The sequence below is a fragment of the Gorillibacterium sp. sgz306347 genome (assembly GCF_059735245.1).
Genome location: NZ_JCAPET010000003.1, coordinates 1 through 111,520, shown reverse-complemented (window position 1 = coordinate 111,520; position 111,520 = coordinate 1). Strand labels below are relative to the sequence as shown.

The 111,520-nt window shown below is 56.8% G+C and carries 121 protein-coding genes and 2 pseudogenes (1 of these 123 cut by a window edge); 15 read left to right on the top strand and 108 right to left on the bottom strand.

Translation table 11 applies throughout. The annotated features are described in order from the left end of the window. The 14 genes from AC6I6H_RS03285 to AC6I6H_RS03220 all read right to left on the bottom strand — a co-directional run. Positions 1–437, bottom strand: the 5' end (the start) of a protein-coding gene (locus AC6I6H_RS03285) for an O-antigen ligase family protein (RefSeq protein WP_497951226.1). It extends 1,060 nt beyond the left edge of the window; 437 of the gene's 1,497 nt are visible here — the first part of the coding sequence; it begins with the start codon at positions 435–437; its stop codon lies off the left edge, out of view. 37 nt (positions 438–474) lie between these two features. Next, positions 475–1,170, bottom strand: a complete 696-nt coding sequence (locus AC6I6H_RS03280; RefSeq protein WP_497951220.1) for a sugar transferase — start codon at positions 1,168–1,170, stop codon at positions 475–477. A gap of 14 nt (positions 1,171–1,184) precedes the next feature. Further along, a complete protein-coding gene (gene galU / locus AC6I6H_RS03275; RefSeq protein WP_497951217.1) occupies positions 1,185–2,075 on the bottom strand; it encodes a UTP--glucose-1-phosphate uridylyltransferase GalU in 891 nt (296 codons plus the stop codon). 27 nt (positions 2,076–2,102) lie between these two features. Continuing rightward, entirely contained in the window at positions 2,103–2,744 is a 642-nt protein-coding gene (locus AC6I6H_RS03270) for a CpsD/CapB family tyrosine-protein kinase (RefSeq protein ID WP_497951215.1), read from the bottom strand. Further along, the gene (locus AC6I6H_RS03265; RefSeq protein ID WP_497951213.1) at positions 2,728–3,471 is read right to left on the bottom strand and encodes a YveK family protein; all 744 of its coding nucleotides are present in this window, start codon (positions 3,469–3,471) and stop codon (positions 2,728–2,730) included. Before AC6I6H_RS03265 ends, AC6I6H_RS03270 begins: the two co-directional genes overlap by 17 nt. A gap of 28 nt (positions 3,472–3,499) precedes the next feature. Next, a complete protein-coding gene (locus AC6I6H_RS03260) occupies positions 3,500–3,622 on the bottom strand; it encodes a hypothetical protein (RefSeq protein WP_497951211.1) in 123 nt (40 codons plus the stop codon). Between the two features lie 275 nt (positions 3,623–3,897). Further along, positions 3,898–4,542: a response regulator gene (locus AC6I6H_RS03255; protein WP_497951207.1), complete on the bottom strand. Its 645-nt coding sequence runs from the start codon at positions 4,540–4,542 to the stop codon at positions 3,898–3,900. A 23-nt stretch (positions 4,543–4,565) separates the two neighbouring features. Beyond that, positions 4,566–6,224: a sensor histidine kinase gene (locus AC6I6H_RS03250; protein ID WP_497951203.1), complete on the bottom strand. Its 1,659-nt coding sequence runs from the start codon at positions 6,222–6,224 to the stop codon at positions 4,566–4,568. Between the two features lie 396 nt (positions 6,225–6,620). Further along, on the bottom strand, positions 6,621–7,538 hold the full coding sequence (locus AC6I6H_RS03245; protein WP_497951201.1) for an aldo/keto reductase: 918 nt from the start codon (positions 7,536–7,538) through the stop codon (positions 6,621–6,623). A 172-nt stretch (positions 7,539–7,710) separates the two neighbouring features. Beyond that, a complete protein-coding gene (locus tag AC6I6H_RS03240) occupies positions 7,711–8,457 on the bottom strand; it encodes a YwaF family protein (RefSeq protein ID WP_497951198.1) in 747 nt (248 codons plus the stop codon). Positions 8,458–8,536: 79 nt separating this feature from the next. After that, positions 8,537–9,310: an alpha/beta hydrolase gene (locus AC6I6H_RS03235; RefSeq protein ID WP_497951196.1), complete on the bottom strand. Its 774-nt coding sequence runs from the start codon at positions 9,308–9,310 to the stop codon at positions 8,537–8,539. 29 nt (positions 9,311–9,339) lie between these two features. Continuing rightward, positions 9,340–10,332 carry an aldose 1-epimerase gene (locus tag AC6I6H_RS03230; protein ID WP_497951192.1) on the bottom strand — a complete coding sequence of 331 codons (993 nt, stop codon included), beginning with the start codon at positions 10,330–10,332 and terminating at the stop codon, positions 9,340–9,342. Between the two features lie 135 nt (positions 10,333–10,467). Then, complete coding sequence (locus tag AC6I6H_RS03225; RefSeq protein ID WP_497951187.1) at positions 10,468–12,477, bottom strand: hypothetical protein; 2,010 nt, start codon at positions 12,475–12,477, stop codon at positions 10,468–10,470. Beyond that, the gene (locus AC6I6H_RS03220) at positions 12,464–13,591 is read right to left on the bottom strand and encodes a glycoside hydrolase family 88/105 protein (protein ID WP_497951185.1); all 1,128 of its coding nucleotides are present in this window, start codon (positions 13,589–13,591) and stop codon (positions 12,464–12,466) included. The genes AC6I6H_RS03225 and AC6I6H_RS03220 overlap by 14 nt, the downstream gene beginning before the upstream one ends. A gap of 123 nt (positions 13,592–13,714) precedes the next feature. On the opposite strand from AC6I6H_RS03220, the gene AC6I6H_RS03215 reads away from it, so the two are divergent. Next, positions 13,715–14,668: an AraC family transcriptional regulator gene (locus AC6I6H_RS03215; protein ID WP_497951183.1), complete on the top strand. Its 954-nt coding sequence runs from the start codon at positions 13,715–13,717 to the stop codon at positions 14,666–14,668. A gap of 176 nt (positions 14,669–14,844) precedes the next feature. On the opposite strand, the gene AC6I6H_RS03210 is transcribed toward AC6I6H_RS03215, so the two are convergent. The 7 genes from AC6I6H_RS03210 to AC6I6H_RS03180 all read right to left on the bottom strand — a co-directional run bounded on the left by AC6I6H_RS03210 (position 14,845) and on the right by AC6I6H_RS03180 (position 26,449). Next, a complete protein-coding gene (locus AC6I6H_RS03210; RefSeq protein WP_497951181.1) occupies positions 14,845–15,720 on the bottom strand; it encodes an SMP-30/gluconolactonase/LRE family protein in 876 nt (291 codons plus the stop codon). 33 nt (positions 15,721–15,753) lie between these two features. Further along, positions 15,754–16,476, bottom strand: a complete 723-nt coding sequence (locus AC6I6H_RS03205) for a phosphonate ABC transporter ATP-binding protein (protein WP_497951176.1) — start codon at positions 16,474–16,476, stop codon at positions 15,754–15,756. A 21-nt stretch (positions 16,477–16,497) separates the two neighbouring features. After that, complete coding sequence (locus AC6I6H_RS03200) at positions 16,498–17,478, bottom strand: YpdA family putative bacillithiol disulfide reductase (RefSeq protein WP_497951172.1); 981 nt, start codon at positions 17,476–17,478, stop codon at positions 16,498–16,500. An 85-nt stretch (positions 17,479–17,563) separates the two neighbouring features. Continuing rightward, on the bottom strand, positions 17,564–24,115 hold the full coding sequence (locus AC6I6H_RS03195; RefSeq protein WP_497951167.1) for a HAMP domain-containing protein: 6,552 nt from the start codon (positions 24,113–24,115) through the stop codon (positions 17,564–17,566). 163 nt (positions 24,116–24,278) lie between these two features. Further along, positions 24,279–25,001, bottom strand: a complete 723-nt coding sequence (locus tag AC6I6H_RS03190) for an amino acid ABC transporter ATP-binding protein (protein WP_497951161.1) — start codon at positions 24,999–25,001, stop codon at positions 24,279–24,281. Further along, positions 24,988–25,647 (bottom strand): amino acid ABC transporter permease, encoded by a 660-nt coding sequence (locus AC6I6H_RS03185; protein WP_497951159.1) that lies wholly within the window; start codon positions 25,645–25,647, stop codon positions 24,988–24,990. Before AC6I6H_RS03185 ends, AC6I6H_RS03190 begins: the two co-directional genes overlap by 14 nt. A 10-nt stretch (positions 25,648–25,657) precedes the next feature. Then, complete coding sequence (locus tag AC6I6H_RS03180; RefSeq protein ID WP_497951157.1) at positions 25,658–26,449, bottom strand: transporter substrate-binding domain-containing protein; 792 nt, start codon at positions 26,447–26,449, stop codon at positions 25,658–25,660. Positions 26,450–26,648: 199 nt separating this feature from the next. Here AC6I6H_RS03180 and AC6I6H_RS03175 point away from each other — a divergent pair, with 199 nt between their 5' ends. Next, complete coding sequence (locus tag AC6I6H_RS03175) at positions 26,649–27,818, top strand: M20 family metallopeptidase (RefSeq protein WP_497951154.1); 1,170 nt, start codon at positions 26,649–26,651, stop codon at positions 27,816–27,818. A 57-nt stretch (positions 27,819–27,875) separates the two neighbouring features. Here AC6I6H_RS03175 and AC6I6H_RS03170 read toward each other — a convergent pair whose 3' ends face one another. From AC6I6H_RS03170 to AC6I6H_RS03080, 19 genes are all read right to left on the bottom strand, one after another. Then, entirely contained in the window at positions 27,876–28,253 is a 378-nt protein-coding gene (locus tag AC6I6H_RS03170) for an ArsR/SmtB family transcription factor (RefSeq protein WP_497951150.1), read from the bottom strand. Then, the gene (locus AC6I6H_RS03165; RefSeq protein WP_497951146.1) at positions 28,240–28,671 is read right to left on the bottom strand and encodes an SRPBCC family protein; all 432 of its coding nucleotides are present in this window, start codon (positions 28,669–28,671) and stop codon (positions 28,240–28,242) included. The genes AC6I6H_RS03170 and AC6I6H_RS03165 overlap by 14 nt, the downstream gene beginning before the upstream one ends. Before the next feature lie 12 nt (positions 28,672–28,683). Further along, positions 28,684–29,085: a hypothetical protein gene (locus AC6I6H_RS03160; protein ID WP_497951144.1), complete on the bottom strand. Its 402-nt coding sequence runs from the start codon at positions 29,083–29,085 to the stop codon at positions 28,684–28,686. Between the two features lie 165 nt (positions 29,086–29,250). Beyond that, positions 29,251–31,485 carry a methyl-accepting chemotaxis protein gene (locus AC6I6H_RS03155; protein ID WP_497951141.1) on the bottom strand — a complete coding sequence of 745 codons (2,235 nt, stop codon included), beginning with the start codon at positions 31,483–31,485 and terminating at the stop codon, positions 29,251–29,253. Between the two features lie 185 nt (positions 31,486–31,670). Continuing rightward, on the bottom strand, positions 31,671–32,897 hold the full coding sequence (locus AC6I6H_RS03150; protein ID WP_497951139.1) for a peptidase U32 family protein: 1,227 nt from the start codon (positions 32,895–32,897) through the stop codon (positions 31,671–31,673). Positions 32,898–32,975: 78 nt separating this feature from the next. After that, on the bottom strand, positions 32,976–33,902 hold the full coding sequence (locus AC6I6H_RS03145) for a peptidase U32 family protein (protein WP_497951137.1): 927 nt from the start codon (positions 33,900–33,902) through the stop codon (positions 32,976–32,978). Between the two features lie 24 nt (positions 33,903–33,926). Further along, on the bottom strand, positions 33,927–34,994 hold the full coding sequence (mltG, locus tag AC6I6H_RS03140) for an endolytic transglycosylase MltG (RefSeq protein ID WP_497951135.1): 1,068 nt from the start codon (positions 34,992–34,994) through the stop codon (positions 33,927–33,929). Between the two features lie 159 nt (positions 34,995–35,153). Then, on the bottom strand, positions 35,154–35,462 hold the full coding sequence (locus AC6I6H_RS03135) for a DUF1292 domain-containing protein (RefSeq protein WP_497951131.1): 309 nt from the start codon (positions 35,460–35,462) through the stop codon (positions 35,154–35,156). Then, positions 35,462–35,788 (bottom strand): DUF1292 domain-containing protein, encoded by a 327-nt coding sequence (locus tag AC6I6H_RS03130; RefSeq protein ID WP_497951127.1) that lies wholly within the window; start codon positions 35,786–35,788, stop codon positions 35,462–35,464. The genes AC6I6H_RS03135 and AC6I6H_RS03130 overlap by 1 nt, the downstream gene beginning before the upstream one ends. An 8-nt stretch (positions 35,789–35,796) precedes the next feature. After that, positions 35,797–36,213, bottom strand: a complete 417-nt coding sequence (ruvX, locus tag AC6I6H_RS03125; RefSeq protein ID WP_497951125.1) for a Holliday junction resolvase RuvX — start codon at positions 36,211–36,213, stop codon at positions 35,797–35,799. A 6-nt stretch (positions 36,214–36,219) separates the two neighbouring features. Then, positions 36,220–36,480, bottom strand: a complete 261-nt coding sequence (locus tag AC6I6H_RS03120; RefSeq protein ID WP_497951121.1) for an IreB family regulatory phosphoprotein — start codon at positions 36,478–36,480, stop codon at positions 36,220–36,222. A gap of 121 nt (positions 36,481–36,601) precedes the next feature. After that, on the bottom strand, positions 36,602–39,229 hold the full coding sequence (gene alaS, locus AC6I6H_RS03115; protein ID WP_497951119.1) for an alanine--tRNA ligase: 2,628 nt from the start codon (positions 39,227–39,229) through the stop codon (positions 36,602–36,604). A 435-nt stretch (positions 39,230–39,664) separates the two neighbouring features. Beyond that, positions 39,665–40,411, bottom strand: a complete 747-nt coding sequence (locus tag AC6I6H_RS03110) for an SGNH/GDSL hydrolase family protein (RefSeq protein ID WP_497951115.1) — start codon at positions 40,409–40,411, stop codon at positions 39,665–39,667. Between the two features lie 94 nt (positions 40,412–40,505). Further along, positions 40,506–41,576 (bottom strand): AI-2E family transporter, encoded by a 1,071-nt coding sequence (locus tag AC6I6H_RS03105; RefSeq protein WP_497951113.1) that lies wholly within the window; start codon positions 41,574–41,576, stop codon positions 40,506–40,508. A 140-nt stretch (positions 41,577–41,716) separates the two neighbouring features. Next, positions 41,717–41,926 carry a YrzR-like zinc ribbon domain gene (locus AC6I6H_RS03100; protein WP_497951111.1) on the bottom strand — a complete coding sequence of 70 codons (210 nt, stop codon included), beginning with the start codon at positions 41,924–41,926 and terminating at the stop codon, positions 41,717–41,719. A gap of 7 nt (positions 41,927–41,933) precedes the next feature. Then, complete coding sequence (locus AC6I6H_RS03095; RefSeq protein ID WP_497951109.1) at positions 41,934–42,452, bottom strand: PRC-barrel domain-containing protein; 519 nt, start codon at positions 42,450–42,452, stop codon at positions 41,934–41,936. A gap of 117 nt (positions 42,453–42,569) precedes the next feature. Then, entirely contained in the window at positions 42,570–43,715 is a 1,146-nt protein-coding gene (locus tag AC6I6H_RS03090) for a cysteine desulfurase family protein (RefSeq protein ID WP_497951107.1), read from the bottom strand. Between the two features lie 337 nt (positions 43,716–44,052). After that, entirely contained in the window at positions 44,053–44,196 is a 144-nt protein-coding gene (locus AC6I6H_RS03085) for a hypothetical protein (protein WP_497951105.1), read from the bottom strand. Further along, positions 44,196–44,414 carry a YolD-like family protein gene (locus AC6I6H_RS03080; protein WP_497951468.1) on the bottom strand — a complete coding sequence of 73 codons (219 nt, stop codon included), beginning with the start codon at positions 44,412–44,414 and terminating at the stop codon, positions 44,196–44,198. The genes AC6I6H_RS03085 and AC6I6H_RS03080 overlap by 1 nt, the downstream gene beginning before the upstream one ends. 142 nt (positions 44,415–44,556) lie before the next feature. Here AC6I6H_RS03080 and AC6I6H_RS03075 point away from each other — a divergent pair, with 142 nt between their 5' ends. After that, on the top strand, positions 44,557–45,351 hold the full coding sequence (locus tag AC6I6H_RS03075) for a DUF3800 domain-containing protein (protein WP_497951102.1): 795 nt from the start codon (positions 44,557–44,559) through the stop codon (positions 45,349–45,351). Between the two features lie 345 nt (positions 45,352–45,696). After that, positions 45,697–46,158, top strand: a complete 462-nt coding sequence (locus tag AC6I6H_RS03070) for a hypothetical protein (protein ID WP_497951097.1) — start codon at positions 45,697–45,699, stop codon at positions 46,156–46,158. Between the two features lie 282 nt (positions 46,159–46,440). Here the strand turns inward: AC6I6H_RS03070 and AC6I6H_RS03065 are convergent, their stop codons facing one another. The 23 genes from AC6I6H_RS03065 to AC6I6H_RS02955 form a co-directional block, all read right to left on the bottom strand. After that, complete coding sequence (locus AC6I6H_RS03065) at positions 46,441–47,076, bottom strand: DUF4760 domain-containing protein (RefSeq protein WP_497951093.1); 636 nt, start codon at positions 47,074–47,076, stop codon at positions 46,441–46,443. Positions 47,077–47,262: 186 nt separating this feature from the next. Then, positions 47,263–47,655, bottom strand: coding sequence for a phage holin, LLH family (locus AC6I6H_RS03060; RefSeq protein WP_497951091.1), 393 nt, complete (start codon positions 47,653–47,655; stop codon positions 47,263–47,265). Between the two features lie 2 nt (positions 47,656–47,657). Then, on the bottom strand, positions 47,658–48,428 hold the full coding sequence (locus AC6I6H_RS03055) for a glucosaminidase domain-containing protein (RefSeq protein WP_497951088.1): 771 nt from the start codon (positions 48,426–48,428) through the stop codon (positions 47,658–47,660). Beyond that, the gene (locus AC6I6H_RS03050) at positions 48,428–48,874 is read right to left on the bottom strand and encodes a phage holin family protein (protein ID WP_497951086.1); all 447 of its coding nucleotides are present in this window, start codon (positions 48,872–48,874) and stop codon (positions 48,428–48,430) included. The genes AC6I6H_RS03055 and AC6I6H_RS03050 overlap by 1 nt, the downstream gene beginning before the upstream one ends. 127 nt (positions 48,875–49,001) lie before the next feature. Continuing rightward, positions 49,002–49,589 carry a hypothetical protein gene (locus tag AC6I6H_RS03045; protein ID WP_497951084.1) on the bottom strand — a complete coding sequence of 196 codons (588 nt, stop codon included), beginning with the start codon at positions 49,587–49,589 and terminating at the stop codon, positions 49,002–49,004. Beyond that, positions 49,586–50,704: a hypothetical protein gene (locus tag AC6I6H_RS03040; RefSeq protein ID WP_497951082.1), complete on the bottom strand. Its 1,119-nt coding sequence runs from the start codon at positions 50,702–50,704 to the stop codon at positions 49,586–49,588. Before AC6I6H_RS03040 ends, AC6I6H_RS03045 begins: the two co-directional genes overlap by 4 nt. Continuing rightward, positions 50,704–53,013 (bottom strand): fibronectin type III domain-containing protein, encoded by a 2,310-nt coding sequence (locus AC6I6H_RS03035; RefSeq protein ID WP_497951080.1) that lies wholly within the window; start codon positions 53,011–53,013, stop codon positions 50,704–50,706. The genes AC6I6H_RS03040 and AC6I6H_RS03035 overlap by 1 nt, the downstream gene beginning before the upstream one ends. A gap of 4 nt (positions 53,014–53,017) precedes the next feature. After that, positions 53,018–55,018 carry a hypothetical protein gene (locus AC6I6H_RS03030; protein ID WP_497951077.1) on the bottom strand — a complete coding sequence of 667 codons (2,001 nt, stop codon included), beginning with the start codon at positions 55,016–55,018 and terminating at the stop codon, positions 53,018–53,020. Positions 55,019–55,187: 169 nt separating this feature from the next. Beyond that, positions 55,188–55,610 (bottom strand): hypothetical protein, encoded by a 423-nt coding sequence (locus tag AC6I6H_RS03025; protein WP_497951074.1) that lies wholly within the window; start codon positions 55,608–55,610, stop codon positions 55,188–55,190. Between the two features lie 36 nt (positions 55,611–55,646). After that, entirely contained in the window at positions 55,647–56,237 is a 591-nt protein-coding gene (locus AC6I6H_RS03020; RefSeq protein WP_497951069.1) for a major tail protein, read from the bottom strand. Further along, complete coding sequence (locus tag AC6I6H_RS03015) at positions 56,237–56,596, bottom strand: hypothetical protein (RefSeq protein ID WP_497951066.1); 360 nt, start codon at positions 56,594–56,596, stop codon at positions 56,237–56,239. The genes AC6I6H_RS03020 and AC6I6H_RS03015 overlap by 1 nt, the downstream gene beginning before the upstream one ends. Then, positions 56,593–57,030 carry an HK97-gp10 family putative phage morphogenesis protein gene (locus AC6I6H_RS03010; protein ID WP_497951064.1) on the bottom strand — a complete coding sequence of 146 codons (438 nt, stop codon included), beginning with the start codon at positions 57,028–57,030 and terminating at the stop codon, positions 56,593–56,595. Before AC6I6H_RS03010 ends, AC6I6H_RS03015 begins: the two co-directional genes overlap by 4 nt. A gap of 4 nt (positions 57,031–57,034) precedes the next feature. Further along, positions 57,035–57,358, bottom strand: coding sequence for a hypothetical protein (locus AC6I6H_RS03005; protein ID WP_497951062.1), 324 nt, complete (start codon positions 57,356–57,358; stop codon positions 57,035–57,037). Then, entirely contained in the window at positions 57,348–57,653 is a 306-nt protein-coding gene (locus AC6I6H_RS03000) for a phage head-tail connector protein (RefSeq protein ID WP_497951057.1), read from the bottom strand. Before AC6I6H_RS03000 ends, AC6I6H_RS03005 begins: the two co-directional genes overlap by 11 nt. Then, positions 57,637–57,909, bottom strand: a complete 273-nt coding sequence (locus AC6I6H_RS02995) for a hypothetical protein (protein WP_497951055.1) — start codon at positions 57,907–57,909, stop codon at positions 57,637–57,639. The genes AC6I6H_RS03000 and AC6I6H_RS02995 overlap by 17 nt, the downstream gene beginning before the upstream one ends. Positions 57,910–57,922: 13 nt before the next feature. Continuing rightward, positions 57,923–59,191, bottom strand: coding sequence for a phage major capsid protein (locus AC6I6H_RS02990; RefSeq protein ID WP_497951051.1), 1,269 nt, complete (start codon positions 59,189–59,191; stop codon positions 57,923–57,925). 23 nt (positions 59,192–59,214) lie between these two features. Then, complete coding sequence (locus AC6I6H_RS02985; RefSeq protein WP_497951049.1) at positions 59,215–59,838, bottom strand: HK97 family phage prohead protease; 624 nt, start codon at positions 59,836–59,838, stop codon at positions 59,215–59,217. After that, positions 59,810–61,036 (bottom strand): phage portal protein, encoded by a 1,227-nt coding sequence (locus tag AC6I6H_RS02980; protein ID WP_497951043.1) that lies wholly within the window; start codon positions 61,034–61,036, stop codon positions 59,810–59,812. Before AC6I6H_RS02980 ends, AC6I6H_RS02985 begins: the two co-directional genes overlap by 29 nt. A 12-nt stretch (positions 61,037–61,048) precedes the next feature. Beyond that, positions 61,049–62,743 (bottom strand): terminase large subunit, encoded by a 1,695-nt coding sequence (locus AC6I6H_RS02975; protein ID WP_497951038.1) that lies wholly within the window; start codon positions 62,741–62,743, stop codon positions 61,049–61,051. Continuing rightward, complete coding sequence (locus AC6I6H_RS02970; RefSeq protein ID WP_497951036.1) at positions 62,740–63,147, bottom strand: hypothetical protein; 408 nt, start codon at positions 63,145–63,147, stop codon at positions 62,740–62,742. Before AC6I6H_RS02970 ends, AC6I6H_RS02975 begins: the two co-directional genes overlap by 4 nt. A gap of 142 nt (positions 63,148–63,289) precedes the next feature. Next, positions 63,290–63,595 (bottom strand): HNH endonuclease, encoded by a 306-nt coding sequence (locus AC6I6H_RS02965; RefSeq protein ID WP_497951032.1) that lies wholly within the window; start codon positions 63,593–63,595, stop codon positions 63,290–63,292. Positions 63,596–63,804: 209 nt separating this feature from the next. Next, positions 63,805–64,608, bottom strand: coding sequence for a DUF8758 domain-containing protein (locus AC6I6H_RS02960; protein WP_497951030.1), 804 nt, complete (start codon positions 64,606–64,608; stop codon positions 63,805–63,807). Continuing rightward, complete coding sequence (locus AC6I6H_RS02955; RefSeq protein ID WP_497951027.1) at positions 64,608–65,042, bottom strand: DUF488 domain-containing protein; 435 nt, start codon at positions 65,040–65,042, stop codon at positions 64,608–64,610. Before AC6I6H_RS02955 ends, AC6I6H_RS02960 begins: the two co-directional genes overlap by 1 nt. A 166-nt stretch (positions 65,043–65,208) precedes the next feature. Between AC6I6H_RS02955 and AC6I6H_RS02950 the strand changes: the two genes are divergently transcribed. After that, positions 65,209–65,409, top strand: coding sequence for a hypothetical protein (locus AC6I6H_RS02950; protein WP_497951025.1), 201 nt, complete (start codon positions 65,209–65,211; stop codon positions 65,407–65,409). A 49-nt stretch (positions 65,410–65,458) separates the two neighbouring features. On the opposite strand, the gene AC6I6H_RS02945 is transcribed toward AC6I6H_RS02950, so the two are convergent. The 5 genes from AC6I6H_RS02945 to AC6I6H_RS02925 form a co-directional block, all read right to left on the bottom strand. After that, positions 65,459–65,992: a sigma factor-like helix-turn-helix DNA-binding protein gene (locus AC6I6H_RS02945; RefSeq protein ID WP_497951023.1), complete on the bottom strand. Its 534-nt coding sequence runs from the start codon at positions 65,990–65,992 to the stop codon at positions 65,459–65,461. Between the two features lie 298 nt (positions 65,993–66,290). Continuing rightward, on the bottom strand, positions 66,291–66,512 hold the full coding sequence (locus tag AC6I6H_RS02940; RefSeq protein ID WP_497951021.1) for a hypothetical protein: 222 nt from the start codon (positions 66,510–66,512) through the stop codon (positions 66,291–66,293). A gap of 1 nt (position 66,513) precedes the next feature. After that, positions 66,514–66,888, bottom strand: a complete 375-nt coding sequence (locus AC6I6H_RS02935) for a YoqU family phage-derived protein (protein ID WP_497951466.1) — start codon at positions 66,886–66,888, stop codon at positions 66,514–66,516. Between the two features lie 221 nt (positions 66,889–67,109). After that, positions 67,110–67,478 (bottom strand): ASCH domain-containing protein, encoded by a 369-nt coding sequence (locus AC6I6H_RS02930; RefSeq protein ID WP_497951016.1) that lies wholly within the window; start codon positions 67,476–67,478, stop codon positions 67,110–67,112. Further along, a complete protein-coding gene (locus AC6I6H_RS02925) occupies positions 67,475–67,996 on the bottom strand; it encodes a hypothetical protein (RefSeq protein ID WP_497951011.1) in 522 nt (173 codons plus the stop codon). The genes AC6I6H_RS02930 and AC6I6H_RS02925 overlap by 4 nt, the downstream gene beginning before the upstream one ends. Before the next feature lie 262 nt (positions 67,997–68,258). Between AC6I6H_RS02925 and AC6I6H_RS02920 the strand changes: the two genes are divergently transcribed. Then, a complete protein-coding gene (locus tag AC6I6H_RS02920; protein ID WP_497951007.1) occupies positions 68,259–68,564 on the top strand; it encodes a hypothetical protein in 306 nt (101 codons plus the stop codon). Here the strand turns inward: AC6I6H_RS02920 and AC6I6H_RS02915 are convergent. From AC6I6H_RS02915 to AC6I6H_RS02855, 13 genes are all read right to left on the bottom strand, one after another. Then, positions 68,545–69,153 carry an XF1762 family protein gene (locus AC6I6H_RS02915; protein WP_497951003.1) on the bottom strand — a complete coding sequence of 203 codons (609 nt, stop codon included), beginning with the start codon at positions 69,151–69,153 and terminating at the stop codon, positions 68,545–68,547. The genes AC6I6H_RS02920 and AC6I6H_RS02915 overlap by 20 nt on opposite strands. 29 nt (positions 69,154–69,182) lie before the next feature. Then, entirely contained in the window at positions 69,183–69,371 is a 189-nt protein-coding gene (locus AC6I6H_RS02910; protein WP_497951001.1) for a hypothetical protein, read from the bottom strand. Further along, entirely contained in the window at positions 69,368–69,610 is a 243-nt protein-coding gene (locus tag AC6I6H_RS02905; protein WP_497950999.1) for a helix-turn-helix domain containing protein, read from the bottom strand. Before AC6I6H_RS02905 ends, AC6I6H_RS02910 begins: the two co-directional genes overlap by 4 nt. Beyond that, a complete protein-coding gene (locus AC6I6H_RS02900) occupies positions 69,600–69,920 on the bottom strand; it encodes a hypothetical protein (RefSeq protein WP_497950996.1) in 321 nt (106 codons plus the stop codon). The genes AC6I6H_RS02905 and AC6I6H_RS02900 overlap by 11 nt, the downstream gene beginning before the upstream one ends. Further along, positions 69,917–70,807, bottom strand: coding sequence for a DUF4373 domain-containing protein (locus AC6I6H_RS02895; RefSeq protein ID WP_497950992.1), 891 nt, complete (start codon positions 70,805–70,807; stop codon positions 69,917–69,919). The genes AC6I6H_RS02900 and AC6I6H_RS02895 overlap by 4 nt, the downstream gene beginning before the upstream one ends. Next, the gene (locus AC6I6H_RS02890) at positions 70,804–71,136 is read right to left on the bottom strand and encodes a hypothetical protein (protein WP_497950987.1); all 333 of its coding nucleotides are present in this window, start codon (positions 71,134–71,136) and stop codon (positions 70,804–70,806) included. Before AC6I6H_RS02890 ends, AC6I6H_RS02895 begins: the two co-directional genes overlap by 4 nt. Before the next feature lie 39 nt (positions 71,137–71,175). Then, complete coding sequence (locus tag AC6I6H_RS02885; protein WP_497950985.1) at positions 71,176–71,592, bottom strand: hypothetical protein; 417 nt, start codon at positions 71,590–71,592, stop codon at positions 71,176–71,178. A 9-nt stretch (positions 71,593–71,601) separates the two neighbouring features. Continuing rightward, positions 71,602–71,838 (bottom strand): hypothetical protein, encoded by a 237-nt coding sequence (locus AC6I6H_RS02880; RefSeq protein ID WP_497950983.1) that lies wholly within the window; start codon positions 71,836–71,838, stop codon positions 71,602–71,604. A gap of 14 nt (positions 71,839–71,852) precedes the next feature. Beyond that, positions 71,853–72,014: a hypothetical protein gene (locus tag AC6I6H_RS02875; RefSeq protein ID WP_497950979.1), complete on the bottom strand. Its 162-nt coding sequence runs from the start codon at positions 72,012–72,014 to the stop codon at positions 71,853–71,855. Continuing rightward, positions 71,989–72,582, bottom strand: coding sequence for a Rha family transcriptional regulator (locus AC6I6H_RS02870; RefSeq protein WP_497950977.1), 594 nt, complete (start codon positions 72,580–72,582; stop codon positions 71,989–71,991). Before AC6I6H_RS02870 ends, AC6I6H_RS02875 begins: the two co-directional genes overlap by 26 nt. Continuing rightward, entirely contained in the window at positions 72,579–72,782 is a 204-nt protein-coding gene (locus AC6I6H_RS02865) for a hypothetical protein (RefSeq protein WP_497950975.1), read from the bottom strand. Before AC6I6H_RS02865 ends, AC6I6H_RS02870 begins: the two co-directional genes overlap by 4 nt. After that, on the bottom strand, positions 72,779–72,985 hold the full coding sequence (locus AC6I6H_RS02860) for a helix-turn-helix domain-containing protein (protein WP_497950973.1): 207 nt from the start codon (positions 72,983–72,985) through the stop codon (positions 72,779–72,781). The genes AC6I6H_RS02865 and AC6I6H_RS02860 overlap by 4 nt, the downstream gene beginning before the upstream one ends. 90 nt (positions 72,986–73,075) lie before the next feature. Further along, a complete protein-coding gene (locus AC6I6H_RS02855) occupies positions 73,076–73,300 on the bottom strand; it encodes a helix-turn-helix transcriptional regulator (RefSeq protein ID WP_497950971.1) in 225 nt (74 codons plus the stop codon). A gap of 101 nt (positions 73,301–73,401) precedes the next feature. Here AC6I6H_RS02855 and AC6I6H_RS02850 point away from each other — a divergent pair, with 101 nt between their 5' ends. The 3 genes from AC6I6H_RS02850 to AC6I6H_RS02840 are packed head-to-tail and all read left to right on the top strand — an operon-like array spanning position 73,402 to position 75,489. Continuing rightward, positions 73,402–73,734, top strand: coding sequence for a helix-turn-helix domain-containing protein (locus AC6I6H_RS02850; protein WP_497950968.1), 333 nt, complete (start codon positions 73,402–73,404; stop codon positions 73,732–73,734). An 8-nt stretch (positions 73,735–73,742) separates the two neighbouring features. Continuing rightward, entirely contained in the window at positions 73,743–74,282 is a 540-nt protein-coding gene (locus AC6I6H_RS02845; RefSeq protein ID WP_497950964.1) for an ImmA/IrrE family metallo-endopeptidase, read from the top strand. After that, a complete protein-coding gene (locus AC6I6H_RS02840) occupies positions 74,275–75,489 on the top strand; it encodes a tyrosine-type recombinase/integrase (protein WP_497950960.1) in 1,215 nt (404 codons plus the stop codon). Before AC6I6H_RS02845 ends, AC6I6H_RS02840 begins: the two co-directional genes overlap by 8 nt. 77 nt (positions 75,490–75,566) lie before the next feature. On the opposite strand, the gene cymR is transcribed toward AC6I6H_RS02840, so the two are convergent. Beyond that, on the bottom strand, positions 75,567–75,986 hold the full coding sequence (gene cymR, locus AC6I6H_RS02835; protein WP_497950956.1) for a cysteine metabolism transcriptional regulator CymR: 420 nt from the start codon (positions 75,984–75,986) through the stop codon (positions 75,567–75,569). 185 nt (positions 75,987–76,171) lie between these two features. Between cymR and mnmA the strand changes: the two genes are divergently transcribed. Both mnmA and AC6I6H_RS02825 read left to right on the top strand, forming a co-directional pair. Next, positions 76,172–77,299, top strand: coding sequence for a tRNA 2-thiouridine(34) synthase MnmA (gene mnmA / locus AC6I6H_RS02830; RefSeq protein WP_497950953.1), 1,128 nt, complete (start codon positions 76,172–76,174; stop codon positions 77,297–77,299). Between the two features lie 133 nt (positions 77,300–77,432). Beyond that, on the top strand, positions 77,433–77,654 hold the full coding sequence (locus tag AC6I6H_RS02825; protein ID WP_497950950.1) for a DUF2905 domain-containing protein: 222 nt from the start codon (positions 77,433–77,435) through the stop codon (positions 77,652–77,654). Positions 77,655–77,985: 331 nt separating this feature from the next. On the opposite strand, the gene AC6I6H_RS02820 is transcribed toward AC6I6H_RS02825, so the two are convergent. The 9 genes from AC6I6H_RS02820 to AC6I6H_RS02780 form a co-directional block, all read right to left on the bottom strand. Next, complete coding sequence (locus AC6I6H_RS02820; protein WP_497950947.1) at positions 77,986–79,293, bottom strand: replication-associated recombination protein A; 1,308 nt, start codon at positions 79,291–79,293, stop codon at positions 77,986–77,988. A 201-nt stretch (positions 79,294–79,494) separates the two neighbouring features. Further along, positions 79,495–80,277 (bottom strand): tRNA threonylcarbamoyladenosine dehydratase, encoded by a 783-nt coding sequence (locus AC6I6H_RS02815; RefSeq protein ID WP_497950942.1) that lies wholly within the window; start codon positions 80,275–80,277, stop codon positions 79,495–79,497. A 24-nt stretch (positions 80,278–80,301) separates the two neighbouring features. Further along, on the bottom strand, positions 80,302–82,086 hold the full coding sequence (gene aspS, locus AC6I6H_RS02810) for an aspartate--tRNA ligase (protein ID WP_497950937.1): 1,785 nt from the start codon (positions 82,084–82,086) through the stop codon (positions 80,302–80,304). Between the two features lie 76 nt (positions 82,087–82,162). After that, the gene (gene hisS / locus AC6I6H_RS02805) at positions 82,163–83,419 is read right to left on the bottom strand and encodes a histidine--tRNA ligase (protein ID WP_497950931.1); all 1,257 of its coding nucleotides are present in this window, start codon (positions 83,417–83,419) and stop codon (positions 82,163–82,165) included. A gap of 626 nt (positions 83,420–84,045) precedes the next feature. Next, positions 84,046–85,656 (bottom strand): coproporphyrinogen III oxidase, encoded by a 1,611-nt coding sequence (locus AC6I6H_RS02800; RefSeq protein ID WP_497950926.1) that lies wholly within the window; start codon positions 85,654–85,656, stop codon positions 84,046–84,048. Between the two features lie 129 nt (positions 85,657–85,785). Continuing rightward, positions 85,786–86,388 carry an SGNH/GDSL hydrolase family protein gene (locus AC6I6H_RS02795; protein ID WP_497950921.1) on the bottom strand — a complete coding sequence of 201 codons (603 nt, stop codon included), beginning with the start codon at positions 86,386–86,388 and terminating at the stop codon, positions 85,786–85,788. Between the two features lie 30 nt (positions 86,389–86,418). After that, positions 86,419–86,601, bottom strand: coding sequence for a hypothetical protein (locus tag AC6I6H_RS02790; protein WP_497950918.1), 183 nt, complete (start codon positions 86,599–86,601; stop codon positions 86,419–86,421). Positions 86,602–86,727: 126 nt separating this feature from the next. Then, complete coding sequence (gene dtd, locus AC6I6H_RS02785; protein WP_497950914.1) at positions 86,728–87,171, bottom strand: D-aminoacyl-tRNA deacylase; 444 nt, start codon at positions 87,169–87,171, stop codon at positions 86,728–86,730. Between the two features lie 224 nt (positions 87,172–87,395). Next, positions 87,396–89,591: a RelA/SpoT family protein gene (locus AC6I6H_RS02780; RefSeq protein ID WP_497950909.1), complete on the bottom strand. Its 2,196-nt coding sequence runs from the start codon at positions 89,589–89,591 to the stop codon at positions 87,396–87,398. Positions 89,592–89,781: 190 nt separating this feature from the next. Here AC6I6H_RS02780 and uraA point away from each other — a divergent pair, with 190 nt between their 5' ends. Further along, complete coding sequence (gene uraA, locus AC6I6H_RS02775) at positions 89,782–91,107, top strand: uracil permease (RefSeq protein WP_497950907.1); 1,326 nt, start codon at positions 89,782–89,784, stop codon at positions 91,105–91,107. Positions 91,108–91,367: 260 nt separating this feature from the next. Next, a pseudogene (locus AC6I6H_RS02770) lies at positions 91,368–92,024 on the top strand (IS256 family transposase); the annotation flags it as partial. Between the two features lie 287 nt (positions 92,025–92,311). Here the strand turns inward: AC6I6H_RS02770 and AC6I6H_RS02765 are convergent. The 7 genes from AC6I6H_RS02765 to AC6I6H_RS02735 all read right to left on the bottom strand — a co-directional run bounded on the left by AC6I6H_RS02765 (position 92,312) and on the right by AC6I6H_RS02735 (position 99,585). Further along, positions 92,312–92,974, bottom strand: a complete 663-nt coding sequence (locus AC6I6H_RS02765) for a SurA N-terminal domain-containing protein (protein WP_497950904.1) — start codon at positions 92,972–92,974, stop codon at positions 92,312–92,314. A gap of 14 nt (positions 92,975–92,988) precedes the next feature. Then, positions 92,989–93,480 carry a hypothetical protein gene (locus AC6I6H_RS02760; RefSeq protein WP_497950902.1) on the bottom strand — a complete coding sequence of 164 codons (492 nt, stop codon included), beginning with the start codon at positions 93,478–93,480 and terminating at the stop codon, positions 92,989–92,991. Between the two features lie 256 nt (positions 93,481–93,736). Further along, entirely contained in the window at positions 93,737–94,249 is a 513-nt protein-coding gene (locus AC6I6H_RS02755; RefSeq protein ID WP_497950900.1) for an adenine phosphoribosyltransferase, read from the bottom strand. After that, on the bottom strand, positions 94,246–96,681 hold the full coding sequence (gene recJ / locus AC6I6H_RS02750; RefSeq protein ID WP_497950898.1) for a single-stranded-DNA-specific exonuclease RecJ: 2,436 nt from the start codon (positions 96,679–96,681) through the stop codon (positions 94,246–94,248). The genes AC6I6H_RS02755 and recJ overlap by 4 nt, the downstream gene beginning before the upstream one ends. Before the next feature lie 148 nt (positions 96,682–96,829). Beyond that, positions 96,830–97,741 carry a protein translocase subunit SecF gene (secF, locus tag AC6I6H_RS02745; protein ID WP_497950896.1) on the bottom strand — a complete coding sequence of 304 codons (912 nt, stop codon included), beginning with the start codon at positions 97,739–97,741 and terminating at the stop codon, positions 96,830–96,832. Beyond that, positions 97,731–98,960 carry a protein translocase subunit SecD gene (gene secD / locus AC6I6H_RS02740; RefSeq protein ID WP_497950894.1) on the bottom strand — a complete coding sequence of 410 codons (1,230 nt, stop codon included), beginning with the start codon at positions 98,958–98,960 and terminating at the stop codon, positions 97,731–97,733. The genes secF and secD overlap by 11 nt, the downstream gene beginning before the upstream one ends. Positions 98,961–99,360: 400 nt before the next feature. Then, positions 99,361–99,585 carry a post-transcriptional regulator gene (locus AC6I6H_RS02735; RefSeq protein WP_497951464.1) on the bottom strand — a complete coding sequence of 75 codons (225 nt, stop codon included), beginning with the start codon at positions 99,583–99,585 and terminating at the stop codon, positions 99,361–99,363. Between the two features lie 311 nt (positions 99,586–99,896). Here AC6I6H_RS02735 and spoVB point away from each other — a divergent pair, with 311 nt between their 5' ends. Further along, positions 99,897–101,438, top strand: a complete 1,542-nt coding sequence (gene spoVB, locus AC6I6H_RS02730; protein WP_497951462.1) for a stage V sporulation protein B — start codon at positions 99,897–99,899, stop codon at positions 101,436–101,438. Between the two features lie 136 nt (positions 101,439–101,574). Continuing rightward, a complete protein-coding gene (locus AC6I6H_RS02725) occupies positions 101,575–101,961 on the top strand; it encodes a TIGR04086 family membrane protein (protein ID WP_497950892.1) in 387 nt (128 codons plus the stop codon). A 74-nt stretch (positions 101,962–102,035) separates the two neighbouring features. On the opposite strand, the gene yajC is transcribed toward AC6I6H_RS02725, so the two are convergent. The 10 genes and pseudogenes from yajC to AC6I6H_RS02675 form a co-directional block, all read right to left on the bottom strand. Beyond that, on the bottom strand, positions 102,036–102,338 hold the full coding sequence (gene yajC, locus AC6I6H_RS02720) for a preprotein translocase subunit YajC (RefSeq protein ID WP_497950890.1): 303 nt from the start codon (positions 102,336–102,338) through the stop codon (positions 102,036–102,038). 35 nt (positions 102,339–102,373) lie between these two features. Continuing rightward, a complete protein-coding gene (tgt, locus tag AC6I6H_RS02715; RefSeq protein ID WP_497950888.1) occupies positions 102,374–103,510 on the bottom strand; it encodes a tRNA guanosine(34) transglycosylase Tgt in 1,137 nt (378 codons plus the stop codon). 16 nt (positions 103,511–103,526) lie between these two features. After that, positions 103,527–104,642: a tRNA preQ1(34) S-adenosylmethionine ribosyltransferase-isomerase QueA gene (gene queA, locus AC6I6H_RS02710; protein ID WP_497950886.1), complete on the bottom strand. Its 1,116-nt coding sequence runs from the start codon at positions 104,640–104,642 to the stop codon at positions 103,527–103,529. A gap of 12 nt (positions 104,643–104,654) precedes the next feature. Continuing rightward, positions 104,655–106,724 carry a SpoIID/LytB domain-containing protein gene (locus AC6I6H_RS02705; protein WP_497950881.1) on the bottom strand — a complete coding sequence of 690 codons (2,070 nt, stop codon included), beginning with the start codon at positions 106,722–106,724 and terminating at the stop codon, positions 104,655–104,657. A gap of 691 nt (positions 106,725–107,415) precedes the next feature. Next, positions 107,416–107,829 carry a thiol-disulfide oxidoreductase DCC family protein gene (locus tag AC6I6H_RS02700; protein ID WP_497950876.1) on the bottom strand — a complete coding sequence of 138 codons (414 nt, stop codon included), beginning with the start codon at positions 107,827–107,829 and terminating at the stop codon, positions 107,416–107,418. Between the two features lie 3 nt (positions 107,830–107,832). Beyond that, complete coding sequence (gene ruvB / locus AC6I6H_RS02695) at positions 107,833–108,870, bottom strand: Holliday junction branch migration DNA helicase RuvB (RefSeq protein ID WP_497950870.1); 1,038 nt, start codon at positions 108,868–108,870, stop codon at positions 107,833–107,835. 20 nt (positions 108,871–108,890) lie between these two features. Continuing rightward, positions 108,891–109,514, bottom strand: coding sequence for a Holliday junction branch migration protein RuvA (ruvA, locus tag AC6I6H_RS02690; RefSeq protein ID WP_497950864.1), 624 nt, complete (start codon positions 109,512–109,514; stop codon positions 108,891–108,893). Continuing rightward, positions 109,511–110,014, bottom strand: coding sequence for a crossover junction endodeoxyribonuclease RuvC (gene ruvC, locus AC6I6H_RS02685; protein WP_497950859.1), 504 nt, complete (start codon positions 110,012–110,014; stop codon positions 109,511–109,513). Before ruvC ends, ruvA begins: the two co-directional genes overlap by 4 nt. A gap of 135 nt (positions 110,015–110,149) precedes the next feature. Further along, positions 110,150–110,854, bottom strand: a complete 705-nt coding sequence (locus AC6I6H_RS02680) for a BofC C-terminal domain-containing protein (protein WP_497950853.1) — start codon at positions 110,852–110,854, stop codon at positions 110,150–110,152. 83 nt (positions 110,855–110,937) lie between these two features. Then, a pseudogene (locus AC6I6H_RS02675) lies at positions 110,938–111,520 on the bottom strand (hypothetical protein); the annotation flags it as partial.

Sequence of the window (111,520 nt, the reverse complement as noted above, 5' to 3'; positions counted from 1 at the left end):
AAGCTTCCATAAGCCAGGGCGACGGCGAACAGAACAATGACCCGGACCATCGGCCGCTTCAGCTTGTGCATGTTGACCAGGACCGGAATCGCCGTCATGGCGCATGCGAGCAGCGGGGCCAGGCTGATCAGCGAAACGGAGTGATACGTGCCGTCCATCCAATCCGCCAGCCGGCGGACCTCCGGAGCGACCGCCCATACCAGCAGGCTGTAAGGCACCAGCAGGCGGCTTTGCAGCACCGCCAGCAAAAAGGCGGGAAACACCATCGCCGCCACCAGCGCCGCCTGGACGCTGGTATCGGGGCCAAGCTTTGCGCTTGCGTACCCGATCACCACCGGGGCCAGCAGGCCCGCCGCGGCCAGAACGGCCGCCAGTGCTGCGTGGCGCAATGCGTTTTTGCGGTTTGCTGCGGCCTGCACTCTCAGTTCCGCGCTCATGCCAAGCTCCTCCTGTCCGACTGTTTATCCGAAACGATCAATACGCGTCTTTGCGTGCAATGACAATCCAAATGGTTTTCAGCATGATCTTGTAATCAAACAGGATCGAGCGTTTTTGGATGTACGCGATGTCCATCTTGACCATGTCTTCAAACCCGATGTTGCTGCGGCCGCTTACCTGCCAGTACCCGGTAATGCCGGGAATTACGGCCAGCCGGCGTTTTTGAAAGGCGGTGTACTTGCTCACTTCGTCGGGGAGCGGCGGCCGGGGGCCGACCATGCTCATGTCGCCGATGAGGACGTTCCACAGCTGGGGAATTTCATCGATGCTCGTTTTCCGGATGAATCGGCCAATCCGGGTAATGCGCGGGTCGTCCTTCATCTTGAACATGGCGCCGCTGACTTCGTTTTTGGCAAGCAGATGCTTTTTGAGTTCTTCGGCGTTGTGCACCATGGACCGGAATTTGTAAATGTAAAACGGTTTTTCATTTTTGCCGATGCGGATCTGCTTGAAGATCACTTTGCCCTTGGGATCTTCAAGCTTGATGAGAATGGCCACAATCAGCATGATGGGCATTGCCAGAATTAGTCCGAGAATGGCGCAGACGATGTCGGTAGCGCGTTTGGTTACGGCGTACATCGAAAGGCGCTTGGCGGTCGAGTCGACTTTGGAATAGTAAGCGTTTCGCGGGACCACATAGTCAAGCTCATCCAGCGACTCTCTCGTTTTCATGCGTTACACTCCCTTCAGCCCGTCATGGATTTCGTTTCGGCGGCGCTTAAGTATTCCGCCATCGCATCCAGAACCGGGTAGCGAAGCTCATCGGAAGCAAGCGCGAATTCCAGCGTGGTGAGAATATAGCCGAGCTTCTCGCCGACGTCGTAACGCTTGCCTTCAAAGTGATAAGCAAAGACGCGTTCGCTTTGGTTCAGCTTCTGGATGGCGTCGGTCAGCTGGATTTCACCGCCCGCTCCTTTTTCCTGAAGCTCGAGGTATTTGAAAATTTTCGGTGTGAAAACGTAGCGTCCCATGATGGCCAGATTCGACGGCGCGGTGCCCGGCTTCGGTTTTTCCACGAAGTTGTTGACCCGGTACAGGCGGTCGATCTGCTGGTCCGGCTCGATGATGCCGTAGCGGTTCGTCACTTCGTCCGGCACGGTTTGCACGCCGATGACGGAGTTTTGCGTTTGCTCGTACTGGTCGATCAGCTGGCGCAGGCACGGCACGCGGCTCGATACGATGTCGTCGCCGAGCAGAACCGCAAACGGATCGTCGCCGATAAAGCGGCGGGCGCACCAGACGGCATGGCCGAGGCCTTTGGGCTCTTTTTGACGGATGTAGTGAATCTCGACTTTGGAGGAGCGCTGCACTTCGCGCAGAATCTCCAGCTTGCCGTCCTCCAGGAGCCGGTTCTCCAGCTCGAACGCATTGTCGAAGTGGTCTTCAATGGCGCGTTTGCCTTTGCCGGTTACGATGATGATGTCTTCAATGCCCGATTCGACGGCTTCTTCCACGATGTATTGAATGGTCGGCTTGTTGATGATCGGAAGCATTTCCTTCGGCATTGCCTTCGTGGCCGGAAGAAAGCGCGTGCCCAGTCCAGCTGCGGGGATAATGGCCTTTTTTACAGTTTTCATCGCATTTTCCTCCTTGGGGTCGTAAGATTATTTGGCTTGATTCATGGCGATGCCGAGAACGGTGGCGCCTGCCTGCTGCAACAGCTCGTTGGCCTTGCGGACCTTCGTCCGTCTGGATTTGCCGTGCCGGGCGATCAGAACCACTCCGTCGCTTACGCCGGCGATAACCCGCCCGTCGGAATAATCCATCAGCTGCGGAGAATCAAGAAGAATCACATCAAACTCCCGGCGAAGCTGCTCCAGGAGCTCCGCCATCCGGGGGCTGCCGAGCAGCTCGACCGGATTGTAGGGAATGCTGCCTGTCGGGATAATCGAAAGATTTTCGACCGCCGTTTCATGAACGACCTCGTTCGCGTCGACGTTATCCCGAAGATAAGCGGTCAGCCCGGTATGGTTCTCGATTTGAAACACTTCATGAAGAGCGGGCTTGCGCAGGTTGGCGTCCAGCACGACGGTTTTTTTGCCGTCCTGCGCAAAGGAAACGCCTAGGTTGGCGACGATCGTCGTTTTGCCTTCCCCGCTTCCGGCGGAAGAGCAAAGGAGCACATACCCGTTTTCGCGGTTTCGGATGCCTTGCTGGCGGATAAAGGTTCTTAGGGACCGGAACGATTCGGCCGGCAGCGATTTGACGTTACGCTCGACAATCAAGCTGTTACTCAACGGCAACATGAGGCGCTTCACCCAGCTTTCTCTTCACATTTTTGGGGTCGTTCCCGAAGTCTTTTTTGCGAATGACCGGAATGGCGGCGATAACCGGCAGCCCGATGTCGTGGATCGCTTCCTGCTCGCTGCGGAGCGTGCCGTTGGTGTTCTCCAGGAGAAGAACCGCGCCCGCGGCGACCATCAGCGAAACGATGAAGCTGACCGCCAGGTTCATTGCAACCCCGCCGTTATCCGGCTCCGGTGTTTTGGCGGGATCGGCGGAGCTCAGAATCCGGACGTTGTCGAGGTTCATCAGCTCAGGCACCGCGCGAATGAAGGAAAGCGATACGGCGTTGATGATGCCGGCCGCGGTCTGATAATTTTCGTCCGAGACGCTCAGCCGCAGAATCTGGCTTTTGTCGTTCCCGGAGATGGAAACCTTGTCGGCCAGTTCCTCTGCAGTGTAGCCGAACTCCGGATGGTTGGCCGCCACGTCGTTCATGATCTTCGGAGAGCCCATGATTTGTTTGTAGCTCTCCATCAGGTTCAGGCTGACGTTGACGTCGTTCAGGCTGTTGCCCTCCAGCGGATCTTCGATCTGGTTGACGAGCAATTGGCCGGAAGCGGTGTATACCGGGGTGATCAGGGTATTGCTCACATAAAAGGTGGTGACACAAGCGATTGCTACGAACAGGAGAATCGGCCAAATTCGCTTTTTGATCAGGTTCAGTTGGTCCAGAATCGTCTTCTCCATAACTTTCCTCCCACTTCCCATTTGATGGTCAAGCAAACTGCCGCCCATTCTCGTCGATTGCTTCGGGGAAGCCCATCCCGTAATAGGCGGCGGCCGCCATGATCGTAGCAAACAAGAGCAACACGACGAGCAACAGTATACGGCGTTTCAAACGACAAGCTCCCTCTTTTCGATGGTCGTGATTTTCTCTCCCAATCTTTTACTCTCTCTTTGGCTGAGTCTTATTCTAGTTGTTTTCATAATTGTTTTCATGGACCCGGAAGGTACTTTTGCGTTCACGATGGTACCGTTCGAGGGTATACTTTGGTGCTATTTGTGATTTAAGTTACAACCACACCTATTTCCTATCCAAGCTTAAAAAGGCATAAGAAAACCCCCTCTAATTTCTCAGAGGGGGAAATGAGTGCTATCTATTGGTTCGGAAGGTCAAAAGGATTCGTGTGTGACCGCCTGGTACTTGGTCAAGCCTACCGCGTTTGCATACAGCGCCGCCTGCGTCCGGTCGGCCAGCTGCAGCTTGGCGAGAATTTGGCTGACGTGCTTTTTGACCGTCGTTTCGCTGATATACAGCTGCACGGCGATGTCTTTGTTGTTGCAGCCCTGTCCGAGCGCCACCAGCACTTCCGTCTCCTTGGGCGTGAGGTCGTCCACGGGGCTGCTGCCCGTCGCCCTCATCTTGCTTTCCAGAAGGCCCGGGTCGTAGTATTTGCGTCCCCGGTGAACCAGCCGAACCGCGTAAATCAGTTCCTCCGGCAGCGCTTCTTTGAGCACATACCCGTCGACCAGCGCTTCCTCCGCCATGAGAAAATCTTCCCGGCTCGCCGATGACGTAAGGAGAATAAATTTGCTGGTGCTGCCGAATTCCTTCGCGGTTTTGATAATGTCCAGGCCCGATTCGTCCGCCAGCTTGAGATCGATCAGCACCACGTCCGGATTGATCTGCTTGAATACCCGAAGCGCCTCTTCCATGTTGATGGCTTCGCCTGCAAGCTCCATATCGTCCTGCATCGAAATGACGGCTGCCAGTCCTTTCCTCACTAACGGATGATCATCCACAATGACGACTTTCATAGCACTGCCTCCATTCCTTTCCGTTATGTAGAAGATATTGATTCGGCCAGCGGCGCCGCGAGCGGTATGGTCACTTCCACCCGCGTTCCTACTCCGACCGTGCTTTCTAAAGCGAACGTTCCTCCCAGCGATTCCGCAAGGGACGCCATATTGTCCATGCCCAGTCCTCTTCTTGCCTTTCCGCCCGAAGCTTCGCCGCTGTCAAACCCGCAGCCGTTGTCTTCGACGCGCAGTTCAATGATGTACGGCTTGACCTTGAGGGTTACCTTCACCAGAAGGCATGCGCCGTGTCGGATCGAATTGCCCGTCGCCTCGGAGATGATCCGAAACAGCGCCTTTTGATGCGCGGGCGTCAGCCGTCGGCAGTCGCCGTCGGCTTGCCAGTCGATCTGCACGTTGTTGAGCCGGGCCAGCGTGTTCAAGTGGGAGCGAACCGATTCCTTCCACGCTTCGTCTTCCGTTTTTTTGCTGCTGAGGCTGTAAATCGTTTTACGCAGCTCCTGTGCGGCCGTATTGGCCGATTCCCGGATCAGCGCGAGCTGTTCGTCCACCTGCTCCTGCGGCAGCTTACGCCAGATCTGCTGCAGGGTATGGGAAGCGTAGACGATGCTGAACAGGTTTTGCGAGACGCTGTCGTGCATCTCGTCGGCAATCCGGTTTTGTTCTTCGATGATCATGAGCCGCGTCTCCACGCGTTCCATCTCCTGCCTTTTGAGAATGACCGAGCTCAGCTCGGACAAAAAGATCAGGTGTTTCGCATGCCATTGTCTCCCGTCCTGGCTGGCGGAGGGCTCCAGCTTGACGCCCAGCAAGCCGGCCAGTTTGCCCGAAATGTGGATGGGCATCCCCAGCATCTTGCCAAGCCCCGGAACGTCGAATAACCGGGGTTCCTCCTGGCCGGTCCAACGGTCCGCCTGCCGGTCCAGCTCGGTGAACAGCCACTCTTCCTCTTCGGCGGTCCAGCCCGTCTGGGCATGCAGCTGGGTGTAAATGTCGCGGTCCGCGGCAAACCAGAAAAAAGCCCGTTCCAGCTTCGTCAGCTTGACGGCAAAGTCGGAAATGATCTGACCGATGTCGTGGGCATGCTGCTTGGCCGCCCCCTCCACGATTTGATAAAGCGATTTGATCTGCTCCATCGACTCGTTTGTGCGGGCGTTGGCCCTCTCCAGCTGCCGCTTGATGCTCCCCAGGATCTGGACGGCCATGGTCGTCAAGGTGAGCAGCAAATAGTGATTGCTGTTGGCAAGCAGCATCGCGGGGAGAGAGTCTCCTTCCGGGTTGAAGGCCGTGTAGGTAATCAGCGTCGTCGCCCCAAAAAAGGCAAGCAGCAGCATCCAGCTGAAGTACGGAGCCAGGTAACTGGCCGCCACAAGCACCGGCGTAAAAGCATACCAGGCGAACGGACTGTTCCAGCCCCCGGTCGGAATGAGCAGCAGAATGATGCCGACCATTTCGATTCCGATTGTCAGCCGGAGCAGGTTCGATTCAGCCGTGCAGCGGCGGTACAGGTCCGACAAAACCTTCACCGAGGCAAAAAGAGACGCAACCACCAGGAATTTGTAAACAAAGGCAAGAGAAATTCCCGCATCGCCCACCAAATAGACCAAAGAGGTCACCGAAAGCGAAACGTACCGATAAAACAATATCAACCGATTTTCCATAATCGAATCAATGCGCATCATCGCCGCCCTTTCTCCCAGGAACGCGGAAGAGGGGATTTTTTTTGATTTTGGTATTCAAATCATAAACACATCTGCCGATAAAAACAACAGTATGAAATTGGATTGAACCGCTTACACGAAAATGACGTACGTTTTCATAGAATGATAGCGTTTTATTTTAACATTTATTTACATAATTACCCGTAAAAAGAACAACCCGCACATCGGCGGGTTGTTCTTTTGTGATTATTTTTCGTTATCACATTAATTGAAATGTTTAATCATAAAAACCGGGATTGATGGTGATTTACGGGATTTTTTCCTGATTGGTTCTTCCTTTTCCAGTTCTTGATGGTACCGCTCCGGTGCTCTTCCGGCAGCGTTCCCGTTGCCGAGGTTCCGCCCCTGCCTCCGATCTCAGCGCGCCAGCGGTTTATACCCCTTCGCTTCCAGCCGCTGTACGGCTTCGCGGTAGATATCCTCCGGCAAAACGCTCTTTTCGGCATACCGCACATTTTCCGCCAGGTGTCCGGGATGAAGGGTCCCGACAATGGTGGTGGCGACGGCGGGATGGCTCAACGTAAAGCGAAGCAGGAAGCCGGTCCGGCTTTCCCCTTCCTCCAGCAGCTCGTCCAGACGGGCGTCCTCCCACGCCTGCCAGCGGTCGGCGCTGCCCCGTCCGACTCCGGGTTCTCCCTGTCCGACTCCGCCGCGCGCAATAATGCCTGCGCCTTTGTCCGCAGCCTTCGCAATAAGCAGCTCATGGTCGCGCTCCAAAGCCGAATACGGGATCTGGAACGTTTCAAAATCCTCGTATTCGTCAATATACGTCGAAACATGCGGCAAATAGGACGAAATGCCGATATGTCGAACTTTGCCGGAAGCCCGGATTTCCTTCAGCGCCTCGACCAGTCCGCCCTCCTCCGTTTGCTGAACCGACGGCCCGTGAAGCTGCAGCAGGTCCACGTAGTCGGTCTTCATGCGCGCCAGGCTGGTCTCAATGTTGTGCAGCAGGTTTTCTTTTGTCCAGACGTGGGGCGTTTCGTCGTGGTCTCCGCAATCCACAAGCGTGCAGCCGCATTTGGTGGCAAGGTAAAATTCCTGCCGGCGTCCGCTGAGATACCGGCCAATCAGCTCCTCACTGCGGCCGTAATCATAGGAGGTGTCGATAAAGTTGATGCCGGCATCCAGAACCGCGTTCAGGATACGGCCCGAATCTTCGTCGGACACGGGACGCCCGCTCCAGACCCGCGGGCCGCGGATTTCCATCGCGCCGTACCCGAGTCTGGTGACCTCCAAGCCGGTTTTTCCGAGTGTCGCTTTTGGCAGTGTCATGTGAATGCTCCCTTCTTTCCCGATTGTTTAGGCGAATGAATCCGGCGCGCCGGTCCAGGGCGCCTGTCTGGTAAAAAAGTCCCAGGCTCCGGGAGAGTCCCGAAAGGCCCGTTCCTCTTCAGTGTCTGGCCGTTTCGACAAACAGCACTAGCTCTTCCACCGTCAGCCTCCTTTACCGCGCATTCGGCGCGTGTGCGGAGCGTCTCTTGCCTTTGCCGCTCCATCGGGCGAAAGGCAGATACAGGAGCAAAAAGAGGGCGGCCGCCACGGCTTCCAGCGAAAGCAGGTACCAGGGATACGGCCCAAGCAGGTCCAGCAGGGACGCCGTATCCGGCTTTCGCGACACAAACATGTAATTGCCGCCGGTCGCCCGGTTGATCAGCCAGATAAACGGCAGCAGCACATTCAGAAAAATCATGGTCCTGCCGACGGATCGAAGCGTAGGGCGAAAGCCTTCGACCCACACCATGTACAAAGCCGCCAAAATGATAAACGCATGGGCGATAAAAAACTCCAGAAACCGGTAATGCGGAAACCCGTAGCCCAGCACCGGCGTCAAGATCGCCTGGAGCGCCCCCCCGATTCCGGCAAAGTACACGATCGGAAAGAGGAACCGGCTCCGGAAAAGCAGCATGGCGATGCTTACGTACAGCGTGATGCTGCAAAGCTCGAGCGGCAGGGTATCCTGTGCGGCAAAAACGCCGGACCGCACATACCAGATGTTCAGCGTGACCTCGCAGACCGCCAGCACGGCCGCAAGCGTGAAGCGCGCGATTTTTCGGCTGGGGTCCGGCGCCAGCCGGCCGCGAAACAAATACAAGCCTGCAATCAACAAAACGGTAACGGCGATGGCCCCGGCGTGCTGAGCCGAATAAGCCGTAAACGGTGCAGCCGGGTAAGCGTCAAAAAAACGGTCCAACGGGCACCTCCCCATCCGGCAAAGCGGTCCGCTTCATTAGGGTGCGGAACGGCTTTCGCATCGTGTAACCAAACGCCTTTTATAAAGGAAGCCATTCAAGCACGCGCTGAATTTTCCGGTCCCAATAACCCCATTCGTGCGTGCCCGGCTCCTCCTCGTACACAATGTCCAGGTTGAGCCGCTTCGCCTGCTCCAGGAACCGCAGGTTGTCTTCATAAAGGAAGTCTTCCGTTCCGCAGCATTGGAACAGCTTTGGCTGCGCTTCGGCTTTCGCGGCCGTTCTTTCCGCGAGCGCAAACAGGTCGTTGTCGCTGCCCGCGATTTTATCCAGCGGGCCGAAGGTGTTCTCCAGCTCGCCAGGCTGATGGACGCTCCGCCCGACGATCGACCGGATGTCGAGGGCACCCGAGAGGCTGGCTGCCGCGGCGAACCGGTCCGGGCAGGAGAGCGCCAGCTTGAACGCCCCGTAACCGCCCATCGACAGGCCAGCGGCAAAATTGTCCTTGCGTTCCGCCGACAGCGGAAAGAACGAACGCGCGATCGCCGGAAGCTCTTCGCTGATGAACGTCCAGTACCGGCCGCCCCGGTGCATGTCCGTATAAAAGCTCCGGTGCACGGCGGGCATCACCACGGCCAGTCCGAGCGGCGCGACGTAACGCTCGATCGAGGTGCGGCGGAGCCAAATGCTGTGGTCGTCGGAAAGGCCGTGAAGCAGATAAAGCGTCGGATAAACCGTTTTGCCCCCCGCGGATTCCATCCCGATCATGCTGTTGGTCTTCTGCGGCAGGATTACGTTCATGCTGGAGCAAAGCCCAAGCGTTTCCGAATAAAAATCACATTGAATCAAAGCCATGTCTACCCATCCTCCGTAAGTTGAAGATATTAAAGCGCCACTACCTTGATCACGCTGGCAAGCGTTTTCTCTTCTCCCGGCTGAAGCACGGCAAAGCCGGTCAGCGCCGAGTCCAGGTCGAGATTCGGCGCGTTGTTGATCCAGGTGTACGGCTCGGGGCAAAAGAATCCCTGCTTCGCGTCCTGGTTGTAAATCACCCAATGCTTGAACGATGCATCCGCTTCGTAAATCACCTTTAATCCCGCTTTCGAATCGGTCAGCACCGCCTCATTCTTTTCTCCGCCCGCCTGAATGGAGGACAAATAGGCATTGTTGAACAGCCGGCCGGCAACGGCAACTCCTTCGCCGTTCAGCTCCGCGGCATCCGGGATTTCCAGCAGACGGCCGGTCGGCAGCGCGCGCTCCGAAAGCTCCCACTCCTTGTCGGCCGTCAGCGAAAAGCGGCAGTCCTCCAAGGACCCGTTCTCGGCAAACGGCAGCCGGAACGTCGTGTGGTAGCCGAAGCCGCACGGAAACGCTTCCGTTCCGGTGTTGGTGATAACCGCCGTCATCAGCAGACGGGAATCGTCCAGCTCATAGACCAGACGGATGGTAAACGGATGCGGAAACTGCCGCAGCACGTCCGGCTCCCGTTCGGAATCGAACTGCACTTCGACCACTACCCGCCCTCCTTCATACTTGGCGGAGCAGAGCTCCCACTTGCGGTCGATGGCGAACCCGTGCAGGTGATTGTTGTGGCCGGGGTCGTTGATATCGAAATGATAGGTACGCCCGTTCCAGGTGAACGTGCCGTCCGCAATCCGGTTCGGCGGAAAAAGCACGGGGATGCCGTAAAGCGCGGGAATGACCTGATACGCTTCCTTCGATTCCGGGCTCCGCAAAAGCTCCAGCCCTTTGCGGCGGTGCTTGAGCGAAACCGCCGTTCCGCCCCAGGCGGGCACCACGGTCAGCTCCAGCTCCGCATTGCGGGCGCAAACCGCCGCTTCTCCCATAAACGTCACATTTTCCAAAAAATGCTCCACTCGGTCAGCGCTCCTTTCGTATGTAACGCTTTCTGCTTCTTGCCCTATTGTAACCCGTGCATCGCCTCTTTTCCAGCAATCGACAGAAAGCGGCAGACCGCCCGCCGGATTCCCCGGCGCGTTCTGCCGCTTTGCTCAATTCTCTCCCCGGGCTCCCGGAGCCCGCTTTGTTTCAGTCCATTCGTTATAATCCAGCAGCCATTCCTCTTCCTCGCAGCCGAAGCGGAGCCGGCCGCTGCCGATGGCCGAGAAAACGGAAGGACTTCCGATCAAAGGCCACTCCGCGTAGGGCACCGGCACGCCGCTCACCGACCGATCTCCGTCAAAGACCAGGCGCAGCTCGTTTCCGTTCAGCGCCCGGAAAGAAGCGGACGGGCAATCCGCATCCAGGTCAAAGGAAAGGCGCGTGTTCTGCTCGACTGCTTGCCGGAAGCGGGCCAATTCGGCATACAGCCGCTCCTCCGGCGGGAGCGTCTCCTCCGCCTCGCGGCGGAAGGCGTCCGGAGAAGCCGTCTGCACCGCGACGCCGTTTCGGAGGCCGTCCGAGCGGAGCCTCGCCGGCAGCCCTTCCGGCGCATGCCAGCGCCACGGCGCAAAGGGCCGGAACGCAACCAGCACGCTTCCGCCGTGGCCGAACAGCCAGCCGCTCCCGCCGCCGGTCCGGTCCAGGGTTCCATGGCGTTCCTCCGGCCGTCCGGCGCTTTCCGTTTCAAGCGCCAGCAGCGCTTCGGATATAAAGCCTTCGATGTAAGGGTCCTGGTCCGAAGGAAACGCCTGCCGGGGCTTGTACCGGTAGGTTTCCCCCGGCGGAATGGCGTAGAGCGCGAGCAGCGCCCCTTCGTCCTGAAGCACCTGCTCGTAAGGCGACGAGCCAAGCCATCGTTCCGCGTAGCGCTCGCCCGGCCCTCCAAAGTCGGGAAACGGATGCGTGAAGAACAACACGCTTTTCGGCCTGTCCGAGTCCCAGTCGAGCGACCACCGCCGCAGCTGGCCCGACCAGATGACGTCACCGCGCCTGCCGTCGGTCATACTGCCGAGCGCATAGCCTTCGGTCATATACGTGTATTTGCGGACGCCCGCTTTGCTGATGTAGCCGTAGCCCTTGCAGCAAACCGGTTCCTCCGCCGGGCTGTTCGGGCTGTCCGCTTCCGCAGATTTGGTCAATCCGACCAACCCGTCCGGTCCGCCGGATTTGCCCGGGCTGCCCGGTCCGGCTGGCCCGCCCGGAGACGCGGCAATCGCCACGGCGTTTGTTTCGTGTCCGTCGTTGGCCGCTTCTTCCGCCGCGATAAGGTCGTGCGTCTCCAGGTGAACGAAGGGCACGCTCCGGTCGCGGGCGAGGCGGAGTATCGCTTCGCGCGGCCGGTACGAGGACAACGCGAGAATGACGCTGTAATGCGGCTCGCCGGCCTGCCGCAGATTGGGCGTCCGGCCGCCGAAGTACAGCCAGGCGGCGACAATGCCCGCCGGGGCTTCGTTGAAGGTATCCGCCGGGTGATAATCCCGGGAATGGGCTCCGGCAAACAGGCCGTTCAGCCATTCGCCCGCCGTATTGACGAGATACCAATCGAGCATCATCCCGGCCTTCCGTTTCATCAGCCGGTCCTTCGCGAAATCAAACAGGGTCGCCAGCGTAATCAAATAGAACACGCTGTACGTCGGCGAATCGAACTCCCCTTGGCCGTAGCGGGCCACACGGGAGAAGTAGCCGTCCAGGTAGTCCCGGCAGCTGGCGCCGACCGTCGCGGCCTCTTCCCAGTCCGGCCAGCTTTGCGCAGCCAGATAACCGGCCGTGGCGTTCATCAGCTTGTGGTTTTCCGTTCCGCTGCCAATCTCGTACTGCGCCGCATGGCACATCCGCTCGCGGACGGCGGTGCGGAGAACCTCCGGGTAGCGGTCTCCGAAACGAAGCCAGGCATCGATGTTGGCGTGGCGGAAAAACATCGGGTCATGCCCCGGCACCGTATTGCTTGCTGCCAGATCCGCCAAGGCCCGTTCGGTTTCAAAATCCCGTCCGAGCCGGGCAATAGCATAATACATGCGCCGTCTAGGCGCGTCGTGCTCCGGAATCGGATTCTCCATGATCTCTTCCAGCAGCTTCTTGCAGCGCCGCCGGAAGGCGGCTTCGGTTTCATTCGGCGTCATGCTCGCTCCGCCTCCCCGCGATCGGTTGTGTGGGCTCCGCCCGGAGCGATGAGGCATCCCGCTCCAACAGAGGAATCAATTCGGAAAGCAGCATCAGAACAAGGCCTTGGCCGTACAGCGTTGGAAAACAAGGGACCGCGTTATAGGCTTCTATGCTCGCCAACACCGGCGTTCCGCCGGATACTCCCGAAACCGTGCCGTCGGGACGGATCGTCTCCAGAATGCCTTCCGCCGCAAGGTACGCGGCCGGAAGAACAGCTTCGTCCAGCAGCCCCTGGCGGACGGCAAGGAGCAGCCCGCAGGCGATGCCGGCGCTGCCGGAGGTTTCGGGGACATAATCGGGGCGGTCCAGCACGGTCGGCCACAAGCCGTCGGGACGCTGGAAGGAAAGCAGCCCGCGCATTAGGTCCCGGTAACGCCGCTCCGCTTCATCGGAAAGGGAAACGAAACCCGCAAGCTCCTTCGCAATCAACGGAAAGCCGACGGCTACCCAGGCATTCGCCCGGGTCCATCTGGCGGCGGACATGTGATTGCCGGCCAGGCAGTTCCAGCCGTGAAACAGAACGCCCGTCACCGGGTCCTGCAGCAGCTTCAAGTGAAGCTCCAGCTGCCTCGCCGCTTCTTCGCCGTACTCCGCCTTTCCGGTTACCCCCGCTAACCGCGCCAGAAACAGCACCGCCATAAAAACCGTATCGGCCCATACCTGCTCCGGGAAGCTGGCGTCCTCCGTCACGGTGTGCTCAAACGCCCCCTCCCGGGTACGGGGAGCTTCCTTCAGCATCCAGTCCCCGATTCGGATGGCGGTTTCCAGAAAAACCGGCTCCTGCGTCTTCCGGTACAGCGCCGGAAAAATCGCGAAGGGCGCCATGGCGTTGATGACGCTTGCGCGTTCCGCCAAAGGAAGGCCGCTCTTGGCCCACTGCTCCAATTCGGTAAAAAGCGCCTCGTTCCCCGTCCGTTCGCAATAGTGTAAAATGGAAATGACGCCCACGCCGGGCACCCAATCCCACTCGCGGATGTTCATTCCCCAGCCGCCGGCATGATCGGCCAGCATCTGCCGGCAGACGGCCTCCGCCGAGCGGCGGACCCGGTTTGCGGTTAACACGCGTTCCATATCCGTTTCCCTCCATAGCTTGATGTTTCCAGTATAAACCGGAGGGCCGCCGAAGACTTGGCGGATTCTGCTTTTTGTATGGGGAATTGTCTACTCATCCGCACGCCTAGAAGGAGGTACCCGATGGCATCCAAACCGCCCGTTGCCGCCCCTTGGAGCACCCCCGCCGGCGGTTTTCCCGGGAAGACCGAGCCGCCGCCCGACGCCGGCGCTTCCGTCGATGAATGGACCAACGGAACGTTGTCCGCTTTTCCCGTTCACTGCAGCCTTCGGACGGAGCGGCTGCGCCAGCCCGGCTTTCATTCGCATGCCGGCTACGAGCTGTACGCCTGCGCCAGCGGGTCGGGAAGCTATATTGCCGGCGACCGCATCCATCCCCTTGGACCGGGTACGCTGACCGTCGTCAAACCGCTCGCGCCTCATTTGTCCAAGCCCGATGAAAGCGAGCCTTTTCACCGCTATGTTCTCGCCGTCGACAAAGCTTACCTGGAGAACCTTTTAGTAAACGACACGGCTGCCGAGGAAGCGATCCGGCTCTGGCTGCCGGACGACCAGGAGGACTCCCGGCATTTCCGGCTTTCCCCGCTCCCGTTCATGGCGCTTACCGAAAGGCTGAACCGTCTGGAACGGGAGCTGACGGACCGGAGGCCGGGCTTTCCGCTCGCCGTCAAAAGCTTGCTGCTCGCCTTCTTTGCTGGTCTGGTCCGCAGCGGTGCGGCTCCCGAGAGCATCCCGGCCGACCAGCCGGAAACGAGCCGGCTGATCGAGCGCGTGCTGGGCTTTCTGTCGGAGCGTTACGCCGAGCCGCTCCGCACCGAGGACGTCTGCGCCGCTTTTCATGTTTCCCGCTCTTATTTGCTCCGCCTCTTCAAACGGCACACCGGGACCACGATAAACGAATTTCTTACCGCCTGCCGGATCGGCTGCGCCAAACGGCTGCTGCGCGACACCGGCCTGCCGGTAACCGAAATCGCCGCCGCGGCGGGCTTTCGAGATTTGTCCCACTTCTTTCACACGTTCAAAAAAGCGGAAGGCTGCAGTCCGGGCGCGTACCGCGCCTCGCAAGAGGTGCCTTAAGCGCGTTGCCTGCGCGCCAAAAAGCCCGCACAGCCGGAGCGGTCCGGCCGTGCGGGCTTTGGTTTTACGTTACTAGCAGCGGGGCCTCCAGGGACACCGTCCGAAGACTCGTCCAGGGCAGGGGCTCCCTCCATCGCGGCGCAAGCTAATGGCTTACCCCCGCATCCGGTGACCGTTTATCCCCGGAACCGGTGGGGAGGCAGCCCTTTGACGCCCGGCTTGATGCGGAACAGCCCGCCGGCATGCGGCTGCTCCTTGCGCGCTTCCTCCGGCATGCCGCCGCCTGCGGTTGTCAGGTACAGCTCGTCCAGGTTTTCGCCGCCAAACGTGCAGCAGGTCACGTTCTCGACCGGCAAGCGGATTTCCTCGACCTCCCGGCCTGTCGCCGGATCAAAGCGGCCCACCTTCCAGCCGCCCCAATGCGCGATCCACAGCATCCCTTCGGCGTCAATGGTCATGCCGTCCGGGTAGCCGGTCCCTTCGGGGATCTCGACAACCGTCCGCCGGTTGGTCAATTCGCCGGTGTCCGGCGTAAAGTCGTAGGCGTCGACCTTCATCGTCGGCGTGTCGATGTAATAGAGCGTCGCGCCGTCTGCGCTCCAGGCCAGCCCGTTGGAGCAGCTGATGCCGCTCAATACCTCCCGGCAGCCGCCATCCGGGTTTATCCGGTACAGCGCCCCCTTTCCCGGATCGCCGTTCAAAGCCATCGTTCCCGCCCAGAAACGGCCGGCGGGGTCGCACTTGCCGTCATTGAACCGGTTCCCGTCCAGATGCTCCTCCGGGTCCGCCAGCTTCTCCGTCTCTCCCGTCAACGGGTCGAGCCGATAAATGCCGTCCTTCGCCGCCATCACGAGCCCGCCCGCTTCGCGCGGAGCGACCGCTCCGACGTGACGGCCGACCGGGATGACCCGGTCGGTTCCGTCCGCGGGGTTGTAGGCATGGACCGCAAATCCTTCGATGTCCACCCAGTAAAGCACGTTCCGGGCGGGGTCCCAAACCGGTCCTTCCCCCAAAGCGGCCTTCGCATCCAGCACCAATTCCAGCTCCGCCATGTCCAGCCTCCTCTCAAATCCCTTGAAGCTTGCTTACAGAAAAAGATCCTTTTCCTTCAGCGTCAGCTTGCGCGCGGAAATGTCGAGCACGACCTTCCCGGCATTCAGCCCGATGATTCGCGTGGCGTACCGTTCGGCCAGCTCCAGCTGCTGCATCGCGCAGAAAAGCACCACGTTTTCCTTGACTGCGACGTTGCGGAAATCCTCCATTACGCCGGCCACCGAGATGGGGTCGAGCCCCTTGACCGGATCGTCGGCGGCAATCATCTTGGCTTCCTGAATGAGCGCCTTGGCCAGCGCGACGCGCTGCTTCTCCCCGCCGCTCAGCTTCTCCACCTTTTCCAGCCCTTTGTCGAGCAGACCGACCTTCTCCAGAAATTCCGAGGCGTGCACATGCTCGTCCATCGAGGATTTCCGGATCACCTTCCGCCAGAGCGGCATATGCCGCCAGCGCGCTTCCAGCACGTTCCGCACTGCGGTCTTGTTGAGATTCAGGTCGGAATATTCCTGCAAAAAGGCCCAGCTGCGGCGAACCTTCAGCCGTTCAAGCGGATTTCCCTCCAGGACGTTTTTGCCGTCCATGACGTATTCGCCGCGGTCCCACTTTTCCCGCAGCGCAAGGCAGCGCAAAAGCGTTGTTTTGCCGCTCCCGCTGCCGCCTACGATGGCGATAAATTCCCCCGGCGACGCTTGAAAGCTGACGCCGTCCAGCACCGTTGTTTTCAGGTACGATTTGCTTAAATTACGGACGATCATGAGTAAGGCTGCTCCTTTGCGTCATAATCCGTTAGCGGCGGCCGCCAGATCCCGGGCGATCAGTTTGCCGTGATGGCGCCCCGTTTCGATAAAAATTTCATTGGCCCGGCTGCCCGAAGCGACCACGCCGGCAATGTAAACCCCCGGCACGCCGGTTCTCATGGTCTCCGGGTCGTGCTGCGGCGCGCCGGTCGCCTCGTCGACGGTCACGCCCGCCGACAACAGCAGCTCGCGGTCCGGCCGGAAGCCTGTCAGGGCCAGCACAAAATCATTTTCCAGCCAAAGCCGCTCCGCACCCGCGGCCACCAGAACCTCGTCCTCCCGGATTTCCAGAAGCGCCGAAGAGAACATCATGCGGATGCGCCCTTTGGCCACCATGCTTTCGAATACGGGACGGATCCACGATTTGACGTAAGGAGACAGCTGGGCGCCCCGGTAAACCACCGTCACCTCCGCTCCGGCCCGAATCAGCTCCAGAGCGGCGTCCGTGGCGGAATTGTTTCCGCCGACGATCACCACCTTCATGCCGGCGTAGGGATGAGCTTCCGTATAATAATGGCTGACCTTTGCCAGCTCCTCGCCCGGAATGCCAAGCTCGTTCGGATGGTCGAAATACCCGGTGGCGATGACGACCGTTTTCGTTGTGTACTGCTTTTCCCGTCCCGCCCGGTCCCGGACGGACAGGGAGAAGCCTTCGTCCAGCCGGCGGATGCCGGTCACCGTTTCGTAGGTGCGGATGCGGAGTTCTTTGCGCTCCGCCACCGTGCGGTAGTAGTTCAGCCCCTCCAGGCGCGTCGGCCGCTCGTTGGCCGTGACGAAGGGAATGCCGCCGATTTCGAGAAGCTCCGGCGTACTGTGAAAGGTCAGGTTGGTCGGATACCGGAAAATCGAGTGAACGACGGGCCCCTTGTCGAGGACGAGCGGGTCGAAGCCCGCCGCCTTCAGCTCGGCCGCCGCGGAAAGCCCGCACGGTCCGGCTCCGATGATGACTGCTTGCTCCATTGGATTCTCCTTCTGACGCCCGGCGCGTAAGCCGGTTTTCCTACGATTATACTGCACCGCCCGGCGGAATACACGCGCCGCGGCCTCAGCCGTAGAGCCACACGCGCAAAAGCGAAAGGAGCTGGGAGCTGTTCACCGGCTTGGTGATGTAATCGGAGGCGCCGGCTTCAATGCATTTTTCCCGGTCCCCTTTCATCGCCTTCGCCGTCAGCGCAATGATCGGGAGCTCGCGGAATTTCGGAATTTCCCGGATCGCGCCGATGGTTTCGTAACCGTCCATGCCGGGCATCATGATGTCCATCAGCACGACGTTGATGTCCGGGTTGTTCTCCAGTATTTCGATGGAGTCCCGTCCGTTCTCGGCCGGAATCACCTTCATCTTGTGCCGCTCCAGAATGGTCGTGAGCGCGAAAATATTGCGGATGTCGTCATCGACGACCAGCACCTTTTTGTAGGCGATGGCATCGTCGGTGGAATGCAGCCTGGAGAGCGTCTCCTTCTGCAGGTCCGACAGCCCTTCCGTCCTCCGGTGCAGGAACAGCGCGGTTTCGTCCAGCACGCGGACCGGGGCTTTCGCCTCTTTGATGACATTGGTCCGGAACAGCTCCTCCAGCTCGGCTTCCTCTTTGGCCGACAGCTTTCCGCCCAGCGTCAAAATAACGGGGATCTCCCGTTTGCGCGACAGGCGCAGGGCTTCCCGGAGAAGGGAAAGGCCGTTCTTGTCGGAGGAATCGAGATCAAAAACGATCGCGTCGAACTCTTTAGCCTTCAGCTGATTGACGGCTTTCCGCGCCGTGTCGGTCTCGACGATCCTCACGTCGTTTCCGCCGATCAGGGCGAGGATTTCCTGCCGCCGCTCCGTGCCGGCGTGGAAGACAAGCAGGTCCTTCGTTTCCTTCAGACCGAAGGAAATCAGGCGGTCCAGTTCATGCTCCAGGTCTTCGCCGGTTACCGGCTTGCACAGGTACGAGTAAACGCCGCGCTGCAGAAGCGGAATCCGGTCGTCCTCCACCGTGATGACGCCGATCGGGATATGCCGGACATCCATGTCGCTTTTGAGCTGGTCGATCACCGACCAGCCGTCCGTGTCGTTCAGCCGGATGTCGAGCGTAATGGCGGCGGGGCGGAAATGACGGGCCAGCTCCAGCACGCTGCTCCCCTTCGCCGTGGCGATGACCTTGACGCCTTTTTTGCGCCAGACGTCCAGCAGAATTTCGGCGAATTTCGGATCGTCCTCCACCATCAGGACCACCTTGTCGCCCGGCTTGATATCGGCCCGGTCATCGCTCAGGCCGGTATCCGCTTCCCCCGTGAACACGGTCGGCAGGTCCTTCGCCGGACCAGCGGGCTTGGCGGGCTTGGCGGGCTGGACGTCGATCACTTCCGGAGCGATCGCCTCCGGCGCCGAACGCGGACTGCCGGAAGGCCGTCCGGCAGCCGCCGGCGTCTGCGGCTCCGGAGCAAGCGCGGCAGCCGCTTCCGATGCGGACGATTCGCCGCCGGAGGGCTTGTCCGCTTCGCTTCGACCGGCAGGCCCGGCGTCCTCCGCGCTGCGAACGGGCGGGCGGCTCATCGCCTCTCCACCAGGCTGCGCCGCCGGCGCGGTGCCGGTGACGGAGCCGGCCGTTTCCTGACCGCCTTCAACCGGCAGGTAAACGGTAAAGACGCTGCCTCTGCCCGGCACGCTGAACAGCTTGATCTCGCCGCCCAGCATTTGCACAATTTCGCGGCTGATCGCAAGGCCCAGGCCCGTTCCGCCGAATTCCCGGCTCGTGCTGCCGTCCGCCTGCTGGAAAGCCTCGAAGATGATGTCCTGCTTGTCCTTCGGAATGCCGATGCCCGTGTCGCTGACCGCGAAAGCGACCACACCGGCGGCGTTCGACAGCCGCTTGTGATCGGGGCTCCAGCCCTCGCGCGCCAGGCGGATGCCCAGATGGACCTGTCCTTTGCGCGTAAATTTGAAGGCGTTGGACAGCAGGTTCACCAGCACCTGCTGCAGCCGTTTGGAATCCGTCCGGATGTAAGGCGGAATATCCACGTCCGGCTGGATGCGGAATTCAATGCCCTTGTCCGCCGCCATGTGGCTGAAGGTCCGGTCGAACACGTCGATCAGATCGGTCACCTTCACATCGTCGAACTCCGGCGTAACCGTGCCGGATTCGATTTTGGACAGATCCAGGATGTCGTTGATCAGATGCAGCAGGTCAAGACCCGACTCGTGAATCGTGGAAGCGTATTTCACCTGGTCGTCGGAAAGGTTATGGTCCGGATTGTCGCGAAGCTGCTCCGAGAGCAGCAGCAGGCTGTTGAGCGGCGTCCGCAGCTCATGCGACATGTTCGCCAAAAACTCGGATTTGTATTTGGACGTCAGGGCGAGCTGCTCCGCTTTTTCCTCCAGGAACTTCTTCGCCATTTCGACCTCGCGGTTTTTGCTTTCGACCTCCGCCTTCTGCTGCACGAGCAGACGGGCCTTGTCCTCCAGCTCCTCGTTCGTGTGCTGCAATTCTTCCTGCTGCTGCTGGAGCTCTTCGGCCAGCGACTGGGACTGCATGAGCAGCTCTTCCGTCCGCATGTTGGCCTGCATCGTGTTCAGCACGATGCCGATCGTATCGGCAAGCTGGTCAAGCAAAGCAAGATCGATGTCCGAGAACGGGCGGAAGGAGGCCAGCTCCAGCACCGCGAGCACCTGATCCTCGAACACGATCGGCAGCAGCACGATATTCAGCGGCGTCGCTTCGCCGAGACCCGAGTTCACCGTTACGTAATCCCCCGGCACGTTGGTCAGCAGAATGCGCTGTTTTTCGATCAGGCACTGGCCGACCAGCCCTTCGCCGGCACGGAACGAGCTCGCCAGGTTTTTGCGCTTCTGGAACCCGTAGGAGGCGAACAGCTTCAGCAGCTGCTCCCCGTTCTCGTTCTCGCTTACAAAGAATACGCCGTGCTGTACGCTGACAAGCGGCGCCAGCTCGGAAAGGATCATCCGGCAGGCCGCATAGGGATCGCGCTGCCCTTGCAGCATGCGGCTGAATTTGGCCAGATTGGTTTTCAGCCAGTCCTGCTCCGTATTGATCCGCGTCGTTTCCCGCAGGTTGTTGATCATTTCGTTGACGTTGTCCTTCAGGGTCGCCACTTCGCCGGCCGCAGCCACGTCGATGGTGCGCGACAGGTCGCCCTTCGTTACCGCCGTGGCGACATTCGTGATTGCGCGCACCTGGGTCGTCAGCGTGCTCGCCATGTAGTTGACGTTGTCGGTCAAATCCCGCCAGGTGCCGGATGCGCCGGGCACGCTCGCCTGGCCGCCCAGCTTGCCTTCCGCCCCTACCTCGCGGGAAACGGTCGTGACCTGCTCGGCAAAGGTGGCCAGCGTGTCGATCATGCCGTTGATCGTGTCGCTCAGCTCCGCGATTTCGCCTTTGGCGTCCAGCATCAGCTTCCGCTTCAGGTCGCCTCCGGCGACGGAGGTCACCACCTTGGCGATGCCGCGCACCTGATCGGTCAGGTTGGAGGCCATGATGTTGACGTTGTCGGTCAAATCCTTCCAGACGCCGCCGACGCCGCGCACCTGCGCCTGGCCGCCCAGCTTGCCCTCCGTGCCGACCTCCCGGGCCACGCGCGTGACCTCGGACGCAAAGGAATTGAGCTGGTCCACCATCGTGTTGATCGTGTTTTTCAGCTCCAGCAGCTCGCCGCGCACGTCGACGGTAATCTTTTTCGACAGGTCGCCGGTTGCGACCGCCGTCGTGACTTCCGCGATGTTGCGCACCTGGCTGGTCAGATTAGAAGCCATGTAATTGACGTTTCCGGTCAAATCCTTCCAGGTGCCTTCCACCCCGGACACCTGCGCCTGGCCGCCGAGCCGTCCCTCGGTGCCGACCTCGCGGGCCACGCGGATGACTTCCGACGCAAACGTGCTGAGCTGGTCGACCATCGTGTTGATCGTGCTTTTCAGCTGCAGGATTTCGCCCTTGGCGTCGATGGTGATCTTTTTGCCCAGGTCGCCCTTGGCGACCGCCGTCGTCACTTCGGCGATGTTGCGCACCTGATCGGTCAAATTGGAGGCCATGATGTTGACGTTGTCGGTGAGTCCCTTCCAGGTCCCCCCGACGCCGCGCACCTCCGCCTGGCCGCCCAGCTTGCCTTCCGTTCCGACCTCGCGCGCCACGCGCGTGACCTCGGAAGCAAACGTGCTGAGCTGATCCACCATCGTATTGATCGTGTTCTTCAGCTGCAGCAGCTCGCCTTTGACATCGACGGTGATTTTTCGGGTCAGGTCCCCGCTGGCGACCGCCGTCGTCACTTCGGCGATGTTCCGCACCTGGTCGGTCAGGTTCGACGCCATCAGGTTTACGCTGTCCGTCAAAAGCTTCCAGGTGCCGGAGACGTCCTTCACCTGCGCCTGAACGCCCAGCTTGCCTTCGATGCCGACCTGGCTGGCCACCTTGGTGACCTCGGACGCAAACGTGCTGAGCTGGTCCACCATTGTGTTGATCGTGTTTTTCAGCTGCAGCAGCTCGCCTTTTACATCGACGGTAATTTTCCGTGTCAAGTCCCCCGTAGCGACCGCTGTCGTGACGTCGGCGATGTTCCGCACCTGGTTGGTCAAATTGGACGCCATGTAATTGACGCTTTCGGTCAAATCCCGCCAGGTGCCGTCCACGCCCTTTACCTCGGCCTGGCCGCCCAGAATGCCTTCGGTGCCGACCTCGCGCGCCACACGCGTCACTTCCGATGCAAACGTGCTGAGCTGGTCCACCATCGTGTTGATCGTGTTCTTCAGCTCGAGAATTTCGCCCTGGGCGTCCGCCGTGATTTTCCGCGACAGGTCGCCGCGCGCGACGGCCGTCGTAACCAGCGCGATGTTGCGCACCTGATCGGTCAAATTCGACGCCATGTAATTGACGCTTTCGGTCAAATCCCGCCAGGTGCCTTCTACGCCGACAACCTGGGCTTGCCCGCCCAGCTTGCCTTCGGTGCCGACCTCGCGCGCCACACGCGTCACCTCGGACGCGAAGGTGCCGAGCTGGTCCACCATCGTGTTGATCGTGTTTTTCAGCTGGAGAATTTCGCCTTTGGCGTCGATGGCGATCTTCTTGCCCAGATCGCCCTTGGCGACCGCCGTCGTCACCTCGGCAATGCTGCGCACCTGATCCGTAAGATTGGACGCCATGTTGTTCACGCTTTCAGTCAAATCCCGCCAGGTGCCGCCAACGTCATCGACCTCGGCCTGGCCGCCCAGCTTGCCCTCGGTGCCGACTTCAAGCGCCACGCGCGTAACCTCCGACGCGAACGTGCTGAGTTGGCCCACCATCGTGTTGATCGTATTCTTCAGCTGCAGCATCTCGCCTTTGACGTCGACGGTAATCTTCTTCGTCAGGTCCCCGGTGGCGACCGCCGTCGTCACCTCGGCGATGTTCCGCACCTGGTTGGTCAAATTGGACGCCATGTAATTTACGCTGTCGGTCAAGTCCTTCCAGGTGCCGCCGACGTCTTTTACATCCGCCTGCCCGCCCAGAATGCCTTCGGTGCCGACCTCGCGCGCCACGCGCGTCACTTCCGATGCAAACGTGCTGAGCTGGTCCACCATCGTGTTGATGGTGATTTTCAGCTGCGACATCTCGCCTTTGACGTCCGCGGTGATTTTCTTCGTCAGATCGCCGTTGGCGACGGCGGTGGTTACCACTGCGATGTTGCGCACCTGATCGGTCAGGTTGGACGCCATGTTGTTTACGCTGTCCGTCAAATCCGCCCAGGTGCCGGCAACGCCCTTCACTTCGGCCTGGCCGCCAAGCTTCCCTTCCGTGCCGACCTCGCGCGCCACGCGCGTAACCTCGGACGCGAACGTGCTGAGCTGGTCCACCATCGTGTTGATCGTGTTTTTCAGCTGCGACATTTCGCCGCGCACGTCGATGGTAATTTTTTTGGTCAGGTCGCCGGTAGCGACGGCCGTCGTCACTTCGGCGATGTTCCGAACCTGAACGGTCAAATTGCGCGACATCGTGTTGACGGACTCGGTGAGCAGCTTCCACGTGCCGGAGACGTTGCGGGAATCGGCCACGACGCCGAGCTTCCCTTCGGTCCCGACTTCATGCGCCACGCGCGTAACCTCCGACGCGAAGACGCCCAGCTGGTCGACCATCCGGTTGATGCCGGCGGCCGTCCGGTGAAACTCGCCCGTCAGCGCGCGCCCGTCGATCTCCATGTCGATCTTCTGGGAGAGATCGCCCTGGGCCACGGCGCTGATCACCCGGACGATTTCGTTTAAGGGCCGGATCAGGTCGTCGATCATTTCGTTGATCGGCTCGCAAAGGAAGTTCCAGGACCCGCCGTTCGTCTTGAAGGTAAAGCGGCGGCTCATCTTCCCTTCCTTCCCCACCACTCGGGCCACTTCCTGGGCTTCCTGGGCCAAGTTTTGCTGCATGTCCATAATATCGTTAAATGTATCGGCTATCTTGGCGGCAAGGCCGGTTTTGTCTTCGGCCAGGCGCACGCTGAAATCGCCTTTTTTGAAGGCGCGCAAAGCATTTAAAAGCTCAATCGGGTCCACTAGCGTTTCCGCCGGCTCAGCCGGCTTCTTTCGGGCGGCTGGTTTTTCTCCCGTCAGACCGTTATTTTCCTTTTCATTTTGCGCATCCGTCATCGTCCGATTCCTTCCTTGTTAAGTAGTGATTAAGAATGAAATCTATCATTCCTATATTGTAGCGATTTTTGCGTGCAGAAGAAAGCGGCGGCCGGCCTGCGCAAAAAAACGGAGCCTCTCCGCCGCCGGGCGAAGAAGCTCCGTATGCAAAATCCGCTGCTTTTTACAGCACTTTGGCCAAAAAATCCTGGGTGCGCGGATGCGACGGGCGGCCAAACACATCCTCCGGCACACCCTGCTCGACGATCACGCCGCCGTCCATAAAGATGATCCGGTCCCCCACCTCGCGGGCGAAGCCCATTTCGTGGGTGACCACGACCATGGTCATTCCGCCTTGCGCAAGCTTCTTCATCACGTCCAGCACCTCGCCGACCATTTCGGGGTCGAGCGCCGAAGTAGGCTCGTCGAAGAGCATCACGTCCGGGTCCATGGCCAGCGCCCGGGCGATGGCGATCCGCTGCTTTTGTCCGCCCGAAAGCTGGTTGGGAAACACGTTCGCCTTGTCCTCCAGCCCGACGGTCCGAAGCAGCCGCCGGGCGTTCTGCTCCGCCTCTTCCTTGCTCCGCTTCAGCACGTGAAGGGGGGCGATGGTGAGGTTGGCCATAACGGACAGATGCGGAAACAGGTTAAACTGCTGAAACACCATGCCCATCTTCTGGCGCAGCCGGTCGATGTTCTGCTTCGGGTCCGTGATCCGGTTTCCTTCAAACACGACATCCCCGGCCGTCGGAACCTCCAGCAGGTTCAGGCAGCGCAAAAACGTGCTTTTGCCCGATCCGCTCGGGCCGATCACGACCACGACCTCGCCTTTTTGCACCTCGAGGTCGATTCCGTTCAGCACGTCCAGCTTGCCGAACGATTTTCTGAGTCCTTTAACGCTGATCACCGACCTTCAGCCTCCTTTCGAATTTCCGCAACAGCCGGGACAGACTGAAGGTAAGAATAAAGTATACGAAGGCCGCGCTGATATACGGCTCAAAAGCGAGAAAGGTCCGCGCTTTGACAATGCTGGCGTTGTACATCAAATCGCTGATGCCGATGATGCTGACGATGGAGGATTCCTTGATGACGACGACAAACTCGTTCCCGAGCGCGGGCAAAATGTTCTTGACCGCCTGCGGGAGCACGATCAGGCGCATCGTTTGCCGTTTGGTCATGCCCAGCGAACGGGCCGCCTCCGTCTGCCCCCGGTCGATGTTCTCAATGCCGGCGCGAAAAATTTCCGCGATGTAAGCGGCGCTGTTGATCGAAAGGGCGATGATCCCCGCGACCATCGGCGAAAAATCCCAGGGCGTCAACTGCGGCACGCCGTAAAAAATGACAAAGACCTGTACGAGCAGCGGCGTGCCGCGGATAAACTCGACATAAGCGGTCGCCAGCCAGCGGAGCGGCCGGACCGAGGACGTCTTCATGAGCGCGATGACGATCCCGAATAGCGTACCGAACAAAACGGTAAAAAACGACAGGTAGATCGTGATGCCGGCGCCCCGGACAAAATACATGCCAAAACGGCTAAGAAAGGAAAAGTCCAAGCCCGTCACCTTACTCTTCCATCAGCTTGGAAGCTTCGACGAAAAATTCGTCGATCTTCTTCTCGGCAATCAGCTTGTCCACCACTTTGTCAATTTCGGCAACCAGGCTCGGGTTATTCTTCTGCACCGCGATTGCCGATCCGCCTACGTCGTCCTGCGGTTTGGCATCCGTGATAACCAGATCCGGGTGGTTGGCAACATAAACTTCCGCTACCGGAAGCTCAAAAATCAGCGCATCCACCTTCTTCGATTGCAGCTGAAGCACCAGATCGCTCGGGGAGGCGATGCTGGTGATTTGGGCGTCCTTGACCTGGTTCTGTGCGATTTCTTCCTGGATGCTGCCCATTTGTACGCCGATCTTTTGGCCGTTCAGCGATTCAAGCGTTGCGAACTTGTCCTTGTCTTCGGCGCGGGAAACCACGCCCTGCTTGGCCGTGTAATAAATTTTGCTGAAGTCGACGGCTTCTTCCCGATCGGGCGTCGGCGTCATGCCGGCGATGATCATGTCGATTTTGCCGGAAGTCAGCGCCGGAAGCAGGCCGTCAAACGCCATGTCCTGAATTTCCAGCTCCACGCCGAGCTGCTTGGCCACTTCCTGGGCGATCAGGACGTCGAGGCCGACAATGGTGTCTTTGCCGTCCACATCGGCATGGAATTCATACGGCGGATATTCAGCGTTTGTTCCCATGACGATTTTGCCTTTTTCCTGGATTTCTCCCAGCTTTTTGTCCTTCTCGCCGCAGCCGGCAAGCATCGTTCCAAATGCCAGCATACAGGCCAGCACAAGCGTTATCTTTTTCATCTTCTTCGTATATCCCCCTTTAATCTTTTGGACACAATGTTGCCATTATATCGGCTCCCGGGCGGGAAAGCAATGGGTTCTAACCATTGTTCACTGAATTTTTATACATTCCCATGCAGAGAAATCCAATTCGGTTTCAGTCGCTTCCCCGCAGCCTACAGTTTATAATGAAACAAATGAAGATTGGAGACGAATTCCGATGAAAACAACCATTTGGCAAACCATCGACCGGCAGGCGGAGCGCTTGCGGGAGCTCGCTTTATACATCGGCGCGCGCCCGGAGCTGGGGCACGAGGAAGTGCTCGCCGCCGCCCGCTTGACAGATGAACTGGAACGGGAAGGGTTCCGGGTGGAGCGGGGCGTGCTGGGACTGCCGACTGCTTTTCTCGCCACCCTCGAATCTTCGAAGCCCGGTCCGGTTGTCGCTTTTCTGTGCGAATACGACGCGCTTCCCGAGCTGGGTCATGCGTGCGGCCATCACCTGATCGCCGCCATGGGCGTCGGAGCCGCCATCGGGCTGAAGGCGGTTCTGGAGCAGACCGGCGGCACGATCCGCGTGTACGGAACGCCGGCGGAGGAAACCAAAGGCGCCAAAGTGGACATGGCGGCCGCCGGCCTGTTCCGCGATGTGGACGCGGCGCTCATGGCTCATCCCTATCATTCCCATGTAAAGTCGGGAACCTCGCTGGCGATGGATGCCGTCCGGTATGAATTTTTTGGCAAGGCCGCCCACGCGGCAGCCAGTCCGCACGAAGGGGTCAACGCGCTCGACGCCGTGATTCAGCTGTTCAACGCCGTCGCCGCCCTGCGTCAGCAGCTTCCCGCCCACGTCCGGATGCACGGCATTATTACGGATGGCGGCAAAGCGCCGAACATTATTCCGGACTATGCCGCAGCGGAATTTTACCTTCGCTCGGCTAACCGTCCGGTCACGGACGAGGTGGCGGCGAAAGTGCTGCGCTGCGCGGAAGGCGCGGCCCTGCAAACCGGCTGCCGCCTGCAGGCTACTAATTATGAGTATTCCTACGACGAGTTGGTGACCAATGAGGCGCTTTCGGAAGCCTTTACCGCCCAGCTTCAGGAGCTCGGCGTTTCCGGGGAAGCGATCGGGGACGGCAAGGAGAACGGCTCTCTCGACCTCGGCAACGTCTCCCGGCAATGTCCGGCCATCCATCCTTACGTCAAAGTAATTGAAGAACCCTATCTCCTGCACACGCCGGAATTCCGGGACGCGGCGATGCAGCCCCGGGCTATGGAGGGGCTGCTGGTCGGCGCGAAGGCGCTGGCCGCAACAGCCTTTGAGGTCTTGACCGATCCGAAGCTGCTGGAGTCCGTCAAAGCCGGCTTCCGCCGTTCCCTGCAGGACTGACCGTTCTCCGGCAAAAGAAAGCCCCGCCTTTCGGTGAATCCGTAGGCGGGGCTTCTCTCAGGAAACGGGTTCGGCGGACGCGGCGGATACCTCCTGCCGGGCGCGTTCCTCCAGGTACCGGTCTAGCGCCAGCAGCTTGTTGTCCCAGTACCGGTCATAAAACGCCAGCCAGCGCTTCAGCTCAAGCAGCGGAGCCGGATCGAGCCGGTAGCGGGTTTCTCTTCCCGCCCGGCGCGGCACCACAAGTCCCGCATCCTCCAGGATGCGCAAATGCTTGGACACGGCCGTCCGGCTCATCGGAAAATGCCGGCTGAGCGCGGCCACGGGCTGTTCCCCTTCGTCCAGCAGCAAAAGCAGCTTGCGCCGGTTCGGGTCGGCGACGGCGTGGAACACATCCCGTTCCCGGGCGGAAACGCCGGGGTCAGCCTTCGGCATGCTCTGCCAGCTTTTCGACAAGCCCGGTCCAGCCCCGGTCCATGTTCTCCCGAACCGCTTCATGCGGCTGTCCGAATTCCGTGGTTCCTTCCTCCGCCCAGCCGGAATGAATCAGCGTCAGCTCCGTTGTGCCATCCGCCCGTTCCGCCAGCTCGAAGGTCAGCGTCCAGTCTTTGCCCCAGCGAAACGAAAGGCGGCGGTTCGGCTCCGCTTCCGTCACCCGGCAGGGCGATTCTCCAAACGGTCCCGCCTGGAGGGTAAATTCATGCCCGGCCTCGGACACGAGATCGTTCGGCATAAACCAGGCGGCCAATCCTTCCCGGGTCGCGACGGCATTCCATACCTCGCCGACCGGCGCCCGGAGCACTCTGGTTTTGCGGATATCGGGCAGCGGCTTTTTGCCGTTCTCCTGCGTCATCCGTTAAGCCCCCTATTCTTTTTTGGCCTTAACTTTCGATTCCGGCCGGAACCGAAGCGCCGACCACTTGTCGTCGACCGCCACGTTGCTGACGGCCCGGTAATCCGACCGCCCGGAAACAAACGCCCAGAGGATATCCCGATTCAAATCGGTCGGCAGCTTGGCCGTTTTCTTCGGATAAGCGATCCAGAAAACCGCATCCTCCGCAAGAAGCGAGAATGCGGCTGGCAGACGTTCGCCAAGCTCGTCCCGGGTTTGGGCAAACAAAAGCACAAACGCGCAGTGTCCCTCAAGCTCGCTTCCCGCCGCGCCCTGTTCTCCCGACGTCAGGCCGAAGTCATAGCCTTGGGGAGGATAGAGGACCACGGCCGGGTCCTTCTTGTAATGCAGCTTTTTTCGGAGTGTCTCGTCCATGAAGGTCCCTTTCTTTATCGGTTTGTCGCGGCTTCAGCCCCCGAGGCGCCGGTGCCGCCCATTCATTATAGGAAACCAAATGGTTTTACGTCAAGACAAGCGCTCCGGAATAAAAAAACCCTTGCGGGCCTGCCGCAAGGGTTTTTTTATTCCGGTCGGGAGGGGTCAGATTTCGAATTTGGCCAGGGATTCCTGCAGCGATTGCGACAGGGTTTCCAGGCTTTCCGCCAGCTTCATCAAACCTTCGCTGACGTTCAACTGCTCGTTGGAGAGCGAAGCGACTTCCTGCGAGGTCGCCGACGATTCCTCGGATACCGCGCTCACGTTGGTCATCGCCACGTTCAGCTCGGTTTGGGTGGAATCCAGCGCGTGGATAGACTCGGACACCTCGGACAGCTGGTTGGCCAGCCCCGCCATGTGATCGTTTACCTTCTGGAAGATCGCATCCGCTTCCTTCACGGACTGGATCTGCTCCTGGAAGATCGGCTTCGCCTGCATCAGCACGTCGACCGTTTCCCCGATCTCGCTTTGGATTTTGTCGGTGATTTCTCCGACAACCCCGATGTTGTGCTTCGTCTGCTCGGCCAGCTTGCGGATTTCGTCGGCGACGACCATAAAGCCTCTGCCGGCCGTTCCCGCCCGCGCCGCTTCGATCGTGGCGTTCAGCGACAGGATGTTGGTCTGCTTCGCCATATTGCCCAGCACATCGAGAATTTTGCGGATCGAGTAGGTGCTGTCCTTCAGCTTGTCGACCTTCTCGACCATCGAGCGGGTCATTTCCTCCGTGGAGGCTGTTTTTGCAGTCAGCTCGACCATGTACCGGGTGCCCTGCTCGCTTGACTGCTGCACTTCGTTGGCCGCGGAAACCATCTGGTTGTTGGCCCGGACGGTTTCCTGGAGCTTTTCTCCGATCAGATGGGTAAGCGAGTTGCCCTTCTCCGCTTCGGTGGCAAGACTCGACGCTCCGTTAGCGATCTCCTCGGTCGCGATGGCGATTTCCCGCGCGGAGGTTGTGGTCGTCTTGGACGCATTCAGAAGCTCGATCGCCGTCTGCTGCACTTCGGCGGCCGATTTGTTCGTCTGATGCATCAGCCGGGTGATTTGCTCCATCATCTGGTTGTAGCTGCTGCCGAGCTGGCCGATTTCGTCCCGTCCGTTAAAGGTCGCGCGTCCGGTCAAATCGCCCGATTCCGCCCGCTTCATGATGTTGCGCAGGCCCCGGAGCGGCTTGCCGATCATGTTGGCGACGAAGAAACCGACGCCGACGGCAACGAGCGCCGAAAGCACAACCGAAATCCAGAGCACAGTCGTAATCGCTTTGGTTCCGCCGAGAAGCTCGGCGTACGGAACCGTTGCGACGACGGTCCAATCCGTTTCCGCCAGCTTTTTGTAAACAACCAGGTTGTCTTTTCCGTCGATATCCTTGTTCACGCCAAGCGCCGTGTCCGTTGCGGCTTTCTTCTCGTCCTCGCTCAGAGCGAGGATGGTCGGCTGCTCCAGACGGCTTTGGTCTTTGGAATAAAGGACGTTGTTCTGCGCGTCCAGAATGGCAATCTGCCCCGTCTCGCCCATCTTCAGGTCGCCGATGTAGCCGTCCAGCGCATCAAGCGCGATTTCAAACAGCAGCACCTGCTCCCGGTCGCCCGTCTGGGGAACGGTCATCAGCCGCGCCAGCCCGAAGACCGGCTCGTTCATATCCCCCGAATAGCCTTTCAGCTTGGTGGAAAGCCAGACCGCCTTGCCGTTCGCATCGACGGTTTGTTTGAACCAGTCCGTCTGCTGGTATGTTTTTTCGGTGTCGTTGCCGAAGGTTCCCGCCGTGCTTATGGGCCCTTGGACGCCGGTCGGCAGAATGTGAACCCGGACGATGCCGGATTTGCCCATGGTGATGGCCGCCAGCTTCTCGTTGACTTTACGGAATTCGATGAATTTGTCATAGTCGTCGTCAAGTCTTGCTTTCCAGCTGGTATAAGTAGACATCAGATCGCTGTCCGTAATGACTTTGGTCGATTCGTCGTTGTAATTGGTCAAGGCCAGTTCAAGCTTGTCGGCCAGCTGCGTAACCGTTTGCTCATTGGAATTCCGCACTTGATCCGTTATGATGCTCTTGGCCTGCTGATAAGAAAAAAGTCCGACGGCCAGCACCAAAACTACGATGCAGAAAAAGAATGCGATAAACAATTTGGCCCCGACGGAGCGGTTCATCTGGGCCTTTTGCGCCAGGCTTTTCCAATCCAGCGGCTTTTTGCCGCCTGCTGCCGGTTTTCCGGTCTTTACGGCCTTGTCCGGTTTTTCTTTCTTGGGTCCCTTGGGTTTTCCGGGTTTGGTTTTCTGGGTTGTTTGACTTAATTCGTCCCCCTCTTTCCCATTCGGTTTTTTCTTCATTGGGCTCCACGCCATGTCTGCCACCGTCCTAGTGAAGGATACCTGCTTCCTTGGTTTGCCGCTCACTTATTATTTCGGCACTTTGTTGCTAATTTGTTAATCCCGAAGTCTCTGTTTTGTAATTCGACAATATATGCCACATCCCTGCCATGAAATGTTCTCTACAAAAAAAAACTCCCCGAAGGGAGCGATAAGTTGTTTCAATTTGATACTTTTTGTTTAAGGGGCAGCTTTTTGCGCATCAGATCAAAGGGATGAACCGGCTGATCGACCCGGAACCGGACGTGCTGCAGCGGGTGCCGGGCCGCATCGAGCGGGTTTCCTTCGGCATCCTCCAGCGTGCCTACCGTCTGGCGGAAGAAGAGGCCGTTCGGACCGGTAAACTCGACCTCCTGCCCTGGCTTGAAGTGATTTCTCTGTTCGACCAGCGCCATGCCGGTCGACTCGTCGTACTCCAGCACCAGGCCGGCAAAATCGTAGGGGACCGCTTTATCCTCGGCGCCGTAAATATGATCCTCGCGGCCCGGGGCGCTGAAATAAAAGCCGGTATTGAGCGGACGGTTGGCCGCTTTGTGGATTTCCTCCACCCAGCGCGGGTCCAGCTTGTAGCCGGCCGGGTCGGCCAGGTAAGCGTCGATCGCCTGCCGGTAGGCGTTGACCACCGTGGCGACGTAGTGAATGCTGCGCATCCGGCCTTCGATTTTGAAGCTGTCGATGCCCGCTTCAATCAGCTCCGGAATATGCGCGATCATGCAAAGATCCTTCGCGCCCATCGCAAACGGATCGTCTTCCGCCTCGAATAGCGCCTCTTCGCCGGCGTACAGATCGTATTTCCAGCGGCAGGACTGGCAGCAGCCGCCCCGGTTTGAATCCCGGTCGGTAAAATGGTTGGAGAGGACGCAGCGGCCCGAAAACGAGCTGCACATCGCCCCGTGAATGAAGGTTTCGATTTCGATGCCGACATGCTCCCGGATGCTCTTGATGTCGGCAAAGCTGGCCTCCCGCGCCAGCACCACCCGGTCGGCCCCTTCCTCTTTCCAGTACTGCACCGCCCGCCAGTTCAAGGTAGACTGCTGCGTGCTCAGGTGAACCTCGATGCCCGGGGCTTCGCGGCGGCAGGTTTCAATAATCATCGGATCGGCGACGATAATGGCAGCCACTCCGGCATCCTGCAGCCCGCGCAGGTAAGCGCCCACTCCTTCGATATCCTCGTTATGGGCGATAATGTTGGTGGTTACGAACACTTTGGCTCCGTACCGCTTCGCAAATTCGACCCCTTCCCGCATTTCCTCCAGCGTAAAATTGTCCGCTCCGGAACGAAGGCCGTACTGCTGCCCTCCGATATAGACGGCGTCGGCGCCGTACCGCACGGCAAATTTCAGCTTTTCCAGACTGCCCGCAGGGGCGAGCAATTCAGGCCGTTTCATGGTGTCACCTCCGTGGTTTTCTGGACGCGAGGCGAAAACAACGGCCCGAATGACTTCCGGCCGTTGTCTCCCCGCGGATCAATAAACTTGTTCCTTGTAGTAAAAACCGAAGGACAACGGTCGTCCTTTCGGCTGAATCGCTTCGATCTCCGCAAGCCAGGACGGGTCCAGCCAATCGTCCCGTCCCTCGGCGCAGGCGTCGATCGCCTGCCGGTAAATCGAAGTGACGGTTTCGTTGTAATCCGGCGTTTTGAGCAGACCGTCGATGCGAAAGCTGTCAAACCCGCCTTCCATGAGCTCCTTCAGATTTTCCAGCATGCACAGGTCTTCCGAGCTCATAATGTGCGTTCCGTTCGCGTCCTCGAAGACGGGAAACCGCTCATCGGGCCGCTCCGCTTCAATGAGCGTCAGCGCGCGCCCCGCGCCGGTTTCTTCGCCGGGACTCCAATTTCCCTGATGCTCACGGTACAAGCTTACGAGCGGACGCTTGGAATGATATATGTTCGTCATGCCGTGAACCTGCACCTGCACTTCCAGCCGGCAGCGTTGTTTGAACTCGACCGCTTCCTCCATGTTCAGCTCGCGGGACAGGAAAACCCGCGTCGCTCCCCGCCGTCCCCAATAATTGGCCGCCTCGTAATTGGTGGCGAGCATTTCGCCGTTCCAATGCAGCGGGAGGGTAACCCCCGCTTCGCGCATGGCGGGGATGACGCCGGGGTCGCCGAACAACAGCGCGTCCGCGCCGGCCGTGGCGATTTCCCGCAGATAATCGGGCAGTTCGTCGGCCAGTTCGTTGGTCAGAACGGCCGTGGCGGCGACATACAGCCGGGCTCCCGCTTCATGCGTCATCCGCACGGCTTCCCGGATCGCGGCCGGATCAAAGCTGCCGGGCAGACGCAGGCCGAAGCGTTCCCCGCCGACCGCCACCGCGTTCGCGCCAGCACGCAGCACGCGATCCAATTCCTCGAGCGAGGCGGCCGTGACCTGAAGCTCCGGTTTATTCATGAGCAGCACCCGCTTTCCATTTTGTCAATTCTGCTTGCTGATCTCGATGTTCCTCAGATGCTCCTCGTATGTCTTCGCAAACAGATGCTCGCGCGACCCGTCTTTTTTGGTGACGTAAAACAAGTATTCGGACGGCTCGGGAGCAAGCGCCGCTTGAATCGCATCCAGCCCGGGGCTGCCGATCGGTCCCGGCGGAAGACCGTCAATGCGGTACGTGTTATAGGGGCTTTCGATCCGGGTATCCTTCTCGTAAAGGCGCTCCTTGGTTTCGCCGAGCGCGTATTGAACCGTCGCGTCGATCTCCAGCCGCATGCCCGAATCCAGCCGGTTGTAAATCACGCCGGCGATGAGAGGACGTTCGGCCGGCACGGCCGCCTCACGCTCCACCAAAGAAGCGATGGTCAGCAGCTGATGAAGCGTCAGCTTGCGCTCGGCAAGCTTGTCCTGCCAGCCGTCCAGCGTGTCCAGCTTCCGGACGGTTTCATCCGCCATGCGTTTGAGGATGTCTTCTCCGGTGCTGTCAAGCGGCAGTTCATATGTCTCGGGGAACAAGTAACCCTCCAACGGATACGTCAGATCGGGGTTGTCCGGCAAGCTCCCTTGCGGAAGCGATAAATCAAGCGCGGCCGGGTTCTTCGCCAGGCGAAGAAATTCCGCCTCGTCCAGAACGCCCTGCTCGTCCAGCCGGGCCGCCATCTGGGCGACCGTGAAGCCTTCCGGGATGGTGAATTTGAGCGTTTCGGCTCTCACCGTTTCCCCGCCGTTCAGCTTACCGATAACTTCGTCCAGCGTCAAGCCCGGCGCCATTTCGTAGCTGCCCGCCTGGAAACGGCTGCCTTCGTCGCGATAACGAAGGTAGCCCAGGAACACATATTTGTTGCGGATGATGCCGTTCTTTTCCAGTATATCGGCTACACCGGCGGTCCCGGTGCCTTCGGGAATGTCGAACGAAGCCGCGTTCCCGGTCTCGGGCGGCTGCAGCTGGTTCCAGACGTAAGCCGCTCCCGCCGCTCCAAGCAGAAGCAAAATCATAACAAGTCCTGTCAAAAAACGGACGAATTTTCGTCCCCGCGATTTCGGTTTCTTTGCCATGGTTCCTCCAAATTGAGCTTTCCCGGTTTCACTTCCTGCAAGGGCAAGGAACGGCTTTTCAGGATCATGCCTCCGGCCGCCCGCCGTTCGCAGGAAAAAAGAGCGGCGAACGCCGCTCTTTCTCAAAGTTCACCATTCGCGAGCCCCGGGAAAACAAGGCTAGTCTTCAAAAGCGGCGGACATCTCGTCGTACAGCTCCGCGATGTCCTCCCATTCCTCGTCGTCCTCCACGCTCTCCAGCTCCAGCGTTCCGTCTTCCTGCCTCAGAATGCGCAGCACGTCGACGGAATCGGTTTTCTTGAGCTCGGCATCCTGCACGACGGCGTAATACGAACCGCCGACGGTAAACTCCGCCAGCAGGGTATACGTAACGGAAGCGCCATCATCCGCTTCCAGTTCAATCTGATCGCCGCCAAACGCGTCCCGGATCAGGGAAACCGCGACGGCATCCTCTACGCGGTAAGCCATCAGCGTTCCTCTTCTTCCATCTCGGCGACCAGTGTGTTGAACGTTTCTTCGACGATGTTCCATTCTTCCTCGTCGTCGATCGTGTACAGCTTCAAGTCGTCTCCGTCTTCCTCAAAGCGGAAGGCGTAGACTTCCTCCGATTCCTCGTCCTCGGAATCGACCGGAACGACCATCATGTATTGACGATCGGAGCCGTCGACCTCGAACTTCATGATGACTTCGAACTCTTCTTCGTTGCCTTCCTCGTCCGGAATGTAAATGATCTCCGGTTCATCGGTGCCTTGCGCGGCTTCCAGGTCGGCATTCTGCAATTCGTCTTGTGCCATCGTGAACCTCACCTCTTTGTCTTAGAATCGAGAAAGCCTTGAAGAATGAACACGGCGGCCAGCTTGTCGACGACATCCTTGCGCTTCTTGCGGCTGACGTCCGCATCTATTAATGTACGATGCGCGGAAACCGTAGTCAATCGTTCATCCCATAAATGGACCGGCAGCTTTAGGTTATCCCGCAGCCAGTCCGCAAATTCCATGCTGAGCTCGCCGCGCGGTCCAATGCTTCCATTCATGTTCTTCGGCAGACCGACCACGATCTCCTGCACCTCAAACCGTTCTTTCAGCTCGCGCAGCCGGTCCAAATCCGCCTCTTTGCTTTTGCGGCGGATGGTTTCGATCCCCTGCGCGGTCCATCCCATCTCGTCGCTGACCGCTACCCCGATCGTCCGGTCGCCGTAATCAAGCCCCATGATCCGCATGGACGCTTATTTCTCCTTGCTCAGGTAGGAACGGACCAGTTCCTCAATCAGTTCGTCCCGCTCGCGTTTGCGAATCAGGCTGCGCGCGTTGTTGTGACGCGGAATGTAGGCCGGATCGCCGGACAGCAAGTAGCCGACGATTTGGTTGATCGGGTTGTAGCCTTTCTCTTGAAGCGCATCGTAAACCGAAAGCAGCACCTCCCGGGGCGACGTTTCGATCGCGTCCGCTTTGACATCGAACTTCATCGTTTTATCCATGGAACCCATCACCGGCACCTCCCGGAAATAGACTGTAGTCTATATTAAAACATATATTCTCGGCTTAACCGGAAAATCCTCTCCAAATTGGGAAATTGTCCGCCAATTTAGGGGATTTCCGGTTCGGGCCTCAAGCTTGGGCTGCTACGGTTTCTTCCGCCTTGCGCAGAGCGTCCGCCAGCTTGGAGGCATCCTTCCCTCCGGCTTGCGCCATGTCCGGCCGGCCGCCGCCCCCGCCGCCGCATACCGCGGCCGCTTCTTTAATTATCTTGCCGGCGTGGAAGCCTTTGGCGACCAAATCGGGTGTCACAGCGGCCACCAGGTTCACCTTGTCGCCGCTGCCGGCGCCAAGCACGATGATACCCGAAGGCAATTTCGTTTTCAACTGGTCAACCGCCGAGCGGAGGGCATCCATATCCGGCGCGTCGACCTGCTCGGCCAGCACCGGAATTCCGGCGATCGTCTTCACGCGGTCGACCAGGCCGCCGGCTTCGGCGTTCATCAGCTTGCTCTTCAGCGAGTCGTTTTCGCGGCCAAGCTCGCGCAGCTGGGCTTGCAGGCCTTCGACGCGCTTCGGCACGTCCGGCACGTTCGTTTTCAGCAGGCCGGCGGCCTGCTCCAGAAGGCCGAGCTGCTCCTCTACGTAAGCATAGGCGTGGCGGCCGGTCACCGCTTCGATCCGGCGGACGCCGGAGCCGATGCCGCTTTCGCTGACGATCTTGAACAGCCCGATCTCGGACGTGGCGCCGACGTGGCAGCCGCCGCAGAGCTCGATGCTGTAATCGCCTACGCGCACGACGCGCACCACGTCGCCGTATTTTTCGCCGAACAGCGCCATCGCGCCCATCGCCTTGGCCTCTTCAATCGGCTTCTGCACGATGACCAGCTCGGTGTTCAGCCACACCTGCCGGTTGACGCGCGCTTCGATATCCTTCAGTTCCTCGGCGCTGACGCCGCCGAAGTGGGAGAAGTCGAAGCGCAGCCGTTCCGGCGTTACCAGCGAGCCCGCCTGGTTGACGTGCCCGCCGAGCACTTCCTTCAGCGCTTTGTGCAGCAAATGCGTCGCCGTGTGGTTTTTGACCGTATCCGTGCGAAGCGCGCGGTCCAGCTCTGCGACTACCTTGTCGCCGCGGCGAAGCGTGCCGCTTTCCACCGCCACGGTCATGACGTTCTGGCCGTTCGGAGCCTTCGTCACGTCTTTGACGAACGCCTTGACCGTTTCGTTTTCAATCCGGCCGCGGTCGCTGACCTGCCCGCCGCTTTCCGCATAGAACGGGGTCTGGTCGAGAATGACGGCGCACTCCTCGCCCGCTCCCACCATATCCACCATTTGATTCTGATGCACGACCGCCAGTACCTTGGCCTGCGTGATCCATTCCGTATACCCGACAAACTCCGATTTTTCCGTGAAGTCCGCCAGCGGGCCGCCTTGAACCTTCATGCTTTCCGTCTGCTGGCGGGCCGACTGGGCGCGCTTGCGCTGCTCGTCCATCGCCTGGTCAAATCCTTCGCGGTCCACGGAAAGGCCGTGCTCGGAAGCGAAGTCTTCGGTCAGGTCGAACGGGAAGCCGTAGGTATCGTACAGCTTGAAGGCGTCCGCTCCGGACAGTGTCTTCCCGCCGTTCGCCAGTGCAGCTTCGGCAAGACCGGCGAGAATCGCCAGACCGTCGCTCAGCGTCTCGTGGAACCGCTCCTCTTCGTTGCGGATCACCTTGGCGATGAATTCCTTCTTGTCAACCACCTCGGGGTAGTAGACGCCCATGATGTCGCCGACGGTGCCGACCAGCTGATACAGGAACGGCTTGTCCATGCCGAGCAGCTTGCCGTAGCGCACCGCGCGGCGGAGCAGACGGCGGATGACGTAGCCCCGGCCTTCATTGGAGGGCAGCACGCCGTCGCCGACCGCGAAGGAAACGGAACGGATGTGGTCCGCAATAACCTTGAGCGCCACATCGGTCTCCTCGTTCGCCTTGTAGGTCACGCCGGCGATCTGGCAGGTTTCGGCGATGATCGGAGCGAACAGGTCCGTGTCGAAGTTCGAATCGACGTCCTGGAGAATGGACGCAAACCGCTCCAGCCCGGCCCCGGTATCGATGTTTTTGTTCGGGAGCGGCGTATAGCTGCCGTCCTTGTTGTGGTTGAACTGTGAGAAAACGAGGTTCCACACTTCCAGAAAACGCTCGTTTTCGCCGCCCGGCCAGCATTCGGGATCGTTCAGATCGCCGTACTTGTCGCCGCGGTCGTAGAAAATTTCCGTACAGGGGCCGCACGGGCCTTCTCCGATGTCCCAGAAATTATCCTTGTCCAGCTTGTAAATGCGCTCCTCCGGAATGCCGATCTTCTTGTTCCAGATTTCGAACGCTTCGTCGTCTTCCTTGTAGACCGTAACGGAGAGCCGCTCCGGCGCAAAGCCGATCCATTCCTTGCCGGTCAGAAATTCCCACGCCCAGGTGATCGTCTCTTCCTTGAAGTAATCCCCGATCGAAAAGTTGCCCAGCATCTCGAAGAACGTATGGTGGCGGCGGGTTTTGCCGACGTTTTCGATGTCGTTCGTGCGGATGCATTTCTGCGCGTTGGCGATGCGCGGGTTTTCCGGCTTCGTCCGGCCGTCGAAATACGGCTTCAGCGGCGCCATCCCGGCGTTAATCCACAAAAGCGACGGATCGTTGTGCGGCACGAGCGGAGCGCTCGGCTCGATGCGGTGTCCTTTGCTGGCGAAGAAATCCAGCCACTTCTGACGAATTTCACTAGCTTTCATAACGTAAGACCCTCCCAAAATGTTTCATGCTTTGCCAAACAAAAAAGCCCCTGCGCATGCAGGGACGATCGTGTCGCGGTACCACCCTGGCTACTGCGGGCCCTCTCCCCGCTATAGCGGGAAAACGAAGCGTGCAGTCACCTTAAACGGACGGTAACGGGTCCAGCCGGCGGTTGTCAACCGCACTCCGAAAGCGGCACGATCGCGCTTGGTCCGAGAAGCCCTTGCAGCCGGTGATCAAAGCGCATTCCGCCGGACACTCGCCCAAAGGACGGGTTTCCGATACGGGGACTGCGCGTTTCCGCTGATCGCCGGGGCTTCCTCTCTGCCGGTCAGACTGCGAACGCATGGTTTTCGTCAACGTTTTAACCAATTATAAACAGCGCTTCGGGCCTTTGTCAACGCTCGCCCGGTCATCCGGGCGGATGCCGCCGGTCAGTTCGGAAGCGGCTCGTGTCCGTCCTTGAGCAGGAAAGAATAGCTGGACTGGACGTATTCCAGAACCTTGTCCGCGATGATCCGGTGTCCTTCCCGGTTCGGGTGGATGCCGTCCACGCAAAGGTACTGGGTGAAGTCCGGGTTTTGCAAAAAGGCGCCGCGGATGTCGATCCATTTGGTCCGCGTCTCCTGGGCCACTTTGATCACCATGGAGTTGTACCGCTCCTGCCACCAGTAAATCTTGGTGGCGTTTCCGAGCCATTTGAGGATGTTGGTTTCGGCGAGCGGGTTGTTCCGGCATACCCATTTCAAATAGTTCTCCGCGTTCAGCGGCGGCAGCGTCATCAGGACGGGAATGATCCGCCGGCTCTTGAGGAAATGGATCGTGTCCTTCAGCTTCGCTTCGAATTCGTGAAAGTCCGTCTTCGGGCTGTGCTCGTCGTCCGGGTTGTCCGCGATCTCGTTCCAGTTGAAGTCGCAGTCGTTCCCTCCGTATTCGATCACCACAATGTCCGGCGTATCGGCCTGCACATCGTTCTTCAGCCGGCTGATTCCTTTGGTCAGGGTATTGCCGAAGCGGGCCGTGTTGCGGATGATGCCTTTCAGCTTGTTCTGCAGGATAGAGACGTAATTCTCCTCCAGCACCACGTATTTTCCCTTCTCCTCGTCGAAAATGACACCCTTGGAAATGGAATCCCCGGTAACGAGCAGCTTGTAATTTCTTCGGATATCGTCTATAGTCATAGGTTTACACCCCGGGCCTTTAGTTTCTCTATTCAGTATAGGCAGAGCCGCCCGCAAAGTCAATTTTTCCGCATGCCGAAAGAGACCTTTCCCGTCAGGCCGACTTGCGCCTGATGTAATACTGGAGGATGTACTGAACCAGCACCTTCAATACCGCGTAAAACGGCACCGCCATGATCATCCCGAGCACGCCCCCGATCTCTCCCCCGGCCAGAACAACCAGAATAATGGTAAGCGGATGCATGTGCAGCGTCCGGCCGACGACCTGCGGCGAAATGACGTTTCCCTCCAGAAGCTGCACGATCCAGTTGACCAGGATGACGTAGAGCACCATTTTCCAGGAGATGGTGAGGGCGAACAGCAGCGCCGGCGCCGCTCCGAAATAAGGACCGAGGTACGGGATAATGTTCGTGAGCGACACGACGGAGGCAAAAAGGAGCGGATACGGCAGGCCGATCAGCCAGTACCCCGCCCAGGACATAATCCCGACGATGAGACAGACCAGAAACTGTCCCCGCACGTAATTCCCGAGCGCATCGTCAACCTCCGTCAGCAGCCGGACCGCGTGGCGGCGGTGCCGTTTCGGAATAAACGACAGCAGCCCGCGCTGGATGCCCTGAAAATCACGCAAAATGTAATAGGCGAGGAACGGGATGATAAAGCCGAGAAACACCGTGTTGAGCGTAGTGCCGATACGGTCGATGTAGCGGGAGATGGCGCTGGAGATGCCTGCCTCCAGCTTGTCCAGAGAGCGGGTGATGCCCAGGCGGACGCTTTCCGGAACGTAGCGGCTGTCGTTAAAGTTCGCCAGGAAGGCTTGCGCGCGAGCGGTGAACTGCGGCAAATGCTCGTTCAGCTCGGTGAGCTGCCGGATGAACATCGGGATCAGGTTGACCAGAATCACGGCGAGGGAGGCGAGGAATACCGCGTAAATCAGCAGAATCGCCACTCCCCGCGGCACCTTCCGCTCGCCGAGCAGGTTGACGATGGGGTTCAGCACGTAGGAGATGATCATGGCGATAAAAAAAGGCGCGAGCACCGCGCTCGCCAGCCCGTAAGCATTCAGCAGCAAGGGCTTGACCAGCAGCAGCATGCGCACGACCAAAAGCGCAAGGAGCGACAGCGTCAGTCCCTTGAACCAGCGGTTATTAAAAAAGGATTCCACACCATACACCTCCGGAAGGACTTGCCTTCTTCAGTATATGTGGAATCCCGGAGCTCTAATCCCCTTCGCGCCTTCCAAACGGGAAAAAGCCGGAAATGCGCGTTCCCGGCCGGCCGCGTGGAGCGTTGTTCCCGAAAAAGTCAGTTCGCCTGCATCTGCGACAAATGCGGAATCATGGGGACATCCTCGAAAAACAGGTCGTCAAGCGAACTAAGCGTCCCATCTTCCTCCACTTGAAAAACGGACATTTTCTCTCCGTTTACGGTCAGCTCAATAAAGCAGCCCCAGCAGTAGAATTGATGGGAGCCGATTTTTCCGATATCTTTGGAGTTGCAGTTTGGACAACGCATCCATTTATCACCCTATCTCCTCGTTAGTAAGCGGTCTTACCTCCAGGCGGCTATGTATCGGCACGATGACAGCGTCTTCACCGAGGGTAGCCTCTTCCGGAAATGGAAGCCACTTGCGCCCTTCCGTTAAATCGGAAAGGAAGCCTTCCGACATTTCGAAACCTACTATTCTTTTATCCACTTTTTCCTCCATGTAAACATCTTCGAGCACCCCGATTTCTTGTCCATTTCTTGTCAGCACCGGCAGGCCGACGATTTTGGGGTCCCGCAGCAGATAAAAGGCGTCCGAAATCTCGGGGCATTCCGCGATGACGTCCTCCCGGTCCACGGTGACGGCGTCCTCCCCGGCGGAAACGACCTTGTCCCATACGACCGCCCGGGGGGCGGTAAACCAGGTTCTCGTTTCCAGCAGCAGGCAGTTCACCCGCCACCCGGAATCGAACATGATGTCCTTGACCTGGCCGATCCGGCGTCCGGTGGAAAGCTCGATCACCGGCAAGCCGACGATATCGCGCGCTTTGCGCATCCCTGATCCCGCCTCGTTTCGTTTTGCGCCGCCCGGGTTTGCTTTGCGCCGCGCGGCGGCGCTTCTAGTATTTACAAAACGGCGGGCCGGCTATGCGGAGCGCCCGGCAGGTTCCCCTTACTTACGGATTCGGGCGGCGGCGGTTGCAACGATCTCGGCGGCGCGGAGCATCTCCTCCCGGGTGTTTCCGGCGCCGAGGCTGAACCGGACCGAGGAGCGGATGCAGCCCGCGTCCAGGCCCATGGCCTCCAGTACGTGGGAGGGCTGAAGCGAACCGGAGGTGCAGGCGGAGCCGCTGGCGGCGGCGACGCCCGCCAGGTCCAGGTTCATCAGCAGCGTCTCCGCCGGAACGTCGGGAAAGGCAAGATTGAGGATATGCGGGAGCCGTTGCGCTTCATCGCCGTTTACGACAGGCTTCGCCGCGGCCGGCAGCCCGTCGCGGAGCGCGTCAAGCAGCACGCCGCGCAGCGTTTCCAGCTCGCTTCGTCGTTCCTCCATCGAAGCGGCGGCCAGCCGGACCGCTTCCGCAAAACCGACGGCGCCCGGCACGTTTTCCGTCCCGGCCCGGCGGTTTCGCTCCTGGGTCCCGCCGAAAAGCTGGGCTTTCAGGCGGACGCGGTCGGCGGCGTAAAGGGCGCCCATGCCTTTCGGGCCGCGTATTTTATGCGACGACAGGCTTAACAGATCGATGGGCAGCCGCTTTAAGTCGATGGGCAGCGAACCAAAGGCTTGTACGGCGTCCGAGTGAAAAAGGACCCCCGCTTCCCGGGCGACCGCCCCGATCTCGGCCACGGGCTGCAGCGTGCCGGTCTCGTTGTTGGCGAACATGACGGAAATGAGGAACGTATCCGGGCGCAGGGCGGCCTTTACGTCATCGGGCGAAACGCGCCCTTTGGCATCCACCGGCAGATAGGTTACTTCCACGCCCATCTCCTCCAGCCGTTCGCAGGCGTGGAGCACGGCGTGATGCTCGATCCGGCTCGTGATGAGATGCCCCTTGTAGCCTCCCGCCGCGGCAAGGCCAAAAAGCGCCAGATTATCGCTTTCGGTGCCGCCCGAAGTAAAGATGATCTGCCGGCCCGATACGTTCAAGGCCCGGCCGATCCCGTCCCTGGCGCGCGTGACCGCGGCCAGCGCCTCGCGCCCGAAGGAATGGATGCTCGAGGGGTTGCCGTACGCCTCCGACAGATAGGGAAGCATGGCTTTCAAGACATCGGGGTGCATCGGCGTCGCCGCCGCATGGTCCAAATAAATCCGGTTCATGTCGAACCTCCTCCAAAAAATCGGACAAAAAAACGGGCCGCACTCTCGCTGCGGGGAAGCTGCTTCGTCCCCGCCCCGACGGCTGTCCGTTTTTCGGCCAAGCATGGTGAATGGCGTTCCGGGTTAGTTCCGGGCTAAATGTAGAACATATAATTGCCTATATCTACAGGATTGTAGCAGAGTCAAGATTAACCCGCAATACTACTGGTTTTTTTTGATTTCATACCTACAAGTATCTACATTAATAAACAACGAAATACAATAAAAAATGTGGGGAAGGCGTGGGTATCAAAAAAGAGCAGGAAGGACCGAACGCCTTTCTGCTCTTTTTACTTTATCAACGGCTGCTCCTGTAAGCCGTTAAGCCCCGACGATCCCGATCGGTCGTCGTGGACAGCTCCGCATAGGTCGGCATCCGCCGGTATTTCGTGAAATAGTTGTACACGATCCGAAGCAATTTTCGTTCAAAATCCGTGAGCATTAAAACCGTGCCCCCGTGACTTCCCCGAAATCCACCCATTCAAAACCCTCGTCAAATTCGATTTTTACCCGCCGTAAGTGCGGATCTATATACGCCACGATCCCGGTAAGCTGCCGGATCTCATACTCGGTCCAGATGCCCAGTGTAATCGGCACCACGTCCGCGCGGGCCACCCGGATCATGCCGTCGATCTCGTCGATCTCCTCTGGCGCGAGTATCGTTGACTTTATTATATGCGAACAAAAGTTCGTTTATCAAGAAAAATACTCAAAAGTATCACAACACGGAATGCACGTTCCCTTATAATCCAGACCGATAGAGAGTATAATATTCCTAATATTCCCTACTACGGAGAAGATTATGGAGCAATCTGATATCTTTAATGTTTATATCGATGAAGCCGGCGATGAAGGTTTTGCAGTTAAAGAAGAAAAGTGGGTAAGTTCCGAATGGTTTATAATCGGAGCGCTTATTGTGCGCAAATCAAATGATTTGCAGCTTTCAAGATGTGTAGACACAATTAAAGCGCATTTCAAATTTGAAAAATGTCGTCAAAAACCCCTCCATTTTGTTGATATGCCACACGACAGAAAGAAATATGTCATCAGCTGTTTGGTGTCAACTGGGTTGTTTCGATGCTGTTATGTTGCAGTAAATAAAAAAAGAATGCAGAAACCAGAAACTTTCAAAGCGCATAAAGGATTTCTTTACAATTATTACACTAGGTATCTTTTGGAGCGCGTTTCTTGGCTCGTTGATAGTAAAGGGCATAGCAAGGCGAACTTAATCTTCGAAAACAGGAGTAGCACCTCTTTTGAAGAGTTAGAGCGTTACATTAAACAAATTGAAAAGGACAGAACTGTTCAAATTCGCAAGAACACAATTCTCAATACCCAAGCTCTAAATAAAAGCCAAAGCAAAAATCTGCAACTAGCCGACGCCATAACAAGTTCACTCTTTAAGGCACTCGAGAAGAATAGTTTTGGATTGTACGAAGAGAGTTACATTCTGCAGTTAAAATCGCATGTATATAACGTTGCTAACAACTATCATTCATATGGAATGAAGTTTTACCCGATGAATTCTAACGATGATGAAATTATTTTAGAGTACCCTTGGCTAGAGCTGTTTACAAAGCCCAAGGTCATGGTATAATATGGATAGAGCAGGCGTGCGCGAGGCAAAAACAAGGTCGTTTGATAACGGCAGCGTCAATTGGACGTGGGATCCTTGTTCTCGGAGTCTGTTTCTTTCTTTATTAATAAAGCCCCCAATTTTGCCTTGTTGGCAAGTGGGGGCTTTCATTATTAAGCCGTCAAAATCGGTTCAGACTTTTTAATGGCATTGTACTCCAACCGGATTTCGAGTGCGGTAGAACAGCGTCAGCACCGCGATAGTCGCGGATATTCGCCGCAAGCTAACCCGTCCGGGCGAGCTTTTGCATAAACTCTTCACCCACTCCCAACATCATGGTAATATTAGCCATAGGGAGGTGACGATTTGATAATCCTGATGATTGTGTGTTTTGTGCTGTTAGTAGTCTTTTTATGGCTGATGATAAGAACTGCCATCAAGAAAAAACCATACGCTATTCACTTCGCCGGATTGATGCTCAGTTTTGTGGGGGTCATAATTGGGTTGGTCATGACAATTTCGGAAGATACGCCGTCTGGCACGGACTACCTGAGATATTTAGAAAATAAAAATGCCCCCATTACTGAAACTTCATCCGTAACTGTATCGGCAGAGGAATTTCGGCTGATTAAAAATGGAATGTCATATAACCAAGTAAAAAAAATAATTGGTGGGGCGGGAGAACTTATTTCGGAAGCTGGCGACCCCGACACCGATTCCCACTCGGTGATTTACTCTTATCAAGGAGTCGGAGATCCTGGGGCAAACGCTACCTTCTTATTCCAGGGTGGAGCATTGGATAGTAAATCTCAATTTGGGCTTGAATGACCCGGATGGAATTGAACTATACCGAACGGCCCGCGAAAAGCAAAAAAACGCCTCGACCGCCGAATAGGCAGCGAGGCGTTTTGCTTGGCGAATAAGGCCCCACACGCCTATTTGGTGTGTGGGGTTGTCTGGCATCGTCTGATGTAGAAGTTTTATTTGCAGGGGGACATTTTAAGAGCAGAAAGATCTTTTTCGGCACGCACAATACTTTGCCACAAAATTTTAATGAGCTCTTCTTTGGGTTTTTTCATAAGTTCATCTTTCACAAGAAATCATCCTCTCTTAAAGGCCTAGAGATCTTACATTATCTGCTTTGTCCCCTAGTTGTAAAATCATTGCTTCGGCACTTTTCTTTTGTTTCTCAAGTTCATTTTTCTTTAACCTTGCAGACCACTTTTCATACATTTCAATTAGGTTGACAAAAAATTCACCAGATGAACGGTAAAAGGCAATCACTACGAGCTCTCTTTCAAATATCCCGCAAAAACTTTTACCCACTGGCGTAAACATCGTATCATCATCTGTTACGCCTTTTAGGACTGCTACGCTTAGATATTCCATCTTATTCAAAACATAAAGAACTTGTGATTCCACTTTTATTATCATCTCGGCAAGCTGTTCTTTTGATAGCTCGTCGCTGGTGACTGTATAATTTCGAAAATATAGTTTACTATCTGTCACGGGTTCTTTGATCTCTCTTGCTAAAGCCTCTCGATATTGATTGTAAGCTGGTAAAATTTCTGAGGCGTAGATATCGAGGAATTTCAATGAGTTCTCTACAGCTGCACGCTCAGACTTTTCCTTCATGTCCTTCTTTAAAAGGCGGACCTGTGAAATAGTTACCCACAAACCAATGCCCAATGCAACACCAGCTACATCATTCAGAAAAGAAAATGTTTCTTTTAGCCAGTCGAACATATTACAAGAAATCTCCCCCTCCGTATATAGATAATTCGCCAAGAGGAGGGTAATTCCTTTTTATCCCATTAACTTTTTTTGCACTTCTTAATTTTATGTAATCATAAGTTAATTCTTACCTATTTACAAATAAATAAACGCCCCACTATCCTATTCGATTGGCGGGGCGCTTTGCATTGTACGGAGTTAAGACTCTGCCGCCGTTTCCGGTGAAAGGATCGGAGCTGGCTTTTTGACGGCGTTATGATCGAGGACCGCTTTTTCCACGGCCGCCTGAATCTCAGCCGCCGAAAACTTGATCCCCAGTTTGCCAAGCCCTGCGGAGACATACCCCAGAGCTGCTTGCAGTTTGTCCGGCCCTCGTCCGTCCTGATAGGTTGCCTCCGCCAGTGCCATGCCCTCGGCTGCTAACCGGTGCAGGATAACCCGCAGTTCGGCAGTCGTTCGCCGTTCAAGCCAGGTCATAACCTTTGCCCGGAGCTGGGCAACAATCGTCAGGATAACGGCCGTCAGTGCCCCCAGGAGCGCCGTCACGATAGCCGATAAATACGGCTGCGCTGCGTCGATAATGGTTTGCATAGTTATTTCCCCTCCCTCTCTTTTTCAAGCTTATCCAGCACGGTCAAAATACGCGCCAGATCCCGCGATACATTTTTATCCGTCAGGTACGTACCGTACCGCTCCATAGCCGGTGCCGCCCATTCAGGTGCGGGCTTTTCACGCAGCTGCTCCTTCAGAGCCTCGATTTGTTCGCTCTGTTCGGATACCATCCCCGCCAAAGCAACCGCCGTCTTTTGCAGCTCCGTGGCCGTCCGCTCCAGCTCCTCCATGCGCCGTTTTTCTTCCGCAGTCATCGGCTCCTCCTCCTTGTCCGGCAGCTCCTCCGCTGCGTCGTATCGGTATAGGTTGTGCGCGTCCATAATAGCGATCAACTTGTTAGCGTAGCCTGGATCAGTCGCATAACCGGCCTTGGCGATCTCCCGCGCCGCCGTCCGGCCGTCCGCCCCGAGGACTTTATGATAGAGCTTCCGGTCCCAGCTCACGCCGCCGGTGATCAGCGCGGAGTGGTCTGCGACCGACTCGCCCCAATCGCCATAGGCCCGGAACGGCGCATCCACCGTAACCCACTTGCCGCCGACATGCTCACGCGTCTGCATGGTCACGCTGCCAGCCGGTCCTTTGCCTTTGATGCCAAACAGATTGTTTGCCTTGACGGTCAGCCCGCTATTACCGTTGGCCGACTCCAGGCAACCCTGGGCGATGGTCAAGCTTGCCGGGATGCGCGTGCGCCGCATGTCAGCGACCGCATATGGGGCCAGCTTGGCGATAAACTGCTCGCGTGTGTATGGCATCAGACTCCACCCTCCCGCTTGATGCTCTGCTCATCCGATTTTGCGGGGTTATTCCCCCGCTTGTCCTCGGCCAATTGGGCCAGAAAGTCCCGCAGCCCTGGAGGCAGATAGACGCCGAGGACGCCGAGATTTTCGACGATTGACAACCCTTCGCGCCCGGCATAAAAGTAAATCGCGGCAGTTCGAAAAATCGGATCTCCCGGTTGAATCCAGTTGTCAACGAGTGCAGAGAGCCCGATAATCACCAGCACGGTGATTTTCCGGATGCCCCCCCAAAACATGACGTCCGAGTTAACGGTCTTGGACTTGATAGCCCCAAGAAATCCCGTCAGGTAGTCAAATGTCATAGCTACAACGAGAAACTTCAGCGGGCCGTCCCAGCCGCCCAAATGGCCTGTTACTGTCGCAAACACCCCGGCGAGAGATATAGAACCGCCAACCCCCATTTCTCGCCACCCGGAACCCACTGCCGCTGTGTGGATGACCGTAAGAAATTGTTTAATATGCGCAAACGTAGTCGCCACCCCCCCGTTAAATAAAATAGCCCTCGACTGTAGCGCCAAGGGCCTTGGATCAGTTGCTCGGGGTGATTAAGCCCAAGCTACCCAAAGCTTGGATAAGTGCATTAAGCTTCGTCTGGACATCGCTCGCGCCTGCGTAATACACCGTCTGCTTGGTGCGTGGAGCCGTACCATAAAACCCGATGCTGCCGCCACCAACTCCGATTCGTGTATTGACCCCTTGGAGGTTGGTTTCACCCGTCACCTGGAGGCTGGCCGCCTTAACCAGACCGGTTGATGTAAGCGTGTTGACGTTTGAAGCTCCGTCGACCTTCAGACCGCCCAACGTCCCAAGGCCACTGACGGTGATCGCGGCGAAAATGGAGCCGTCCCCCTCACCACTTGGAGCGACGTTGTGATTGACTTTGCCAAGGATGATGTACGTGCCGGAGACAGCGGCCAATAGCACGCGATCGCCAATCTGAGGCTGATAGCTGGCGATGTAGGAATATTGCTTAGCCGACGCCTCCGACTCTCCATCAAAAGTAATCTTCGCCGTCCCGTTGGTATGCAGAGCGGCCACAACAGCCAGCCGGAACTCCGATCCTTCCGGAGCAGTCGCCAGCGATTGAAGCAACTCGTCTGGAGTAGGGATACTCATATATGAATCACCCTCCTGCAAGTGTGTGTCATGCGGCCTCCCGGCGTGAGCTCCATCGACCAACTGGTTTCTAAGTACTTATCCCCAACGGCTAGTTCCTGGTGCTCGACAAAGAGCATATCCAAGTGGCTATGGTGCGGCATGATCGCCGTGCTGAAGACTAGCTTGCCGTAAATTTGACTGCCCTCGTAGGCAATGCGCTTGGTATAAGCGTCAAGCGTCGCCTGATTCAGCACGTCGTCAACTTGACGAAAATCGACTATCGTCCGGTTGCGGTTGACGGTGCTTGTGACGGATGTAATCAGGTCGTTGGTGTACCGGCTGACGATCGGGCTTTTTTCCGGATTACTGGCGACGATCACCCATTTATTCGGGACAGCGAAAAGGTCAAGCTCCTCCTGCGCTCCCGAATGCATCACGGATAATTCGTCGTCCCGGTAACTGTATTCCGCTTCCCGATCCGTCGGAAGGATGTAAGGCGCGGCCACAAAGTAACCCGCCTCGTCCACCCATAGAGACGTGTAATTGATCTCCGTCAGGAGTTGATTGGCCGCCTCCAGCTTAGTCGTCCCGATCTCGAAGTCTCGATCCGTTCCGAGTGCGCCGCCGTGGCTTACCAGATTGGCCTTGCTGATCCCAGCCGAGTAAAGGATACCTTTAACGGCGTCCGTATATGTCGTGCCCGCCGGGATACGGTAACGGTCAGCGAATCTGTCCTCCCGAAGGATCAGGCTTGCGTCATATGCCTCGATGTTACGAGTTATCCCCGTCCCGGTACTCTGCCGAACGGGAGAAGATAGCAAAAATACGCCGAGCGGCCACTCGGCGTATCCATCGTCCGGCATGCGCAGCAAAAAAACCGGACGTATCCGGTCATTAAGCCAGTCGATATTGTTGGCGTCGGCATCCTCTACAACAAATTGAGCGGTCCGTTTGATCTCATCCTGAGACGCCATAGAGACTTGCCCGGACGTCCCGCCAGACAGTTCGCCGATCTTGACGTCATATCGACTCAGAAGGTCGTACCGGACCTTTATTTCCCGCGTCCCATCTCTCGCGTGAAGCCGGTCAATTATCGCTTCCTGGTCGTAACCGGAGACTGCAAGGTTGAGCATTACAATGCCACCTCCTCGTTATAATCCACTTGCGTCAGAACAAAGGATACGCTGTAACCGAGTAGCTTCCCGATACGCTCCTCCTTGTATGCCAGCCCGCTCATCATGGCCCAAAAACGGACGCCGCGAGGGTTGCGATACAATAACGGCCGCCGCCGATCGTGCATGGTGATCAACCGTTCGATTTTGTCGTCCGACATAAAGCAAGCGAGCTGAACGCTGTGTTCCATGTGCTCGGACATCTCGATAACTGGGTATGAGCGGCCGACAAAGTTGATAGATTTCCCGGACGACGTGCGGTTAAATTCTTTCGGCGGTCTGGTGCTCAGGCTTCGTCTCAGTTCAATAGTTTCATTGCCTTGGGTTAGTGCACCATTCGTGAGCGTTGTCGTTGCGGTCACTATATCGCTGTCAACGTAGGTATCAGCTGAAGACACCACGCGGACATAATATTCGGAGGATTGACCACTTCTGAGCGTGGAATCAACGAACAACCCGGTACCATTTTTTGCGATCGGCAAAAAAGCTCCGCCTGACGATCTATAAAGAACAAAATCTCGTATCGTGTATGGCTGGATTTGGTATTGCAAGCGATAAGGTGTCCATCTAAAACCCATTGTATTTGTGGGGACCGTCCAAACGCCTGTGTAAGTTATTACCGGGCCGACCGATGTAGAGAGACCATCGAGGGCGCCATCGCCTATCCAGCGCCGCATCCAACCTTTTGTGCCTGTCCCATTGTAAGGAATAATCTGAGATGCCCATAGGTCGGCATTCACCATAACCCACCCATAAAAATACGCTTTGATCTCGTCAAAGGTTGGCGTGTAGCTCGGCCCCCATCCACTATCCGCATTGGGAATCCCAATATATAGATTGGCATTATAAGCAGGTTGATCTGCGTCAAAGATTTCATCAGGACCTGTTGCGCCGGCTGTTGTTTTATGCGATAGAGGTACACCATTGTATTTTGTTGCCCCTTTAGTGCCTGGCATAACGTTAGGCATTAACCCCAAGACTCGCACAACGCAATGGGTCGATAACCGTTGGTGAACCTCCCACGCTAATTCTCCGGTCAATAACAAACTAACCATTTCCGCTTGAGGGGGCGCTGTCCCGGTTGCTAGTATTGATGGTCCGTAGTCACCATCGCTCAGTAGTATGTTTGGCTTCCCTGGTTTTTTGGTTGAAACAATAAACGTTGTGCTCCCCCATGAAGACCATAGATCATACTGGTTTTTGATCCTGACGCGAGCCTCGTAACCGCCCTCTCCCAGGAAAGCTGCGACCTTGTGCAGTCTCGCGGAAACCCCCGGCTGGATTCCAGAGTCATAGACCACATTCCCCGCGTTATCAGCGACTTGTAGCTGATAAACCTGTTGATCGGTTGCAGACCATCCAATCACAGGACGAGCCGTGTAAGGGGATGCGGAGTTTACCAATGGCGTCGCCGGAGCTCCGATTGCATAAAAGGTGGATATGCTGCTGTACGGGCTGGTCTCATTGTATTCGTTGATCGTCTGGACACGCCAATAGATCGTCCCCGACGGAAAAAAGTTAGCAGGCGCATCATGAAAGGTGTTGGCCGATGTGACGTTGATCGTCGACCAAGAAACCCCGTTTGTAGACCATTGCAGATTGAACCCCTTTTGCATCCCACCAACCGAACTGTTGTAGACCCAAGAGAGACGGATGACACCGGAGTTGTTTTTGTACGCCCCGATAGGATCGAGCGGCGTCGGGGCGTCTGGGGGCACGTCAGAGTACGTAACCGTGAGGATCGGAGGGTTGCTTCCGTGCTCCCTAGACTTGATTCGGATCTCCTTCGCGTGACCTGGACTCTGTGGCGTGTCTTTCGGGCTTATCGAGATCCAATGAGCCCCTGCTGAAGCTTGTACAGAGGAGGCGGGAACAATCAATTCGAAATACCCGCTCTGCCCCGAAGATATGGTGTTGGAATAGGCAATTAACGCATACGATGCCCATGTTCCGGATGCATCGATTTCCGTTTCAATCTTTCCGTCGAGTTCGGGATGCACTCCGTCGCCAACAATGTCCATACCCGCGTCTATTGCGTTTGTTGTGAAGATGCCTAGGACGACTCTGTCAATCCTCTTGCGGGCCGGAATGGAACTGTTGTCAAACAAAAACAGAGGGATGAGACGAGGGGCTTGAGACGTCTGGATGTCACCTGTAGGGCCGTAGGAAGCAAGTTTAAGTTCAGTCGCCCCGCCGTATTTGGCATTCGGGGCATTTCTATCAATGTATGTGTCGCCCAAACAAGGAAGCGTGATCGTATATTGTGCCATCGTTTCACCCCCTCGATCTTGATCGCTGCCGCAACCCCTCGAACAACCTGACCACGTCGGCCTGCTTTTGCAGATCGTCGGCGTGAACGTTAACCGTGATAAACTGATTGACGGCGGCCGTTGAAGCCTCCGCTTGCTGCAGCATCCGCATGCTCTGAGGATAACTGTACACCCGTGACCCTCTTGGCAAATCAACAAGCTCAGGCCCTTCTTCTCCTACCCACGTAAGCCCGCCGCGCCAGTTATTGGTTCCTTTGGCGTTGCGGCCAACTTGCGAGCCGGCCCCATTGACAGCTGAGTTCATATTTCCCACGCTGGTTCCGATGTTTGACATAGCCCGGTCCAACTCTCCCGTTTTGCCAATAATGACAGCTATAATGACCCCGAGGGCGATTAAGGCGGCGGTCACGCCCATGATGATCATTTTCGTTTTAGTGGCGGGATTTGCCACATCAGTCATCATTCCTTTTAAATCTTTGAAGCCAGTTGTAGCCGCCGATATCGCTTTGAACACGGTGGCAAACATCAATGCCATGGACCCTACAACCGCAACGGTTGTAATGACACTGGGCGGAACTTTGGATAGAACTTCAAAAAGCGATGTCATTAACGGCAATAGGGCTAATGCCAAAGTATTTCTCGTAGCCTCGCCCACCTTTGTAAACTTCACCATAGCATCATCAAGCTTAGCAAACTTGGAAATCTGCTCCTCGGACATGACGTAGCCCATTTCGCGGGCGTCCCGCGCATAATCTTTCAACCCATCGCTACCTTCAAGGATGAGGTTATTCAGTTCCATGGCACTCTTCCCAAATACGGCCATAGAGAGAGCGTCCTTTTCCGTTTCATTGCGTATCAAGCCCAATGCATCGATCACACTGTAAAAGACCGTTTCGCTATCCTTTAGCTTGCCATTGTTCTCAGTCACCTTCACGTGAAGTTGGTGAAACGCTTCCGCTGCGTCCCCCGTCCCGCTTCTTGCTGAGTCCATGGACCGCGTGAGCTTCGCCATAGCCCCGCCGATGGTTTCCGTGGACACTTCTAGGTATTCAGCGGCATAATTGAGTTCTTGAATCTTCTCCACCGACAGCCCTGTTTTGTGGGCCAATTCTTCAATTTCTCCAGCCACCTTCGCCGTTTCGATAGTCATTTTACCGAAGCCGACAATGATCCCCGCTGTTATGCCGGCGAGAGCAACCATGGATATCCTTGCGCCGTCGAGGGATTGAGCAGCGTTGCGAGCCCCTTCGGGTAACCGGATGCCGATCGAGTCAACCAAAGATAGCACCTTATCCCCAAGGTTCTTGTGGGCTTCCCCCGAATTTCTCAACGCCTCGTTGTTCTTGTCCAGGCTCTTCTCTACCTTAATCAGTTCTGTTTCCGCTTTCGCAAGTCCCTTTTGCCATTCCAGCGTTCGGGCGTCCGCCTCTCCGTACACCTCGACGGAACGGGCTAACGCGGCACGGTACTGCTCGACCTTTTCGGCTTGACTCGTCAACTGCGATTCCAAAATCTCGTTTTTGGCGGTCAGCGCTTCTGCCGAGTTCGAGTTATCCGAATAGGCGGCCGTCACCTTGGATAGTTGGGCGGCCGTCACCTGCAAACCGGCATCGATTTCGGCGATGGCCTGATGGTAGCCCGTTGCCGCCTCCCGGGACTCCTGCAGCTCGTTTTGCATTTTGGCGAGGTCGGCAGTTGCTTTGTTCAGGCTGATTTGCCATTGCATCGTCTTCGTCGCGCTCTCGCCGTAAGTAGCCGCCGACTTCGCCAGCGCCTCCCGAAGTTTCTCGACCTTTTCCGCCTGTCCAGCAATCTGCGACTCCATAATTTCGCTTTTCGCAGCTGCCGCCCCGACAGAGGAGGCATTGGATGCATACTCCGCCGTGACCTTTGCCAATTCGCTGGCATTGACCTTCAGACCGGCGTTGATTTCCGAGAGGGCACGCTTGAACTCCCGCTCCCCATCCAGAGCAATCGTAGCGCCGATCCGTCTACTCCCTGCCATTACAACACATCCTCTCCCGGAACGATATCCCCGTTATCGATTGGCCGATTACTGTGATAAACTTGATGTGCTTTGGCAAGTTTTGTCAGCTTGCGCATGGTCATGCGCCAGACATGCCGTTCAGGGTAACCGAGTACCGTGGTTCCCATATAAATGAGCTGCGCAAAGTCTATTTCCGGGATGCCTTCCTCCTCGTCTCCCGGTTCGTCGTCATCTGCGCAGCCATCAAGTTTTTTTCCATTTCCTCAGCCTGGGCGACAGCCTCCGCCGGAAGCCCCTTCAACATGGCCTCGCGAATCGCCTTTTGAAAATCGTTGATGCCGCCTACGCCATCCAGCAACCGGGCGATTTGCTTTTCAGTGAGAATCGATTTCTTTTGATCCGCGTATTCCTCGTTCCACATTTCGGCGTCTTCCTGGAGCATCATTGCCCCGAGCCATTTCAGGGATGCGAGGTTGGACATAGGTTCATTTAAAAGTTTATCCATGGATCCATATTTTTCGATGCAGGCTTCCAGGACGTTCAGGTTAAATATAAGGTTCCGTTCACAGTCCAGTGTGATCGGTACCCCCATCCGTTTCATGTCGCTCATAAAAAAGGCGGAGCCGCAGCCCCGCCCTCACCTCCATTACGTTATGTTTGCCTTACTGTGCAACCAAGCTCTCGCCGTTGCCAGACTTTCCACCGTGGTTTCCTGCTTCCAGCGCGTATCGTTGCGCCGGGACAAGCGCCCCTCGATGGCGGGCGTTTGCCATGCAATGTTGCCCCCTTTGGTTTCGGCGGTCTCGCTCGGCTCCCCGAATTGCACCTTGGTAAACCAAACAGCGCGATATAGGCGCACGCCGTTTTTGATTTTGGACTGAATGTAACCAAAACCAAAATACCCCGGCGTATCCTCGGACGTGGACGATAAGACATCCACTTCTGGCGCTCCAGATCCGCTCCCCACCGTTTCCTGTGTTTCGACATTCCCAAGCCAATCCGCTCGAACCCCAGCGGTAAGGTCATCCGCGGTGAATGTCAGTGTTCCGTCGATAAACTCCCGCGCCCGTTCTGCCAATCCGTCATCCCCATACAGAGGAACGTCCGAAATGTTGAGCGACACGTTGACGCTGATGGCCTTGCCCGCCACCTTCCCGGGACCGTAGCTAAACGTTCCCGTGGCATCGTCTTCCGTCAGTGGCGCATAAACGGGGTTCCTTAAACCAATGTTTGCCATTAGGCTTCCGCCTCCTCGAAATCTTCAATGTAAAAATCAACTGGTACGTGGAAAAAATTCGATCCTGCTTCAAACAAGGTTGGGCCGTTTTCGATCCAAACGAAACCAGTCTCCCGCATCCGCCGGCGAACCTCGGCTACAAGCGACGTGGGGTTGGACTTCGAAAACACGTCCACCGTCACCCGGGTTTCGGCTTCCTGATCCTCGTCATCGGCGTGAACCGTCGGCCGTTCGGATAGGGTGTAATACGTGATATAGGTCGTCGCATTGCCGTCATACTTCACAGCCGCGACCGGGACGGGTGACCGGGCAATCACGATCCCCTTTAGGGCCAGTTCCACCAGGGGGTTGATGTTCATAATTTCAAGTCCTCCGTCGCATAGTCAAACGCTTTTTGCATTTCATCGGCCGCGACGGCTCCGCTATCATCCACGGCTGGCCTAATAAAGGGAGTGGCCGGTTGCTTGCTTGTGCCGTATTCCAGCGCCATCGCTTTCCGATCATGCGGGACCCCTCGGGGATCGGACGGCGTTTTTTTGCGGCTTGTATCGTATCCATCAAATTCGATTCGCTTGGACCAGTTCCCGGACTTGTCTTTTTTGGCTTTCCGTCCCTTGACGGACGCGGACATGCCGCCTGTGCGGTCGTGCTTGGCCGCTCGGGTCTTGATTGCCTTTTGCACAGGCGCGGCCCCGGCTTCCAACATCGCCACGGATAAATCGTCGCCGGCGGAGCCGAGGGCGGCAAGGGCGTCTATCAGGCCGTTCCCAAACTGGGGTACTATTCGAGCCATGCCGTCACCTGCTTTCCAGTCGCGAACAAACCAGTTCAGTTCGTTCGCCCGCTTGATAGGTGCGAGCGATCTTGAAGTTTTGGCCGGCGTGAATGAGTTCTATACGCCGATTCGGATGACGCTCCAAGAACTGATCATATTCAAAGGTCCAGACCAGGAACATCACATCCACCTGAAGGCTTTGAGCGGACGCCTGATAATGCTCCGATTGGCGCACAGACTTTTTTTCAGCGTACAAGTTTGCTCGCCCGACTTCCGCCGCCGCGGTGAACCCGTCCGCATCTTTATCATCCAAGGAGAGCGCCAGCAGAATAATATCATGGTCCATTTTCCGCTGGCTCCTTTCTGTATTCCTCGGATAGAGTGAGATGCGCCTTCAACATGTCGTAAGAGGCCATCAGTTTGGCGGCATCGGGATTCTGCCACCAGAAACCCGCCCGCACATACAACGACACCGCCCGCTTAATCAACGGGTCGGTGTCGGATACGGTTCTGCTTCCGGCCACGCCGGAGAGACGCAAGTCATCCCGGGCCGCGGCTATAAGGTCGTTAATCTCCGAATTCAAAGATTGATTTCCCTGGCTGATCCTGAGAGCAACCTTCATTTCATTCAACAGGCTCAACGATATCACCCTTCACGGGCTGGCGGCCGGCGCGTTTGGTCGGCACAGCGTTTTTGGCCGGTTTCTCATTTCTGTCCGGATCTTCTGGTTTCTTTTCTGCCGGCTGCTCAGAAGGCCAATCGGAGGGCGGCTTGATATAGCCCCCCTCGATCAGTTCTTGGATGCGCTCGGCGTCGTCCGTCTCAAAGGTCTGCTCTGGAAGCAGGATAATGTCCAGTTCCCGATCACGAAACGATTTCATAACGGCTGCCTTCATGGCGCTTCCCTCCTTATACTACGACCTGAATAATGGTGAATGCCTTGGTATCCACGACATCGCCGTCTACAATGGCGTAGCCCATGTAGTCGGTCAGACGTTCACGGATGTGGTCATCCCGGTAGATGGTGACGTCCTCGTTGATGTTCGCCAGATATCCGGCGTCCAAGTTGCCTACCAGAATTTCACCGGCGGGAATCGTCGCATCCGGCTTAATGATACGGCCAAAGATGCGCCCGACGCCGCCGGCGGCCACGTCCGGAATGAAGAGCGGGCGGCCTTGTGCGTCCAGCATATTCGCCAACTGGCCCCAGATGGTCGTATTGTTGGCATAAATAGTCACACCGTTTGCATACGAGGCGTGAATAGCTCCCATGGCCGCCGTGAGGCTGTTGTAGGCTACGCCATCCGCCGCAGCGTACTCCACAATCTGCGGCGTACCGATTTCGGCAGACAAAGCCGTCTTGATGCCGCGGGGTTCCGCTTTAAAGGTTTGGGCTCCACTCGGCTTGCCTTTACCGGCATAGACGGCACCCGACAGAGCCGCTCCCATCCGGTCGCCGATTTCGCGTTCGATGTAAGCGATAAAGTCATCCGCCGCCATTTGCCGCAGTTTCCAGGTAACTTGCACGGCCTTCGCCAGCTCGCAACCGGTGAGCTCCAAGGTGCCGAATCCAAGCTGATCGGTGTCAACAACGGTCGGTTCATCGTACCATTTCGCATCTGGTCCTGTGCCACCCTTGATCAGCGTCAGGTTTCCGCTGACCCGCAGCTTCCGCACGTCCGCCCACAGGGGATATTGTTCTTCCGCCCGTTTCCAAATACCGGCGACAACTGTCTTCGGGATCAATACGGCGCTGTTCGTAGTCGTGTGCATGAATGCACGATATTCGGCGTTCGCCTTGTCGTACATTTCACGGCGCTCCGCCGGAACGGCCAAGCCCATCATGTCCCGGACCCAAGCGTCCCGGTATTCCTTCGTTTCGATTGCCTCGGACCAGTTGAGGTTCCGTTTTTCAGGAGACGGGGCTTCTGTGGTAGCTAGAGGCGTACCACTAGTCGTGCCGGCGTTGAGGGAAGCAGCGATCTGGGTCCGCTTCTCGATCTTCGTTTTCTCGTCTTCAAGCTGGCGAAGCTCCTTTTCCAAATCGTCAAGATTCACTTCGCCGTCACCTTCCAGTTGTGCGCGGATTTCCGCTTTGCGAGCCTCGATTTCAGCCAGACGGCCGCCACCGGCGAAGGTTTGCAGGTCCAATTTGTAACGCAGTTTTTTCGTGTTCATGGATTGAGTATCCTCCTTTGGTATTAAAGCATGGTTTTTAAAAGCAACATCCGCCGCTGTTCTGCCGCTGCTACAGCCTGGATCTCTTTCTCGGCCTCCGCCTCGAAAAAGGAACGTACGGAAATGGAAGTCGTATCATAAGCGGGAATATCCACCGCGGACACGTCGTAAACCTTTTTAACTCGCAGGATGGTGCGAGTACGTGTCTCGTTATCGTAAGATGCCTCTTTCACCGTGTAGGCGTAACTCATTCGGTCAATGTACCCGCCCCGAATCTCTTCGTAGATCCTCCGGCCTTCTTCGGTCCCGTCCAGGCGGGCACGAATAAAAAGACCCTTGGAATCAACGCGCAGATCCAGGGTTTTATTTCGGGTACGGGCCATTACCTTGCCCCCGTGATTGTAGTTAAAAATTACATCGGACATGTCAGCTTCCGCCAGGGCGGTGTCTGCCACTTTCTCCCGATACTGCATATCGCCGTATTCGTAAAGGACGGTGGTCTCGTTGAATCTGCAGGCGTACCCTTCAACGTAAAGCTCTTCGTTGTCATCCCCCTCCGGCTGGGCCGCCCGAATTTCAAAGGTGGATTCCCGGAACTCGCGATCCTTCCACCGAGTATTAGGTGTCTCTGTTTTCGTCGTCGCCATCGTCATCATCTCCTTTCGCCGCTGGCGCTTTGATCGGCGGATCGTTTACTGGCGCTGTATCGAGCCGGCGCACCGTATCGTCGCCACCAGCAACCGGCGCCATGTTGAACACCTCGCGCCATTCGTTTGGTGTCAAAGCCCCCCGGTCCACCAACTGCAGCAGATTTACCTTGGTCGTGGTGCTCGCGTATTGCAAACGATTGGCCTCGTACACAATCTCATTCCCGTGCGCCCGCTCATTCGGTGTGAAAAGCTTCTCGGTAAGCTCTAGGCTGAGCTGTAAGGCAATCGGTTCGATAACTGATTCGTAAAAGGCGTTCCACTCATCCTCTGAGTAGGTGGAGGTGACAATTTTTTCGGAAACACCGAAATACTTGTACACCCTGGCTTCAATCGCGGACATCTGCTTTGCATCCACCATCTTCGGATCCGTGCGCAGCTCCGTATATTCTGCCTTGCTGTCCAGCGCTGCTACACCGCCGTTGTTGGTTACATCCATGTAATCCCGCACAAAAGCGTCGCGGTTTTTCTTGATATCCGATTCCTTCAGCATGCCAGTGAATTTCAAGAGCCCACGCAGATAGGCAGAGGTTTTCACTGCGTTCGCGATGCCTTCATTCGTGGTATTGATCAGCTCCAGCGTGGGCAAAAGGGCCACGTCGCTTTCCCCGAAAACATCTGATTCATAATAAAAGCGCCTCAGGTGGATGACATCCACATAGGGGGCTGTAAGCCGTTTGCCATTCGCGAGCTGGAAACGAAGGTAGACTTCATCTTCGTACTCCAAAGCTTCCGCCGAATGATAAATGATCGGGAACAGCCCAATGAGGCGGCCTCCCGAGCGATGGATCAGAACAAAGGCGTTGTTCTTCATCATCAACTGCGTGACTACCCGATATTGGAAGTCATAGGCGCTCTCTACGGGGTTGGGTCTACGCGAGAGCAGTCGCTCCAAATCCCCGACGCCCGGGGAACGGATACGTCCGTCAACCCGCCGAACGTGTTTGGCCTTCAACTTGGCAGCATTCGATGCGATGGCGTGTACGGATGCTCGCACCACGTCGCTCGCGTAGGCGTTGCGCCCGAAGGCCGTGAAGGACGGGTTGAATCCTCCTGTCATTTGCACCCGAGTAAACGTCTTATCGTTGTCTCCCCCGCCACCGAACCATTTTTTCCATAGATTGCGTTTCTCTGGCAAGGTTTCACCCCCTCAAATTAGCGCCTTGTAGTCGCTCATGTGGTTATATAACACGGTGTACGCGATTAACAAAGACACAGCGCCGTCAATGCGCCGGCGCTGGTTGCGACCCTTCATGGGCCTGATATTGTCGTTGTCATCCCGTTTCTCATTAGTGTTCGTGAGACACCATTTCAGCACCGGGTTATTGTTGTAGTTTATGCGCTTGACCCCGAGGTCGGCCGCCAATTCCTTCATCGGCTGGCTAAGCGTTTTCGCCCCTTGTCGTACCGATTCCATTTCGAATCCGTTATCTTTCATTTCGTTCACCCAATACTGTGACCCCCAAGGATCGTAACCATTCCAGATTGGACGGATATCATATTCGTCAATCATCTTTTTGTACCAAGCCGTTACGTCGCTGTACTGAACCTTGTTACCCGGACAGAGGGTTATGAAGCCGCGTTCCGCCCACTTGTCATAGGGAATCTTGTCTTCCCGCACTCTCTTCTCTACCAACGATTCCGGGAGAAAATACATCTGGAGCGCGTAAATGGTGTCCTTGTTTGGCTTCATGAGCAGAAGCGTCGCGCAGGTCAGGTCGGTGGTACTTGAAAGGTCACTGCCTCCAACGGCGTAGCTGTCACAGATTTCATCCATGGAAAACGTCTCGGTGTTGTTGATTTCCTCGAACGTTAGCCAGGCATCCGTGTCCGTCTCCCGCACATTAAAATCTTTGACCAACAAGTTTTTGACCAACATAGCGTTGGCTTTGGCCTTGTTAACCTTGCCTTCGATCTGGTCAATCCTTTTGATCGTCCCCAGACCGGGGTTCGCCTTCGGCCAAGCCGCCGGATCGGTCCATTCCTCGCGGTCATCCAGCTCGTAGATAATCGGAAGGAAGTGTTCATCGTGGTATCCATCAGGGTCATCGTACCCGTTAAGTACCATTTCGGCTTCGTCGTACTTGAGGTCGTACACCGCTTCGCGCACGGTTCCCGCTGTCGTTATCATTACGGCAAGGGGTTGCTCACGGGCGCTCATACCGTCCACGATGACATCGTACAAGTTCTTGTCTTTCCATGCCTGCACCTCGTCCATTATTGCTCCATGGACGTTCAGGCCATCCAACGTCTCGCTGTCCGCGCCCAATGGGCGGAAGGAACTGTCGTTCCAATCGCTAACCAATTCCGCCACAAGTGTTTTAATGCGCTTGCGCAGCGCCGGCGATTTCTTGACCATCCGCTTCGCTTCTAACCAGACAAGCTTCGCCTGGTCTTTTTTGGTCGCACAGGCGTAAATTTCAGCGCCCGGTTCTTGATCTGCAATCTGCAGATACAGGCCAATGCCAGAAGCGAGTGTTGACTTTCCATTTTTCCGGGCAACGACCAAGAACACCTCGCGGTATTTGCGGGTGCTGTCTATTTTGTCGATAAATCCGAAGGTGGCCGCCAAGAATGCCTTCTGCCACAACTCCAATTCGATGGGCTTCCCGCCCCACTTACCTTTGCTGTGCTTGCAGAAGTTCTCCAGAAACTCGATTGCGTGGTTGGCATGGCGAGCGCTGTACTCGTATACCGTTCGCTGGTCATACACATCTGTGGCTAACTTCTGATACACCCGCCGGACTTTCTTACTAACGGTTACCGTTCCATTCTCGATCTGTGCCCAATACTCCAGTACGGGGTTGTACGCCAGGGGATACGTCTTCCTCGCGGGGGCAGTCATCGGCTATTCACAAACCCCTCAAAGCCATCCTTATCCTCTTCAGGTTCGGGGTTGGGCTTCGGCAACAAATCGGATAGCTGCTTGATGATTTTTTGGTAGTTGCCGTTCATTGCATTGTACAAGCGGGCAACCGGGCGCTCTCGTTCATAGGGGTCCGTCTTTTCTGATTGAGAAAACAGCTCGACATATCCACCCTCGTCGAGGTCTGTTTCGTAATCTTCCAGGGTGATTCTCATGTAGGCCGCCCGTCGAATGAGACCATCCGCTACCCGTATCAGATCTTCCGGGATGTTTTTGTAGCTCTCGCGAAGTCGCTTCTCTTCGGCTGATATTCGCCGTTTTTTCGCTTTCTGCTGTTTTTCTTTCGCTGTTTCTATGGTTGATTTTTCACCTTTTCCGCCCATCGGATCACCTCGTTTCGGGGTAGGGGGGTCATGTGCGTGGCCTGCGTGTTTTTTGAACCTCCCTCATCGGTCTTGGCGGCCCCTGTATTGCTTTCGCAAAGGGGGGGATACCCGACTAGGAAGAACAGGGCAAGTGCCATTGCTATGTTTCACCTGCCTCCTGTATCAGATTCCCGTCATCATCGAACATCAGGCCATCCGCCAATGACGGCTCGCTGCTGCCGTGGTGTTCTTGGTTATGGCAGAGCTGGCAGACGTATTCAAGTAGTACGTGGTTCAGGCTCACGGTCGGATCGTTGATGTTCTGCGGCGTCAGGTACACCTTATGGTGGACGATCTTTCCGGGATTACCGCAGCGTTCACAAAGTCCGAACACCTTTTTGATGTATGCCAATCGACATCTCAGCCATGCCTTAGATCGGTAGAACTTCTTTGCCCACGGCTTCACTGCATCATCTCCTTTGAGTGATTTGCCGGCTCTCATCGGCGCGACCGGCTGCGCTCCCGAGCCTATCCTTAACGCCTTGGGATCGACGTGTTAGGAGTGCGCCTCACCGGTAGGTTAAGACCGGTCCTTGTCGGAGGCGATTAAGTCAGGATAGGCGTGTTCAGATATAGGAAAAAGCCACCCCGTAAGGAGTGGCCTGATTAGAAGTTCTATATACCAAGATCAAAGCTAACTTGTCGATCTATTTTAGGATAGTACACTCCGAGAACCATGAAGGATGGGTAAGGGTATTTGTTGCCCAAAATGAAGTGCGTGTCATTCTCTTTTGAACATATTTGGTCAAAAAATTTAACCCTTACTTGCTGGTTTATAATTGAGTAATCAGAGCCCTTCTTCAACAGATTATTTATAAGCGCCCCTAATTCCCAATCAATTATGGATAGTTTATGTGGCTTCTTACATTTTGGATCATTGCAGAGAAAGCGGTATGAGTATTTGTACCTTAGTTTTTGAATCGGGACTGCTATTGATGTTTTTTCATCAAAAACCATCATTAGTTGCTGGTATTCTTCCTTATCGTCTTCCTTGAGTTCTTCTATGACGAAGCCTACAATTTCTTTTGGTTTTATTATTCCAAGTGATACTCTTGGATAATTTTCCACCATATATTCAAGTGAAGGTAATAACGTGGGTAATACGAGCTTGCTTCTTGCCTCCCAATTATTCTTAGCGGGAATCTGATCGGATACAATTCTTAGTGTCTGTAAGTCAGGTTTGTAGCTTTGCTCACGGTTATCCCAAGGTTTTCTCTGGACATTTACTTCAACCCATTGGTATTTCTTAAATTGCTGGTTCCTATCCATTGATCTAAACGGCATTGGGTACAATCTAATCCACTTTGAATCCTCTGTAATTCCCGCCGTACAAACCGTCTCGATGTATTTACTTGACTGCTGTGGTTGAGCCTTAACCATTATCAAGACTCTCTTCTTTTCCCATGAACCTTCCGGCATTAGAGATGAACTATCCTCACTTCATCGGGATAAATTTTCTCCAGCCGCTTTGCCACGGCGCTACGATGACATTGCCGATGATTTTTTTCAAAACACATAAGACAGGGTTTTTCATTCCTCACTTCCTGAATGATCTTGACCAACGTATCCTGATTTTCGTCAAGATACTGATCGTAAAGATCAAAAAAAGTGATGAAATCCTTGTCGTTATGCAATTGTTTGCGTATATCACTCGGCGATCCCAAGTCGCGGCAATGGATATAGCCAATGTTGTTTTCTTCAAGTTGTTTTTTCAAAGCGGTCTTCGAGAACCCTTTTTTGCGACTAATCGGTTTCTCTCGTATGTCGATCAGAACGGTTACGCCGGCTTCCACCAACCGTTCTGTCCAGTTCTCGATAACTTCACCCTCATATCCGACTGTGTAAATATCCATTTCTCTACCCTTCCTCGTTGAACTTCAACACATAGTGTAGGGAAGTTTTCTCGATTAATCAACTCGGTCTTATTTCCCATATCCATCACCACCTTTAATTCCTTACTTCGACAAAGAGAAGGAATATCCTGTCATATGTCGAAACAATTTGCAGGAGGCGATAAGGATGATAGAATTCCGTCGGGGAGAACCCCTTGATACCACCGGCGCCCTCGGGGCTGCCTATTTTCTGTCCGTTCCCGTTGCGGTTTGGCGCGACGGGCAGATGGAGGACTACGGAGGCCGAATAGAGCGCGTAACACCCCGCAGCGTCCAGATCAACGGTGTTCATTACGTTCGCGACGAGTACCAATTCCGCGTTAAGTAACGCAAACACACGTTCTACTTATAGATGGCTTTCGTATGTCAAAAACAGCCTATTCCCAACAAAGGAATAGGCTGTTCATCCTTTCGGACTTAATTTTTTCTTCGGCTCGCTCGACGTATCCTTGCACGGTGCTCTTTGTCACGGCCAATAGATTAGCGGCCTGCTCATAAGAGAAACATTCTCCCCGGACCAACAGATAGCATTCCCGCTCCCGTGGCGAGAGGCGTGACAAGGCATCCTCAATCTGAAACCTCTGCCACTCGGTTATATTGGCCGGCGAGCCCGCAGTTGATCGCTGGGCAAACGCCTGCATCCGGATCGGGTCCATGGGTCGCTCACGCTGGTAAGCTGCTCTCCTCTCTATACCCCGCTTGTTGCCCGGTCTCCGGCCGGTCGTCAGCCATTCCATTGCGTATTCACAGTCAGAGACCATTTCACCGATGACCCGTTTGTCTTCGGCCGGCGCCCTGCGGTATGCCCGCAGAGCTGCATTTCTGCTCCGTCGGTAATTGACGGCGGTCGCCGGGCCAAGGTCGATAACGGTGTAGCTCCCGCCAGGTGGTTGCTGTTGTTTCGTTAGCATGTTGTATCCCCTCCCTGCGGCCGCCGCCGCAGCAAATTCAGCAGAAATTATTCCAAATATTAATCCAATCGGCCTCCGGGCTACATCCCGGGATTTGTCGGCCAATTCGGGGCTTTCGGGAAACCCTGATTCTTCCCGGTGCGCACGGCTTCCGCCCGCTGCCGGGGCGGCACCTTTTGATAGCAGATCCAACAAAGGATTATGTCTCCGTACAGGACGGTGCGAGTGCATTGGTCGTGTGTGCATTTGGGGTTGGCACAGTTTGGATTTCCCACGCTAGCCTCTCGCTTTCTTGTGATTATCTGTTCGGGTCGATGGCCTGCGGCAAACTGGCAAGCCAGGCCATGATCTCGTAAGCCAGTTGTTTGTTCTTGGCGGTCAGCGCGTATGCCTCTAAAGCCGCGCGGACCGCCGGGTCCTTCTCCGGCTTCAACACGAAGTAATCTCCTTCGGCCTCCTGGCCGGTATCTCTTTTAATGATCTGGTATTTGTTATAGAGTCCTCTTGATTGGTTGTTCATGTTATCCTCTCGCTTTCTCCGTCAGATACCCCAGCTCCATAGCCCGCTCCCGGATCGCCTGCATGTCGTCTTCGGGATAACCCCAATGCGGGCAGTACAGGCCGCCGTATCCGTTATTGTGGTTGGCGTGGTCGTTGCCGTTGATGTAATCGCGAAAGTCGCATACGAGGCCCCACAGCGTGCCTCCGTGGCTGAAATGATAATGCTCGTCCGGAACCGAATCGCTCATAATCAACGGCCGGCCAGTGTGATCATCCATCAACCAGAGAGCGCCTCCCGACCAAAAGAAATGAGCAAACCGATCGTAGCGATGGGAATAAAGGAACCGGCGCCCTCGCTGGCCGATTTCCTTGATGAGTTCATTTACGACATCCATCCGGTGTTGAATGTGCTCTGGTGTTCTTGGGTCTGGTTTTGCCTCGCCTATTTTTTGGACCTTCGTTCCTTTGAGGAAGTCCCGGAAAGTCATGTCGGGGTAGCAGTCGCTTATACTGAGAAATGCTTTGTATTTCGCGGCACCGGCTGTCGCGGCTGTTTTGTGTACGCAGTAATCCCACTCTGGAATAAATATTTTGAATAGACCCAACGTCTCTGTCATTACACTTCACTCCTTTGAAAGATATCATCTGGCAACCGAACCCATATGACCGCTCCTTGCGGATGCCGGTATGGGATTGGCTCCGGCAGCCGGCGGGCGTCGCGCAGTTCCCATGCCCACAGCCGGCTGTAAGATACATCGGATATATCCGGCACACGGTGCCGGGCAAAGTACAGGTCAAACGCGGCCCGGGATATCTCGTGGCAGTCCGTCAGATCCGCCGTGCCGACGATCAGGCCGGTGCCGCTTTGGATAAGAGCGATCGGCCCGCGCACGGCGGTCCGGCGGCTGCGTATTTCCCAGTCTTTTTTGTCCTTCTCGCGAAAGAACATCGTTATCCACGGTTCACGAACGATCAGGCCGTTCATTGTGCGACCTCTTTCAACAAATGATCCAGATCGGGATCATCGGCCACACCCCTAAAGGGAAGTAGGACTAGCCGGCCTTCTTCGAAAAGAACCGGCCTCCCTATACCGGACGTAAAGCCGAGCGATGAGCCGATGTGTTCAAGGAGCGCAGTGTAAGTGGAGTCGATGAATATCGGTTTGTTTTCCATCATGAAAATGTTCATGCGTATCTTGTCGTAGACTTTGAGGTAAAGCGTGGCATTGACTGGGATCGGGCTGGATGCGCCAAACACGTCAACCCAGTTAGTTACAGTCGCAACCGCGGGCCCTTGGGGAGTGATATATAAGGTTTGCCCTTTTTCCGGAATCTCGGCGAAGACGCTGAAAAGTGCAACCAACACTTCCCGAGGCATGGCGTCCAGCTCATATCGAACTGCCCAATAACGATTGGAAATGTAATGTTGATCCGTGTGGGCCCAGATCAGATAGCGTTTGGATGATTGCCGGATTTGCTTACAAAGTTCCTTCACATTGATCATTATTGGCCGCTCCTTTTCGTAGCACCCGCAGGACTGCCTCCGGGGCTATGCCGTATTTTTTGTTGTACCTATCAGCGATCTGGTTGTCCGACATCCTTGGATATGCCTGGCGCGTATCCAAGATGCTTTGGCGCATCAGTCGGCGCCGACGCTCCTCCTGTGAATCCCCTCCGAACGTTATGCCTGGGGCTCTCATGGCTACCTCCTAAACAGCGAAACTTTTACATTTACCTCCACGTAATAGCAGCAAGGAGGAATCAATTTGAAGAAAAAATTTAAGAGTTTTTGGAAATGGCTCGTTTTTCTAAGTCTTCTTCTCTTTGTTTGGTTTGTCGTCTTGTTCGCGTTTTTTATGGTCAATGTTTTGAGGAGCGGGGACGCAGTTGCAGACCCAGGAATAACAGGACTGATTGCAATTATTCTCGGATTCCTTTCAATTCCGGGCATTATCACATCCTTTTGGACATTCATCTCGGAAACCATGAATCCCGACAAAAAAAGTCATACATATTCAGGAAAATGTTCTCACTGTAAGCAGTTGGTCGAGTTTACGATGACGGAGAAGTAACCCCCATTTCCCAAATCGTCTTTTGTCCGAGCGGATGCCGGTCGATCCGCGGTCGGGTTGGCACGCTCCAGCTCTTCCCGGGCGTCTGGTAGAGGCTCCTCCAGCCCGCCGCTCGCAGACTAGTGCCGGGCTCCGACGCCATCGTATATGTCACAATCCGTCGATATCCAAGGGCCTTCGCCGCCCGCCACGCCGCTCCGTATAAAAGTGATGCGGCATTTTTTGTGCCATCTGTACAGCATCGAGTGACCTCAAGCGTTCGGCCATTGTCCAGGTGCCGGGCGACGGGTCGGCCGACCATGATCACGCCAACTACTCGCTCGCCACCCGCTGCCGCAATGCTATATTTGTGTCCGATGGGCGGTTTGTGGTGCCGGTGGTATTGTTCGACAAAGGCGCAGGCGTCTTCAAAGGTGCAGGGCTGAAGTGTAAGCACGGTCTTAACCTCATTTCTTTTCGAGCTATCTTGCAAGCTGCATGGAATCGGAAGTACTGATGCATCGGCGTACCCTGCTTTCTCGATTGTGATTTGCTCCGCTTCAAACCCGCAGCCCGGGCACCGGTGACGATCCGGTGCGATCTCTTGCATGTCCCGAAAACATTCCGGGCAAACAACAATCACTCTTCCACCCCGTTCCATAAGCGGTGCAGCTGCAGTTGCGGCTTGCTCCCTCGATCTCCCTGCCGCTCCAACTCGCGGCGCCGGACCTCTCGGGCTGCCTCCATGCGGGCGTCGTATTCGGCTGTCCGGTCGTGCAACAGGGCCCAAAGTGCTTCTTCGGTCGCTTCCTTCCACAGGTCGTTCATACTTTGTGCCTCCCGATTTCGATGCCATCCGTTCGCGGGCCGATCTTTTGTAGATAGAGCTGATCGAGAGCCAGCACGGCGACGTCGTATTTGTGACGTTTTAGCTCTTTAGAAATTTGAGTGATCGAATATCCTTTTCGCCAAAGGCGCCGAAACTCGATGACCTGGGGCTCGTCCCAGAAATGATTTTGATACTCACCGGCTACGTAACGGCATTTGCGGATCAACCTATACCCCATTGTCGATCGCCTCCAGTGCTGCCTTTATGTCTGCTGCATGCGGCGCCAGATGGGTCCGTTTGATGTGATCGTAAAAATCTTGGTCCGGCCAAGCGTCCGGTCCGATTTTGGGGACAAAGCGCCATCCGGTGTGATAACTGTTTTCGAGGGTTGTCCCGATGCTCCTCAAGGTCCACAGCCTCTTTTGCAGTGTGAGGGCCGTGTCTTTGTCCTTGACGACAATGCCGATCCAACGGAGCAGCCGAGTCCAATGCCGCGAGTCCCGGAGCTGCGGGCGAGGGTCTGCAAAAAGGAATTCGATTCCGTTCATGTCGGCACGCCCCTTTCCCTGTCGAGCCTGTCAGCCCGCGCGAACATTTCCTCCAGCTCCGCATCGGTAGGCGGTGGCGCCTTGGGAGCGGCAGCGCCGGTCATGGTAGGTAAGGGTTGCTTCCCGCTCCGAAATCCGCCCCGCTGCGGCGGCTTCGCCCGGCGCTTATCCTGATCCCGTTGGTGCCATGCAAGGATTGTCCTGTAGGCGTCCCGCCCCTTCTGAACCCGGGCGGTCTGCCCACTCATCCAAGCGCTGCACTCCAGAATCAACCGGTCGCGCTCGCTCTCGCCCATTTTTTCGGTGAGTTTCTGGAATTGGTCTTCGGTCATGTAGACAAATTCGTCATACTTGATTTTGAGCGGTTCCTGTCCCCCGGAGGGGGATATAGGGGGAGTATCTTTTTTATTTCCTTTCCTTTCTCTTTCCTTTTCTTTTCTTTTATTTGCATCGTTTTGCAAATCATCCGCATCCCCGGTGCTATGCATATGCATATCCATTGCATCGTTAGAGGTCTGTTTTTCCTTGTCCCACCTGATTTGGGCAGCTTTCTGTTTCTTTACTGAGACCTCTTCCTTCTTCTTCATTCGCCGTAGCAGAGATTCGCTCCAGAAGGTGGAGCCGTCCGATTCAAATAGGTCAAACTCCTCGATGCAGTCCCGAATGAAACCTTCAACTTTGCTGCGTTCGCCATGCAGTTGCATTGCATATGCATCCCACGCGTATTTTGATTGCATATCGAGACAATGGCCGTCCGCGTCGCGCATCATTTCTACAAGCATCCAATACCAGCCGTAGCCTTCCCCGCCGTACACGCTTCGCATCGCTAAAATTTTGGGATCGCTTCGGGCGTTAGAGTCATGGCTGAAGTAGTAAGCGTCTTTCATCCCGTCACCTGCTTTATAGCGTAATCAATCATTTCGGCCATCAGCCGGCGCGTCCGGATACCCTCCGGCGTCCCGTCCAGCCAGCGGTGACACGGGGTGCAAAGGTGCAGGAGGTCGGCTGCGCGGGTTTTATGGTTGATGTGCCGGCGGCCGATCAGGTGAGCCCGCTCTGTCGCCCGGGCCTGCCGGCAAAGCTCGCATACGCCGCCGGAGCGGGCGCGTAGACCCGCGTCCGCCTTGGCGCCGATGTCTCCCTTTTGCTTTTGCGTCTGCTTGATGCGGATGCTCTTTGCTGGCTTCGGCGCCGGCAGAAAATCTCCGATCGGCATCAGGTATTCCTCCTTCGACCGGGTATGGTATAATAAAGGTCAATTGGTTTTGACGAGTGACAATCTGGCGGCTCCTACCCCGCCGGGTTGTCCTTTTTTTATCCGCGAGACGGCGGCCATGTATTGGCGTTGCATCTGCTCCCGCGCCCGCTGGCTCGGGGTCGTCTCGATCATTTGCAATAGATTCCCGCAGCTCCGCAGGCGCATCTGGCGGGGAGTCGGCCGGCGGAACGCCGCCAGCGCCCGGGCCGCGTCCTGTGCGTCGGCAGCCGCCCGCCTGACCATGTCGCATATCGTGTCCGTCGCCGCGTCAATCTCTGCCTGGGTGGCCGAGGGGCCGCAAGCGAGCATAACCAGTGTGCCAAGCCCGGCCGCGATGGATCCGGCCAATTCGCCGGCCGTCCCATCGGCGAGGGAGCGGCGGGCTGAAGCTTCGAAAAAAAGTTGAACGTCCATATGAACCTCCTATAATTTGATTTCCCGCTTCGCCAGTTCACGCTGCAGCCAATCCCGGAAAGGGACCTGGCGCACTTCCGGCCGATTCTTTTTGGCGTAGTCGCTATGGTAGAAAACGGCGAGTCGGTCGATCAGGCTTTCGACCTCTCTCCGCTCCGGCGCGAGCGAACTGCTGGCCGCCTCCACCTGGACGATCACACCCCTTGTGTTACGGCGTACCCACATGCTTTCAAGCTTCCAACCCATTTCTTTCTCCCCTTTCAAAGCGATCCCAGCGCCAATTCCTTGACGATGGTCGTATAGATTTCCTTGAGGCGCGGTTCTTCTTCGATGATGTCGAGCCGGTTGGCGTCCTCGATCCTGGACTTCGTGGCCCCGGCATCGGCCAGGCGCTGTTTAAGGTTGCGGAGGCGCTTGTCCAAGTCGCAGCGGCCGCGCTCTTCCAATAGGCGGTAGCTCAGGTTCCGCATTTCGCGGTACGTGCCTCCCTGCCGATGTGCTGCTCCGTTTAACAGGCCGTTTGAGCTTCGCCCGCCAATCTTCATCCCGTTGCAGGAATGTTTCTTTGATCGTTTCGATCTGCAGCTCAGTTGCGGCCTGGCGCGCCTCCAACTCCATCTGCCGTTGTTCGGCTTGGATCAACTGCTGGAGGATCGGGTTAAAACTCGTGATGTCTACGGCGCCCGCAGTTGCCTGCCGGCGGAGGCGGTCAAATTCGGCAATGTAGCGTTCCTTGAATTCCATCGCCTTTGTTCCGGTGTATCCCATGGCAAGGAGGGTAAACCCCTGCTCTGTCATGAGGTACTTTTGATAGGTGCGCCCTCCGGCATCGGTGTAATCGATCAGCGCAAAATTGCGCCGATGAAATTCGGCACTACAGAGAAGGCCCCGAACATCACGCATCACATCTTTATGGTGCTTGTCGAACGCCTCAGCGACCGTCAGGCTGTCCGTTACCGGGCGGCCGTTGTCGATGTATACCAGCTTCATGTGTTTGCTCCTTTCTCCAATTTCTCCGGCTCCAGTGAGTCAATGAACCGGGTCTCCATGTCATCCAAAAACCGCTGGATCGCCGGGCTGTCTGCCCAACATCGCCGGGCCGCCTGTATAAAACCCGGCAGTAGATCGGCAGCCCCGGCGTCGAGCAGGGTTTGGCAGGTGTATTGGATGTTGTGTTTGGTTTGGTTCATTTTTGAACACCTATTACGTTTTGGGTCAATTCGCTTTCATATTCCAATATCCATTCCCGTTTAATGCGCCAGCACTTCCCCTGCTTATAGGCTTTCAACTTCCCCTCCTTGATTCGATTAATAACAGTGAACTTGCTAACTTTCAGGTAGTTAGCTGCGTCAAGAACATCAAGCGTGGGGCGTAGCTGGATTACGTCACTCACCGTTGTACCTCCTTAAAACAGTATTTTAAATACAGTTTTTGCGCAAAAAAATATTTCCATATCATTGACAATCACATTTAAAATACAGTATTATTCAATTATCGTATTGATAATACAATTTGTGATGTCAGGAAACAAAAGCTCGGGCGCCTTTTGGTAAAACCCACATATGCGGAACATTAGTTTCGGGCTTGGATTAACCCTCCCGTATTCCAAACTACGAACATGATCCACGTGTATGTCGAGTTTTTCGGCGGCTTGAATTTGATTGAGGCCCATTTCAACCCTCGCCTGCTTCAACGCCTCTCTTTTCAAGTCTCTTCACCTCCTGATGTCCAAAGTATAAACCGTATTAAAAATACAGTCAATACTTATAATCGTATTTTTAATACTTTATTTCTGAGGACGGTGTTATAATGAGTTTAGGTACGAGAATTCGCGCGCTAAGAAAAAAGCGCGGTTTTACACAAAAGGACATAGCTCAAAGATTAGGAATGGGCAGCTCTAATTTTGGCCATATCGAAAACGGCCGTGTCACTCCGTCGAGCGTCGACCTCATGAAAATCGCTGAAATCTTGGATACCAATACCGACTACCTTTTAGGGAAAATTGACGATCCAACGCCCGTAAGCGAAAAGACGACGATGGCATTCAAAGACGGCGGCAGGGGGTGGACTGAAGAAGAATTCCGAGTCGCAGAGGCAGCAATCGAAGCATTCCGCAAACTCAAAAAAACGCGGCAGGAGTGACTTGCAGTATGGAATTCACTTTGTATAAATGTACAAGCCTAGAGATTTGGATTACTGATTTTTACCGCAAAGTAGGCATTAAATCGCCAGAGGATTTAGAAATAGCAAACGTGGCATCACTTTTTGGGGTTGAAGTTGCTTTTTATAGGGGCAAGTCTTTCGTAAATTACGAAGAGAAGGCCATCTTCTTATCGGAATATTTGAGCGAGGAAGAGATGAGGGAAGATTTTTTCCACGAACTCGGGCATTTATTGCGGCATTGTGGTGACCAGAGGAAGATGCCAGAGCTGTTCAGGATCTTGCAAGAAGCGCAGGCAGAGCAATTTCAGGCATACGCAGCCATTCCTTTTTTCATGCTTGCTGATCCCAAACAATTTCAACACCGTCACTCGTATATCTACTACATTGCGCATGATTTTAAGGTCACTTACGAACTGGCAGAGGCGAGATTTCAACAAATTGAAAGGAGGATATTCCAATCGAAAATCAATTCGGTTTTTCAAGCATCCCTAAATTTTTCGAAAGAAAGGAGCGAGACAATTGTCTAAAAAGAAAACAGGGGATTTGCCTGTAAATGTTAGAGAACGCGACGGTAAATTTACATATCGTTACCGCGTTCCGACAACAATTATTGTTAACGGCGTTGAGAAAAAGACGAGCAAGCAGATGGAGTCTCCGCGTTTTGATTCAGTTCAGGAGGCTGTAAATTTCGGGGTTTTGATTAAAGCGCAGAAAATACAAAAAACGTTAGCTTACGAACATAACATAACAGTAAGCGCATGGGGCAAAGAATGGCTGAAAGAGTACATTCTCGAAAGAGAACCTGCAGGCAATACTATTGCTTCAAGGGAATACGGACTCAGCCGAATATGCAAAGAATTCGGGGGGTTTTTTCTTCACACCGTAACTCCTAGCATGTACCAAACTTTCCTCCACAAATTGAAAGAAAAGGGTTTGAAACGTAGCACAATAACGACCGTTCACACGGCAGGGCACTTAATGTTTCAATCCGCAAAGCGCCACCAGTTTATCAAGATTAACCCTGCGGAAGGCGCGGTTATACCAAAAGAAAAGCAACACGCAAGGAAACCAGGCGAAAAGCGGCAGATTCTTCCCAAATTCCTTGAAAAAGACGAGCTTAAAAAGTTTTTGCAAGTCGCCAGATTCACACTTTCAGTGAATTACTGGGCTTTATACCTCGTTTTAGCTTATACCGGTTTACGGATCAGCGAGGCCGCAGGATTACAATGGGAAGACATTGACCTGAAGCGCAGAACTATTGACGTAAATAAACAGATAGCAGGATCGAGTGTACTGAAATACAAATTCGGCCCAACAAAGAATGAGCAAAGCGAACGTATTGTCAGCTTTGGAGAGACAGTTTCCAAGGCGTTTGAAGCTTTGATGGATTGGCAAAAAAGAGAACGACTTTCGGCTAAGTCTTTTAACCCCAATGATAACTTTGTATTTTGGAGCAGCGTCTACCCGGGTTACCCCATATCGGTAACAAGCGTAATCCCTTTAATGCACAAAGTGTTACAAAAAGCTGGTTTGCCCGAAAAACTGTCTCCTCATAGCCTTCGACATACTCACGTTTCTTTACTGGCATCGAACCCTCGGGTCGGCTTGCCGGAAGTACAGGCCCGAATAGGCCACAAAGGAAATTCAAAGACCACCACATTAATTTACCTGCACGTTACAAAGAATAGGCAAATGAGCATAGCGGACGACTTCGAATGGGCAATCAATAACTAGCCCGTGGGTAATCCGTGGACGTATTAATCTCCCTAACCGCCATTTTCCCTTTGAATGCAAGGATTTTCTACATCCCTTTAGATATAGAACATATAACTGTCGTATTTGCCTTCGTCGTGGTAATTGACGAGCGAATGCAGCGTCGTGGAATCGAGCACGCTCGCGATGCTGTCGCGGATGCGCATCCACAGGTCGCGCTTTGCCGGATCGTCTTCGTCGGTGAAATCCACCGGACTGATCGGCCCTTCCAGGACGCGGATGATGTCGCCGGCCGTAATTTCTTCGGCGGGACGGGAAAGCACGTAGCCGCCGTACGCGCCGCGGATGCTTTTGACCAGGCCGGCGTTCCGGAGAGGAGCGATCAGCTGCTCCAGGTAATGCTCGGACAGGCCGTGCTTCTCGGCGATGCTTTTCAGAGACGTGGGGCCTTCGCCGACACGCGCGCCCAGTTCCATCATGATGGTCAGACCGTAACGGCCCTTTGTCGAAATTTTCAAAACCGCACCTCTTCATAAATATGATAAGCCCGAAAGCAAAAAGGATTCTTAAAGAATCCCTATCGGATATATGGTATCACATTTCAGCCTTCCCCGAAAACCGGGGATGCAAACTTTTTCTTGCCGATATGGTACAATAACGGAACAGACGGACTTGCTCCGCGAAGAAAGAAAGGTGAGTCATCATGACGCCAGACAACGCCAAAACCCGGGTGGTCCTCGGCATGTCGGGAGGAGTCGATTCCTCCGTGGCCGCTCTGCTGCTGAAGGAGCAGGGGTATGAGGTTATCGGGATTTTCATGAAAAATTGGGACGATACCGACGAATTCGGCGTCTGCACCGCCGAGGAGGATGCGGCGGACGTGCGCCGCGTTTGCGACCAGATCGGCATTCCCTGCTATACGGTCAACTTCGAAAAAGAGTATTACGATAAAGTGTTCAGTTATTTCCTGGATGAATACCGCGCCGGCCGCACGCCCAACCCGGACGTGATGTGCAACCGCGAAATCAAGTTCGGCGAATTTTTGCAAAAGGCGCTGGAGCTGGGCGCGGACTACATCGCCACCGGCCATTACGCCCGCGTGGATCAGAAGGACGGCCGATTCCGGCTGCTACGGGGCGTCGATTCCAATAAGGATCAGACATATTTCCTGAATGCGCTGAACCAGTATCAGCTTTCCAAGGCGATGTTCCCGATCGGCAACCTGCCGAAGCCGAAGGTGCGGGAAATCGCGGCGGCCGCCGGGCTGTATACGGCCAAGAAGAAGGATTCGACCGGAGTCTGCTTCATCGGCGAACGCAACTTCAAGGATTTCCTGAGCCAGTACCTGCCGGCCCAGCCGGGCGAAATCCGCACCTACGAAGGCGAAGTGAAAGGGCGCCACGAGGGCCTGATGTATTACACGCTCGGCCAGCGCCAAGGGCTCGGCATCGGCGGATCGGGCACCGGCGAACCGTGGTTCGTCGCGGAAAAGGACCTGGCGAACAACGTCCTGTACGTGGTCCAGGGCGAGCTGGACGACCGGCTGTACTCGACCGCGCTTGTTGCAACGGGCGTGAACTGGATCGGCGACGAGCCGTTTGGCTCGGGCAATTCGTTCATGTGCACCGCCAAATTCCGCTACCGCCAGCCGGACCAGGCGGTCACGGTGGAGCCGCTGGACGGCGGGGCGGTCCGGGTCGTGTTCGACCAGCCGCAAAAAGCCATTACGCCCGGCCAGGCCGTCGTCTTTTATGACGGGGAAGTCTGCCTCGGCGGCGGAACCATCGACAAAGTCACGCGGCTGGCCAAAACGCCGGTTTCGGCCGACTGAACGGGCGGAAGCCCGGAAGCGATCCGGTAGAACCGGACCGGCGACCGGCTTCGGAGTAGAAGCAAAGCAAGCCGGGTTAAGCGAAAGGTCGTGAAGTCGTCCGATTCTTGATTGGCCTGGGGAGGCGTTCCTTTTGAATCCGACCGCAAAAACCCTGATCATCGGAGGAGCGGTGCTGATCGTGCTCGGTCTGCTCTGGCAGCTTGCCGGACGCGGGCTGTCGCTGGGCCGGCTGCCCGGCGACATCGTCATTGAGCGCGGAAACACGCGGTTTTATTTTCCGGTTGTCACGTGTCTTCTGCTAAGCGCCGTTTTGTCCCTGGCGTGGTACGTGATCCGATGGTTTCTCAAATAAATAAAGCCAGGCCGGGCTGCCCCGGCCGGCCCTATGCAGCCTGTCGGGAGCCCCGGCAGGCTGTTTTTTGCGGTCGCTCTCCGTCCTCCGAATTGCCGCAACCGTCGGCTCCCCGCCCCGCCTTTCACAATTTCTTGCGAAAGCAGCATGGGAAGCGGCGAACGTTCGCCTTCCCAATCCAGATTGCGGACGGCCTCCGCTTGAAAAGCTAACGTCCCCGCGGAAAAGGCCAACCTTTTCCGCTCCGGCAAGCGCAACCGCCATTCAAACGCAATCGTCCCTTTTGATTGGCATTGGCCTGCACTCTTGCCGGCTGCTGCCAACCGCCATTTTAGCCGCCCCGGCGTTTCTCCTGATTTTGCTTCATCTTGGCTTCGGTTCCCTGCTCGCTCGCTTCAAAGAACACGGCGTCGCGGACCGGGTCCGGCAAATACTGCTGGTCCACGAAATGGCCCGGATAATCGTGCGGGTAGCGATAGCCTTTATGCCCCAGCTTGGCCGCTCCGCTGTAATGGGCGTCGCGCAAGTGCAGCGGCACCTCGGCCGAGCCGATCCGCTCGAATGCCGCACCGATTTTCCCCAGCGTGACGGCGATGCTGTTCGATTTCGGGCTTTCTACCGCGAACAGGATGGCTTGGGCGATGTTGTAGCGCGCCTCCGGCCAGCCGATCTTGTGATAGGCATCCATCGCGGTCACCGCCTGCACCATCGCCTGCGGGTTGGCGAGCCCGATGTCCTCGCTGCATGCAACAATGAGCCGCCGCAGGAAGGTCATCGGGTCCATGCCAAGCTTCTCGACGGCATAGAGGAACCAGAACAGCGCCGCGTCGCTGGAGCCGCGCACGCTTTTGTGAAAGGCGGACAGCACGTCGTACTGCGTCGACGGGTCCGCCTTGGCCGTCGGGCGGCGCACCGATTCCTCGGCCGCCTCCACCGTGATCCGCACCGTGCCGTCGGCCTCGGGCGGCGTCGTCAGCGCGGCGATCTCGAGCGCGTTCAGCGCTCGGCGGATGTCGCCGTTCGCCATCCGGGCGATGTGCTCCAGCGCGCCCTCCTCCGGCTCGATCGGCAGCGTGCCGAGGCCGCGCTCCCGGTCGGCCAGCGCCCGCTTGAGCGCGATCAGCGAATGCTCGTGCGTGAGCGCCTCAAGCTGAAACAGCGTAGAACGGGACAAAAGAGCCCCGTTCACATGATGAAACGGATTTTCCGTCGTAGCGCCGATGAAGACGATGATCCCCTGCTCCACCGCAGGCAGAAGCGCATCCTGACGGGCCGTATTGAACCGATGCACCTCGTCCAGAAACAGGATGGTCCGGCGCCCGTAAAGGGCTTTGCTGTTCTCCGCCTGCTCGATCGCTTCCCGGACATCCTTCAGCGTGGCGTCCACCGCGTTCAGCTTGACGAATTCCCCGTTCGTCCGGTGCGAAATGATATGGGCCAGGGTTGTTTTTCCGGTCCCCGGCGGACCGTATAGCAAAATTGACGAAATCCGGTCCGCCTCGATCATCCGGCGGAGTAGCTTTCCCGGGCCGACCAGATGCTCCTGGCCGATATAGTCCTCAAGCGTTTCCGGCCGCATCCGGTCGGCAAGCAGCTTGCCGCCGGGGTCCCGGGACGCCTGATATGAAAACAAATCCACTGCGGTCCCACCTCTCCCTGCCATGAAAAAAGCATGCCGCCCGCGGCTTGCTCCGCCGCGTCGGCATGCTTTGATTATACCACCTGCGCCCGCGCTCCGACAAAGCCGGAAAAGCGTTCCGCCGTTGCCGGAGCTTGCCCGGCGGGGCATGGCCCCATCTCCCGCACGCAGCGTCTCCCGCCCGTTCCCTCTAGCGCCGGTTCAGCCGCGGTAGATGCCTTTCTGCTCGGCCATCCACTCGCCGCCGGCCTTGGCCAGCAGGTCGCGGACGACCACGCTCGCACAGATCAGGCCGGCCGTGGACGGCACAAACGCATTGCTCGCGGGCGGCATCTGCGCCTTGCGCGTCTTCGCGCCTACTGGTGCAATCTGCTGCGTGATGTCCTCACGGGGAATAATCGGCTCCTCCGTCGAGAAGACCACCTTCACGCCCTTGCGGATGCCATCCTTGCGCAGCCGCTGACGGATAACGCGGGCGATCGGATCGACCGTCGTCTTGGAAATGTCGGCGACCCGGAAGCGGGTCGGGTCCATTTTGTTGGCCGCGCCCATGCTGGAGATGATCGGGATGCCCCGCTCCAGGCACTGCTTGATCAGATGGATTTTGTAAATGATCGTGTCCGACGCGTCCACCACGTAATCGAAGTTGTATTCAAACAACTGCTCATAGGTTTCCTCGGTATAGAACATTTGCAGGGCTATCGCATCGCACGCGGGGTTGATGTCGCGGATGCGGTCCTGCATCAGCTTTGCCTTCGGCTGTCCGACGGTGGACAGCAGCGCGTGCAGCTGGCGGTTGACGTTCGTGATGTCAACCACGTCCTTGTCGACCATAACGATCCGGCCGACGCCGCTGCGCGCCAGCGCTTCAACCGCAAACGAGCCGACGCCGCCGATGCCGAGCACCGCGACGGAGCTGTTTTTCAGCACCTCGAGCCCCTCCGGGCCCATCGCCAGTTCGTTGCGGGAAAATTGATGCAGCATGCGCGTTTTGCCTCCTTTGCGGTCTTATGCCTTCGGCGGCGCCGGCTTCAGAGCCACGCGGATCGAAAGCTCTTCCAGCTGCTTGTCGTCGACCGGTCCCGGCGCATCCGTAAGCAGGTCGGTGGCGCTGGCGGTTTTCGGGAACGCGATCGTTTCCCGCAGGTTGGTGCGTCCGGCCAGCAGCATAATCAGCCGGTCAAAGCCGAAGGCGATGCCGCCGTGCGGCGGGGTGCCGTATTCAAAGGCTTCCATCAGGTAGCCGAACTTCTCTATGGCAAGCTCCGGCGTGAAGCCGAGCGCCTCAAACATTTTTTCCTGAATCTCGCGTTTGTAAATCCGCATCGAACCGCCGCCCACTTCGTAGCCGTTCAGCACCAGGTCGTACGCCTGCGCGCGGATCTTGAGCCGATCGCCGTCGAAGTGATGCAGGTCCTCCTCCTTCGGGCGGGTAAACGGATGGTGCTCCGCAACATAACGGCCCGCTTCTTCGTCATAGCTGAACAGCGGGAAATCAACCACCCAGGCGAATTTGTACGCAGATTCGTCGATCAGCCCGAGGTCGCGGCCGATCTTGAGCCGCAGGTTGCCCAGCACGTCATTGACCACCTTGGCTTTGTCGGCCGAGAAGATCAGCACGTCGCCCTCCTCGGCGCCGAGCCGTTCCGTAAGCGCGGCGATTTCCGCCTCGTTCAGGAATTTGACGATCGGGCCCTTCCATTCGCCTTCCTTGATTTGAATCCAGGCCAGCCCTTTGCCCCCGTAGCGGGATGCAAACGGCGCCAGGTCGTCCAGCTCCTTGCGGCTCCAGCTGGCGCAGCCCTTGGCGTTCAATGCTTTGACGATGCCGCCGCCGGCCACGACCGAAGCAAACACCTTGACGCCGCTTTCGGCCACGATGTCCGATACGTCGGCCAGCTCCAGGCCAAAGCGCAGGTCCGGCTTGTCCGAGCCGTATTTGCCCATCGCGTCCGCATAGGTCAGCGTCTGGAACGGGCGGGGAATGTCGACGCCCTTTGTTTCTTTAAACAGACGGACCACCAGCTCTTCCATCATTTCGCGTAGCTGGTGCTCGTCCATGAAGGAGGTTTCGATGTCCACCTGGGTAAACTCCGGCTGGCGGTCGGCGCGCAGGTCCTCGTCGCGGAAGCAGCGGGCGATCTGGTAATAGCGCTCCAGGCCGCTCACCATCAGCAGCTGCTTGAAAATTTGCGGCGACTGCGGCAGGGCGTAAAATTCGCCCGGGTGCACGCGGCTCGGAACGAGGTAGTCGCGCGCGCCTTCCGGCGAGCTCAGGGTGAGAATGGGCGTTTCCACTTCCAAAAAGCCGTTTTCATCCAGGAAGTCACGGAACACCTTGGCCGCCTTCGAGCGCAGATACAGCGTGTTCTGCATTTCCGGACGGCGCAGGTCGAGGTAACGGTATTTCAGGCGCAGCGACTCGTCGATTTCAATTCCGTCTTCGATGAAAAACGGCGGCGTTTTGGCCGGGTTCAGGATTTCGATTTCGGTCACGCGCACTTCGATATCGCCCGTTTTCAGGTTCGGGTTGACCGTTTCGGCGTCGCGTTCGACGACTTTGCCTTTGACCGCCAGCACATATTCGCTGCGTACCCGGTCGCCGATTTTGAGCGCCTCGCCGGAGAAATCGGGGTTAAACACGATTTGCACCAGGCCGCTGCGGTCGCGCAGGTCGATGAACAGCACGCCGCCGAGGTCGCGCCGGCGCTGCGCCCAGCCGGTGAGCACAACCTCCCGGCCGACGTCCGCTTTTTGAAGCTCGCCGCAATGATGGGTTCTTGCCAATGCCATATAGGGTTCCTCGCTTTATAAAAAGTTTGGGTTTCTCAAAAAGGGAACAATCCTCACGCACGCTTCCTTCAGCCGCTCAGCGGCCCGAAAGCTCCGAAATCAACCGGTCGAGCGGTACCTTTACCTGCTCGCCCGTCTGCATATTCTTCAGGCTGATTTCCCCGGCGAGCAGCTCGTCGTCGCCAAGAATCGCCACATGCCGCGCCTGCAGCCGGTCCGCCGCTTTCATGGCGGACTTCAGCTTGCGGCCCTGGTAATCCTTCTCCGCCGTCACGCCCTGGAGGCGCGCTTCGTGGAGCAGCCGCACGGTTTCCTCCTCCGCCTTGTCGCCCAATGCGATGAGGTAGAGATCGAGCGGCGGATACGCGGGAATGTCTACGCCCTGCGCCTCCATCACCAGCAGGACGCGCTCCAGGCCAAGCGCCATGCCGACGCCGGGGCGGTCGTACTGCTCGCCGCCGATTTGCCCGACCAGGCCGTTGTAGCGTCCGCCGCCCCCGATGGTGTCGATGGCGCCGATTCCGGCCGCTTTATACTCGAACGCGGTGTGGGTGTAATAATCCAGCCCGCGCACCAGCCGGTGATTGACGGAGAAGGGCACCTTCATGGCGGTCAGGTAAGCCTTCACTTTCTCGAAATGCGACCGGCATTCGTCATCCAGGCTGTCGAGAATGGACGGGGCATCCGCAAAGCGGTGCTGGTCGATCTTGCAGTCCAGCACCCGGAGCGGGTTGCGGTCCATGCGGGAGCGGCAGTCCTTGCAAAGCTCTTCCCGCATCGGCTCCAGGAACCCCAGCAGGACGGAGCGGTAATTCGCCCGGATTTCCGGCGTTCCGACGGAATTGATTTCCACGCGGACGTCCTTGATTCCAAGCTCCCGGCAGTATTCATAGCCAAATGTGATGACCTCCGCGTCCACCGCCGGATTTTCCGAGCCGATCGCCTCGATCCCGAACTGATGGAACTGGCGGCTGCGTCCGGCCTGCGGCTGCTCATAACGGAACATCGGACCGACATAATACAGCTTGGTAACGTCCGGATCGGCGTACAGCTTGTTTTCGGCATAAGCGCGGACCGTGCCCGCGGTGCCTTCCGGCCGGAGCGTAATGCTGCGGTCGCCTTTGTCCTGGAAGGTGTACATTTCTTTCTCGACGATATCCGTCGTCTCTCCTACCCCCCGGCGGAACAGCTCGGTGTGCTCGAAAATCGGCGTCCGCACCTCACGGTAGCGGAAGCGCGATGTCAGCGCGCGGGCTTTCTCCTCGAGGTGCTGCCATTTTTCCACCGTACCGGGGAGAAAATCGAGCGTGCCTTTCGGTTTCTGAAAACTCATGGGACTCCCTCCATTGTTCTTGCTCGCTGCTGCCGGCGAATAAAAAATCCCCCGCCCCTGGACACTGCCAAGGACGAGGGACGCTTAGATCCACCCGTGGTACCACCTTTGTTCGGAACAGAAGCGCCGGCGGCTGGTCGACAAAGCCCTGCCTGCGATCGGTTCCCTTCATGACCGGGTAACGTCCGGTTGTCCGCCAGACGGCTACTTCCGCTAAGCCAGCAGGCTTTCGGGTCTCGCCGCCGGTTCTCCGGGAGGTCTTTCGTCCGAATGCGCCACGGAAGCTTGCAGCCAGGGCTTCCTCTCTGGAGAGGCCGGTTTCGGAGTACTTTTTCCCATCATCAAATCGGTTCTGTGCAGCTGTAAAGTCAGTTATTGTTAGTCTATATGCACGATTCGGCAAAGTCAAGCACCGTTCGGGCAAAAAAAAGCCCGCGGTACGTCTCCGCGGGGTTCAAGTCTATTATTGAAAAGGGGGTCATGTCAATCAGTATAGTCGGAGTTCATTAAAGAACGATGACCGGAACATTACAGTTTGGTTACAATTCAACGCTACCAATCGGTAAAGCATTAAAATCCCGTGTTTCCCGATCCGCGAACGTCCGCTTTCTCACAATCCCGCCTTTTCAGGCCTGCGTCTGTTTCGTGCCGGAAGCCAAGCCATACGCTTTGTCCAACAGCGCCAGCTTTTTCTCCGTATAATCCTTATACGTGTTGATGTACGCGACCGGCTCCTTCGGGTTCGGAAACCGCTCGATCGGCTGCTGGCCCGTTTCGTCGTCCTTTTCCAGCGGGCTCATGATCTTGCTGACGGCTCCGCAGCCAAGGCCGACGATCGTCTGCCGCTCCTCCATCATCACGATGTTGTACAGGCTTTCCATGCCCTCCAGCGAATAGCCGACGTTCTCCTGGCTGCCCAGGATGTTTTTTTGCCGGTACAGATAATAAGGCTCGTAACCATGCGTCCGGGTCCACTCCGTCGTCATCCGCATCATTTCTTCCACTTCCGCACGCTCCGCCACCCGGTAGTCGTCCTTGTGCTGCGTCATGCGGGAGGCCCGCTTGAACGACAAGGTATGCACCGTCAGCGATTCGGGCATCAGCTTTTCGGTCTCGGCGAGCGAATGGCGGTATTCCTCAGGGCCTTCGTTGGGAAGGCCGATGATCAGGTCCATGTTGATGTTGGTCATTCCCATGCCCCGGGCCAGCTTGAACTTCTCCACGGTTTCCTTGACCGTGTGATGGCGGCCGATGGTGTCGAGCGTTCCCTGCGTAAAGCTTTGCGGGTTGATGCTGATCCGGTCGACGCCCCACTTGTTCAGGACCGCAAGCTTGTCCGGCGTAATGGTATCGGGACGGCCCGCTTCCACGGTCAACTCGCGCAGGGCGTCCATGCCCGGCAGCGAACGCCACAGCTCCTCGAACAAACGGTCCATCTGCTCGGCCTCGATGCTGGTCGGCGTGCCGCCGCCCCAATACAGCGTGGTGATCCCGAGCCCCGCTTCGCGCAGCCAGCGGCCGGTTTCGCGGATTTCGTAGTGCAGCCCTTCCAGAAACTCCTCCACCGATCCGTTATTGCCGCGAATGTCGTAAGCCGGGAAGGTGCAGTAAGCGCATTTGGTCGGGCAAAACGGAATCCCGATGTACAGGCTCACTTCGCGGTCAAGCGCGAACAAATCCGGAATGACGCGCAGCTGGCGCCGGGCGATGCCGGTAACAAGCCGGGCCTTCTCTTCCGTGACAAGATAATCCTCCCGCAGAATACGCACGCACTCCTCCGGCTGGTGCACCCGGAGCAGGTTGTGCAGCAGCTTGGTCGGCCGCACGCCGGTCAGAATGCCCCAAGGCTGAACGATGCCGGTCGCTTCCTGAAGCAGCTTTGTGACGGCAAAACCGACCGAGCGCTTGACGGTGCGCCGGCGGTCTTCGGCTTCAGCCGGAAGCGGCCGTTCATGGGCGGTGTGAAAGCTGCGGCGGCCGGTTGCCGGCAGCTCGTCCAGCCTGGCCGCGACGGTGACCGAGACGCCGTCGTCCCGCACATCCAGCTCAAGCGCCAGCTCGAACGGCTCTCCATCTTCGGCGGCAGGGGGAACGGCCAGCCCGGCGCCGGCCGCGCCCGGCGCCGCTTTCGCTTCCTCTGCGTAGACGAGCTCGGCATCGGCGTAAAATTGTTTGAACAAGTGGAACAGTTCCATATGGTGATCGGCAAAGCCGGTTCGGTTGACGTATATCTTCATGGCCCTTTTCCTTTCGTCCCGCCAGAATCAAAGTAAGCGGCGGAGCCATTATTGTACCATGTCCGAAGCGCAATGAAAAAGGGACTTCCCCCAACCCTACCGCTTCGGGTTTGGAAAAGTCCCTCGGTTTTACAGATAAGCGGAAACGGCCGCCACGACCTGCTCGGCGCATTTGCGGCTGCCTTCCTCGGTCAGATGAAGCCGGTCCTCGCATATGAAGTGCATGTTCCGTTTAATCAGCAGATTCAGATCGTTTACCGGCACTTCCTGCCTCTCCATCAGCCTCACGGCAGCCTCGTTATACCGGTCGATCTCGGCGTTGCTGCGGCCCGCCGCATCCGGGGGAACCGGCGTAGTGGTGGCGAAAATAATCTTCGCTCCCGTCCGCTGCAGCTCGTTCAGCGTCCGGCGGATCGTCTCCACATATTCCTCCAGCGAAGTAAGCGCCTCGATCATCGGCGGTTCGTGGTGCAGATCCCACAAGCCGTTGTTCCAGTGGACGATATCCGGCGTTCCCAGCTCTTTGATCCAGAGGTTGACGCCCCAAAGCGTATGCTTCGCGAACCGTCCGTTTTCTTCCGGCGCCGTTACAACCGCTTTGCCTTCCAATGCGGTTCGGACGAAGGGCTCGTACCCTATTCGAATCGAGTCTCCCAGCAGCAAAATCCGTTTCACAATGTTCACCCCGCGCTGTTGTCGTTCCGTAAAATGGAATTTTACGTACTCCCCCATTCTAGCGCATCCCGCCGGCCGGGAAAACTGTTATCTTGCCGGCCGCCCCGACCTTCCGCAGACGGTTCCCCGAAGCCCGGAGGCTTCGCCGTGGCTCTCGGTAAACACCTCGCGAAGCGGGCAGTCGCCCCGCATAGAAGCTTCTCTTTTTCCGTATCCGGCCAATTGTCCGCCGGCCGCCTGCATCTGGATTTCCGTGCCCGAACGCCGCAAAACCGCTCACCTCCGAATGTTATCGGAGGTAGCTTACCCGGCGGCACAGGACGGCATTCCCGCCCGCAGGAAGGGACAGCCCGGCAAACGGAGATTCCCAGCCTCCATTTCCGGGGAAATATCAGGCTACTCCCGGCTGTCGAGCAGAATGGTCACCGGCCCCCAGTTGACCAGCTGCACGTCCATCATGGCCCCGAAGACGCCGGTCTCCACGATCAGCCCGTTTTCGCGCAAAAAGCCGTTGAAGCGGTTGTACACCGTTTCCGCATGCTCCGGCCGCGCGGCCGCCATAAAGTTCGGACGGCGTCCTTTCCGGGCGTCGCCGTACAGCGTGAATTGGGAAACGGACAAAATCCGGCCTCCGATGTCCTGAACGGACAGGTTCATTTTGCCGTCCGCATCTTCAAAAATCCGCAGTCCCGCCGCTTTGTCCGCCAAAAAACGGGCGTCCTTCTCCGTATCCTCATGCGTGACCCCAACCAGCAGGACCAGCCCCCGGTCGATGGAGCCGACCACCTTGCCGTCTACCGTTACGCTTGCTTCTTTGCTGCGCTGGACCACCAAACGCATACGTTGCCGCTCCTCCTCGCTTCATTGCAAAATTGGTTTCTAGCCGAATCGCCGGAACACAGCTTGGAACGCCCCAAGACTGCGGCCTCTCTCCACCCCAATCACCCTTCGTGATCCGCAAAAAAAGCGTCCTCCCCGCAGCGGCGCCCAAAAAGGCGGTCCGCCGCGAAGTTGACGCCAACCGGTTAAATTTCCGAATTCCAGATGCCCCCGAAACGAATCCGTCAGGTCTGCATGATCCGCTGAACGGAATAAACGTCGCGGATCCGCTTGATTTTCTCGACCACGGACTGCAAGTGGTCGATGTTGTGGATCAGAATGGTCATGTGGATCAAAGCCAGCTTGTTGCGGTCCGAACGCCCCGAAACGGCGGAAATCGTCGTTTTGCTTTCCGATACGGCCTGCAGCACCTCCCGCAGCAGATCGCGGCGGTCGTGACCGGTAATTTCGATCTCGACGCTGTAATTGGCCTCTTCGCTGTCCGCCCATTCCACCTCGATGAGCCGGTTTTCCTCTTCGTCGCTTCCGGCGGGAAGGTTGGTACAGTCCGCGCGGTGCACGGAAACGCCGCGCCCCCGCGTGATGTAGCCGACGATCTCGTCGCCCGGCACCGGATTGCAGCAGCGGGCAAACCGGACGAGCAAATTGTCCACGCCTTTGACCCGGACGCCGTGCGTCGGACGGCTTTTGGCCTCCTTGTCAGGCGCGCCTTTGACCTCCCGCATGTCCTCCGTGAGCTGAAGCGCCCCGACCTCTCGGGCTTCCTCCATCTCCCGGCGGAGCTTCTCGGTCAGCCGGGTCGCCACCTGCGCGGCCGTGATTCCGCCAAAGCCGACAGCCGACAGCATGTCGTCGATGTCGTTGAAATTGAACTTGCCGGCAACCTCCATCAGCTTGTCGTCCGCCATCAGCGGGGACACTTCAAACCCGAGCCGCTTCAGCTCGCGTTCGATGGCCTCGCGGCCTTTTTCCACGTTCTCTTCGCGTTTCTCTTTCTTGAAAAACTGCTTGATCTTGCTGCGCGTATGCGAGGACTGGGCGATCTTGATCCAGTCCTGGCTCGGTCCGTACGAATGCTTGGAGGTGAGGATTTCCACGATGTCGCCGTTTTGAAGCTGGTGGTCCAGCGGCACAATCCGTCCGTTCACCTTGGCCCCGATCGTCCGGTTCCCGACCTCCGTGTGAATGCGGTACGCGAAGTCAAGCGGGACGGAACCCGCCGGAAGCTCGATAACCTCTCCTTTTGGCGTGAAGACAAAAACCAGGTCGGAGAAGAAATCCATCTTGAGCGATTCCATGAATTCCGACGCGTCCCGCGCCTCGCTCTGCAGTTCCAGGATCTCTCTGACCCAGTTCATTTTGTCTTCAAACGTGCCGTCGTGCGCAATGGTGCCTTCCTTGTAAGCCCAGTGGGCCGCGATCCCGAATTCGGCGGTGCGGTGCATTTCCCAGGTGCGGATTTGCACCTCGAGCGGCTCCCCGTTCGGACCGATCACCGTGGTGTGCAGCGACTGGTACATATTCGCCTTGGGCATGGCGATGTAATCCTTGAAGCGGCCCGGCATCGGCTTCCACAGGGTATGGATGATGCCCAGCGTTGCGTAACAGTCCTTGATATTGTCAACGATAACCCGAATGGCGAGCAGGTCGTAGATCTCGTTAAACTGCTTGCCCTTCTCGGACATTTTTTTGTAGATGCTGTAAATATGCTTCGGCCGCCCGGAAATGTCGCTTTCGATGCCCATTTCGGCCACCTTTTCCCGGATGGTGCGGATGACGTTGTCGATGTACTGCTCCCGCTCGGTCCGCTTCTTCTGCATGAGGTTGGCGATCCGGTAATACTGCTGCGGGTTCAGGTAGCGGAGGGCGATGTCCTCCATCTCCCACTTGATCGCGGAAATCCCGAGCCGATGGGCGATCGGGCAAAAGATTTCCAGCGTTTCCTCCGCGATGCGGCGCTGGCTTTCCTCCGACTGGTATTTGAGCGTCCGCATGTTGTGAAGGCGGTCGGCCAGCTTGATCAAAATAACGCGGATGTCCTGCGCCATGGCCACGAACATCTTGCGGTAGTTTTCGTTCTGGTGTTCTTCTTTGGACTTGAACTTGATCTTCTCCAGCTTGGTCAGCCCGTCGACGATGGACGCGCAGGTTCCGCCGAACTGCTGCCGGACCGACTCCAGGGAGACGGTGGTGTCCTCCACGACATCATGCAAAAGGGCGGCGATCACCGAGGTGGCGTCCATCTGCATGTTCAGCAGAATATCGGCCACGGCCAGGGGATGGAGAATATAAGGCTCACCCGATTTGCGCAGTTGTCCTTCGTGGGCCCGGTGGGCAAATTCATAGGCTTCACGGATGCGGACGAGCTCGCTTTCCTTTATATATGCCGATGCTTTTTGAATCAGCTGCTCTATGCCCATTGCCAAACCCTTTCCGATAACTAGTTTGCATTTATTATGCCCCTTGCCCCGCGCGGCGTCAAGAATAGTGTCGATTTCAAGGGGAAAACGGGCATAATTTAGACACTAGGCAGTACCGTCGAATTCTGCTAAGATAGTCGAGGCATATTTTTAGGGAAAAATCGGCTATTTTATCGAAGGAGGAACCCGCTTGTCACGCATTATTCAAGTCCACGAACGGCCGCCGCTCGGCGCCAGCATCCCCCTCAGCCTCCAGCATTTGTTCGCCATGTTTGCATCCAACGTGCTCGTGCCGAACCTGCTTGGCGTTGACCCGGCAACGATTTTGCTCATGAACGGCATCGGCACCCTGCTTTACCTTTTCATCTGCCGCGGTAAAATCCCGGCTTATCTGGGCTCCAGCTTTGCTTTTTTGTCTCCTGTATTCGTCATTCTTGGAAAAGGCCGACCGTTTGAGGAAGCATTATATGGCTTTCTAGGCGTCGGCTTAATTTTTATCCTTGTGGCGCTTCTTGTCGGCAAAGTCGGCATCCGCTGGATTGACGTGGTCTTTCCTCCCGCCGCAATGGGCGCGATCGTCGCCGTTATCGGCCTGGAGCTTGTCCCGACGGCGGCCGGAATGGCCGGGTTTATTTCGGACGGATCACCTGACTGGCAGGCGAACCCGAAAGAAATCGCCGTCGCCCTCATCACCCTCGGAATAATTGTTCTCGGCAATGTTTTGTTCCGCGGCTTTATGAAAATCATTCCGATTCTGATCGGCATCGTCGGAGGTTATGTGTCCGCCATCATTATCGACAAAATCGCCGGGCCCAGCTCGGTCAGTCTGCAAATCGACAACATCGCCGCGTCCAACCTCGTCAATCTGCAAAAAGTGGCCGAAGCAGCCTGGTTCAAGCTGCCCACCCACTACACTCCTCAATTTGAGTGGTCCAGCATTGCGCTGATTCTCCCCGCCGCGCTTGTCGTGATCGCCGAGCATATCGGCCATCTGGTTGTGACGAGCAACATTGTCGGCAAGGATTTGGCCAAGGACCCCGGCTTGTCCCGCTCTTTGATGGGCAACGGGATCTCCACCGTCCTTTCCAGTCTGTTCGGCTCGACGCCGAATACGACGTACGGCGAAAACATCGGTGTGCTGGCGATGACCAAGGTCTACTCAACCTGGGTTATCGGCGGTGCGGCCATCTTCTCGGTGGTCCTGTCGTTCTGCGGCAAGCTCTCCGCGCTGATCGCCACGATTCCCGACCCGGTTATGGGCGGGGTCTCCATCCTGCTTTTCGGCATCATCGCCTGCTCCGGCATCCGCATGCTGGTCGAAGCCAAAGTCGATTACGACAAGCCGATCAACATGATCCTGACCACCGTGGTTCTCGTCATCGGCATCAGCGGCACCAAGTTTGTCTGGGGCAATTTTGAGCTGAAGGGCATGGCGCTTGCGACCGTTGTCGCCATTGTTCTGAGCTTGCTGTTCAAGCTGTTCAGCGTGCTGAAGATCGACAACGAAGCGCATTAAGGCATGTTAGCGCAATAAGACGAAAGCCGGACTAGGAAGGATACCGCCTTTCCTGATCCGGCTTTTTTGCATTTTTCCGATTTCGGCCAGCCGTGAAGGTGAGCCTCTGAGCTATCCGTTACGTCTAAGCCTGAGGCTAACGGTTGCCACAGGGCTTATCTGCTGGCGCCGCTCACTTCCGTTGACGGAAGCAGAGCGGCGATTTTTCATATTCGTTGGCGGGACAGGTTGGCTATAATTGGCGGAGGGGCAGCGTAAGATTGCCGACAATCATAAGGGGTACGGCAAGGCGGATAGAAACAGAACAGAAGACGGCTGGAGACATCCAGAATGCGTTAAAGAAGCTGTTCGCTTCTACGGTACAAGAGTTCATGGAAACAGAGCTGGATACTCATCTGGGCTACGCCAAGCATGATGCGAAGAACAAGAAGACGAGTAACAGCCGGAACGGCAAGATGCCTGCGAAGACGGTCATGACGGAACTTGACGACATTGAAGTTCGTACCCCCCGGGATCGTGACGGTGAATTTGAACCGCAGATCGTCCGGAAGCATCAGAACGACCTCTCCGGCTTAGAGAATCAGATTATCTCGATGTATGCCAAAGGCATGTCCAAACGGGATATTCAGGCTCATTATCACCACATCTACGGCGTGGAATTGTCCCCAACGCTCGTCTCCAACGTAACCGATCGAATCCTGCCTCAAGTCCAGCAGTGGCAGAATCGGCCTCTTCAGCAGGTTTATGCGGTCGTGTTCATGGACGCCATTCACTATAAAGTGCGGCATGACAATACGATTGTGAATAAGGCTGCATACATGGTGATCGGCATTGATCTCGAGGGTCACAAGGACGTCCTTGGCATGTGGGTCGTCGAGAACGAGTCCGCCAAGTTCTGGCTGGGCGTCTTAAACGACCATTTTGGAGATCGGGTCACCCCTTATATCCACTAAAATATTTCAACTGGGTTTACACAAATCAATTGACAGACCCTTATGCTAAGATGGGAGTAGCTTATGTAGGTTTCTCCTGTGTATGAAATGGTGTTGTGGTGACTTCCATTCTACACGAAACCGACATGGGCCTTTTGTTTTTCTAGCTGTCGCACTTCATTTTACAATCCGTCTTGACAAAAAGCAAAAGAGGGTCGTCCTTTAGTCATCTATGAAGACTTTTAGGACACCCTCTTTTTCATTATAGTTTATTATTTAATAATAGATAAATTTACTGAATAAGTGGTTTTCTCCTTATTCAACAAATCCTCTTTTATTTTTTCAAAATCCAATGTATTCCTAATTTTTTTATCATGAAGTAGTTTAGTAAACAATTTATCTTTTAGTATAGCCTTTTTGTAATTTGCTCTTATTTCTTCACTTTTCCAAAATTCATCATCAGAGAGTCCCGTAATTTCAATTCGATTTTTCATAATTTCCTTAATTAGTTTACTATTTTCATCATTTAAAGTGGGATTACTTAAGCTTTGTCTCTCATTCTCTATAAGTTTTGTAATTTCTTGATCATCGACTGTTAATCCTGTTTGATTTGCATAACTAACTATTAATTCTTCTTTCAGCATATTATCAACCAAATCATTCTCATCATAGATCTTATTTTGTTCCCCATTCAGCTCATTTAGCATTTCAATATTAAATTTATAAAAAGTATAGTCTTTCACAGTAATTTTAATATTTTTTCCTTCCACTATAGTTGGATTAACTCTTTGCGCTTCTATAGAATTTTTAATTTTTTTGAACGTATTTTCAATAATTTGTTCCTTTGAAAGCTCTGTAGAATTAGCATAAAGCACAGAACTTAAAGCAAACACACCCAAGACAAAAGTAATCGCAGTAATTACTCTTCTTTTCATCATCTTCTCCTCCTTTAATGACTTATAGTCCAAGAGTCAGTTACAGTTCCAGATCCGAAACAAAGATTCGCTTGAGCCAAAGTATAGCCTTCGCTGTTAACAGCTAAGCTTAGGGGAGCTGAGTGATTATAAGCCCAATTACTAGCAGTTTTGCGTCCCACAATCGTAGTTCCAGGACTTGTGTAATAGGTACCAGTTTCAGAGAGATTAGCCGTCGTGGAGCCAAGTGTCATATAATTTCTTACTGAAAACATTGTCCCGCATGAAGAAATGCCATAGCTACTGGTTGAGCTTATATTAACATCTGCATTGTAAAAGTTATACATTGGGTTGTAAAAATTATAACTTACGACAGTTGTTAGTTTAGCACTAATAGTGAAAGTAATTCCTCCATTTGGACCGTATTGAATAATTGCTTTGCTCGTATTATGCGAGTCCGTCCCGGCGTAGACAATGGAAGGAATAGATAACAAAAACACTAAGGGAAATATTAACTTTTTGATCATTTTACTTCCTCCTTTATACATTTTACTGTAACTTCCTACCATAAAATAAACCCTTCAAGCCCTTGACCTCCTTTCTTAATGTTAGACAATGTTTTTTTGTAAATCGTAACATATTAAAACCACTTTTTTCTTTTTTCAATCAAATAAAAAATTAAATCATAAGTGCGTAGAAAAATACTTATAAAAAAACCTCAAACATACACCATTAATTCAATCTATTGGTGTATGTTTGAGGTTTTAAACTTTTTCCCAGTTATCAGTAAGTCATCAGCGAGAACACTTCGATGCCGTCCAGCTTCTCGCGCCCGTTCAGGTAGCCGAGCTCGATCAGGAAAGCGGCGCCGACGATTTCGCCTCCCAGGCGGCGGACCAGCTCGATCGTGGTGGCGATGGTTCCGCCCGTGGCCAGCAGGTCGTCGGCAATGAGCACCTTTTGGCCCGGTTTGATGGCGTCGACGTGCATCGCCAGCTTATCTTTCCCATATTCAAGCGCATAGTCCGCTTCAATGCATTCGTAGGGAAGCTTTCCGCTTTTGCGGATCGGGACAAAGCCCGCTCCAAGGGAAAAAGCCAGCGGAGCGCCAACGACAAAGCCGCGGGCCTCCGGACCGGCCACCAGATCGATCTGCCGGTCTGCGAACGGCTGCTTCAGCCGCTCGATCGCCTCCCGGTAAACGGGGCCGTTCCCCAGCAGCGTGGTGATGTCCTTGAACCGGATGCCCGGTTGGGGAAAATCCGGAATAACGCGGATATGCTCTTTAAAATTCATAACGAAACCTCCGTGGTTGGTTGATGGCGCAGCATCCCGATTAGCAGACCGGAAAGCTCGCGGGACGCGCTGTAAAGCAGCTCCTGTTCTACCGCTTCACGCTCTTGCCGGTTGCGGTACGCAACCGATTGACTCAACTCGCGTTTGCCCGGAGCCGGGACGCAGCGGTAGCCGCCCTCCACCCGTTCCACAAACGACAATTCCTCAAACACTTTCATAATAAACCTGACCATTCTTTGTGACAAGCCCGTTCTTTTGGCGATGTAGTCAATCGGGTCCGCGTCCTTGCGCCGGTAAGGATCGTCCTGCCGGACCAGCGCGTACACCTGCTTGAACATGTCCCGCCCGGGCATCGCGTCCGGCTCTCCGTTCCCCGGCTCCCGGAACACGGCGTAAAGCCGCTCGGCCCCGCGGGCAAAGGACAAGGCCCGCTGCAGCGCCTGCATGGTTGGAGGCAGAGAGTACAGGATAATCCGTTTTTCCCGGGCGAAGGCCTGGTCTTCCGGTTCTTCGGTTCCCCTCAACCGCCTCGGGCTTCCGTCGGTATCCGCGTACCAGACCGTCACGCGTGCGGCCGCTTTGGCCGGAAGACGGGTCGCGACCGCCTCTTCCCTTGAAAAACAGAGGATGGCCGATTCCTGCTCATGCACGTCCAGGCCGTCCCAGCGGGGATCGTTATCCCGGTACCCGCGGCAGTCGAACACCTGTATGTCCGTAATCCGCATATCCTGAATCATGATCTGCGGCCGTTCTGTGCCGTTCCACGAGTTGATCGACAATTCGCCCAGCACGTCCAGCTTTGCGAGCGGCGATATTCCGCCCTCGACGGCGCCTTTCCCGAATCCGACCGCTTCCAGCTGAACGCTGCCTTTTCCCGTCGCTTCTCCCGGCGGGGCGACATTCAGCTTCAGATGCCGGCTGTCCTTGCCCATCCGTTTCTTGTCCAGCACGCGAAGCGAGCGGAATACGAAGCGGGGAGCCGGATTGCCGACGCCAAAAGGGGCAAGCTTCTCGAGCTGGCGGATCCACCGGAGCGGAGGCTCGTCCAGCGGGCACTCCAGGTCGGCCTTCATCACCGGGATGAGATCTTCCGGTGTCAGCCAGCGGGCGGCCAGCTCGTTCAACCGGCGAGAAAATTCAGGCAAATGCTCGGCCTTCAGCGTCATCCCGGCCGCCCCTTGATGGCCGCCGTAATGCTCCAGAAGATCGGCGCATTCCGTAAGGGCGGCATGCAGATCGAAGCCCGCGATCGAGCGGGCCGAGCCTTTGGCAAGTCCGGTGGCAGGGTCGATGCCGAGCACAATCGACGGCCGGTAATACCGGTCGAGCAGCTTAGACGCCACAATGCCGATAACGCCGACATTCCAGTTCTCTTTTGCCACGACCACAAGGCCCAATGGAACCTCGGCCATCGCCTTCTCGGCCATCGCCATCGCTTCCCCGGCGATCTCGTCGACAATCCGCTGGCGTTCCTTGTTCTGCTCGTCCAGCTTGGCCGCAAGCTCCGCCGCCTCCGCCGCGTTGTCGGTCGCCAGCAAGCGGACGGCCTCCATCGCGGAGTCCAGCCGGCCGCCGGCGTTGATCCGCGGAGCAAGCGAGAAGCCGATGTGCCCGGCGTCGGCCGAGGTCCGGTCCACGCCGGACACGTCAAGCAGCGCTTTGACGCCTGCGTAGCTGCCGGACCGGATTCGCTCCAGCCCCCGTTTGACGATGGCCCGGTTTTCATCCTCCAGCGGCATCAGGTCGGCGACGGTTCCGATTGCGGCAATTTCAATCCACTCGTCCGGCACCCGGCCGATCAGGGCCTGCGCCAGCTTCAGGGCCACGCCCGCTCCCGCAAGCTGCTTGAACGGGTAGGGACAGCCGGGCTTTTTCGGGTTCACCACGGCGACGGCGGCGGTGGGAAGCTCCGCCGGCGGTTCGTGATGGTCGGTCACCACCACATCCATGCCAAGCTCTACCGCATACGCCACCTCGTCCTTCGCGCTGATGCCGGTATCCACGGTAACGAGAAGCGAAACGCCCGCCGCCTTGGCAAGGTCCATCGCCCCCCGGTTCAAGCCGTATCCTTCGCGAACCCGGTGCGGAACGTAATAATCGAAATCCGCGCCAAGCGACCGGAACAGCCGGATCAGCAAGGCGGTGCTGGTGACCCCGTCGGCGTCGTAGTCTCCGTAGATCCGAATCTTTTCCCCCCGCTCGATTGCGGTGCGAATCCGTTCCACCGCCGCGTTCATGCCGTCCAGCAAAAACGGATCATGCAGCTGGCTGACGCCGCTGTTCAAAAAAGCACGGGCTTCCTCCGCAGTGCGGAACCCGCGGGCGGCGAGAAGCCGGGCCACGATCGGCTCCAGCCCGAGTTCGGCGGAAAGCCGGGCGGCGGCCGAGTCGTCCGCTTGTCCGACGGTCCATTTTGCCCTGGAAGGCAGCATTTGGTTCACTCCCGTTCTTTCTATGTAGTATGCCGCATGTCGGGCCTCTATTCTCTATTCGTTCGCCCGCCACGAAAGGGGCCGCCGTCATTCCGGATGAGGGAATGCGGCGGCCCGCTTGTTGCCGGTCCGGCTGGTCTCCGGCTGCTTATTCCTTCGCCGCAACCACCTTGCGCGGTTTATTGAGCGATCCTTTTTTCATGATGGCCCAGAGCGGGCTGGCGATGAAAATCGAAGAGTACGCTCCGCAAGCCAGGCCGAGAAGGATGGCGAGCGAGAAGCCGCGGATCGATTCGCCGCCCATCAGGAAGAGCAGCAGCGCGCCGATAAACACGCAAAGCACGGTGTTGATCGAGCGGGTAAGCGTCTGGCTGACGCTGGCGTTTACCAGTTCCTTCAGGTCATCGTAATTTTTGATCTTGGCGAACCGGAGGTTTTCCCGGATCCGGTCAAAGATAACGATGGTATCGTTGATCGAGTAACCGACAATGGTCAGAATCGCCGCGACGAAAGTCAGGTTTACTTCTAGACGGAACAACGAAAAGATGGTAATGACGATAAACGCGTCGTGAAGCAGCGCGACAATTGAAGCAACACCGAACCGCCATTCAAAGCGAACGGTGACATAGATGATGATAAACAAACTGGCGATAAGAACGGCCCAAATGGCCTTCTCGGCGAGTTCGTTCGCGAGAGACGTATCGACGGTATTTTCTTCCAGGGCAACTTCACTTCCGTAAGCCTTGGTCATGCCATCCTTGATTTGGGTAACCTCCTGCTCGGTGAGCACCCTGTCAAAGCGGATGGAAACGCGCTCTCCCCCAGGCGTAATGATGCCGTCCGGCAGGCCGGCCGCTGTGATTACTTCCTGGGTTTTGGCTTTCTCTATCGTTTGACCGGCGGAAATATCAAGAGTCGTTCCCGCTTTGAAGTCAACGCCGCGGTTCAGGCCGAAAACAAGCAGGGAAACAATCCCGAGTATGGTAAGCACGCTCGCAAGAATAAAGAACTTCTTGCTGTGCTTCATGAAATCAAATTTGACGTTGTACTTAAAGCGCACTGATTTCATCCTCCTTAACGCCAAAGTAAGACGGTTTGTTGAAAGCGTTCGTCCGGATCATGAACTGCAGCATAACCCTCGACAGGAAGATGTTCGTAAACAAGCTGACCACAATACTGAAAATCAGCGTAAGTGCGAAGCCTTTGATCGTCCCGATGCCGAATCCGTACAAAACAGCGCCCGCAATCAAGGTCGTCAGGTTGGAATCCATAATGGTCCGGAACGAGCTTTTGGAGGCCGCGCGGAAAGCGGACAAGATCGATTTTCCGCTGCGCAGCTCTTCCTTGATCCGTTCATAGGTAATGATGTTCGCGTCCACCGCCATCCCGACGCCGAGCACGAAGGCGGCGATGCCGGGCAAGGTGAGGGTTGCGTTCAGCGCAATGTAGATCAGCAGGAGCAGCCAGGTAAATACGATCAGCATCAAGCAGGCGATAAAGCCGGGCGCCCGGTAATAGAACAGCAGGAACAGCAGGATCAGCCCAAAGGCGATTATACCGGCCAGCAGCGTGTTGTTCATCGCCTGCAGCCCGAGCGTCGCGTCCACCGCGTTCGTATATTTCTCCGTCAGCTTGAGCGGAAGCGCCCCCAGGTTGATCGTATCGCGGATTTCCTTGGCTTCTGCCAAAGAATATCCTTCAATTACAGCGGATCCATTTGTCATCACTTGCCTTACGTAAGGAGAACCAAGCACGCGATCATCAAGCTGAATTGACATTCGCTTGCCAACAAGCTCCTCAGTTACTTTTGCAAATTTATCTTTATCAATAACTTCAATACTTACCACAGGCTGGTTATTTTCATTGTAAACTATCTTGGCGGCGTTCGGCACGAAATCGCTGCCGTTCATGACCACATCGCCCGCCTCGTTGCGGAACGTCAGGTTTGCGGGCTCCTTCAGCATTTTCCGGACTTCGCCCTGATCGGCGACGCCGGCGATCCGCACGCGAATGCGGTTCGTGCCTTCCGTTGTGATGTCCGGCTCGGCAACGCCCGCCGCATCGACCCGGTCCTGAAGGCTGTGCGCCGTCTGGGTCAGCGACTCGGGTGTTACGCTTTGCCCTTCTTGAATCGGAGAAGCTTCATACAAAATTTCGAAGCCGCCCTTCAAATCCAGCCCCAGTCTCACATGTTTCATGATATAGGGGGTGGATACGCCGACAGCGGCCAGAATCAGCAGGACGGACAAAACAAAAGCGGTGAATCTTTTGGTATCCATGGTTCCGACGAAATCTCCCTTCAAAGTCCAATATTCCTATTATACCTGCGTCCAAAATACCCGTCAATTTGCGAAACCGGCGGAATCGACCGCCTTTCTCCGCGTTGCTGCGCCATTCCCCCGCTTCCTGAAAGCCATCGCCGCTTGAGCCGGTCCGCTTCCGTAACGGCCCGCCGCGAGGACGGGGGACGGAAGAAGACGGGCGCCAGCGGATGCTCCCTTGATTCGGAAAACGGGGGTCGGCCTCCCGCCGGAGGCCAATCGGCGTTTTCCATGTACGCCAACCTACCTTGCTACGTTTGCCGGGCGAATAGGTTTCAAGAAAAATAGCCCCTTGGCGGGGGCGCAGAGCCGAATCGGAAATCCGGCGCTAAATGTCCTCGGGAGACGGTTCCGATCGTTAGAAGGGAGCCCCTTTAAACGCTTGCATGGTCATCCAGTTCATGAAATCCGTCGCCTTGAGCGACAGGATATCGTTGACCATTCCGTGCAGCGCGGGAAAGCCCTTTTTGTGGTAGCGAGCGCTGACACAGTTCCAGATGTCCTCCGGGGTGACTTTGTCATACCCGAGCAGGGCGAATTCCTCCGCTTTGCTCTTGCACAAGCCTGCTGCTATTCTCGTCAGTTCCGCTTCGTCTGGCCCGTTTCCCCGCTCGTCCGCTTCCAAGACAGGCACCCCCTTCTCAATTCCGTATTCGTATTGCGCCGGAGCAAACCCGGCCTTTCTCCACTTCGACACGGCGGGACGCAAATCCTCCGCTTCCCGGCCGGCGCCGCAAAAAAAGGCATGAAATCGGACAGGTCCGGCATAAGCATCATGGTATCGGCAGCCCGTCCACTCCCGGCCGGGCGCCTCTTCATCACTATACTCCAAATCGGGAACCGGAGGAAGAGATTCTCTTGGAAAAACAGAAGCAAACCTTTATCCAGGGAACGATGATTTTGCTGGCGGCCGGGATCATCAACCGGCTTCTGGGTTTCATTCCGCGCATTGCTCTTCCGAGGATCATCGGGGCGGAAGGCGTCGGTCTGTTCCAGATGAGCTATCCGTTCCTTATCGTCGTTCTGGCGCTCGTATCGGGCGGCATCCCTCTCGCAGTGGCCAAGCTGGTGGCGGAAGCGGATTCGCAGGGAGATCCGCGCCGGATCAAACGGATTCTTCACGTGTCCTTGACGTTCACCTTAATGCTGAGCCTGCTTTTTGCGGGGATTTGCACCGGTGCCGCACCTTGGCTGACCCGGCTGCTTTTTCCCGACACACGGGTAATGTACGCCTTCCTGTGCCTGAGTCCGATTATTCCCATCGTCGGCGTCTCCTCCGTTTTCCGGGGTTACTATCAAGGCATGCAGAACATGATTCCGTCCGCTCTGTCCCAGGTGATCGAAACCGTGGTGCGGATTTTCGGCATGCTGGCCTTTTCCGTTCTCCTGCTGCCTTACGGTTTGGCGGCGGCGGCGGCGGGCGCGATGGGCGGCACGCTGCTCGGGGAAGTGGCCGGGCTCGCCGTTCTGCTGAACCATTATCTGCGGAACCGGACAGCCGACTGGAAAAAGCGCGCCGGGTCAGGCGAGGCCGATGCCAAAAGGGCCGCCGACCGCCTCGTGTTCCGCAAGCTGATGCGCGTTTCCATTCCGGTAACCGCAAGCCGTCTGGCCGGTTCTTTTTCGTACTTCTTCGAATCGGTGCTCACCGTCCAAAGCCTCGCCATCGCCGGCGTGGCCACCGCGGTAGCCACGACCCAGTACGGCGCGCTTCAAGGGATGATCATTCCCGTTCTGCTTTTGCCGGGCGTGCTTACCTCCTCGCTTTCCGTTTCGCTGATTCCGTCCCTGTCCGAGGCGGCCGCCCGGGGAGATATGACGACGGTTCACAAACGGCTGCATCAATCGCTGAAGCTCGCTTTGGTTACGGGAGCGCCTTTTGCCGTCTTTATGCTCGTGCTGGCCGATCCGATCTGCTATTACTTGTATAACAACAGCGAAATCGGCATGATGCTCCGCATGATGGCCCCCGCCGCTATTTTCATTTACTTTCAAGGTCCGCTTCAGGCCTCGCTGCAGGCGCTGGACCGGCCCGGCATCGCGCTCGTCAATACCCTTGTCGGCGCAGCCGTCAAGCTGGCGCTGATTTTTTTCCTGGCTTCGCAGCCGGACTTCGGGATTCTCGGCGCCGTGATGGCGATCATCGTGAACATTATGCTGGTCACCGCGCTTCACTGGACGAGCGTGTCCCGCCTGCTGCGCTTTTCCATGCCGATGACGGACTTTCTCAAAGTAGGGCTTCTGGCAGCTGCGCAGGGCTATCTGTGCACCCGCATCATGGGGTCGGACTGGGTGCACGGCCCGCTCCTCCGGTTTCTGGCCGCCGCCGGAGCCGGGTCGTTGTTTTACCTGGCCGGAATCGTGCTGCTGCGCCTCATCGACAAAGATGACCTCGGCAAGCTTCCGCTGATCGGAAAAAGGTGGCGGAACCGCTGATACGAAAAGGCATATCCATCCGGGCTTGGCCATAGGATGGTGGTAAGAGAACCGCGAACCGGTCTTTGCATCCGTCCTTCACGCCGGCCGCCGCCAAATGGCGCAGCCCGGCGAAGATAAAAAGGAGGTTGTCCACATGAACATGCCAAGAAGCGATAAAACGCCGGTCGTCGCGCCCATCCTGGGCGGGTTGGTCTGGTCCTTCGGCTGGATGGCGGCCGGCGCGCTCGTGCTTTCGCTGCTGCTGACGTTTGCCAACCAGTCGGAGGATTCTCTCCCCGCCGGCGCCTTCGCCATTCACGTGCTTGCGTCTGCGGTCGGAGGCTTTGCCGCCGGACGAAAAGCAGGTGCCCGCGGCTGGTACACCGGGGGCGCGACCGGGCTTTTGTATGCGGCCATCCTTTACCTGATCGGCTTTTTGAGCTTCGACCATTCGTTTCATCCGCAGGCGCTGCTTCTGATCGGGGCGACCTTTCTGGCCGGCGCGCTGGGCGGCATGATCGGGGTCAACCTGAAAAAGTAGCCGCACCAAAAAAGATCCGCTCCCGAGGGAGCGGATCTTTTTTGGTGCGCATGTTCTTCCCTGCCGGCCGGAGCTTACTCCGCCGCCGAGGAAGATACGATCGACCGGACCGCCGAGCGGTCAAAGGTCATTTTGGTGGCGTCGTTGACGCGAATGACAACGGTGTCGTTGTCCAGCTCCAGCACCGTGCCGTGCAGACCGCCGATGGTGACAATCTTGTCGCCCTTCTTGAGGCTGCTCAGCATTTGACTCGTTTTCTTCTGGCGTTTCTGCTGCGGGCGGATCATCAGGAAATACAAAATCGCAAACATGGCCACGATGTAGATGATGGTCCAGGTTCCGCTGCCCATGGCGCCGCCTCCTGCGTTCAAATACATGGTATTCCCCCCTTTTCCGCTTGCCGGGATCGTGTTTAGAAGCCTTTGTCGTTGTCCTTCATGCCGTACCGCTCAAAAAACTCGTCGCGGAAATCGCCGAGGCGGTCTTCCGCGATCGCCTGACGGACCTTCGCCATCAGGTCGAGCAAGAAATGGAGGTTGTGGTACGTGGTCAGCCGAATGCCAAATGTTTCGTCCGCCTTGATGAGGTGGCGGATATACGCGCGCGAATAATTGCGGCACGTATAGCAACCGCATTCCGGATCGAGCGGACCGAAATCTTCCGTATGCTTGGCGTTTCGGAGGACAACCCTTCCGCCGCTTGTCATGACGGTTCCGTTGCGGGCTATTCTCGTCGGAAGCACGCAGTCGAACATATCGATGCCCCGCATCGCGCCTTCAATCAGGCAATCGGGCGAACCGACCCCCATCAAATAACGGGGCTTGTTCGCCGGCAGCAGCGGCAGCGTATACTCTAACACTTCGTACATCAACGGCTTAGGCTCGCCTACACTCAGTCCACCAATAGCATACCCCGGAAAATCAAGGGAAGTCAAATCGTTTGCGCTCTGTTTGCGCAGGTCCTCGTACATGCCTCCCTGCACAATGCCAAAGAGCGCCTGATCGTGCGGACGGGCATGGCTTTTGAGGCAGCGCTCGGCCCAACGGGTTGTGCGCTCCAGGGATTTTTTGGCGTATTCGTATTCGGCCGGATATGGCGGGCATTCGTCAAACGCCATCATAATATCCGAACCGAGCGCGTTCTGGATCTCCATCGCCTTCTCTGGCGACAGGAACAGCGCATCCCCGTTCAGGTGGGATTTGAAGTGAACGCCCTCCTCGGTAATCTTGCGCATGTCGCTCAGGCTGAACACCTGAAAGCCGCCGCTGTCGGTCAGAATGGCTCGGTCCCAATTCATGAACTTGTGCAGGCCGCCCGCTTTTTTGATCAGCTCGTGGCCGGGGCGCAAAAACAGATGATACGTGTTGCTGAGGATGATCCCGGCGCCCATTTCCTTGACTTCCTCCGGGCTCATCGTCTTGACGGTCGCCTGCGTGCCTACCGGCATGAAGCAGGGCGTGTCGATGACGCCGTGCGGCGTGTGCACCCTTCCCAGCCGGGCGCCCGTCTGTTTGCAGGATTTGATAAATTCGTACGTTACCGCTGCCATGTTTACCTCCGCTTCTTCATTTCCCGAACGGGTCTCTGTAGACGAACATTGCATCGCCGAAGCTGAAAAACCGGTAGCGCTCCTTCACCGCTTCCCGGTACGCCTGGAGCACGTTCTCCCTCCCGGCCAGCGCGCTGACCAGCATGACCAGCGTGGACTTCGGAAGATGAAAATTCGTGACGAGCGCGTCCACCGCCAGCACCGGAACTCCGGGATACAGGAAAATGTCCGTCCAGCCGGAACCGGCTTCCAGGGGAGCGAAGCCTTCGGCTTTTACACCGCCCTCCGCCCCCGCGTTTTGCGCCTTCTTTGCGGCCAGCGCCGCGGCCGTCTCCAGCGTGCGCGCCGACGTCGTACCGACGGCGACCACCCGTTTGCCCGCGCGTTTGGTCTCGTTTACCGCCTGTGCCGTCTCCTCGGGCAAAATGTAAAACTCGGCGTGCATCTCATGCTCCTCGACCCGCTCCGCCGAGACGGGCCGAAACGTCCCGAGTCCGACGTGCAGCGTCACATAGGCCAGCCGAACGCCCTTCTCTTCAATCCGGCGAAGGTACTCGCGCGTAAAATGCAGCCCCGCTGTCGGAGCGGCGGCCGAGCCTTCGTGCCGGGCGTACACCGTTTGGTAACGCTCCTTGTCCTCCAGCCGTTCCTTGATGTAAGGCGGAAGCGGCATTTGCCCCAGTCGGTCCAAAAGCTCGTTAAAGATGCCTTCGTATTCAAACCTCAGCACGCGTCCGCCCATGTCGCTCTCTTCCTCGACGACTGCGGCCAAAAGCGGCGCGCCGCTATCGGTTTCGCCGCCGAAAACGATCCGGGCGCCGCTTTTCAGCTTTTTGCCGGGCTTGACCAGCGCTTCCCAACGGTCCTCTCCCAACTCCCGCAGCAGCAGAACCTCTGCTTTCGCCCCGGTGTCCGCCTTCATGCCAAAAAGCCGGGCTGGAATCACCCGTGTGTCGTTCAACACGAGCAAATCCCCGGCTTGCAAAAGATCGACCAAATCGCCGAACCGGCGGTGTGCGATTTCCCCGGTGTCCCGGTTCAGCGTCATCAGCCGCGATTCCGTCCGATTGGCCAGAGGAGTCTGCGCAATCAGCTCCTCCGGCAGGTCGTAATCAAATAGATCCACATTCATTGGCTGTCATCCTTACTGTTTCACGATGGTGGCTCCCGCAAAATAATGGGTCAGGATGTACTTGTAGTCCTTCCCGTCGCGGGCAAATCCGACCGCGCCGTATTGGGACATGCCCAATCCGTGGCCGTATCCCTTGCCGGTGATCAGGAACCGCGTATCCTTGGTCGCCACGCGCGTTGTTCCCTGTGCGTTCACGACCAGAAATTCCTTGCCCACTGCCGCGTTCGGGTTGGTAGCCGTCGCGGCGTAGAGCGGTCCGGTCCGCTCGGGATAATCCGCCCGGGCTCCGTTTGCGCCTAATACAGTATACCTGCCGGTCTGTTCGATTTCAAACATGGTCGAGGGCAATCCGCCGAGGAACGAGCGGAAGCCGTCAGGCGATTTCGGCGCGTAGGTTTCGCCGTTGATCCCAAGAGAGATCGCCCGGCCGGATTCTCCGCGGCCGTTAACCTCCAGCGTCTTCAGGGCGTTCACCGGGAAGCTGGCGTTAATCTTCGGCAAAAGCTGCGAAGCCGTGAAGTAGCGCGTCCAGCTGTAGGCCGTCGACTCGTCCGCCTTGCCGACGAATACCACTTCTTCCCCGCTCGCCAGCTTGCCGAGCACCGGGCTGATGGAATCGTTGGCCGCCGGGATGGTGCGGATGTTGGCCGATTCCGTGGCTGCGTAAAGCGGCAGGCCCGCCGCGCTTTTTGCTCCTGTCGCCCGCAGCAGGTCGGAGCGCACATACCCCGTCGAACCATCCGCGCGCATAATCCGGTACCAGGGGAGCTTGTTCAGCTGCGGGTAGGTGTCCGGGCTTTCGACGCTTTTGAGGTAGGACACCTTATTGCCCCACACCTCGGAGCCGTCCGCTGTCTGTCCTCCGGCATTGGAGGAAAAGAAGGCGTCGACCAGCGTGCTGCCGACCATGAGCACCTCGCCCTTGGTGGCTTCAACCGCTTCCGTGACATCGTCGGCTTCTTTTCCGTAATAGGCTTGGTCGAGCGTGGTATCGGTCAGGTTCGCGATTTCGTATTTGACACCGGCTTTTGCCGAATACGTGCGGGCCGCCACGGCCTGCGCCTTGAGCGCCTCCAGCGGATACCCCGAGCCGAGCTCCGCATGCACGACCGAATACAGGTACTGCTCAAAAGGAAGCTCGTTGATGACGGCCAGTTTGCCATTGTGGCGGGAGAGCTCGAACGAACCGTTGTAGGAAAGCTTTTTCTCGGCTACCGTTATTTTGGCGCCGGCGGGCGCAATCCATACTTTTTGCCCCGTTCCGTTAAACACATACTGCTCCGCGCCCCCCGTGCCGGACGAGGTGGAGCCGACTTCTTCGTGCTTCAGCAAATAAGGAAGGGCCGGGTCGACCGGGTCCAGCTTCACGTTTTTTACCGCTGCGGAAAAGCTTTTTTGCAGCGCGGTCAATGCTGCGCTGTCGGCTTCCCCGCCCGTCCACAAGGAGAAGGCCGGCTTTCCTGCGTTTTCATGCACCGCCAGCTCGACCGAAAGGCCCGCCTTCTGGAGCTCGTCCGCCTTTTTCTCCGCGTCTGCCTGGGTCGCAAACGTTCCCGCGTTCAGGTAATAGGGACCGGCGATGGCGGCCGTTTTGGCATAGGCGGCCGTCGAAGGCGTCTTAAGCATTTCAGTGCGCGTGGATTCCGCTTCCTGCTTGGTGTTATAGCTTCCGCCGTATACACGATAGAACGGCTTTCCGCTCTTTTCGGTTTTGTAGACTGCAGCGCCGCTTCCCGCTGCCGCAGCCGCGGCTTTCGCTTTGGTAAAGTCGTCGGTTTCCAGCAGCCGGACGCGATAGCCGTCTACGCCCGCCCGGAAGCTGGTCTTCGCCGGAAGCGTAAACCAGCTGCGCACGCCTTTGCTGTCGCGGACGCCGATCTTGAGGCCTTTGTCGGAGGAAAACCCGGCGGTCGGAACCGTCGTGTTGAATTTACCGGAGTTCAGATACAGCGCTACGCGAAACACATCGGGAAGCGCCGTGGCCGCCTGGGCCGCGGGTACGAGAGGGAGCGGCGCCGACGACGCCACAAAAAAAGAGGCCGCAAGCAATCCGCAGACGCCCCATAACCGCTTTCTTTTCATGTTTGATGTCTCCTTTTCGTGAATCGGTCGTTCAGGACAGGCAGGGTCCTTTTGAAAGGTTAGACTCGCGGGGCTGGCAAAAGTTGCTCCTTCCGCCGAAAAAGGCGGCCGGCGGGCCATCGCGAAACCCGGAAAAGGGCATGAAACCAAAGGCTTCAGCCAACCTGGAAACTTTGCGTGAAACCAAAGGCTCCGGCTCAGCGTGAAACCGAAGGCTCCGGGCCTTCAAAACGTGGCTCTGCGTGAAACCGAAGGCTCAGGGCCTTCAAAACGTGGCTTTGCGTGAAACCGAAGGCTCTGGGCCTTCAAAACGTGGCTTTGCGTGAAACCAAAGGCTCCGGGCCTTCAAAACGTGGCTCTGCGTGAAACCGAAGGCTCCGGGCCTTCGCTTCCTTCTTTCGTCGCTGTTGTTTTCGGGGGCCCGATTAAAAATGGATCACGGTGGAAGGCCCCCGAAAACAAAGGCGAACGCTTCGCTTCTGCAGAAGGAACCGGGCCCTGCGCCTTCTCTTTCACGCGGGAATTGACTGTTGCCGGCTCAGCCGGAAACACTGCATGCTTGGCAGACAGGCAGCGCGCCTCGGAATGCGCTCCGCGAGGCGGAAGTGAGTCCGGCAGCTTCCGCAGGGAAGCGCGCGTAAGTGCCAGTCCCAGGTCACCGGCGGGTACCCTGCAAATGCGGACGGCCCGCTTACCGGTCGCGATGCGGCTTGCCGTCCGCATGGATGCGGCAGGCGCCGTTTTCGCAATCGTCGGTCATGCCGAACAGACGGTAGCGGTGGCGGGCAATGAGCTTGTAAAGCGCGTCCGCCGTTCGCTTCATACCGGGCAGTCTGGAGAGAGCCGCCAGCCAGGACAGGCCGCGGACATCCCGGAGAATCCGGAGAACGGCTTCCGCGCCGCGGTAAACAGTGCCCCGGCCGTCGATTACGTGCAGCTCCGCCAGAAGACGCTCTGGATCAATGCCCGGGGGCAAGTCTGCCGGCTCCGCTTCCTGCAGCGGGAGCATGCGCAGATCGGAACGGACGTGCAGCCGGGAAAGCGTGCCGACCGTGCGCAGGCACAGGTTGCAGCGGCCGTCGTAAAGCAGCGTGAGCCGTTCCATCGGCTACAGCTCCCAGGAAGTCTGTCCGCCGCCTGCGCCGGGCTGGCGCGGCGGTTCCAGGCCCAAATGCTTGTAGGCAAGCGGGGTGGCCGTGCGTCCGCGCGGCGTCCGCTGCAGGAAGCCGATCTGCAAAAGATACGGCTCGTACACATCTTCAATGGTCTGGCTTTCTTCGCCGATCGTGGCCGCGATCGTGTCGAGTCCAACCGGCCCGCCTTTGAAGTTGGTGATGATCGAATGCAGCAGCTTGTGGTCGATTTCGTCCAGGCCCAGCTCGTCGATGCGGATTTGCTTCAAGGCGGCGCGGGCAATTTCAATCGAAATGACGCCGTCTCCCTTCACCTGGGCGAAGTCGCGGACGCGCCGCAGAAGCCGGTTGGCGATCCGCGGCGTCCCCCGCGAGCGCATGCCGATTTCCCGCGCGGCTTCCCCGATAATCTGCACGTCCAGAATATCGCTCGACCGGCTTACGATAAATTCGAGCTCGTCCTCCGTGTAATACTCCAGCCGGCACACTACGCCGAAACGGTCGCGCAGCGGCGCGGACAAAAGTCCGGCGCGCGTCGTCGCGCCGACAAGCGTAAAAGGCGGCAGATCAAGCCGCACCGACCGGGCGCTCGGCCCTTTGCCGATCATGATGTCGAGAGCGAAGTCCTCCATCGCCGGGTACAGCACTTCCTCGACGGTCCGCTGCAGCCGGTGAATTTCGTCGATAAACAGCACGTCGCCCGCCTGCAGATTGGTCAAAATCGCAGCCAGGTCCCCCGGTCTTTCGATGGCGGGTCCCGACGTGGTGCGAATGTTCACGCCAAGCTCGTTGGCGATAATATTGGAGAGCGTCGTCTTGCCGAGACCCGGCGGTCCGTAAAGCAGCACATGGTCCAGCGCTTCCTTCCGCTGTTTGGCCGCTTCGATATAAACCTTCAGGTTTTCCTTGGCGTTTTTCTGCCCGATGTATTCCGAAAGGTAGCGGGGACGCAAGCTCAATTCCGCGCCCGCATCCTCCATCATCAGATTGGCGGATATGATCCGGTCTTCCACTGCGGTTCCTCCTTTCCGCCTTATCCTTTAAACAGTGCGGCAAGCGCCAGCTTGAGCAGCGCGTCGACGCTTTCCGTGCCGTCCGCCTTCTGCTGCACGGCGGGTTTCACACGGTCCGCCTCGGCCTCCGTATAGCCCAGCGCCTGGAGCGCCAGCTTGACTTCCCCCCAGGTGCCGCCGCCCACATTCCCGCCTGCGGCGCCAACCGCGGCCGGGACAAGCGTTTCGAGCCCACCGGGCGACAAATCAGACAGCTTGTCCTTCAAGTCCAAAATAATCCGCTGCGCGGTTTTCTTGCCGATGCCCGGCAGCCGTGTCAAAAAAGCAACGTCCTCCTGGTAGATCGCGGCGATGACCGCCTCCGGCCGCCCGGCCGATAAAATGCCCAGCGCCACGCGCGGCCCGATGCCGCTTACGTCCAGCAGCTTGCGGAACAGCGCCTGCTCATCCCGGCTGGAGAAGCCGAACAGAAGCACCGCGTCCTCCCGCACATGATAATGAATAAAAAGCGTGACCAGATGATTTTCCCGGGGCTCCACTCCGTAAGGGTTGGCGCAAAAAACGCGGTAACCGACGCCGTTCACGTCCACCACGACATAATCGTTTTCCCGGTGGGCCAGTTTTCCTGTGAGATAGTCGATCATCGTTTCAGCACCCCGTTTATTTTCTCGGTCAGCGTATGGGAATGGGCATGGCAGATGGCGATGGCGAGCGCGTCCGCGACGTCGTCCGGCTTCGGAACGGCGGAAAGGTTCAAAAACATCCGCGTCATCTCCTGCACCTGCCGCTTCTCCGCCTTGCCGTAGCCGACAATGGCCTGCTTCACCTGCATGGGCGTGTATTCGGCCACCGGAAGCCCTTTTTGCACAGCCGCCAGAATGGTTACGCCCCGCGCCTCGGCAACGGTCATCGCCGTGGTCACGTTCCGGTTGAAAAACAGCTTTTCGATCGCGACCGCTTCCGGCTCATACTTCTCGATCAGGTGCACCATGGAGTCGTAAACATCCTTAAGCCTCTGGCCCGGGTCGGTATGGGCTTCGGTCTGAATCGATCCGTATTGCACGGGGGTTAGCCGGCTGCCCGCTTTATCGATAAACCCGAAACCGACGATCGCGATTCCCGGGTCAATTCCCAAAATACGCAAAAGAATTCTCTCCTTCTTCAAACAAGCGAACATATGTATCCTTTTTATTATAGCAGATAATCCCTCAAAAAAGCACCCGAATCCCCGAGATCGGCAAAAAAGCCTTCCCGCCGGGGAAGGCTTGAGCTGCCTGCTTTAACGGCGGCATTCGCCGGTTGGGCCGCAAGCAAAATCGCTGAACGTGGACAGCACGCTGTTGAATTCGGTCAAATCGGCCACGCGGATGCCCTCGTTCAGCTCGGTCCAGATTTGTTCGGGGAGACTGGTTCTCAGGTGCTCGACATTCAGCTGAAAAAAGGTCCGGATTACATTGTTGTCACGGGGCTCGCCGTCATACAGGTTGAGGTTCCCTTCCGCATCAATGCCGAACACGGCGTTTTCTTTGCAGCGGGGGGACAGGTCCTGGACCGTCTCGCAAAAACGGACGCTGCCGTTCGGTTCCAGCAGAAGCTTCCATTCCGGATGCTCGCCGCATAAAGACGCGATCCGGGCGGGCTCCAGCTTGCCCAGATGGATGGTCTCTTCTCCGCAAACATACCGCTTTTCCAAATAGGTTTCCCGGGCCGCGCCGCTTTTTCGAATCCGCTCCAGAACGCTGCGGCTTTCTCGGGGTGGAGTAGTTTCAGCAAAAGTCTCCACTGCGGAGTTTTTTGCCCGGAATGCCGCAGTCTCACCCGATTCTCCGGCGGACGGACGCCCGCCCTCCATTGACCGGGCTGCCGCCGGACTTGCCACAGAGCATATTCCCAGAGCCAGCGCCAACACCCCGGCGAGCGAGACGGTTTTTTTGGTGGCGCGAAGGCGTTTCTTGATGCGCTTCATCATGCCGGACAGGCGCATGGTCGTTCCCTTCCTCCGAATTTTTCGTTAGTTTTACCCGGAGGAAGGGAATTATTCTTCCCTTGGGGCTGCCTCTGCGATGCTTACCGGTTCAGCCAGGGCAGATTGCGGGCGCTTTTGCCGGATGAACGTTTCCGCTTGCGCGTGACCGCGTGAAGCGTAACCTTGGAGCCGGACGACTTCTTTTTGCGGGGGGCGGATTTTGCACCGGCTTCTTTTCCGTAAGCGTCGTTAAGGGTTACCGTCTCCTCCTCCTCCCGATAAGCGGGGGGAGACCATTCCCCCTCCGGTTCGGCTTGAATGCCGGGCTGGTTGTAATAGGCGGCTGCCGGGTAAGGAACCGGGCCGTATTCAGGCCGGAATTCTCCCGAAAAGGGATAGCCGTAACCGGCCGCTCCCGGGACGGCGCCATAAGGGGCCGCGCCTTGCATGCCATGCACGCCTATCGTCCAAGGCGACGACGGATAGCCCGGATAACCGGACCAGCCTGCGGTCTGCATGCCGTAAGCGTCGCCCCACTCCGGTTTGCCTTTCGATGCGGAAGCGGGAGAAACCTCCGGCTTGCCGTTTTCTCCGCCGTAAGCCTCGGCCGGCAGCACGCTCGGGCCCATGTTCGACGGATAAAACGACTCCGGCTGTATCCCCGGCGCCATGTTCGGCTGCATC

Coding starts and splice junctions, on each gene's coding strand:
- AC6I6H_RS03280 (WP_497951220.1), bottom strand. CDS start 1,170: ATGAAAACGAGAGAGTCGCTGGATGAGCTTGACTATGTGGTCCCGCGA.
- galU (WP_497951217.1), bottom strand. CDS start 2,075: ATGAAAACTGTAAAAAAGGCCATTATCCCCGCAGCTGGACTGGGCACG.
- AC6I6H_RS03270 (WP_497951215.1), bottom strand. CDS start 2,744: ATGTTGCCGTTGAGTAACAGCTTGATTGTCGAGCGTAACGTCAAATCG.
- AC6I6H_RS03265 (WP_497951213.1), bottom strand. CDS start 3,471: ATGGAGAAGACGATTCTGGACCAACTGAACCTGATCAAAAAGCGAATT.
- AC6I6H_RS03255 (WP_497951207.1), bottom strand. CDS start 4,542: ATGAAAGTCGTCATTGTGGATGATCATCCGTTAGTGAGGAAAGGACTG.
- AC6I6H_RS03250 (WP_497951203.1), bottom strand. CDS start 6,224: ATGATGCGCATTGATTCGATTATGGAAAATCGGTTGATATTGTTTTAT.
- AC6I6H_RS03245 (WP_497951201.1), bottom strand. CDS start 7,538: ATGACACTGCCAAAAGCGACACTCGGAAAAACCGGCTTGGAGGTCACC.
- AC6I6H_RS03235 (WP_497951196.1), bottom strand. CDS start 9,310: ATGGCTTTGATTCAATGTGATTTTTATTCGGAAACGCTTGGGCTTTGC.
- AC6I6H_RS03225 (WP_497951187.1), bottom strand. CDS start 12,477: ATGACGCCGAATGAAACCGAAGCCGCCTTCCGGCGGCGCTGCAAGAAG.
- AC6I6H_RS03220 (WP_497951185.1), bottom strand. CDS start 13,591: ATGGAACGCGTGTTAACCGCAAACCGGGTCCGCCGCTCGGCGGAGGCC.
- AC6I6H_RS03215 (WP_497951183.1), top strand. CDS start 13,715: ATGGCATCCAAACCGCCCGTTGCCGCCCCTTGGAGCACCCCCGCCGGC.
- AC6I6H_RS03210 (WP_497951181.1), bottom strand. CDS start 15,720: ATGGCGGAGCTGGAATTGGTGCTGGATGCGAAGGCCGCTTTGGGGGAA.
- AC6I6H_RS03205 (WP_497951176.1), bottom strand. CDS start 16,476: ATGATCGTCCGTAATTTAAGCAAATCGTACCTGAAAACAACGGTGCTG.
- AC6I6H_RS03200 (WP_497951172.1), bottom strand. CDS start 17,478: ATGGAGCAAGCAGTCATCATCGGAGCCGGACCGTGCGGGCTTTCCGCG.
- AC6I6H_RS03195 (WP_497951167.1), bottom strand. CDS start 24,115: ATGACGGATGCGCAAAATGAAAAGGAAAATAACGGTCTGACGGGAGAA.
- AC6I6H_RS03180 (WP_497951157.1), bottom strand. CDS start 26,449: ATGAAAAAGATAACGCTTGTGCTGGCCTGTATGCTGGCATTTGGAACG.
- AC6I6H_RS03175 (WP_497951154.1), top strand. CDS start 26,649: ATGAAAACAACCATTTGGCAAACCATCGACCGGCAGGCGGAGCGCTTG.
- AC6I6H_RS03170 (WP_497951150.1), bottom strand. CDS start 28,253: ATGCCGAAGGCTGACCCCGGCGTTTCCGCCCGGGAACGGGATGTGTTC.
- AC6I6H_RS03165 (WP_497951146.1), bottom strand. CDS start 28,671: ATGACGCAGGAGAACGGCAAAAAGCCGCTGCCCGATATCCGCAAAACC.
- AC6I6H_RS03160 (WP_497951144.1), bottom strand. CDS start 29,085: ATGGACGAGACACTCCGAAAAAAGCTGCATTACAAGAAGGACCCGGCC.
- AC6I6H_RS03155 (WP_497951141.1), bottom strand. CDS start 31,485: ATGGCGTGGAGCCCAATGAAGAAAAAACCGAATGGGAAAGAGGGGGAC.
- AC6I6H_RS03150 (WP_497951139.1), bottom strand. CDS start 32,897: ATGAAACGGCCTGAATTGCTCGCCCCTGCGGGCAGTCTGGAAAAGCTG.
- AC6I6H_RS03145 (WP_497951137.1), bottom strand. CDS start 33,902: ATGAATAAACCGGAGCTTCAGGTCACGGCCGCCTCGCTCGAGGAATTG.
- mltG (WP_497951135.1), bottom strand. CDS start 34,994: ATGGCAAAGAAACCGAAATCGCGGGGACGAAAATTCGTCCGTTTTTTG.
- AC6I6H_RS03135 (WP_497951131.1), bottom strand. CDS start 35,462: ATGGCTTACCGCGTAGAGGATGCCGTCGCGGTTTCCCTGATCCGGGAC.
- AC6I6H_RS03130 (WP_497951127.1), bottom strand. CDS start 35,788: ATGGCACAAGACGAATTGCAGAATGCCGACCTGGAAGCCGCGCAAGGC.
- ruvX (WP_497951125.1), bottom strand. CDS start 36,213: ATGCGGATCATGGGGCTTGATTACGGCGACCGGACGATCGGGGTAGCG.
- AC6I6H_RS03120 (WP_497951121.1), bottom strand. CDS start 36,480: ATGGGTTCCATGGATAAAACGATGAAGTTCGATGTCAAAGCGGACGCG.
- alaS (WP_497951119.1), bottom strand. CDS start 39,229: ATGAAAGCTAGTGAAATTCGTCAGAAGTGGCTGGATTTCTTCGCCAGC.
- AC6I6H_RS03110 (WP_497951115.1), bottom strand. CDS start 40,411: ATGACTATAGACGATATCCGAAGAAATTACAAGCTGCTCGTTACCGGG.
- AC6I6H_RS03100 (WP_497951111.1), bottom strand. CDS start 41,926: ATGCGTTGTCCAAACTGCAACTCCAAAGATATCGGAAAAATCGGCTCC.
- AC6I6H_RS03095 (WP_497951109.1), bottom strand. CDS start 42,452: ATGCGCAAAGCGCGCGATATCGTCGGCTTGCCGGTGATCGAGCTTTCC.
- AC6I6H_RS03090 (WP_497951107.1), bottom strand. CDS start 43,715: ATGAACCGGATTTATTTGGACCATGCGGCGGCGACGCCGATGCACCCC.
- AC6I6H_RS03085 (WP_497951105.1), bottom strand. CDS start 44,196: ATGCTCACGGATTTTGAACGAAAATTGCTTCGGATCGTGTACAACTAT.
- AC6I6H_RS03075 (WP_497951102.1), top strand. CDS start 44,557: ATGGAGCAATCTGATATCTTTAATGTTTATATCGATGAAGCCGGCGAT.
- AC6I6H_RS03065 (WP_497951093.1), bottom strand. CDS start 47,076: ATGTTCGACTGGCTAAAAGAAACATTTTCTTTTCTGAATGATGTAGCT.
- AC6I6H_RS03060 (WP_497951091.1), bottom strand. CDS start 47,655: ATGCAAACCATTATCGACGCAGCGCAGCCGTATTTATCGGCTATCGTG.
- AC6I6H_RS03055 (WP_497951088.1), bottom strand. CDS start 48,428: ATGCCATACACACGCGAGCAGTTTATCGCCAAGCTGGCCCCATATGCG.
- AC6I6H_RS03050 (WP_497951086.1), bottom strand. CDS start 48,874: ATGGGGGTTGGCGGTTCTATATCTCTCGCCGGGGTGTTTGCGACAGTA.
- AC6I6H_RS03045 (WP_497951084.1), bottom strand. CDS start 49,589: ATGAGTATCCCTACTCCAGACGAGTTGCTTCAATCGCTGGCGACTGCT.
- AC6I6H_RS03040 (WP_497951082.1), bottom strand. CDS start 50,704: ATGCTCAACCTTGCAGTCTCCGGTTACGACCAGGAAGCGATAATTGAC.
- AC6I6H_RS03035 (WP_497951080.1), bottom strand. CDS start 53,013: ATGGCACAATATACGATCACGCTTCCTTGTTTGGGCGACACATACATT.
- AC6I6H_RS03030 (WP_497951077.1), bottom strand. CDS start 55,018: ATGGCAGGGAGTAGACGGATCGGCGCTACGATTGCTCTGGATGGGGAG.
- AC6I6H_RS03025 (WP_497951074.1), bottom strand. CDS start 55,610: ATGAGCGACATGAAACGGATGGGGGTACCGATCACACTGGACTGTGAA.
- AC6I6H_RS03020 (WP_497951069.1), bottom strand. CDS start 56,237: ATGGCAAACATTGGTTTAAGGAACCCCGTTTATGCGCCACTGACGGAA.
- AC6I6H_RS03015 (WP_497951066.1), bottom strand. CDS start 56,596: ATGAACATCAACCCCCTGGTGGAACTGGCCCTAAAGGGGATCGTGATT.
- AC6I6H_RS03010 (WP_497951064.1), bottom strand. CDS start 57,030: ATGGCTCGAATAGTACCCCAGTTTGGGAACGGCCTGATAGACGCCCTT.
- AC6I6H_RS03005 (WP_497951062.1), bottom strand. CDS start 57,358: ATGGACCATGATATTATTCTGCTGGCGCTCTCCTTGGATGATAAAGAT.
- AC6I6H_RS02995 (WP_497951055.1), bottom strand. CDS start 57,909: ATGAAGGCAGCCGTTATGAAATCGTTTCGTGATCGGGAACTGGACATT.
- AC6I6H_RS02990 (WP_497951051.1), bottom strand. CDS start 59,191: ATGAACACGAAAAAACTGCGTTACAAATTGGACCTGCAAACCTTCGCC.
- AC6I6H_RS02985 (WP_497951049.1), bottom strand. CDS start 59,838: ATGGCGACGACGAAAACAGAGACACCTAATACTCGGTGGAAGGATCGC.
- AC6I6H_RS02975 (WP_497951038.1), bottom strand. CDS start 62,743: ATGACTGCCCCCGCGAGGAAGACGTATCCCCTGGCGTACAACCCCGTA.
- AC6I6H_RS02970 (WP_497951036.1), bottom strand. CDS start 63,147: ATGGGCGGAAAAGGTGAAAAATCAACCATAGAAACAGCGAAAGAAAAA.
- AC6I6H_RS02960 (WP_497951030.1), bottom strand. CDS start 64,608: ATGCCGGAAGGTTCATGGGAAAAGAAGAGAGTCTTGATAATGGTTAAG.
- AC6I6H_RS02955 (WP_497951027.1), bottom strand. CDS start 65,042: ATGGATATTTACACAGTCGGATATGAGGGTGAAGTTATCGAGAACTGG.
- AC6I6H_RS02950 (WP_497951025.1), top strand. CDS start 65,209: ATGATAGAATTCCGTCGGGGAGAACCCCTTGATACCACCGGCGCCCTC.
- AC6I6H_RS02945 (WP_497951023.1), bottom strand. CDS start 65,992: ATGCTAACGAAACAACAGCAACCACCTGGCGGGAGCTACACCGTTATC.
- AC6I6H_RS02940 (WP_497951021.1), bottom strand. CDS start 66,512: ATGAACAACCAATCAAGAGGACTCTATAACAAATACCAGATCATTAAA.
- AC6I6H_RS02935 (WP_497951466.1), bottom strand. CDS start 66,888: ATGGATGTCGTAAATGAACTCATCAAGGAAATCGGCCAGCGAGGGCGC.
- AC6I6H_RS02930 (WP_497951016.1), bottom strand. CDS start 67,478: ATGAACGGCCTGATCGTTCGTGAACCGTGGATAACGATGTTCTTTCGC.
- AC6I6H_RS02925 (WP_497951011.1), bottom strand. CDS start 67,996: ATGATCAATGTGAAGGAACTTTGTAAGCAAATCCGGCAATCATCCAAA.
- AC6I6H_RS02915 (WP_497951003.1), bottom strand. CDS start 69,153: ATGCAAGAGATCGCACCGGATCGTCACCGGTGCCCGGGCTGCGGGTTT.
- AC6I6H_RS02910 (WP_497951001.1), bottom strand. CDS start 69,371: ATGAACGACCTGTGGAAGGAAGCGACCGAAGAAGCACTTTGGGCCCTG.
- AC6I6H_RS02905 (WP_497950999.1), bottom strand. CDS start 69,610: ATGGGGTATAGGTTGATCCGCAAATGCCGTTACGTAGCCGGTGAGTAT.
- AC6I6H_RS02900 (WP_497950996.1), bottom strand. CDS start 69,920: ATGAACGGAATCGAATTCCTTTTTGCAGACCCTCGCCCGCAGCTCCGG.
- AC6I6H_RS02895 (WP_497950992.1), bottom strand. CDS start 70,807: ATGAAAGACGCTTACTACTTCAGCCATGACTCTAACGCCCGAAGCGAT.
- AC6I6H_RS02890 (WP_497950987.1), bottom strand. CDS start 71,136: ATGCCGATCGGAGATTTTCTGCCGGCGCCGAAGCCAGCAAAGAGCATC.
- AC6I6H_RS02885 (WP_497950985.1), bottom strand. CDS start 71,592: ATGGACGTTCAACTTTTTTTCGAAGCTTCAGCCCGCCGCTCCCTCGCC.
- AC6I6H_RS02880 (WP_497950983.1), bottom strand. CDS start 71,838: ATGGGTTGGAAGCTTGAAAGCATGTGGGTACGCCGTAACACAAGGGGT.
- AC6I6H_RS02870 (WP_497950977.1), bottom strand. CDS start 72,582: ATGAAGCTGGTATACATCGACAACGGCCGCCCGGTAACGGACAGCCTG.
- AC6I6H_RS02865 (WP_497950975.1), bottom strand. CDS start 72,782: ATGAACCAAACCAAACACAACATCCAATACACCTGCCAAACCCTGCTC.
- AC6I6H_RS02850 (WP_497950968.1), top strand. CDS start 73,402: ATGAGTTTAGGTACGAGAATTCGCGCGCTAAGAAAAAAGCGCGGTTTT.
- AC6I6H_RS02845 (WP_497950964.1), top strand. CDS start 73,743: ATGGAATTCACTTTGTATAAATGTACAAGCCTAGAGATTTGGATTACT.
- mnmA (WP_497950953.1), top strand. CDS start 76,172: ATGACGCCAGACAACGCCAAAACCCGGGTGGTCCTCGGCATGTCGGGA.
- AC6I6H_RS02815 (WP_497950942.1), bottom strand. CDS start 80,277: ATGCTGCATCAATTTTCCCGCAACGAACTGGCGATGGGCCCGGAGGGG.
- aspS (WP_497950937.1), bottom strand. CDS start 82,086: ATGGCATTGGCAAGAACCCATCATTGCGGCGAGCTTCAAAAAGCGGAC.
- hisS (WP_497950931.1), bottom strand. CDS start 83,419: ATGAGTTTTCAGAAACCGAAAGGCACGCTCGATTTTCTCCCCGGTACG.
- AC6I6H_RS02800 (WP_497950926.1), bottom strand. CDS start 85,656: ATGAAGATATACGTCAACCGAACCGGCTTTGCCGATCACCATATGGAA.
- AC6I6H_RS02795 (WP_497950921.1), bottom strand. CDS start 86,388: ATGGGGGAGTACGTAAAATTCCATTTTACGGAACGACAACAGCGCGGG.
- dtd (WP_497950914.1), bottom strand. CDS start 87,171: ATGCGTTTGGTGGTCCAGCGCAGCAAAGAAGCAAGCGTAACGGTAGAC.
- AC6I6H_RS02780 (WP_497950909.1), bottom strand. CDS start 89,591: ATGGGCATAGAGCAGCTGATTCAAAAAGCATCGGCATATATAAAGGAA.
- AC6I6H_RS02765 (WP_497950904.1), bottom strand. CDS start 92,974: ATGAAAAGAAGAGTAATTACTGCGATTACTTTTGTCTTGGGTGTGTTT.
- AC6I6H_RS02760 (WP_497950902.1), bottom strand. CDS start 93,480: ATGATCAAAAAGTTAATATTTCCCTTAGTGTTTTTGTTATCTATTCCT.
- AC6I6H_RS02755 (WP_497950900.1), bottom strand. CDS start 94,249: ATGAATTTTAAAGAGCATATCCGCGTTATTCCGGATTTTCCCCAACCG.
- recJ (WP_497950898.1), bottom strand. CDS start 96,681: ATGCTGCCTTCCAGGGCAAAATGGACCGTCGGACAAGCGGACGACTCG.
- secD (WP_497950894.1), bottom strand. CDS start 98,960: ATGGATACCAAAAGATTCACCGCTTTTGTTTTGTCCGTCCTGCTGATT.
- spoVB (WP_497951462.1), top strand. CDS start 99,897: ATGATTTTGCTGGCGGCCGGGATCATCAACCGGCTTCTGGGTTTCATT.
- AC6I6H_RS02725 (WP_497950892.1), top strand. CDS start 101,575: ATGAACATGCCAAGAAGCGATAAAACGCCGGTCGTCGCGCCCATCCTG.
- yajC (WP_497950890.1), bottom strand. CDS start 102,338: ATGTATTTGAACGCAGGAGGCGGCGCCATGGGCAGCGGAACCTGGACC.
- tgt (WP_497950888.1), bottom strand. CDS start 103,510: ATGGCAGCGGTAACGTACGAATTTATCAAATCCTGCAAACAGACGGGC.
- queA (WP_497950886.1), bottom strand. CDS start 104,642: ATGAATGTGGATCTATTTGATTACGACCTGCCGGAGGAGCTGATTGCG.
- AC6I6H_RS02705 (WP_497950881.1), bottom strand. CDS start 106,724: ATGAAAAGAAAGCGGTTATGGGGCGTCTGCGGATTGCTTGCGGCCTCT.
- AC6I6H_RS02700 (WP_497950876.1), bottom strand. CDS start 107,829: ATGGAACGGCTCACGCTGCTTTACGACGGCCGCTGCAACCTGTGCCTG.
- ruvA (WP_497950864.1), bottom strand. CDS start 109,514: ATGATCGACTATCTCACAGGAAAACTGGCCCACCGGGAAAACGATTAT.
- AC6I6H_RS02680 (WP_497950853.1), bottom strand. CDS start 110,854: ATGCGCCTGTCCGGCATGATGAAGCGCATCAAGAAACGCCTTCGCGCC.